Below are 115,343 nucleotides of genomic sequence, written 5' to 3' on the forward strand. Positions count from 1 at the left end.
CAGACTACAATAATCTTTAAGATTATTGTAGTCTATCCAGTATGTATGCAATTACAAAAAGGTATAATTAGCATCACAGTATGGTTAATATTGTCGGCCTTCCATGCGCGCTAGCCGTTGTTGTGTCTTTTGACCAACAACTGAAGCCTAGACAGCACTCTGTTGTTGTCTACCGTTACTTAGTTCAGTTCCAGCCTAGGCTATTGTGTAGGGCAAGGGACACGGCGTTTACAATGGCGCCATGCCCTGCTTTTGCGCAAGCCCCACCCGTAGAAGACACAGCTAGAACCGAAATAAAAAAGTGCAGAAAGTAATACTTCCTGCACTTTAAGAACTTTTGCTATTTACTTAATTTTCTTTCCTCTTGCTTGTCTTCCATTTTGGGAAAGAATCAATTCAGTCACGTTGCCGTTTGTGTCCTTAACAAATTCTACTGTAGCATCATTAATTTTTAAGAAGTACTTAGTTTCTTTTTCTGCAAATAGTTCAAACTCTGGCTGATTCGTTACCTGGGCAAATAATCGCTTATCGCGAACGCTGATAGCAATGCTAAACGTTGGCGCAATCTGATACTGTCCAATATATTGTTTCAGAACGACCTCATCTACTTTGATTTCTTTCTTGGGACCAGGAATTTCATACGGCTCATTCAGTACAATAGCGGCCAGGCTGCGGGATATTTTGGTCAGGTTGGCACTTGATGTATTATCCAATACGATCACCACTAACTCCTCCTGTGGAAAACGTAGCAGGTAGGATGTAAAGCCCGGAATACTGCCTCCATGTGCAGTGGTTAACCTTCCATGGGTAGAATCGATGGTCCAGCCATAACCATACTTTCGTTTATAGGGCGTAAACACCGCTTTCCAGGACGCCGGTTGAAGTATTTGATTGGTATAAATGGCTCTTTCCCATTTATGCAAGTCATTTATGGTAGAATATAGTGCCCCTGCAGCATAAGCAATCGTAGAATCTACTATTGGTGCAGAATTGATTTTCTCTCCCGTAACACTAAAGTATCCTTTGGCCTTAGCCGAAGATGCCAGGTGTGTAAAATCAAATCCACTATTGGTCATATGGAGCGGCTGCAAAATGCGTTCTCTCACTACTAACTCATAGGGTTTTTGGGTAACCTTTTCGATGATGTAACCCAGCATGGAGTAGCCCGAGTTGCTGTAGTTAAAATTGGTTCCCGGTTCAAAATCGGCAGGATATCTTTTAATCAGCGCTACCATTTCAGCTTGGGAATGTGGTTGGGTGGGGTCTTCCTTTGCTCTTACGGTATCGTTGGTGTAGTTGTAAATACCAGATGTATGGGTAAGCAAGTGCTCAATCGTTATCTTATCGCCATTGGTAAAACCTGTAAAGTATTTACTGAGTTTATCGGTTACGGACAATTTACCTTCTTGTTGTAATTGCATGATTACGGCAGCGGTAAATTGTTTGGTGATGGAGCCAATCTGGAAGATGGTATTAACATCAACCGGCAGTTTTTGCGCGGCATCTTTATACCCAAAACCTTTTTGGTAAATGACAGTACCTTTTTGGGCCACAAGCACAGTACCATTGAATTGGTGATCTTTTGCATAGGCAGTGAGCAAGGTGTCCATTTTATCCTGCGGGCGTTGGGCAGATAAGTGTGATGCTATAAATACGAGGAATAAGAGCCAGGAGTTTTTTTTCATAGGAGACTTTGTTAATTGTGCAAATGATTTGTATTTCATGTTAGGTGTTTAAAATTGCTTTGTGCACTTTACGTGTAGTATCTGTAAGATCTTTTGCTCTATTTTGAAATGGAAACGGTGATGCTGTAAAGATGGCCCTTTGAATAAGGCCAAGATTCTAATTGTGATTAAACACCTGTTTTTTGTGACGAAAGAGAAAGTGCATGAACTACTAACGGAAAAGGGTATTTGGAGCCTGCATTCCCTGCGAAGTCTTACTTCCTGGCTTATATGCTGTGGCATAGGCTCCGCGGCCTTTCTAGAAGGCTAACGTTTCCCTACTGGTTACACCAATATACTAGGCAATGCCGAGTCTCGCCGGTAAAACGGAAAAAGAAATTGGAAAGGGGTTAATCAACCTTTGGTTTTAGGTCTAAGCGGGGACTTCACCGCCTGGCTGTGTAGCATAGGGAGACCCCGCTTGTCCTATAAGATATGTTTCTAGCTTATGACTTAAACTTAACTTTAGAGTGATGATGTTATGCATATTGAGTCCACTATTGTCCATTATCAATTCCTGCTATTAATAATATTGTTTTAATAATAGCAATGACTCCAAAGAAAATCCAGGAAGGAAGGAGAAAGCAATAAAGTCTTATTCTGATCTGCCACATAAACAAATTACAGCTTGGCAATAAAAGGAGCATCGCTTTTGTAAACCCCTCATCATCGTGAAGTCCAGGAATTACAGTATGTGCAAGAAATGATAGCAAAACTGCTGGAATAAATATGAGTAGAAATAAAAAGGCTTTGCCAACGATTGGAACATTGGCAATGTCCTGTATCCATTCAACATTTGATCTCACTCCTAAAAGCAATAGTGGCATAAACAGGTTTTAGCTTTGGTTTTTATTTCTTGTTTTCTCTATGTATGCTATTGTGCTGCCATTTTAATTTTCATTAAGAAGCATCCAGGAAGTACCAAATTTATCACGAAGCATGGCAAAGCGATTGGCAAAAAAAGTTTTCTCCATCTTCATAAAGATTTCACCTTCGCTAGAAAGCAGATTATAAATTTGTTCTGCTTTTTCTGGCGTATCAAATCTAAGGGTCAGGTAGGCGCTACGCATAGGCTCGGCATTGGGAATGTCGGCCCCTCTGACAATAACACCACCTATTTCTATCATGGCATGAAGAATGGGGTCCTTCCATTCTGTCGGAAAGTGGGCAGGCGGTTGCTGGTGCGTAGCCATCATAGTTATCTTTCCACCAAGATGCTGCTCGTAAAACTGGAAAGCTTCTTTGCAACGTCCCGCGTAGTTAATATAAATATCCAGTTTTATGGAGTTGTCGGTATTCATGATTTTGCTTTAGTTAGTTTGATAGCTAAATTATAGGTAAAGATGATGCTAACTTTACAATTTTAAGGGTGGATTTACGACATAATAGAGGCGTATTGCGCAATTGTAAATAAGTTCAGTCCTAGCCGTGTCTCCTTTGCCGGGCTATTGTGCAGGGGACACGGCGTTTGCAGCAGCACCGTCTCCCTGCTTACTCACAAAGCCTTCCTATAGGAGACACGGCTAGTACCGAAGAGATATACCATAATTATTTAATCAGCATCAGCGATGCCATGGTTTCTATTCCATCAAACAAATTACCAATACGAATATTTTCATTTTCAGCGTGCTGATTGTTATCGTGGTTGGCAATGGGAACCGTTACGGTTTTGGCATTCAGGTATTTTTCAAATAAGAATAAAGGAAGACTGCCTCCCATCGTTGGCTGTAGTACAATTTGTTCTTTGGATGTGGCTTTAACGGCTGCAATAACTTTTTGTATAATAGGCAGATCCATGGAGGTACGCTGCGCATTGATGCCGTCCTGCCCGGGTATTACTTTTATGATCTTTGCATATTTTTCTCTTTCGTTATCGGTAGGCTCACTATCCGTTATGTAGTAACCCTGTGCTTTTATGTGATCGATTACTTTTTGTTGCTGCCTTTTCCAATCGTTACCTAATACCAACCTTAAATCAAGAACTGCGGTGGCAAAGGTCGGAATTTGATTAGATGCCATCTTTCCTACATTGCCACTTTGCATGCCGTTGATGTTCAACGAAGGCTGGTTGATGGCCTCACTTAATGTTACGCCCTGCATTTCAACGGCACTTATTCCCAGTTCTTTTTCCATTTGTGTATCCACTGAAGGCACTTCTTCCAACGCTTTCCTTTCAGAAGGGGACAAAGGAATTACATCATCATAAAATCCTTTAATTGTCACTCTTCCGTTTTCATCTTTCATAGAGGCTAACAATTTTGCCAGCATCATGGCGGGGTTGGGGGCCCAGTTGCCATAATGGCCGCTATGTAGTGGCCTCTTTGAAGCATACACCGTAAGGTCAAGATGTGTATCACCGCGAACACCGAATACAATTTGTTTTTTCCCCGATTGATGAACGGGGCCGTCACAAATGATCCATAGGTCGGACTGGAGTAACGACCGGTACTTCTCCAGTATTTCATTTAGATGTGGAGAGCCTGCTTCCTCTTCTCCTTCAAAGAAAAACTTAAGATTACAGCCTGGAGTCAACTTGCTTTTCCGGATGGCATCATACGCATTCAAAATGGCATCAACTCCTGCCTTGTCATCAGCAGCACCGCGAGCATAGATCCTCCAGTCGTTAGTATAGCTTCCATCTGTAGGAAAAGGAATAGGGAGTCCCCCTTTATCTATAGCTTTTGAAAACAACTTTGGCTGAAACGGATCAAGCCCTTTAGCCCATTGAGCAGGATTAACAGGCTGCCCGTCGTAATGAGCATAAAAGATAAGGGTTTGTTTTGCTCCGGGAACGATTACTTCACCATATACAGCCGGCGGTGCGCCTGCTGTAGAAGCATTTAAAAGCTGTACTTTTTGAATACCCCGTTTGCTCATCATCGTCATAAGGAAAGCCGCAGTCTGTTGTTGGCCGGCAGGGTTTGCTGCAACATTTGGAAAAGAAAGAAATTCAGCGAACTCATTGATAATATTTCCGGCGTTTTTAGTTCCGTATTCTCTGATTGTTAGAACCTCTCGTGATTGGGCCGAAACGAATCCATCAATCAGAAAACTGAAAAGGAAAAAGAAGAAATATTTTCTCATGAAATGGAATTAATTCTATGCAACTAATATTGGTTAAGTAAGTTGTCTATAGTATATCGCACAATGGAACAGGTATTTGTGAAGTGGCTGTCGTCTGAGTTACAGCAGCTCCATTAACCTAATTCAGTTAATTAATGATTTGTTGTTGAAAGGTAGTGCTGAAGCAGCTATTTCACAAATATGGTGTGCTTGTTGCACAACTCAGCCTCCTAAAGCCACTGTAAAAGTGGTAAATTAAACCATGCAAGGAAAGAAACCTTTTCAAGACAAGCGCCTTGCTTCCTTCCGCCTCTCGGAGCGGGTGCCGCGTGACAACTTCTACCGCCGCTTAAAAGCAATCATGGATGTGGAGTGGCTCTATGAAGCCACCCAAAAGTACTATGGCCGTGAGGGCCACAAATCGCTGGACCCGGTGGTGTTCTTCAAACTCATTTTAATTGGTTATCTCGAGAACCTCTTAAGCGATCGAAGAATCATCCAGACCGTCAGCCTGCGCCTGGATCTTTTGTACTTTATCGGTTACTCCCTGGACGAACCGCTGCCCTGGCATTCTACCATCAGCCGCACGCGTCAACTTCTGGGTGAAGAGGTCTTTAAAGAACTCTTCAAACGGGTCTTACGCCAGTGTGTGCAACAAGGCATGGTGAAGGGCAAACGCCAGGCCCTGGACTCGGTGCATGTCAAAGCCAATGCGTCGATGGACTCCTTAAAAGAAAAAGAAATTGTGCAGGACGGGGAAGCCTATGCAGGTGAACTCGGTGAAGATGCAGAGGACGAAGAGCAAACAGAAAAGCAAACCGTCTCCGTCTTCAAACACCAGCAAGTGCAGTGGCATCACGGCTGGAAGCGGAAGGCCTACAAAGGGCGGCCCAGTGGTGGATGGCGGGCTCGCTTTGTCTCCAACCACACCCACTACAGCACTACCGATGGGGATGCCCGTGTGGCCGTCAAACCCGGCAAGCCCCGCCAGTTAAACTATTTGGGGCAACTCAGTGTCGATACCGCCCATCACGTTATTACTTGTATACAGGCCGACTATGCCAGTAAAAAAGACTCGCAGTGTTTGCCCTCATTACTCCGGCATACCATTGACAATGTAAAGGCGGTAGGCTTAAAAGTAAAAGAAGTACTCTGCGATGCGGGCTACTCCTCTTCGGAGGCCCTAAAAGCACTGAAGCAGTACCGTGTCACCGGCTATATCCCCAACTTTGGGCAATATAAACCCACCCGGGAAGGCTTCCGCTATTTTGCCGGCGGGGATTATTACCAATGCTCCCGGGGAGTAAGGCTTCCTTTTAAACGCATCAAGGACTCTCATGATGGCACGTACCAGATGCGGGTCTACAGAAGCAGTTCTTTGGATTGCAGGAACTGCCCTTTGAGAAAAACCTGTATTGGTAAAAGTGATTTTAAAAAGATTGAAGACACTGTAGACAAACCCCTCTATGATGAGATGCATCTCCGGCTACAAACCCGCAAAGCCAAACGTATGAAACGGCTTAGGCAAGCCACCGTCGAACCGGTGATTGGTACCCTGGTGAACTTTTTAGGGATGCGACGAGTGAACACAAGAGGCATCCAGCTGGCCAACAAGTGTTTGCTGATGGCCGCCGTGTGTTATAATTTGAAAAGACTCCTAAAATGGATGGGGGAAGCCGAAGGCAAAGGCGAAAAAACGCTTGGCCAGCTACTGGTTATGCTGTACTGGCTACCGGTTCTCTACAGCCGAAGAGGAGAGCAAATACAAACCAGCTTAAGCTACGCTTGCTAAAATCAAAAAACCACATACAAATACTGTTTTAGTTCCGAGTTGTGCAACAGCCACTCGTGTTGTACGCAGATTATGGAAGCTGCTTTACAAAGTTTTCCAGTTCCACTTGATTGTTATTCAGCAAGAAATCTAAATCATCACTACTTAAAGTATTAAATTGCTTGAAGAAGAGTTGCTCATCTTCGCTATGGCGGGAACTTTCTGGTATTACTACGCCAAACTCACTAGCACTTACACTCCACCTAGCTCCATAAAAAAAGCTACCATTATAGCCTCGTTCAAGTTCAATATAAAACGACTTTTGATTATCTGGCTGGCTTCCACGCTTGAACTTGTTATTAAACTCACCCTTTATAATGCTATCCTCTCGAATAAAGAGCGTCTCGAAATACTCAGAAATATCTTTAAAAAAGTAGTAAGATTTATCAAAGTAAATAGGCGTTTGACTTCCATTGTTAAAAGTCTTCAAGTCGTAAACTCCTTGATTAATAACAGGTATTATTAATGAAATCTCTCGTTTATTTATGAAAAAAGGTTTACCACCAATGCTTTCTTCAAAAGTGGCATAGGAATAATTCTTGTTAGAATTTTCTTCATCAAGATAGAATCTCATGAGGTTATAAACTTGCAGATATCGGAACAGGTGTTTCGGAAGCAGTGGTCGTCTGAGTTCCTACTGCCTTTACCTATTCCTTTGTTGATTAAAGATAAGCTGTTGAGCACTTACACAAAAGCCGCTGTTTTCGGAACACAGTGTTAGCGGCGTTGTCATTTATTCGTTGCTTAGTTGAAGTATGTACTCTTTTCCTGTCTCCGCTTTTATTTGATAAAGTTCGACAATAGGTCGCCTTATGGTAAACAGCTTATCTAAATCAAAATCGTTGAGTGAAAAGCGAAATTCGGGAAGAACTAAGTTGTCACCGTCCAATACAGAAGCGATGCATAAAGAATTGGTCTCATGGTCATTGCTAGCGATGAACCTAAAGAGAAGCTCTTTACCGTCAGGGTTTTTGAAATAACACTCCAACCAAACACTTTGATAAATGAAATGGAAGTTATCCTCCTCGATTGTTATTGGCCTCCTTAAGACATAAAAACCTGGCTTTTCCATGCCCCAGACGTTGAAGGCCTCAATTTCACCAACCCCTCTCTGAGGAATGACGTATCTGACCTCGGTTGTTTCGTCAAGAACACTCATTGTCAGTACAAGGTTATTTTGCATTTTTTCTCACATGGGTTTGAAGACCGTGGAAGGCAGTCGCAGCTAGCTCCCAAATATACTCATGTTTTTGCAGGCTTAGGGTCTAAGCGGGGTCTTCACTGCCTGGCCTGTATAGCAGCAATATGAGTTTTGTAGGTAGCAAATTATCCAGCATGCTGTGAGGATATAAAAGGCTCAGCAAACTCTATTCGTCCCTCATCCATTAGTGCTTTTAAAAGAGAATAAATGGGATTATAGTTAACAGCGGCAGGAATTTCAACAACAAAATACCTGTTACTTAATCCTTCAGTTATACAACCAAGAACAGCCAACTGTTCTCTAAGCTCAGATGTTTTATAAGGTTCTTTCATCAATACAACCTGGACAACGGAACTTCCTGACCGTTGCCTTACTTCTCGAAATGTAAGCATCTTCTCATCACTGTCGTGTTCAGCATAAAAAATATCATCTGGAGCTATATCAGGGCCATAAAACGGAATTGAGTCCAATTGATAAAGTCCATTTTCCTTATCTACTATCAATGCCCACATTGTCTCAACGGTTTCTTCTTCAAGAACATCACTGTAATAACGGAAAAGCACTTTAGTGTGAGATTCTTCTTGCATATTTGGAGTAGTATTGGGTTGCCTAACTACCAAATATAGGTATGTTTAGGTCTAAGCAGGGCCTTCACAGTCAAGCCTTGTAGCGCAGCGAGTCCCCCCTTATGTATGGAAAGCTGTTCAAAACATCCTTAAGTAATCACAATACTTCTCCCCAAAATAGTACAAGCGGCCTACGCTTCTTTTCTCTTTCGTTTATCTTAGTATCAGTCTGCATGAGCGCGTATGCCACACATACCGACGAAGAGCTGGTGCGCCTAATCAAAACAGGCGACACCGCTGCGTTTACCGAAGCCTACAACCGGTATTGGGAGCAGCTGCTGGCCCTGGGCTATTATTACACGCACCAGAAACAAGCCGCTGAAGACATCGTCCACGAAGTATTCACAAGCCTATGGGCACGACGAACCGAGCTGCCCATTCAATCCCTGAAAGCCTACCTGGCCACCGCAGTGAAGTTTTCTGTATTTAAAACCATTGCACGTGATAAACGACGACGCGAGCTGCAGCAGGGGATGAATATACCGGAACACACCACCGACGTAGAGGAAAAGCTGGATGCCCGCTTCTTGCAAGATTATCTCAATGGCGTGGTGGAGCAACTGCCCGACAAAGCACGCCTGGTGTTTACTTACAGCCGCGCAGAGGAGTTGTCAGTAAAAGAGATTGCTACCAAAATGGACCTTTCCCCCAAAGCTGTTGAATACCACATGACCAAGGCCCTGCGCGCCTTAAAAGAGGCGGTCAAAAAAATAAAATTCTTTTTTGTTTAGGGATCGGTAGGGCTGGTGGTACTATAGAGTATGACCGAGCAATACATAGAAGAGCTGGTGCAGAAATACGCCGATGGCACAGCCACTCCTAAGGAGGTGCAGCAGCTGATGGACTGGTATCATGCCGCGCCCATTGGCGATGTGCCATGGCCGGATACTGACGCACAGGAAAAGGAGAAGGTGCAACAGCGCATGTTGCAGCGGCTGCAAAACACACTTCCAGCAAAGAAAGGTCACCTTTATTGGTTAACACCCTTGCGTGTTGCGGCGGCCGTACTGATTGCGGTTTTATCTGCTGCTCTTTTTTATTATTGGCCATCGGCACCTGTAGCCTATATTACTATTACCAATCCTTCCGGGCGTATCAAGCAAGTGCAACTGCCTGATGGTAGCACCGTGTGGCTCAACGCAGCTACTACACTTAAATATGCCAGCGCCTTTTCTAAACACCGCCAACTGCAACTGGATGGCGAAGCCTTCTTTGATGTAACGCACAATGCGGAGCATCCCTTCTCTGTAGAAGCGGGCGAGGTACAGGTAACAGTACTGGGCACACGTTTTAATATTTCTGGATATACTTCTTCTAACCGTACTACAGTTTCCCTACTAAAAGGAAAGGTTCGCGTGTCGGCTGAAGAAAAAGAGCTGGCCGTGCTTAGTCCTGCTACCCAGTTGGAGTGGGATCGGCAATTAAGAAAAGCAATTACGAAGTCCATTGATACAACAGCCGCAGTAGCATGGAAAGCAGGTCGGCTGCAGTTCCAGGGACAAACGCTGGGCGAGATCATGCAGGCCCTGGAGCGCTGGTATGGAGTGCCGGCTCACTTTACTAATTCCAACTTAAGCCAGTGCCGTTACTATATGAGCTTTGATAGTGCTATGCCACTGAAAAAGGTACTGGACCTGATGACAGAGATCACCGATATGCACTTTGCTCTTGACAAACAAACCATTATTATTTCTGGCAAAGGCTGTCAGTAAGTTTTAAATCGTTGAGAACCTATTTATGCGAACATTCTTGTGTAGTCTTTTCTTTTTACTGCCTTTCTTAGGCAAAACGCAGCGTATGGAAGATGTGCGCATCTCCCTGCGGCTGCAAGACGTTTCTTTACAAACCCTAATGCAGCGTATTGAGTCGCTCACACCATTTCGCTTCCAGGCCAGGGCGGAAGACATTGAACGTGAAGCACACATATCTATTCAGGCTACTGATCAACCTGTAAGTGATATCTTAAAAAAAGCCCTGACGGGCCGCCACCTCCAGTTTCGACAGGTAGGTACCAACATCATATTATCTCGTAAGGAAACAAATACAGGCACCGGAAAGAAGTATGCACTGCATGGCACTATCCGCTCCGCTAAATCAGGTGAGACTATTATTGGCGCCACCATAAGCATTGTGAATACGTCTACAGCTACCACTACCAATGAGTATGGTTTCTATTCCCTCACCTTACCCGAGGGACAGTATACCGTGCAGCTGTCTGCGGTGGGTTTAGAAACAAAACAGGTAGCTGTTGATCTAACAAAAGACAGCCAGCTTTCCCTAAACCTGGAAGAAGAATCTAAAGAGCTGGCCACCGTTACCGTTACAGCTAGTGCCACCGCTACAAGCCGTAAGTCTCCCCAAATGAGTATGGAGCGTATCAATGTACGATCGGTGCGTAACATCCCGGTGATCTTTGGTGAGCGCGATGTATTAAAGACCATGCAGCTGTTGCCCGGTGTAAAGAGCGCTGGTGAAGGCAACAGCGGTTTTTATGTACGTGGCGGCACGGCCGATCAAAACCTGATCCTGCTGGATGAAGCACCTGTGTACAACCCATCACACTTACTGGGTTTCTTCTCCACCTTCAATTCAGACGCTATTAAAAACGTAACGCTTTATAAAGGGGCGCAACCGGCGCAGTATGGTGGTCGACTATCATCGGTGGTAGATATTAAAATGAACGAGGGCAACAACCAGGACCTGGACGTAAGTGGTGGTATTGGTTTGATCGCTTCACGCCTCATGGTGGAAGGACCGTTGCAAAAGGGCAAGTCTTCTTTCCTGGTCTCAGGCCGTAGAACCTATGCCGACTTGTTCCTACGCTGGCTGGGCGATTCCTCCTTGCGTAATGCCCGCCTTTATTTTTACGATCTCAATACAAAACTGAATTTCCAGTTGGGTAAAAACGACCAGCTCTTTCTCTCGGGTTATTTTGGGCGAGATGTATTAAGCCAGCAAGACATTGCCGGTATTAATTGGGGCAACACCACCAGTACGCTGCGTTGGAATCATATTTTCAATGAAAAGCTGTTCTCCAACACCTCGCTTATTTATAGCAACTACGATTATAAGATCACTACCAACACCGAAGCCACCGACTATCACATACGCTCCCGCATCCGCGACTGGAACCTGAAGGAAGAAGCACAGTGGTATGCCAACACCCGCAATACGCTCACCTTTGGGCTTAATGCCATCTATCATACCATTAAGCCCGGCGAGATATCTGTAGGTAATGAGAATGAAATGGTGTCCGAAGATCTGCAGGACCGCTACTCGCTGGAAAGCGCGCTGTATGCAAGTAATACCTGGCGCGCTTCCGATAAGTGGAGCCTTACCTATGGATTGCGTCTTTCTGCCTTTACTATTTTGGGAGAAGGAGATTATTACCATATTGATGCTGATGGAAATGTCACCGATACGCTACACTACAACCGTGGCGAAGTGGTGAAAACCTATATTGATCCTGAGCCACGCATTGCAGCCAGCTACCAGTTGAATAGCAGCAGTGCGCTGAAGCTATCCTACTCGCGCAATGTGCAGAACCTGCACCTAGTTTCTAATTCTACATCAGCCTCACCTACCGATAAGTGGGTGGCCAGTACCAACATCATAAAACCAGAGAAAGCGGATCAATTAGCGTTGGGGTATTATAAATCATTGAATGATCCACGTTATGAACTGAATGTAGAGGCTTATTATAAGACCATGCAAAATGTAATTGACTATCGCAACGGCGCGCAGGTATTTACCAATGAGCCTATTGAAACGCAACTGTTGTTTGGAAAGGGTAGGGCCTATGGTATGGAATGGCTGTTTAAAAAGAAGGCAGGCCGGTTTAGCGGTTGGGTCAGTTATACACTCTCCAAAACAGAGCGCCAGATAGAAGGCATTAATAATGGACAGTGGTACAATGCGCGTCAAGACCGCACACATGACATTGCTATAGTAGGAATGTATCAGCTGAATAACAAGTGGACGCTGTCAGCTAATTGGATCTATTATACCGGCGATGCGGTTACTTATCCTACCGGCAAATACCGGTTAGATAATGAAGTGTACTTCTATTTCAGCGACCGCAACGGCTACCGCATGCCCAACTATCATCGACTGGACCTAGGTGCTACACGACAGTTAAAGAAGGGTAAGAAGTTTTCTTCTGAATTGAACTTTAGCCTGTTTAACGCCTATGGACATGCGAACGCTTACCAGATCAGTTTCCGTGAAAGCGAAACGGATCCTTCTAAAACCGAAGCGGTGCAAACCTCGCTGTTCACGTTTGTGCCTTCTATTACCTACAACTTTAAATTTTAAGGATGAAGCTTTTAGTAAATAGTTTTTTGTTAATACTGCTGGTGGGTGTAACGGCCTGTGAGAAAGTGATTGATATAGACGTGCACGAAAGCGATACGCTGTATGTGATAGAAGGAGTAATAACCAATGAGTCCGGCAACTGTAATGTATACGTAAGCCGCACCCAGCCTTTTAATGAAGACAACAATTTTGAGCAGGTGAGTGGCGCTGCCGTTAAAATAAAAGACAATGGCCAGGAAATCGTATTAACAGAGACAAGGCCAGGCGTGTACCAAACAACTACACTTACTGGAATTCCTGGCCACCGTTATGATCTCTCAGTATCCATCAATAACCAGGTGTTCACTGCCACCTGCACCATGCCGCAGCCCGTAAAGATAGATACACTATACGTAGCACCCGGCCCCTTTGGGCAGTTTCAGTTTGCTACCGTAGGCTATACCGATCATGCCGGAGCTAACAACCAATATCGTTTTGTGCAATATGTAAATGGCACCAAAGACCCGGAGATCTTTTGGGAGAATGATGAATTTACCGACGGCCAAAAGATAGTGGTACAACTGGATACTGGCGTAGACAAAAAGGACGACCCTCGTAACATTAATAGCGGTGATCAGGTAACTGTTGAAATGCAAGGATTGGATGAAGCTGTCTTCAAGTACTGGTACTCGCTCCAATCCGATGGCGGCGATGGGGGCGGTAATTCCGCCGCTCCTGCTAATCCTGTTACTAATATCAAAGGCGGCGCCCTTGGTTATTTCAGCGCTCATACTATTGACCGAAGGACGGTTATAGCGCCTTAAGGAAATGTGAGAAAAGCTTCACACTTTATGTAGCGGGTTTCACGCAGAGGCGCAGAGACGCGGAGAAAGGGCTGCAAAGAATAAAAAGAACTTAAATAAAAAAGCACTCCACATTTAGGAGTGCTTTTGTTTTATAGTCGGTCTTTCTTAGCGTCTTCTCATCTTAGCGCCTTTGCGTGAAACCATTCTTCCTTTCTTTCCCTCTGTGGACTGTCGTCTGTCGACCGTGGACTTCTTCTCATAGCTCATAGCTCGCAACTTTCCCTTCCTTCTTCCTTCCTTGTCAACTTCTCAACCTATCAACCTAAATCAGCCATCAGCCATCCCCACATCAGCCATCCATTCTAAATCCACTAATCCGCGGTATACCCTTTAGGCAAAGTAGGCATTTCCAAACCATCAATATATAAAGTAGCTAATGCTTTTGCCAAATAAGGATATACACCTCGGTTGTTGGTTAATACAATGAAGGTTAACTTCTCCTTGTCGAACCGAACAAAATCGGCCAATGCGGGCCCGCCGCTATGTTCAATCAGTTTGTGACCTTGATAATCAGGCGTAATGATCAGGCCCAGGCCAAAGCTTCCCGCTTTACCATTGGTTAGCATTACAGGGTTTGATAGCAACTCTTTGGTTTTTGCAGAAAGAAAATCCCCCTTGTCAAAAAGGGTTGCTGTTTTAGCAACGTTTTCTATGGAGCTATAAATACCGCCAGCAGAATAGCCGGTAGCGCCAAACCACATCTGGTTAATACGTAGTGTAGAATCCTTTTTGAACCAATGATACTCTTGTGCCTGCTCTGGAATAATGTCGAAGTCAGAGAGATCGCCAATGTTAGGATTATTGACATAGGTGTGATTAAGGGTTAAAGGTTCCAGAACATATTTCTTCAAGGCATTGAAGTAGGTTAGTCCGGTTACTTTTTCAATAACGTATTGCAGTACCCAATAATCACTGCTAACGTAGAAATCGCGCGAGCCGGGTTCGTATTCTAATGGCATTTGCGCTGCTAATTTATAGGCCATACTACTGTTTTGGGCTTTGGAGAAGTTAGCTATTTTAATACCCGATTGATGGGCGGCCAGTTGTTGTACTGTTATTTTCTTCCACTCCACAGGAACAGAGTCAATCAGTTCGTCTAAGGTTTGATTGGGTTGTAAAAACTTGTTGTCAAAAAGCTTTCCGAGCAATAAGGCGCAATAAATTTTAGAGCAGGAAGCCAGCTGAAACGCAGTGTTTTTAGTAACGTTTTGATTGAAGCCAATATGAGCTTTCCCTAGTGTGCCTATTGTCTCTATCTTACCATCTCTAACCACAGCATAGGCCAGGCCGGGAATATGTTCTTTCTGCATTAGATTGTTTAGAAAGACCCTTACTTCCTTTTCTTTTGGCTGGGCATGGCAAATAGTAGAAGGGGCAATGAAACACAGTAACAGTAGCAGTGTAGTGAATAAGCTAAAATAAAATTGTCCGTTCTTGTTTTTGGGCATCTGCTTTTTCTTCATGGCTAACAGCGATTTGGTTGTTGAAGACAAAATTGGGCAGGTAGTAAGCCATATAAAAACCTTTGTGTATGAGGCTGCTATTTATTTGTGTGAAACGTCTGGGCCGGGTTGATGTTACCTATAATAACGGCTACCTTTGTTTGCATACCCTACTTTCCTGGAAGTGGCAGTTATAAAACGATTTTAAATTGATATGTCTTCAACAATAAAGGATACATGGTTACGCATTACTTGTCCATTTATTCTTATTAGTTTAAGTCTGGTGAGCCAACAGTTATTGGCGCTAAACGTTGATAAGGCTATTATAGCAGCACGCCTTATCTTTTTTATCGTTCTGAATTTTGAGTTGGCACGCGTTATCATATTGTTGGTTCGCAGCAGGTTCCCTGGACTAGCATTAACAAAGCGACGCATAGTAACGTCATCTATTTTATCAGTACTACTTACGTTCGTTGTCATTAGTTTATCTACGTGGGTCAGTCGGTTATATGGCGATAAGCCCGTTAGTTTTTTTGATGAGACTGTGCTTAACTTCTTGCAATCATTTTGGATTGGTGCTTTGATAGTGGCTCCCTATGAGGTGCTCTACTTTTACTATCTGTTGTTACGATCGGAAAAAGAAAAAGAGCAATTGCAAAAGGCTACTATAGAGAGCAGGCTGCACTCTTTACAAGCACAGATCAATCCGCACTTTCTGTTTAACAGCTTGAATACGCTGGCGGCATTAACAGTTAAAGATCCTTATAAGGCAGAAGCCTTTACCATTGAGATGAGTGCTGTTTATCGGTACTTGCTTCTAAATAATACACAACGCCTCACAACGGTAAAGAATGAACTGGATTTCATCCATTCTTTTCTGCACTTATTGAAAACCCGTTTTGATGAAGGCTTTACGTATTGTGTTGATGTAGATCCGGCCTTTCATGCTTATTTGATGCCACCACTGACCTTGCAAATACTTGTGGAAAATGCGGTAAAGCATAATAACTTTTCTGACTATGCACCGTTGCATCTGCATATTTCTGTAGATGACGATCAGCAATTGGTTGTAACCAACACGCTGCAAAAAAAGGCGCAAACAGGGCCAGCCTCTGGCTATGGTCTATCCAATATTATATCCAGGTACAACCTGTTACAGCAGCGAGAAGTGATGGTTATAGAATCGGCTAATGAGTTTAAAGTTGTTCTACCCTTAATCAGTTCGGTATATGAAGGTGCTTATTGTTGAAGATGAAAAGCTGGCCATAGAACGGATGCAAAGGCTGCTGGCGGAAATAGCCCCGCCAGTGGAAGTGGTAGGCAGTATGAAAACCATTAAAGACACGGTAACCTTTCTGCAGCAGTCGGCTACGCCCGATTTAATACTAATGGACATAGAGCTAAGTGATGGAACCTGTTTTGATATATTTAAGCAAGTAGCTGTAACCAGCTTTGTAGTATTTACCACCTCTTATCATGAATATGCGCTGGAGGCTTTTCGCGCAAATAGTATTGATTACCTGTTAAAACCAATACGGCAGGTTGATCTTCAAAATAGTATCAACAAATATTATGAAATGAAGCAGCAATTTGTGGCTGCTTATCAAACAGAGACCTTGCAGCGGGCCCAGGATCAAATACAAGAGGCCTGGCCGGTTACAAGCTATCGCTCTCATTTTCTGATCAAGCAGGGACAGCGCTATAAGACAGTTGCTGTAGAGGATATTGCGTACTTCTTTGTCGATGGGCGACTCACCTATTTAATGACCTGGAACAAGACAAAGATGGTTATTAACCACACCTTAGAGGAAGTAGAGAAAATGGTTGATCCAGGCAGGCACCACAGAGCCAACAGGGCATTTGTTGTACATAAGAAAGCCGTGCAAGGATTTAAAAATACACTGAATGGAAAGTTGCAAGTGGAGCTTTATCCTTTAATCCAAAAAGAAGTAATGATTAGTAAGGAAAAGGCTACTGAGTTTAAGAACTGGATGCGTGAATGAGTCTGGATGTAAATGATGTATTTAAAGCAGCAGGTATTTTTTGATCCGAAAGCGGTTGTCCGGAAGCGCTATTCAGCGACCCAGGTGTTCGAATGTTGCTCTTAGCGTTGCTTTGTTGTCCACAATGACTACGTTAGGTGATGTGTCTAGGGCCAAAAGCAATAACAGCGTTTAATATATAATCGGGGTAACTATATAACCCTTTTTGCGTAGAAGCCTAATAACTCCATTTTCGCCAGCCAAATGAGCACAACCGAAAGCAAAGAATGTCGCTTGCTTTTTCATCGCTTTTTCTATAGTGGGTATCCATCTTTTATTGCGCTGATCTAATATTAGTTCAGCTTGTGGATCTTTGTAACCGCTTTTGTTTATTGCCACACTGTTATAAACTGCTGTAATGTTCTTTTCACCATACAAGGAAATAGTAAGAAGCTTACTACTAACTATAGTATTCATATTCTTCAAAGTAAAGATCAGCTTTTGTGCCTGAGCATCTAATGGTATATCATCTTTATGGTAAAAGCCTGGTGGCGGTTTACGTTCTAATACATCGATCGACTTTTGTAACTCTATCCCTAGCCGCCATAAGGAGTCCTCATAAGAAGATGTTTTGCAGCCTAAGGCTAAATTTTCGATCCACTTACTTATCAAAAATGGTTTAATTTGATTTAGTGTGGCTTCGTCGATACTCTTATAATAATTACTTTGACTAAGGATCAATTTTACTTTTTCAAAATATTCTTTCCCAATCAATTTCTGCAAACTTTTACGCTGCATCAGATCACCTGAATCAAATAAGTCTCCAGCTTGGGGTTCTTTAAAACCTAACCCTTCAAAAAAGATCCCTTTAGCTGCTTTGATTTTGTTTAAAATCGAATCTGGTAATATGATTTGCTCTTTGCATATCGAGTGAATTGTTCCATATAAATAGGACGGTTCAGATAACCCTGGACCATTTACTTGCCAGAGCAAAGTTTGTTGATATGCTGAATCACTTACTTGCGCCTGTGTTGAAGACAGAAGTCCGAATATCAGTATAAGCAAATAAATGGTTTTGTTTATCATTTAAAAACAGATTTTACATCTAAGTGGGTCTTCACTGACTGGGATTTTGTAACGCTGCGAGACCTATCTTCAACCAAACATTACTCAAAAATGCTTTGAAGCATCTGTAGTAATGCCTCTTCATTTTCCTTAGTACGGCCTCGCCAACGGCCAATGATTTTCCCTTGCTTGTCAATTAAAACTTTTACAGGAATGCCAGTAACAAAATACCGAGTAGCAAGAGTACTGTTGTTTTCCTTGTCAGAAACATGCTTCCACATGTCTATACTATCAGTAGTGATAGCTTTCTTCCATGCTACCAGATCTTGATCTGTAGAAACGTTGATGATTTCCAGACCATTAGAATGGTATTTAGCAAAAGCCTGTTTGAGCAAAGGAAAATCCTGCCGGCAAGGCACACACCAACTGGCCCAGAAGTCAAGCAGTACATAAGCTTTATTTTGGTATGCTTTTAAAGAAACCGTTTCCTGATCGATGTCTTTTAAAGTAAAGCCAGGCGCAAGTTTGCCAACTGTACTGTTGTTGCAATGAAAAAGTGCTTCCTGCAGTTGCTTGCCTTTCTCGCTGTTGCGTAGTTCATGAGATAGGCTATTAAACAAAGACAGGAACGTTTCATAAGGATTGCCCTCTTGTCTGTTGAACTCTAAGGATAAAACGTCAAGGGCAATAGGAGAAGATGGATGTTGTTTCACTAAATCAAACTCATGCTGAAGCATGCTTTCTTTATTTTGCTCAATGGCATTGTTCAATTGGTGTAGTCTATATTCCAATTCTTTCTTTAGCGTAGTGTCGGTAGCAGTAGCTAGATTGACTGTAATACTGTTATACAAAGTTGTTAGCGAATCTTGCCGCTCATACATGCGGGTGCGAATAGCTTCCCATTCTTGCTGAAGGGAGGTTTGTTTGGAAGATTGGGCGCTTGCAAGTGCCTGTATAAGAACAAATGATAATAGTAAGATAGAAGGTCTCATAAGCATTAGTCTAATAAACGTCTATAGATTAGTATCTAAGTGCAGTCTTCTTTGTCTGGATTTTTGTTATAACTGCTTTCCTCGCTATCAGCAATGCTCACCCTTCAGAGACATGGCGGGACCAGATACCCCTGATTGCTGATACTGAGTGTTTGCAATAAAGATCGGTTTTCAGCTGTAAGTTGAAGGACTAAAATATCGTCATCTGTGCCTGTTATCCAGCCGCCCTTTTCTGCAGGTTCCTGTAAGTATTTGGCTTGGTTGTAGAGAATCGGAATATTGCACTTTTCATAAAAAGAGCGAAGCTCCTTTTCACAGAAGCCAATAGCTTCTGTATTGGTGTTGTGCAAGTAAGATAACATATGTTTTAAAAGCAGTGTTCCATACCCTTTGCCTTTTACTAAGGAAACAAAACCAACAAACTCTGGAAGTACAAGACGTTTGTTGGCAATATTAATTTTGAAGTCAAAGTTTAAACGTGCCAAGCTTAAAATCGTATTAGTTGCATCGAAAAGTAGGTGAAACTCCGATCGGCTAAATAGGGTCTGAAATGTAGACAGGTCCAATGCTTTCCATTCTCCCACTTCCCATGCTGAAAGAATCACCAATACTTCTTGTGCTGTTAAGTCTTTGGGTTGTTTGATTTGGTATTGCAGCATATACTTTCAAGATAAAATAAAAGCAGGTTGTTGTTTCAACAACCTGCTTTTATTTTATAGCTCTTTCTTAATTATTGAGGCACCTGCCAAAACGCAGCAGGGTTGCTGGTAGTGTAATTAACAAAAGTGGTTTTTAGATCCTTGTTGTAAAACTCCTTTTTCGCAGGCATATCTTTAAAGCGGCCGTATCCCATGGGCACCAGGTTCACATACGTAATAGTTTTTTCTTTGCCGCGAGTTTCTATATCAAATCCACTTTCCAGCGCACAATAAAACCGGTACAGGTTCTTTGCCATATAGCTGTATAGGTAGTTCTCTTTCACAGTGGATGCCTTGTGATTCCAGTTAGCATCCGGGTTAACGATCATGGGCTGGTTATTGATCAAACGGGTGCGCACTTCTTCAATACCCAGCAGCTCGCCTTTTTCGTTCATTACGTAAGCATCGTTCGTAGGATCCATCCAAAGCCATTTTTTCAGCTGTTTGGAATAGACCATATTGATCACATGCGAGTCGTAGTCTTTTCGTAAGCTGTCTTTTGGAAAGCAATACACCTTTCTGGACTGGAAGCCCATCGCCAGGTAACAATCATTGAGCAGCGTTGCCAGTTCACCACAGGATACACCGATCTTTTTAGCGGTGGCCACTGAAGCTATTTCTAAACCGTTTATAGCCTGAATACCACTTTCGTGTTGTCCATCATGGGGTACTGTATTGTGTACCCAGTGCAAAAGATTAATGAACTTCGAAACTTCGTTACCTGCACCAGCTATAGAGTCAAGGTTGAACTGTTGGCGTAGGCGCATCAATTCTGGGCGCGTACCAGTCTGGTAAGTGAAGGCCGGTAGTGGCGTACTATCAGTAGTGGTGAACCGGTTATCTTTTTGCAAGATGTATAGGAAATCGCCCAGTTCACGCAAGGGTTGTACCATGGCATTATAGGCTTTTTCCTTACGGATGTTGTCCAAATCGCTATCCTGCGACAGGTGGGTGTAGTTGGCGTAGCCAGCCTTAATAGCTTTTTCTAAAGAGGCTAACGCCAATGGCTTATTATTGAGCAATGAATAAGCGCAGCTTAAGTTGTAATAGGCGTTTATATAATAGGGGGCATATGCTTTCTGCTCTTCTGGCTTCAGCTCCTCATACTTTTTTAAAAACTCTTTTAATAACGAGTTGTACAGACCGACATCCTGTTTTTTATAAGCGTCTACAAAAAGCTCATTTTGCTTATTAGCAAATTGTGTAAAATCATTATTCTGATTGGATTGCGCTACCGCAAAAAGAGATACCAGGGAAAGGATGCAGGTAAAAAGAGACTTTATCATTTCTATAAGTTAGTTTTAGTTGATTACCCATTTGGGGGTACCAAGTAGATTATAAATATACGTACAGGCTCCGGCTATTGTTACAGGAGACTGTGTGCATTTTGTAAGGTTTTTAATAATTATACTTATGCGTGCCTGTAAATGAAGCATTTTAAGTGGCCAGAGCATTCAATTCATTCCGGTAAGAAAGCTATACAAGCCACTAAAGTAAAAGACTATCCCAATTTAAACGGCCAGCTTCAGTCGTATATATTGCTGTAGTAGTATTGGGTAGATATTATAGAATAGGTTGGTCAATAAGATGATGGCTGCCCAACCAATATATCCTTTAAAGAGCGCATAAACGCCTACCATGCTATAAAACAAAAACAGCATGTAGTGAAACTTCTCAAAGGCATAGGTTTGCTTCAATAGCCTGTTCATGGATTTGGCATCCTTGCGAACAGCTTTGTAGGTAGGGAATCTTCTCCGGATCAGGCGGTTGATAACCACACCATTCTGAGATAATTGCTGAATAAGACCGACCCGCAGTTTCCGGTAAGTTGTTGTTGTACGGGCAATTTGGATTTTGCTTAAATAAGCATTGGAAAGAAAGACAGGAAGGAAGCTGATAGCTATAAATAGCCAAAAAAGCCTAGAAGTAAGATGCGTATAGCAAAAGATAGAAATGGGAACCAAGCCTAATATTGACCAAACCAGATTGGGGAGCATGTTGTAAAAGCCTACCATTCGCTTTAGGTTCCTTGCTTGAATATCTTTCCCTTTCTTCATCGTATTGGCTATCGAGCTAGGATGCATGCCATATTGCTCCTTGTTTATTATCCCCTCCTTCAACAATTAATCTTCGCATCAGCAAATCCTCCTCTGTGTCCCTCCGTGCCCCCAGTGCCTCTGTGGTTCCTCTCTCTGCGTCCTCTGCGCCTCTGTGCGACACCAAACAGCGCGAAGCGCTCCCTTAAAGGTAGCAAGCTTCCATTTTACTTCTGCTTCACCATTACCAAATAGCTCCAGGGCGCTAAATCAAAACGGGTGCTATCTGTAAATGCATACTCTACTCCCGAAAACAATTCCGTGTAAGTGCCTTTGTGATATTGACTTTCTAATTTTACAGGAGTTTGTTGGTTGCTCAGGTTAACCACCGTGATCACTTTATCATTGTTCTTCTCTCTGGAGAACGAGATCACCTTACTCATCTGGTCATTCTTGATGCGATCCATTTCGCCGCCCCACCGGCCATTCCACAAAGCCTGGTTTACATGTTTCAGCTGAAAGAGTCTGGAGTAGAGACCGCCGATCTTATGGTTTTGCCACTGTATCGTATCCTTGTCAAAAAATCGTAACGACCGATCTAGTCCTGCCTCCTGCCCGCTGTAGATCAACGGCATGCCATCCATAGTTGCAGTAAGCACAATAGCGGCTTCCAGACCATCACCGAAATTGGAGACTTGGTTGCCTTCCCACGAGTTCTTGTCGTGGTTGTCAACAAAGTTCATGCGGTAGGCATTTCGTGGCCATGTACTTACATGTTCGGCTATATAGCCTTCCGTTAATCCATTGATGCTTTTGTTATTGGTAGTAATGTCGTGCAGGTGATCCCATAAGCTCCAGGCATACGTCATATCAAAAGCACGCTTGTGTAAATCCCTATCGGCGGCTTCGGCCAGCATAAAGACGGGTTTAATGGCCTGCAGTTCTTTGCGTGCGTTTTCCCAAAAATCAATGGGCACAAAGCTGGCCACATCACACCGGAAACCATCAATGTCGGTTTCTTTCACCCAGTAGGCCATGGCATCCGTCATATATTTACGCAGTCCCGGGTGACTGTAATCAAAATCAATAATATCGTCATAATCTCGCCAGGGTGTTGATTGAAAATGGCCTTCCTTGCTTTTGCTGTACCAGTCGGGGTGGTTGGTGGCTAAGGAGTTATCCCAGGAGGAGTGGTTGGCTACCCAATCCAGGATCACATACATACCCTTTGCGTGTGCCTTGCGCACCAGGTGTTTGAGGTCTTCTAGTTTACCAAACTCGGGATTTACATCGTAATAATCTTTTATAGAATAATAGCTGCCCAGCGTGCCCTTTCGGTTCTTTTCACCAATAGGCTGAATGGGCATTAGCCAAAGAATATCAACACCCAATTGTTTCAGTCGTGGCAAATGCTTTTCAAAAGCTGCAAAGGTGCCTTCGGGTGTGTATTGCCGGATATTGACTTCATAAATAGTGGCGTTCTTACTCCACTCTGGGTGTTCTAATTCAACATATTCCTTGGGTTGGTAGGCAGAAAGATTTGAATCGGTATGTGTTTTATCCTCTTGACTTGAACTATCATAGGTGCAGGAAATAAGGCTGCATAGGATTAAAGAAAATAACGATAGTGTCAATGCCTTCAACGCTTTCATTTTAGCAATCATTGTATACAAAGGGTTTTCTTCCGGTAAAGAGGCTATGAGTGCTGCTTGGCCTTGTCCGTATGAAGTGTTTTTCAGTTACAAGATAGCACTTGGCTAGTATTGTAACAATATAAGTATTATAGGCCCTTGCTTACAAGAATATGATCAGCTGGTGGATCTTTGCCAATAACTGGTGGCATTACTTTATCTGTAGCCATAGCAACGATGGATTTTCATACGATCAGGGTCGCTATTGCCAGTCTCGTTAAGAGTTTGCGCATAGAGAAAGGCGAAATAAGACTGCTAAGACTAGGTTTGACTTGATCACAGGTTCACTATCCCTCTTTCTATTGCTTATGTGCGGGATTCAACAACCGTAAAGCATTAAATACAGCTTGATGCATGATGGTAGCATGGTCTTCTTGCGGTAAATAGTCAAAATAAACAGACAGATTTTTGCTCTTTGTTTGCTTGATCTTATCAGCTAACACGTTGGCGTCTACTTCCATAACACGTGGTACATCGCCCGGAGTAAGGCCTTCTTTACCAACACCGATATAGATGCTTGTTTTTTGAGAAAAACTGTCTTGTAAGATAGTCGAGGATAAGTTGAGCAAAGAGCCATTATCCCACCATAAGCTCGGACTTACAATGATGTATCGGTCAAATAGTGTGGGCCTCTTTAATAACACTTCTGTTGCCAATAACCCCCCTAAAGATTCACCTATAAGCGTCTTGCCCGAATTGGTTCTGAACTTTTTCTGAATATAAGGTTGCAGTTCCTTTTCTATGAAGCTGATGAAAAGATCCGAATGGCCAGATGCGGGATATTTTTTTCTGTCTGCAGCATTTGCAGTAGGATAAGTCATGTCACGCATTCTGTTTGTATTGGTAATACCAACAATGATGGAAGGGGCAACGCGATTGATCCAGGGAAAGCTGTTAAACTGGTAAAGGCCTGTAATATGAATAAAATCTTCGTCAGTGCCACCATCTAAAAGATAGACAACAGGATAGGTTGCTGTGTCGTTTGCCAAATAGCCATCTGGCAGATATATATTCAACACCCTTTTTTCAGAAAGAACAGCCGACTGTAACTCATCAACTTGCCCAATTACTAAAGGCTTGATTTTAGAGGTGTTGTGTGAAGGTTGGCAAAATGAAGCAAAACAACACAAAGTGAATGTATAGAGTAAAAATAATGGCTTCACGTAACAGGTTATTTGATTATTGATTCTAAAGTGCTTAAGGCATTTAATAGAAAGACTCTTTACGATTCATGTGGGCCCACCATTCTAGGTTTTTAAAGCGTAGCAGACCACATCTAAGTTGGCCTTCCGCGTTCTACTTTTTCTCCATTACCCCATTGGCGTACAAATCTCAATTAAAAAACCATCAAGGTCTCTGACATAGGCAACTACCTGTCCCCATGGCTTCGTCTTTGGCTGTTCAACTAAAGTTGCTCCTGCTGCAACTGCTGCCTGTACCGCTGCGTCAACATCGTTTGTTGCAAAGCCTACCTCAATACCAAATGGTTTGTTATTCAGACTGCTTGCAGTAAACCCATCTTTCAGATTGGAGTGTGCTAACGTGGTAGATGCGAATGAAAGAGTGGTCTCGCCTGATACCAGCTCTCCATATTCATTTCCCGGTGCTATAAATTTTTTGGTGAAGCCAAAGGCTGTTTCGTAAAAGGCTATAGTTTTTTCTACATCGTTAACGTACAAAATGGTGTAAGCAAATTTTATCATTGTGGTCTTGGTTTAACATTGAAATTAAGTCTTTTCTACCGGTTTACATTAAACGCTTTTACAATACGCCTTTGCATTGAAGAGTGCTTCCATAAGTACAAGTGAAGATCGTATTTGAAACTAGAAACTGTAACCTGTAACTATATGGCTCTAATGGGTGATGCCGCCAATGGGTGCCGTTAAGGTTTCCGGAAGTATTTTTTAATGATAATATCCTGGAAGGGATCGGGGTTAGTTTCCGGTAATCCATGGCCAGCATTGGTAAAAAGGAATAAGTCTTTTTTGGGTGCAACTACTTTATTGAAATAATCTTTTGTAACGGAGGAATTGGTATTATAATCTTTTGCACCAGCAAAAAAATAGACAGGACAATTAATAGTTGGCAGGCTTTCAAAACGATTGATGTCGCTTGATCGGGACCAGACATCGAACCAGGTAACTGCCCATGCCTCCACAAAACTTTTTCTCAAGCTAAGACGCACTAGTTTTTGCCCGTCATGTTTAAACAGCCATTTCCGGTGATAATATAATTGCTCCGCATTTTCAAAAGGGATCTTCACCTGTGCCAATTCTTTGCGGGCTTTTTTACCCATAGTTTCCTTGAGCATAGCCAGCGAAATACTATCGCTTCTGAATTGGTCAATCACCGGGCTAATGGCTATATAGGCATACAGCAACTCGGGGTATTTATCGGCTATATAAAAGCCTAATCCTGACCCCCAGGAATACCCCGCCAGGTAAAGCTTTGGTTTTTGAAACTTGTGCAGTAAAGAATCTATGAGATCGTGTGTATCATTATAAAACAAGGGGAGTGTTAATGGCTGTGGTGATTTATTGAGCTTGAGTGTTTCACCTGTTTCCCGCTGATCCCATTGAATCACTACAAAATACTGTTGCAGCTTACTGCTGATGCGATCGTTTTTTTGCAACAGGGAACTACCCGGTCCCCCATGCAAAAAAAGAAGAATCGGTTTTGAATCATCTTTACCCTTTATCTTAATGTATTGCTTAATGCTGCCTATAGTAACGATCTGATTGGTATCAATAGGCTGTTGACTACGCGCCTGGATAGTAATAAAGGTTGCCAACAAAAAGAGTTTCAGATAGACAGTCGACATGAATCAACAATTAAGTTAATGTAATTTACTAAACCAGAACAAATTTTTGATAAAGCGCTACAGGAATCAGCTTTAGAGATTAAGCACTTGTATATTGTACTTTTCATTAGCCTTATTGCATGGTATTGTTTTATGAAAGCCACTTAATATATTTGTTTAACCATTCTAACTGCTCTTATGAAACGCGCTTTTTCTGTTTTATTGCTTCTTATTTCTTGTACTGTTTTATTATCCAACTGTAAAAAAGATAAAGAGGATATTAATACTGATGAAGTACGGCTCCAAGCTGTTGAAACAAAGCAAAGTAACGGAGACATACACAAGCTCTTTTTTGATTATGATGCCAACGGCCGAATAATTAAAATAAGATCAGGCAGAAATAATGAAACACCAACCACTAACTTTATTATTACGTATTCAGGTAACGAGATATTGATACCCGTTACTGTCTCGGATGATGAATTAAATACCATAAAAGACACCATACGGCTATTGCTGAATGCTGACCAACAAGTAATTAAAAGAATGTATCATGGTTTTCATGAGTTTAAGGCACCCACTTTCACCCCCCAACGTACTAACATCTACGATACCACCACATACTCATATGATGCGGCTGGACTGGTAAAACAAGAGACTCACGGCGGCTTAGATACTTCATGGTATAATCCAGGTGTAGAAACAATTATGGTATCGCGGACAGCGGGATTTACGAATTATTCTATAAAGGACGGTAATATCATAAGCACTAAAAAAGAAGTAACGTCTTCAGGTTACGCCAAACAAGGGGGAATTGTGAGTACGGGCAAAAGCAGCAACGAGACCACTCACGCATTTGAGTATGCAAAAGCCTATCCCAATAAAATAGATTTTAAGAATGCAGCTATTTTAAATGAGTTACAGCTGGTCTTTCCACCAATAAATAAGAATCTGCGTAATGTACCCGAAAAGATATTGGTTACTGATATAACGAAAAATGGTAATGGAAACATTACTTCATCAAATAGTTTTACCATTAATCAGGAATTGAGCTACAATAAGTATGGCTTCGTTAATATACGATTTGATCCAGCATCACCTACGTTGAAGACAACTTACGTTTATAACAAATAATCGGAGCACTGTTACAAGTAGGTGACAGCTTGTAGGTATAAACGCTCTGCCTTCGACAAGCGCAGGATACCAAGGGGCGATATGGATGGCGGACTGATGCAGAACAAAAGAATGAAACCTGAAACAAGAAACGTGAAATTTCTTCCTACTATATCGTCAATGACTTGTCTTCTCTAACTCTATAGTACTATGATGGATGTCGTGGTGTTCCAGTTCGTGTTTGATATTGGCAATCACATCTAGTTTTTGGTCGAATGATAATTGTTCATCAATAACAACATGGGCGGTCAGGGCGTTTTCAGTGGTACTTAATGACCATACATGCACATGTTGAACCTGTTTTACATAAGGCACGCTGGTAATGATCTTTTTAATGGCATCTAACTCTATACCCTCTGGCACGGCATCGATGGTCATTTTAAAGCTATCGCGTAATAAGCCCCAGGTACTTACAAGAATAACAATCATGATGACAATACCAATGGCGGGGTCAAGCCAATACAACTGGGTGTAAGAGATAACGACCCCTGCTATTACAACGCCCAGCGATACCAGCGCATCGGCTAACAAATGCAAATAAGCCGCTTTTGAATTGAGCTCATGCTTTTGTTTAAAGAAGAGAAACGCGGTTATACCATTGATTAAGATGCCAAGAGCTGCTACCCAGGCAATAACGCCTCCCGAAACCACTTCTGGGTGAAGCAGGCGGGTAAAGGATTCAAATCCTAAAACGCCAACGGCCACTAATAAGGTAACGGCGTTAGCAAGAGCTGCTAACACCGTTGTTTTTTTGAAGCCATAAGTGTATACAGCATTGGATGGTCTCTTCGCTATCCAGAAAGCTACAAGAGAAACAACTAGGCTAGCTACATCGCTTAAATTATGCCCGGCGTCCGTAAGCAAGGCCATAGAGTTATAAGCAATGCCGGCAATGGCCTCGGCCAGCACAAAAGCCAGGTTCAGGCCAATGCCTATCAAAAACACATTCTTATTCTCTTTGTTGATGGCTACGGCATGAGAATGACCATGAGCATGTTGATGCGAATGTTCGTTTGCTTCTTCTATTTGATGATTCCCCGTGCTCATAGCATTCTCTTTTTATTTACTAGGCATACGCTGTTCTGTATTTTAAGAAAGCCCCTTCGTTGCATCGCAATCTATTGCAATTGGTAAGCCATACTGTAAAGTTGGTAAGTTGGTTTTATAGCTTCAATTACTTCGTTCATCATCAGAACTTTAGTTTAATACCTCCGTTGATTACAAATCCTTCTGTATGAGTCCAGATCTCGTCAAACGTTGGGCTCAGGTGAGAGCCGTTGACCACGTTCTTATACGTGCTTTGCCTTGTATCAGTAAAGTTTTCCAGGTTGATAAATAAGGAGAACCGACTAAAGATCTTTTCTGCCATAAAACCAAACACTGAAAAGCCTGGTGTTCGTGTGCCATCACTCAAATACTGCCTTCCTGTAAAGTAGCCTTCCAGGCCTAATTTAATAACATCCTCCTTCTCGTAAATCAAGGCTGTGTTTAGTTTGTCTTTGGGTACTAATGGCAGGAACTGGTTGCCATACAGGTATTTTGCTTTTGTATCGGTAAATGTATAACCCAGGAAAAGCTTGAAGTTTTCTTTATAAATGAATTTGGCATTGGTCTCAAAACCGGCACTTCGTACAGGTTCAGTCCTATTGACAAACCGGTAATGGTCAGTAGCAACATCATCTAAAACCAACGGCTTGTCAATCCAGGTATAAAAGAACATATGGTTAAACGTAAAAGCAAGGTCCTCTCCAATAGGGGAGCGAAAGTTTATGTCAGCCGTACCGCCATAACTCTTTTCGGATTTTACATTATTTAATTGTTCAACGTTCTGGTATTGTATGGTTTCAGTTTCTTCTGTAAAGAGCGTGGGCGTTTTATAGCCCATACCGGCGCCAATTCTTGATGACCATTTCGAACTGTATTTTACTAATAACGAAACCCTTGGTAAGGCAAACACTTCAGTATTGGTGTAAAGACTATTCCTATAATTGGCCACGTCCACTCTTAGCCCGCTCTCTAGTTTTATTCTGTCAGATGCATCCCAGGTGTGTTGGCCATACAGTCCGCCGGTGGTTGCTGTATTGTCACGGTTGTTCTGGCTCTTATCTTTTTCGTTGAACAAATTGTAGCCAAACGTACCACCTAGAACTAGCGCGTGTTCGTTGGCATTGGTAATGAAAGAAACATCAGTGTACGAGTTGTACTCAACGCCGGCAAAGGTGTAGGCTGGGATGTTGATCTCTCTATCAAATACACTGAAGCTTTGTTTGGCTACCAAACGCTTGTTGTTACCAAGCTTCATATCCACTTCTGCAGTGCTGATGTTGCGCAATGTTTTATTCTTTTCAACATATTGATGTGCGGCATCTGCACCGCTTTTGATGACCTGTATATCGCCACCGGTTCGTTGGCCCGATGTCAAACTGTTGCCAATGGTAATAGTGGATCTGGAACTGGGGTAGATGAAAAGTTTTGGATGAATGGTGAACTCTTTGGATTCGGGGACTTCTGTAAAATCATCCTTATCTACATCGTACGTATTAGACTTATTGTAAAGAGCCAGTACGGTATAGCCCAACTTCTTTCCACGTGCGGAAGCAAAGCCTCCCACATTGCTTTGGCCAATATTAGATTGGTTGAGTACAAAGCTGTACTCGGGTTTTGCTTTTGGTGTTTTGGAGATGAAGTTGACAACACCGGCTATGGCCCCACCGCCATAAAGAGGAGAAGCGGGACCCTTGATGATCTCCACCTGCGCTAGGTCAAGAGGAGGTATTTCCAATACACTGAGTCCGCTGGAAAAATTACCAAAATTGGCGAATCCATCTTTTAAGAGTTGGGTGTATCGGCCATCTAAACCTTGAATGCGAATGCTGGCGTTGCCAGAAGTGGCAGATGTTTGTTGTACCCGTATGCCCGTACTTTCATTGAGTAACATGGCCACATTTCCTGGTCGCATATTGCTCTTTTCATCAATTTCTTCCAGCTCAATAGTTTCAACGCGAGTAGGAACATTGGCAATCGTTCGACTGGTGCGGGTAGACTGCACCACCACTTCATCCATTTCGTGTGAGCTGCTTTCCAGTTCAATCTCCAAAGTATCCGAGCTATAAGGAATAGTGATCGTTTCTTCTTTTTCTTCATAACCTACTGCCGAAATAATCAATGTATAGCGGCCATTAGAGGGAAACGCAATGGACATTGTACCGGTGGTATCAGTTGTATAGCCTTTTGTTGTGCCTTTGAGCAATACGCTGGCAGTAAGTGAGGTTTTATTTTCAGAGCCTGTTATTTTAATAATAAGGTTTTGTTGTGCTTTGCTTATAATGCTGATGCTGGTAAATAATAATAGAATAAATAGTCGCATGACCTGCTAAATATCTTTCGTGAATAAATTAAAATAAGGGTTTGCCCAGCAAACCAAAAATGGATCAGGGATTAACAGGAGCGCGGAGGTTGCCAAAACGAAGAGAAGTAGCTGGGAAGTTGAAAGGTCACAGTACCTTGATGGTGAATGGTTAGTTCCTTATAGGGCTCGGCCAGCTGTATAGGTGTTGCCAATGCTACAAATCCGGGACAGGTAGTGCAAGCAAAAAAAGGCGAGCAAGCGCCCTCGTTTGTATGCTTCTCCCGGTTGGTAGTGGTGGCTTGCTGCTCTATACAACAGTCATCTACACTACAACAGGGTATAAATGTGCCTGCAGTAATAATGAGAAGTAGTATGATGGTCAGCCATTTGTTCATTCGCTGCAAAGGTAGAAAGGTCGACCAGCTCTAAAAAATCAATGTTTATAGCAAAGTTGCAGAGGGCAGATGATAAAGTACAGATGACAGAGGGCAGTTGACAGTGCTCTACTATCACCTGTCAACCATCCTCTGTCATCAAATAAGCGAACTGAATATTTTAAACGGGTAATATTCTTATTTTACAGCTGTACGATCTTTATAAACTTTTTCTTAAGTAAACCATGAGTATTACCTGCTTGAATAAATGAAACGCCCTATGCTGTATCCATTAAGCCGTAAAGCTATTTTCCAGGCCTCTTCCCTTGCCGATACCTTTGTCGCATATATGCAGCAAGGTTATGCGCAGGACCTGGACATGAACGAGCCACAGGAACGGTCATTATTGAAGAAATACTATGATCATCTCCAGCCGTTTCAGCCGCTTGATCCGCCGCTGGATAATGACATGATGGTACTGGCGTTTCCCGCAAGTAACCAGCAAGACTTTTTTGGTCAAATGCCAGTGGCTATGGCGCAGTTGTTTAAGGCCCTTGGAACCAAGGAGCTGTACATTGTTGATTTTCTAAAGACGAGCCTGAATGAGTTTCCCTTTGAAACCTATGGTAAGCGCAATAAGCTTAAACAGCTTCTGGGATGGAATCTCCATTATGATGGCTTTCAATTATCTGCAGACGACTTAAGCGTTGTACTGCCTCTTTTTTATTTCTCTGGCATCTATGCGCGCCCCGTTATTGCTCTTGTCGCTGATGGTGAAGTACCGTTGGTACTAAGGCTTTGCAAGGATGGTAATTTTCATTGTAACTACCAGCAGTTACGCAAAGACCGTATTACTACAGCAGCCAGTGCAGCAGGCTTCCTGACTGGTGATGTTTATATTTGTTGGGAATACAGTGTACAAAGCCTGCCGCTTAAAGCGCCACAAGAATTTTGAAGCCAGGCAACTGTGGGCTGTTGTCTGGCGTCTATGGACTAACTTACTATCTCACTATAGACATTATATTTGTTTTCTATGAAATTAAAGACTACTGCGCGCTTGCTGTCCGTCTCTTTGATGGCCCTGCTATTAACTCAATCGGCCTGTACCCAATCGGCTGCCTGGAAAGGCAAACTGGTGCATGGCTTTTCGGGAAGTGTGAATGTGTTTGACTTTGCCACTAAAACGGATAAGGCTGTTTTTAAAGATGGCTCTCAACCCTATGTAGCCAAGGACGGTGATATCTTTTTCCTGAGTGAGGCGTTTCCCAAAAGAAACGTCCTTATACGCAAGAGCACACCCACCTTTAGCCAGTTTAAAGATGTACTGGATATGTCCAGTGATAACCCCGAATATAAAGATGCGTTAGCCAACTATAGCGTGATCAATGGTACGGGCATTTCGGCGATCTTAAGCCGTATGCAAGATCCAAAGGTGTCGCCAGATGGTAAATATGTATCGGTTACCATTTTCGGTTATCGCGACCAGGCATTTAAAAACAACTGTGTAGCGGTGTTTGATCGTGCCTCTCAAAAGCTGGTTGCCAAGTTTGATAATAAGTACTATGGCAACTGGACACCCGATGGCCGCCTGGTGATGAGCGGTTCACACAAAACAGAAAGCACTGATGGTAGTCCCATTCACTCTAAAGAGCCGGGTATCTTTATCACTGATAATTCTTTGGGCAACGTAAAACGTATTGATCCTGAGCTGGACGATCCCGCTCCTTATCATGCTACGGTTAGCCCTGATGGTAAACGTGTAGCCTTTATCATGAACAACCACGTGTGGGCTATGAACATTGATGGCAGCAACCTGAAGCAACTGACTGATGTAGACCGCGATAATGTGGAAACCTATCCTGCGTGGTCGCCCGATGGAAAGTTTGTAGCCTGCTGGGCTTACAAAACCTTTGAGCGCTCCTACTATACCGCCATTGCTATTGTATCTTCCAACACTGCCAAGCCAATAGCGCTTTCCGATAAAGCAGCCGTATGGCCTAAGGATACCCGTGGTTATCGTGTAAGCGGTGGAAATGGGCAGTTTTCGTGGCGTTGAGATAGTGGGTGGTGAGTGGGAGAAGCTGCACGCTGCACGCAGAGCGCGCCAAGGCGCGGAGAGAGAGGAACCACGAAGACACAAAGGCACGAAGGGGCACAGAGAAAAGGAGGGAAGGAGAAGGAAGATTAGCTGATGAAGGAGAAGAATATTGAACAAGGAACAAGGAATGATGAAGGAAGAAGCGGAGTGAAATGTTCAATGCTCAATAAGCAGTGATTAATAATCAATAATTATTGAGTATTAAAGAGGACTATAAATAAAAAAGCACTCCTTTAGTAGGAGTGCTTTTTTATTTAATGCTGTTGATCTTTTGTGCGTGGGCCTTCTCCTCTTTAGGGATTGGGGTGTGCAAGATTTACTTAAAGATAATGGTGTTACCACCAGAACTTGGTATAACCATTTCGCCTACACCTTGAGTTCTAAAGCCTGCTCCAAATTGGGCGCCTGGTATGTTTCTGATATTATCCATCAACTGTGTTTGTGTTAAACCTGCCTGATTGAAGTTGATCAGGTTTAAGCCGCCGGCAGAAACAACATAACCACCATTTTCTTTTACGAAGTCAGCTACGATTTGTTGTAAGTTTAAACCACCAGCAGATACCACTCTGGCTATATCGGCATTGATAAGGTTCAAGCCTCCTGCGGCTACTACTTTTGCACCATTCGCATCCACAATGTTTACAGCTCCTAAACCGTTTGGTGTAGCATAACCCACCAGGAAGTAGCCTAATCCACCAATGTCTTTATACTTCAAATTGATCTTGTTTTTAGACAAGTTGTTTTGAAACTCTTGGATCAGTTTTTTCAGTGAATTATAATCGCTCCATTTGCCGTTGCCGTAGTTGCTAATCACTAGTTCGCCAGCATTGGGGTCGCGTCTGTAAAGTTCTCTATAGATCTGGACGATCCAAGGGTCGCCTTTTAAAGTTGATTTAGCCGTTTGTGCAGGCGGGTTCTTGGCGTTGTTATAGTTTTTAATGTAAGTAACTAGCTCGTTATAGTTGTTCCAGGAGCCGTTATTGTAATTGCGGGTATTGCATTCCTGTGCACTTGGTGTGCGGCGGTACAATTCCTGGTAAGCTTTAACGATCCAAGGATCACAACTAGTTGTTGTTTTAGCGTTGTTGTAGTTTTTGATGTAGGTTTCCAATTCATTATAGTTGCTCCAAGAACCATTGTTGTAGTTGCGGATATTACATTCGTCAGCAGAAGGCGTTCGATTATATAGCTGCTTATAAGCCTTAACGATCCAGGGGTCGCACTGTGCCTGCGCGTTAAAAAATGCGAATAGTGCACATAGTGATAGGAGAAGTAGTTTTTGTTTCATGAGTAAGTTTTGTACGTTTTTGATTAAGCCAAAAAGGAAGAGAACTCTAATATATAACATCTTACATGAATACGTAGAAAAGCTTAGTTTTTTTGTGTAGTCAAAAAACTACTCATTCGCGCCCCGACCCTAAAGGGAGCGCTTCGCGCTGTTTATTTCACGCAGAGGCGCCGGGGCGCAGAGAAAAGGTTTCGCACAGCGGAAATGAGAAAAGGAGAATTAGCAGATTAGCTAATGAAAGAAGAATATCAATAAATAGAAATGCACTCCTAAATGTAGAGTGCATTTCTATTTATAGCTCATTGTCTACTTCACGTTTCTTCCTCTGCGCCTCGGCGTGAACCCCGCTGCGTGCAGCGTATAGCGTATAGCGTATAGCTTGCAGCCTTCTCTCGCACAGCCCTAATACGCCTTCTCATGCACGCTCTTCACCGCGCGACCGGAAGGGTCATTCATTTTTTTGAACGCTTCATCCCATTCTAACGCAATAGCTGTACTACAAGCTACAGAAGGTTCTGATGGTACACATCGTGCGGCTTCATCACCGGGGAATAGTTCACTGAAAATAGTGCGGTAATAGTATTCCTCTTTACTTCGTGGCGTATTGATAGGGAAGCGGTAGGCTGCGTTTTGCAACTGTTCATCCGTTACTTGCTCGCTCGTGATCTTTTTCAACGTATCGATCCAGCTATAGCCTACACCATCAGAGAATTGCTCTTTCTGACGCCAGGCTACTTCAGCCGGCAGGTAATCCTCAAAAGCTTTACGCAATACCCATTTTTCAATCTTGCCGTTGCCACTCATCTTGTCTTTAGGGTTAATGCGCATAGCTACATCCATAAACTCTTTGTCTAAGAACGGTACACGACCTTCCACGCCCCAGGCGGCTAATGATTTGTTGGCACGCAGGCAATCGTACAAGTGCAGCTTGCCCAGTTTGCGTACCGTCTCTTCATGAAAGGCTTTCGGGTCTGGTGCTTTATGGAAGTACAGGTAGCCGCCAAACAATTCATCAGATCCTTCTCCAGTCAATACCATCTTCACGCCCATAGATTTGATCACACGGGCTAATAAGTACATAGGAGTGGAGGCGCGAATGGTAGTAACATCGTAGGTCTCTATGTGATGGATCACATCGCGCAGGGCATCCAATCCTTCTTGTATAGTAAAGTTCACCTCGTGATGTACAGTACCAATATGGTCAGCTACTTTGCGGGCAGCAACAAGATCGGGTGAGTCTTTCAATCCTACAGCAAACGAGTGCAGCTGTGGCCACCAGGCATCTTTCAGGTCTTCTGTTTCTACACGGCGTGCAGCATATTTTTTAGCAATGGCGGAAATGATGGAAGAATCTAGTCCGCCAGATAATAACACACCATACGGTACGTCGGACATCAGCTGTCTGTGTACAGCTTCTTCCAGCGCTTTCTTGAGTGCTATTATATCGGTAGTGTTGTCTTTTACTGCATCATATTCTGTCCACTCGCGCTTGTACCATTTCTTTAATTCCTGTCCTTCTTTGCTATAGAGATAGTGGCCGGGCAAAAACTCTTGTATCTTTTTACACACGCCAACCAAGGCTTTCAATTCAGAGGCTACATAGAAAGAACCCCATTCATCCCAGCCCATGTAGAGAGGAATGATGCCCATATGATCGCGGGCAATAAAGTAGGCGTCGTTCTCCTGATCGTATAGTGCAAAGGCAAAGATGCCGTTTAGGTCTTCTAAAAACTGTACACCTTTCTGGCGATAGAGCGCTAAGATCACTTCGCAGTCGGAGTGGGTTAAAAACTCGTATGGTTCCTGCAGGTTTTTCTCCAGATCGCGATGGTTATAGATCTCGCCATTAACAGCCAATGCCAGTTTGCCATCGCTGCTAAATAGGGGTTGCTTACCAGAAGTAGGATCTACAATGGCCAGGCGCTCGTGCACCAGGATCGATTTGTCGCACATAAATATGCCGGACCAATCGGGGCCGCGGTGACGTTGCTTGCGCGACATGTGCAGGGCCTGTGACCGCAGTTCTTCTGCCGGTTTCTTTAGATCAAATACGCCTACAATTCCACACATAGTTTTTAGTTGTTTTATACGTTAAATAAAAAAGCCCCGCTTTGCTAAGCGGGGCTGTATATACAAAAAGGTATTACCTCGCTTAGGTAAGCAGGGAATTATTATTGTTATTATTATTGATAATATGGCTGATTGTTCTGATCACTGTAAAACGAATATAAAAAGAAATAGGAAGAATGCTGTGTTTTTTGTTTAAAACAATGTTAAGTCATCTAAAATCTAAATCCCAAATAAGAAAATCCAAATTCCAAGTCCCAAACTCCCGTTCCTCCTTCCCTTGTCAACCTATCAACTTGTTAACCTGTCAACCCTTCATCATTCTTCCTACCTTGTTCCTTGTTCAATATTCTTCTAAATCCTGCTAATCCATTCTAAAATCCCACCAATCCGCGGTCCTACTTCCTCTCCTTCAACACCATATCAATCGTTATGGCCGTGGCTACAATGTTGACTTTGTTCTGATCTTCAGCATATTCGGAAATGATGCTTACATGATATTTGTCCGCAGTTGTAAATAATTCTTTAGCAATGCCTGCCCATTTTTTATTGATAAAGCCAATAGCATGACCATTAGTATCTGAAATGCCAAAGTTCCATGCCTTCCAGTCGCCATTGATCTCGGCGATCTGCCCGCCATCGGCATTTAAGATTTGAAAACGTGGTTTGAGCAGTTTGAACTTTTGATTGATATATCCCGAGACATTGCCTTCGGCATCTAAGATGGTGATCTTAGACATCCAAAACGTCCAGCCACGTTTGATGGTTACCAATACGTCTTCGTTATTGTCTATGATCTCGAGTGTAAAGGGAAACATCGCCTTGTTTAAAAACAAGCGTAGGAATTTGTGCCAAGCCGATACATGCTGTACAATGCGCCCTACCTGGGTACCGTAATTATCATATACTTTATACTCGTTGTGAAACTTGAGAAAGCCTACTTTCTCATCAATGAAGTATTCATTGCTTTCAAAAAAAGCAGGAAAGAAGAGCGACTTAGGTTTTGATAACACCTCGGTTAACATAGGAGTGTCGGTTTTGCACTACAAAATAATGCAAAAAACGTTTACAAGGTATATGGCTCGAAGATTATGCTGCAGCGGCAGAAACGGCTGTATTAACCTTGGTCAGCAACTCATTAAAATCGAAGGGCTTAGACAGGAAATCGTCGGCTATGTCTAAACGATTTTCAGCACAGTCGTCGCCGGACATGAGGATAATACGTATCTGGCTCCACTCCGGGCTAGCCTTGATCTTATGACAGAACTGGCGCCCATCTTCATCACCCACACATACATCCAGGAGAAGAAGGGTTGGCTGGTGGATCTTGATCTTACGTTCGGCTTCTTCCAGCGTACGTGCCAGGAAGATCTCATAACCTTGGCCCTTAAGGATGATCTGGGTGATCAGCAGCAGGTCTTCGTTATCGTCTATGAGTAGGATCTTTGGATTCATATGCTGGGTTTTTAAGGTTCTGCCCCGCCTAGGGCAACAAGTGTTCCAAACTTGCGGCAGAGCTGGGTTTTTCTTTGCAACAAATGTGCATGGAATGCAGGCCACACCCCCCCCCGGCCCCTAAAGGGGAGCACCCATGCACAGGGCGCCCCCGCAAATAGCGCCTTTGGCGCAGCGTTTTGAACCACAGGGACACCGGGAACACAAAGGGACACAGAGAAAAAGTTTCGCACAGAGCAAAGGAGAACAGGAGAAGAATAACGAACAAGCAACAAGGAAGGAAGAATGATGAAGGAAAAGAAAATAATGAACAAGATTCAAGACGCAAGGTTCAAGTAAGAAAAAAGAATGGATAAAAGAAAAGCACTCCATCATCGGCGTGCTTTTCTTTTATAAAGTAAGATTGTGTTTTAGGAAACCCTTTCACGTTTGACTTCTCACGTTTCACGATCACTGGCCCTCCCCTTTAGGGGCTGGGGGGTGTTGGCTCTTTCACGACAGGCTGTTTTCTGCTTGCAGCGTGTAGCGTACAGCTTGCAGCTTCCCTCTCTTACCATTCACCACTCACCAAGCCTACCATCCATCGCCATCCAAAATATTGCCCAGGCCACCCAGCATGCCACCTTCTTCCTTGCGGCTATAGGTGCCATATTGCAATACGCGGGAGGCCAAACGGCTGATAGGCAGGGATTGGATCCATACTCTGCCAGGACCTCTTAAGGTCGCAAAGAACAAACCCTCACCACCAAAGAAGGTGTTTTTAATGCCGCCTACAAATTGGATGTCATAGTCACAGCTAGGGGTGAACGCTACTATACAGCCCGTATCGATCTTCAGCAATTCACCAGGTTGTAATTCTTTTTCAATAATATGGCCACCGGCATGAACAAAGGCCATACCGTCGCCTTCCAGCTTTTGCATTATAAAGCCTTCGCCACCAAACAAACCGGTGCCTAGCTTGCGCTGAAATTCAATACCTACACTAACACCCTTGGCAGCTGCCAGGAATGCATCTTTCTGGCAGATCATTTTGCCGCCCAGGCGCATCAGGTCCATCGCAATGATCTTTCCAGGATAAGGTGAAGCAAAGGATACGCGCTTCTTACCGTGCCCCACATTGGTAAAGGCGGTCATGAAAAGGCTTTCGCCGGTTAGTACGCGCTTGCCAGCCGACATTAGTTTGCCCAAAAATCCTCTTTGCTGAGCGGAGCCATCGCCAAAGATGGTTTCCATTTGTATGCCGTCATCCATCATCATAAAGGCCCCACTTTCAGCAATAGCGGTTTCCTGTGGGTCCAGTTCTATTTCTACGCACTGCATTTCTTCTCCATGGATCCGGTAGTCGATCTCATGTGTGCGGCGGGTATAATCGTTCATTGTACTAAAGTTTTTTCTAAAGTAAGGAGATTCAATGAGAGTTGGGGGTGAGCAGTGGATAGTTGCTGGGTTTAACAATCTTTTCATAGCGTCTCTATAAAGAATTGGGCATTGTAAAATGCCAGATTTACAGCCAGGTATTCAACGGTTAACCAACAACGAGAACGCTTCTTTAATGGATGAAAGGTTTTAATCATGTGATAAATGGCAGAGCTGCACTCAGCCATTTGGCCTAAATTGTCGTCCTGACTTAAAAAACTCTGTCAATGATGATGAAACGTAAAGTACTGGTACTGGCAAGTGCTATGACGTTCCTTTCCGGAGCGGCAATGGCGCAAGCTAAACTGGTAGAGAAAGTAACCAAACAAGGATCAGAATTAGTGATCCCTTATGAGAAATATGTTCTGCCCAATGGGCTGACATTAATCATTCACGAAGACCATAGCGACCCTGTGGTGCATGTGGATGTTACCTACCACGTAGGTTCTGCCCGTGAAGAGATCGGCAAATCCGGTTTTGCACACTTCTTTGAGCATATGCTTTTCCAGGGAAGTGATAACGTAGCCGATGAGCAACACTTTAAAACGGTTACGCAAGCGGGTGGTACATTGAACGGAAGTACTAACCGTGACCGTACTAACTATTACGAAACAGTACCTAGCAACCAGCTGGAGAAAATGCTGTGGCTGGAATCTGATCGTATGGGTTTCTTCCTGGATGCGGTAACTCAGAAGAAGTTTGAAGTACAACGTTCTACCGTAAAGAATGAAAGAGGTCAAAACTATGACAACGTCCCTTATGGCTTGCGTTTCGAAACCATTAATAAAAACCTGTATCCTTATGGTCACCCATACTCATGGCAAACCATCGGATATGTAGAGGATCTGAACCGTGTAGATGTAAACGACCTGAAGAACTTCTTCCTACGTTGGTATGGTCCTAATAATGCCGCGCTTACTATTGGTGGTGATGTAAAACCTGCCGACGTAGTAAAGCTGGTAGAAAAATACTTTGGTTCTATTCCTGCGGGTCCTAAGGTAGAGCCTGTAAAAGTGCCTGCCGCAGTGCTTGAAGGGAATCGCTATGTATCTTACGTGGATAACTATGCGAAGCTACCAATGTTCGCTGTTGCTTATCCAACCGTTCCGGACTTTCATAAAGACAAAGCGGCGCTAGCGGCCTTAGCTCAGATCATTGGTCAGGGTAGAAACTCTGTGTTGTTCCAACAGTTTACTAAGAAACAGCTGGCTTTACAAGCGCAGGCGTTCAGCTCTTTATCAGAGCTTTCAGGTGAGTTCCAGGTAGTATTACTGCCTTCTCCAGGTAAAACACTGGCTGATATGGAGAAGCTGTATTATGCAGCATTAGACTCTTTTGAAAAGCGTGGTGTAACAGATGAAGACATCATCAAGTTCAAAGGAGGGTATGAATCACAATTGATCAATGGCCTGCAAAGTGTAGCTGGTAAAGCTTCTCAGTTGGCCCAGTTCCAATACCTGACTGGCAACCCTAATCAGATTGGCGGCCAGTTAGCAGCATACACTTCTTTAACAAAAGAAGATGTAATGGCTGCTTATAACAAGTATATTAAAGGTAAAGGCGCTGTAGTATTAAGTATTGTACCAAAAGGCCAGGAGCAGATCATTGCTAAGGCTGATAACTATACTATTGATACCACGCATTATGTACGTCCAAACTATGGTTATACTGGATTGAAATATGTAAAAGGAAAGGACAATTTTGATCGCCGTAAAATGCCAGGTAATGGTCCTAATCCTGTGGTAACTGTACCTAAGTTCTGGAGAAAAGACCTGCCAAACGGTGCTCGTGTTATTGGTACGGAGAATACCGAGATCCCTACCGTTACGTTATCGATTACGGTTCCTGGTGGTCATTTACTGCAGGCCAACAACTTGTCTAAAGCAGGTTTGGCTTCTTTCTTCGCCAACATGATGAACGAGGATACCAAGAACTATACGGCTGAACAAATTTCTGTAGAATTACAGAAATTGGGTAGCTCTGTAAATGTATCGAGCGGTACGGATGGTATCACCTTCTCTGTACAAGCATTGAAGAAAAATATTGACCCGGTAATGGCTTTATTACAAGAGCGTTTGTTCAATCCGAAGTTTACGGAAGATGCTTTCAATCGTATCAAGAAGCAACGCCTGGAGTCCTTTAAGCTAGCGAAGTCCCAACCTGCTGCTGTAGCCGATGCGGTATTTGCGAAATTGAACTACGGTCCAAATCATATTCTGGGTATAGATGAAGATGGTACAGAAGAAACGATCAAGAACATGACCTTGAAGGATATTGAGAATTACTACAACAACTACATGACATCGCAAGATGCTAAAGTGGTAATTGTTGGTGATATAAAAGAAGCTGAGATTCTACCAAAATTGGCATTCTTAAGCAAGCTTCCTAAAAAGAAGATCGAGTTACCAAAAGTGGATGCTACACCTGCTGTTAGCAAAACAACGGTGTATATGGTAGATGTACCAAAATCTGCACAATCTGAATTCCGTGTAGGTTATACAACACCTATGAAGTATGATCCTACAGGTGATTATTACAAAGCCCAGTTGGCTAACTATGCATTGGGTGGTAATTTCAACAGCCGCCTGAACCTGAACCTGCGTGAAGATAAAGGTTGGACATATGGCGCCAGCAGCTATTTCACTGCAGACAAATACTCTGGTACGTTTGAGTTCAGTTCTGGTATTCGCGCCGATGCTACAGACAGCGCACTGTACGAGGTAATGAAAGATGTGAAGAACTATTTACAAAATGGTCCTTCGGATGATGAAGTAAGCTTCATGAAGAGTGCTATTGCACAAAGCGATGCACGCAAATATGAAACTGGTTTCCAAAAAGCAGCTTTCATTGGTCGTATCCTGGATTACAACCTGCCTGCTAACTATATTGAGCAGCAAAGCAAGATCCTGAAGTCAATGACGAAAGAGCAGATAAAAGCTGTGTCTAACAAGTACATTCAACCGCAGAAGATGAACGTTCTTTTAGTAGGCGATAAAGCCAAGATCATGGAAGGCGTGAAGAAGCTGGGTTACGATGTAGTAGAGTTAGATGTAGATGGAAATAAGATCGATAAGAAAGTGTTCTAAGACGTGAATGGTGAATGGTGAGTGGTGAGTATCGTGAAACGTCAAACGTGAGACGTGAAAGGAGCCAAGCACGCCCCCGGCCCCTAAAGGGGAGGGCCAGTGATCGTGAAACGTGAGAAGTCAAACGTGAAAAGGTTTCCTAAAACTCAATCTTACTTTATAAAAGAAAAGCACTCCGATAATGGAGTGCTTTTTCATTATTGATAATTGAGTATTGAGCGTTGAGCATTGACCATTCCCTCCCTTCTTCCTTCATCATTCCTTGTTGCTTGTTCGTTATTCTTCTCCTGTTCTCCTTTGCCCTGTGCGAAACTTTTTCTCTGTGTCCCTTTGTGTTCCCGGTGTCCCTGTGGTTCAAAACGCTGCGCCATCGGCGCTATTTGCGGGGGCGCCCTGTGCATGGGTGCTCCCCTTTAGGGTATGGGGGCGTGATTAGAAAATGGGAAAAGCCACCTGAACCTAAAGTCTTTGGCCTTATTTGTGTGCCTTTATTGTTAAACTGTTCGATTTTGTTGATGATGGGATTTTTACTGATTGTGTTCTTTTTCGTTCTAATCTACTTCCTGGTATTTGCGGCCAAGAAAAGGGTAGAAGGTTCTGATTTGGGTGAGCATCATAGCGTGTAAGCCTAATGGTATAAATACCTGGCCACTAAAACAGTGTTATGTATTTAGTCAACCAGGTATTACTGTTTCAGAGGAACTATTCTGTTTATACTAGGGTTTTATAAATGGACGAACAATTTCTAGTATCTGTTCTTTTGTCAATGGCTCATCAAAGGCTTCAGAAGCTTCAGTGGAAGCAATACTTTGCCCATTAATATTTGTGATCGTTACGTTGGCCTGTGTTACATTTTCTTCTCCATCATACGACTTCTGTATAGCAGCGTCTGCTGTTCCATTACCTGTAGTAATGCCACTTTGATTTAACGTGATCCAAGGCTGTAGTGTACTGCCATTTGGAATTAAGTTTGGTGCTGGTATCATACGACGCATATGACGAAGTTTAGCTGCATGCCGTGCTTCTACAGAGTGAATGCGCAAGGCTGCTTCCAGCACATCGTTATTGCTCATTAGATTAGCAGATTGTCCTTTATAAGCGCGTACACCGGTGTCTTCAAAAGTTTGAGCTACAGCCAGTAGTACCTTATAATCGGTAAAGGCAGAAGCAAAAGGTCCCGTGCCGCTTCCCATGCCGCCTGTGAAGTCAAAGTTGGCCGCTGTAAAATTGACGGGCGTGCCACCCAAACTGGTAATGGCTGTTTTAAGAAACGCCACATGTGCCACTTCATGATCGCGGATCAGCGTCAATGCTGCTTTGTCAGAAGCTGACGCGGTAGCTGCGGCAGCTGATGTTACCGCTTGCTTATAGAATTCAGCTTCCAAGTGTTCCAGTGTCAAGGCAAAGTTTAATACATCCACAATGGTAGACGAACTTTGGCCATAAGCTTTTTTAAACAAACTGCCCAATGCTGAGGGTATAGCTGTAGCTGCCAGTACTTTACCAACAAAAGCAAAGCGTTGCATAGCGCTCCGGCGCGTATCTAACTTCTCGTAAACTTCTGGGTCTACCTTTTCTATTTCAGATATAATATTTTGAAAGTTCATTGTAGCAGGTTTTAATTTGTGGGAAGATTATTAGCATTCAGGCGCGTCTTTAGAAAAGCAGAAGCGATCTCTAACACTTGCTTTGGTGTGCGCACCAAGTCGAGGCCTTGGGAGTTAACTGCCTCTGCATTGGCAAATGCCGTTCCTACGTCAGGTGAGATCAACTCGCGAATAACAGCCGCATGGCGCGCTTCTACCGAAACAATCTTTCCTGCCACTAGCAGGTAAGTAGGATTGGTTAGCAGTTTGCCGGCACCGTTATACGCTGAAACACCCAGGTCTTCAAAAGCCTTTGCCGTTGCCAATACGCTGTCACGACTACTAAAGTTGATGTTACTGAAGTTGACTTCCAGGTTTTGAATGGCATTACTGCCTAGGGCATTTTTAAAGAACTCACGGTGGGCAATTTCATGATCGCGGATATCTTTCAAATACTCCGTTTCCATCGCGGTAATCCCACTAAAAGGCGTTTCCATAACTTTTGTGTAAAAAGCAGCTTCCAATTGCTCTAACGCATATGCATAGTTTAAAACACCAGTGTCGCCACTGCCCAGGTTTACGGCATTGGGGTCGCTACCCATATCGTCGCCCAAATCGGCAGTGCACGAAGCACCTACCAAGGCGGTTGCCACCGCTGTCCCACTAAATAATAAAAACTTACGACGATGAATTTTAGAGTCTTGCACAGGCGTATCCTGGCCGTTCTGTACCACAGCTGATCGCGGATCCATAGTATTGATGTTTAAGGGTGAGAGAAACTTTAATCTACTACTTACGGGTTTTTCTAAATAATGGATTTAACAAGTAGAAAAAATAAGTAGACTGTTGATAATGCAATATTTGTTCTTCTTTTAAAAGATGCTATGTGTGTTCTTGTTTAAGGAATTAATTCGGTTATGCATACATGTTTTAAACAAAAGCAATCTACGGAGTAGCATCTGTGTAACAGCTGCCTCTTTTATCATAAGCAAAAAAAGCGGCCCCTCTTTTGTGGGGCCGCTACCGTTCTATAACTATAACCGTTTATATCCAACTGCCTATAAAAGCTTCTCCTACATCGGAGCCTTTGTACTTGCGTCTGCGGCGTGCAACATTTCTTCTTTGACGAAGCATAGTGACTACCATCAATGGTATAAATACCACTGTTAATGGAGGAATGCCTAGCATGGAAATCCACTTGCCACCATACATGTTGCGCATTGGGCGTTTTAAACGCTCTGCAATCAGGTACATAGAAGGTACGATCAGCAAGGTCATGAAGAAGGCGAAGGCCAGACCAAAGATGATCGTCCAGGAAAGCGGTTTCCAGAACGCTGCGTTATCACCTCCAAAGAAGATATGCGGATTCAGATCGGCAAACATGGTAATGAAGTTGATATTAAAACCAACAGCCAGTGGGATCAAACCTAGGATGGCGGCAAGGGCTGTTAACAATACCGGGATGATACGGGTTTTACCAGCCTGTATAACGGCTTCCCTTGTACGTATTCCACGGCTTCTCAACTCATCGGCAAACTCAATTACCAGGATACCATTCTTCACCACAATACCTGCCAGACCCACAATACCAATACCTGTCATTACAACAGAAACGGTCATGCCGGTCAAGGTAAAGCCTAGTAATACCCCGATCACGCTAAAGATAATTTCGGAGAGGATGATCACCGATTTACTTACAGAGTTAAACTGCAGTACCAAAATGAATAAGATCAACATAAGGGCTATCACAAGAGCCTTACCTAAGAAGGCGCCTGTTTCAGCCTGCTGCTCACTTTCACCCGTTTGCGTAATAGTAACATTGTCAGGCTTGCCCTTAAAGTCGGCAATGCGATCTGTTACCACAGGTGTTACAGAAGCAGGCGTATAGTCGCTCAATACATTGGAGCGGATGGAAATGGTACGTTTCTGATTTTTACGTTTTACACTTCCATAGGTGCTGGTGTAATCTACTTTTACCAAGGTAGAAATAGGAACACTTTTTACACGGCCACCGGTTGCCATATCCCTGAAGGAGATGTTCATATTCAACAGGTCGCTGATGCTCTTACGTTGCAGCAGATTATTCCGCAATTGGATCTTGTATTCATCTTCCCCTTCTTTGATCTTAGAAACCTCTCTGCCAAACAAGGCTGTGCGGATAGCCATCCCAACCTGTGCAGAAGAAACACCTTCAATCAAGGCGCGCTCACGGTCTACCGTAAGTGTAATTTCAGGATTGTTCAGGTCTACGTCCATCTTCAGCTCTTCAACACCTGGAATCTGTGCCGCATCCAGGTAGTTCTTTAATGCCACTGCTGTTTTGGTAAGGGCGTCAAAGTCTTCACTTGCTACTTCTATATTTATTGGCGGCTCTGTTGGAGGACCACCTTTTTCCTGGTCTACCGATAATTCCGCTCCTGGTATACCTTTCACCACGTTTCGGATTGAGTCGAGGTAAGGAGCAGAAGAAACGCCATCGCGCTTTTCAAAGTCTACAAAGGATACCTGTACGCGGCCTAGCTCGGGGCGCGTACTTCTATCACCGCTCATAGGGTCAGAAGCACCTACGGCTACGTTACTGATCACACTTTCTACAATCGGGTTCTTTTTGCCTCCTTCCATACCCAAGGCCTTATACACGCGTTTCTCCAGGTCGCGGGTAATGGAGTCTGTATATTCTACATCCGTACCGGTCGGCAACTTCAGGTATACATATACATAGTTAGGGTCGCTCTTGGGGAAAAACTCCACGGCTACACGTCCGGTTTTAGTAGCCACACCAAAGGACATAAATGAGAAGATCAATAAGCCAAAGGTTCCTAAAAGTAACCACACAGGACGCCAGCCATGCAAGGCCCAGCGCAGTGAGCGTTCATAGCGGTACATGATAGCCGGTAAAACGCGGTTTTGGAAGCGGTGAATGGTATCTTCCAGTACATAGCGGTTGAGCAATATCATCAACAGCATAAACAAGGTTAGGTTCCCCAAAAAGCGGAAGCCTGCAACATCTAATAAAACACCGATTGCTGCAACGATCCAGAAAGTAGGTTTGCGGAAAATAGCATTCTTCGGTTGCGGGTTGCCGTGCGCATCGTGGGTCATGAAGTCAACCGCAAATACAGGGTTCATGATAAAGGCTACGATCAACGAGGCTGTCAAGGTAAAGATCAACATTGTAGGCAGGTAGATCATGAACTTACCAATGATGCCCGGCCAGAACAATAAGGGAAAGAAAGGTGCCAGCGTGGTTAATGTACCCGCCAGTACCGGTATCCATACTTCGCCCGCCGCTACCATAGCCGATTTGGCAGCTGATAATCGGCCGTTGGATTGTGTATAGATCCGGTGAGTATTTTCAATTACCACAATGGCATCATCCACAATAATACCCAGACCAAAGAGCAGGGCAAATAGTACAATGAAGTTCAAGGTTACGTGTGTACCCACGATCAGGTCTGCTGCTGGTAAAAACAAGAAGGCTACGAACATACTAAGTGGTACTGATAGCGCCACAAAGAAGGCGTTGGTTACACCCATAAAGAACATCAGGATGATCAGTACCAGTACGAAACCGATAACAATGGAGTTAACCAGTTCATTGAAAGAGGTGCGAGTCTTAATACTCTGATCACCTGTGATCACCACTTTAAGATCCTTAGGAAATTCAGTGGCTTTCATTTCATCCAGCACACGGTTCACATCGTCTGAGGTTTCGATAAGGTTCTCTCCGGCTCGTTTGATGATGTTGAGCGTAATTACATTCTTGCCATCTAAACGGGCATAGCTTTCTTTTTCCTTGACAGTATCTTTTACTTCTGCAATATCCTTTAAGTAAATAGGTGCACCATAGGTAGTGCGGATCACTACATTCTCTATGTCGTAGGCTGTTTTGAACTGGCCTTTTAACTGCAGGTTGCGCTTCATGTTGCCTACCTCCAGCTGACCACCAGAGATATCCATATTCTCGTACTGTACCGTGCGGGCAATATCATCGTAGGTAATGCCCGCAGCTTCCATGCGCAGCGGGTCTACATTGATCTGGAATTCTCTTTCCGGCGCACCTACCAGGTCCACGCGGTTCAACTGTGGCAACTCCTCCAGTTTATCTTTCAGGTCATCGGCATACTTCTTCAAGCGCACCATGTCGTAGTCGCCACTCACGTTTAGATACATAATCGGTTGCTCTGAGAAGCTCACCTCCATTACGGTAGGTTCTTGCGTAAGGTCTGTAGGCAGGTCGGTCTTTGCTTTATCTACCGCATCCTTCACTTTCTGCAAGGCTTCATCGGTTTTCACATCAGTGCTGAATTCTACCACTATGGCCGAGAAGTCCTGTACCGATGTACTGGTAGTTTTATTGATCTTGGCACCTGTAATGCTCTTGATCTGTTTTTCAATGGGCTGGGTCACCAGGTTTTCCATATCCCTGGGCGAGTTTCCTACATATACGGTTTGCACGTAAATGGTAGGAATAACAATATCAGGAAACTGTTCTTTTGGTAGTGTAACAAACTGGAAGATACCTGCCAAACTCACAAACAGGATGAGCAGGTAAATGGAGGTTTTGTTTTTGATACTCCAGCTTGTTGGTCCAAACTGCTTAAAGCGATCGGACATGTATTCTTTTACTGACATAAAATCTCTTTAATGGTTCGTTTCGTTCTTCTAATGAGGCTTATGATTTAGTAGTCAGGAGCTGACCTTCATAAAGGTTTTGGAAGCCATCGGTGATCAGCGTATCGCCGTTTTGCAGGCCGCTTCTCACTTCCAGTCGCTCACCGTATAATTCACCTACAACAATCTTACGCTTGCGGGCTACCAGGTTGTTACCTTCTTTTGCGGCTACCATTACAAACTTGCCCTGGTCGTCATTCTGCAAGGTGCTAAGCGGAATGGTAATAGCATTCGTAGCAGCATAGTCCTGGATCTTTACAATGGCTACCTGGTTTGGATGAAAGTCAGGATCGGATGGGATAGGTGCTTCAATATAGAAAGAGCGCTTAGTGGGGTCGATGGTTTTACCAGCCACTTGCACTTTGGCATCGATGATACGATTGTTGGCATTGGGTAGCTGCACGTGGATAGTGCTGCCTACACCAATCTTACCGAGGTAGTTTTCTGGAACATCAGCCACTACTTTTAAACTACCGGTATTTACTATACGAATTTGAGGACCATTGGCTGTTGCACCGGTAAACAGTTCACCTACACGCACATTTACCTGGTCGGCTACGCCAGCAGTAGGAGCTACTACAGTCATAAGAGCAGCTTGCTTTTGCAGGATGCCTATCTGGCGCTGTAAGGTTTCAGCTTGCGTTTTAGCGCTCAGTACCTGCTGGTAGGTGCCTATTCCCTGGTCCCACAGGCTTTGGGTGCGGCGGTAGGTATCTTCTGCTGTAGCCAACTGCACACGCAGGGGTTCTATTTGCTGGCGGATCAATTGATCATCCAACTGCGCCAACAACTGACCTTTGCGTACATAATCGCCCTGCTTTACATACAAGGATTTTACCACGCCACCCTGGCCATTAGGAGGTGCTACATAAGAAATATTAGTTGCATCAATTCTTCCCTGCAGGTCTACAAAGTGGGTGAAACCACCGGTACTGATTGTTTCAAGAGCAACCAATTTAGGTTTACCAGCTGCACTACTAGAGGTATCCAGTTTGGCAATCTCTTTTTCCAGCGCATCGATCTTCGTTGTCAGCTCGCGTTGCTCTTTTTTGAGTTTCTGCAGATCGGCTTTTTTGTCGTTCAGTGCCGCGTTTTCGTCTTTATTAGAGCTACCACAAGAGGCTATTACAAAAGCCAGCAGCAGTAGTCCGTAAATATTGTATCTCATGAATATATTCTTTGTGTTCATTGTTTTGGTTTATTGAAGTTTTCCTAATGATGATTGATACCCAATCTTGGCTACAGTAGCATTATAAAGGGCGTTGAAGTAGTTGTTTTGAGCTTGCTGGTAGTCAGCATCTGATTGCAATACTTCAAAGGAGCTACCTAAGCCTTGTTCAAATTTGAGCTTGGTAGTGCTGTAAACTTTCAGTGCCAATTCCAGGTTACGTTCTTGTGTATCCAGGTTGTACAAGGCACTTTTCAGGCTTTCGCGACTAACGGTTTGTTGAAAATCAATGGCCTGCTTAACATTAGTGATATTATTGTCAAGTTTGCTCACTTTCAACTGCGCTTGCTGTGTTCTGTACCGGCGTTGAAAGCCATCGAAAATCGGTACTGAAACATTTAAGCCGATATAGGAACTGTTTAGGTAAACAGTACTACCGCTAAATACGAATCGTTGGCCTTGTCCGCTTAAGGAATAGTTACCTGTTAATGCCACAGTAGGTAATGCACCCATTTGATTACGCTTCACATCCAGTTGCTGCAACTCCTTTGTAGCCTGCAGTGTACGGATCTCTGCACGATCTTCATACTTAAAGTCAGCATCTAAAATGCCTTCTTTTATACTGGCAGATGTCAGTTCTTCTTTCAGTACCACAGTATCTTTCTGGGGTAGACCAAGCGCAAACTTCAATGCGGCATAAGAGATGGTAACACCATTATCAACGAAGGTGCGTGTGCTTCTTAAGTTGTTTAATTGTACTTGTACACGATCCAGGTCAAGGCGCTCAGCAAAGCCGTTCTTGAACATAATAGAATCATCGTGATAGAGTTTTTCCAGCCGGCTAATGCTTTCATCAATAAAGTGCAATTGCTTTTGAGCTACTAGAATGGCATAATATCTTCTGTACGCCGAGTCTTTAATACGCTCTTTGGTTTGCTCTATAAAGGCGGTGGATAGGTTCAGCGCTGTTTTGCGGGCTTGCAGGCCTACAAATACATCGGGCTGAAACAGCAACTGCTGTACCGTAGCGCCTACTGCCGTATTCCAGGGCTGTTGAAAGCTTAGTTCCCGTAGTGTAGGTGGTGGCACCTCGGTTATGGGGCCATTGCTTCCTTGCACACCTTCTTCTTTTAAGATGGAATACACAACGGTGGAGCTGGCATCCGGGAAAAGAAATTTAGGTAATTGTACATAGTACTGTGCGCCGGCTACACCGTTTACCTGGGGTAGTGCACGCCCTAAGGTTTCCTTATTGAGTGCTTCCTGTATCTGGTAGTCCAGTTGTGCATTCTTTAATTCAATTACGTTTTTGTAGGCTAGTTCTACGGCTTCTTTTACTGTTAGTTCATGTTTTTCCTGCCCCTGTGCTATAGCAGCTAGTAGCAGTAAACCCAAACCAAACAGTCGTTTTAATCGTGTCATCAGTTCTAGATTTTGGTTCGTTGACTTTTATATTTCTGAATAAGCTTCTGTCCTTTTGGGGTGGCTAGTCCATAAAGGAAGTGCTCTAATAGTTGCTCTTCTATGTGCACCAGGTGGGTGCGGTTGTTAGGAAAAACTTCTGGGTTGAAGGAAAGCATGATGTTGTGAATGCGAAAGCGGGCCAACACATCCATATCAATATCCTCGCGGTAAACACCTTCTGCTATTCCTCTTTCAAAGTTTTTCCAGATCATTTGGTACATGAAGCCATTCTTATACTCTTTGAATTTTCGGAAGGTATCGGGATGGTATTTTTCCATGTCGATGAGTACGGAGGGGTTCATATTGGCAAACATATCTCTTACCATTTCAAAGGCGGCGAGCACCTCGTGGATCGCATTTTCAGACGTATCCCTGCCCAGGCAGCACTGCGTTTTGTTTTGCTCCATCACACCGGTAAATACAGCGCTTACCAGCTCTTCTTTATCCGTGTAATAGTGGTACAGCGTTTTCTTAGACATGCCTACCTGCGCCGCTATATCATCCATAGAAACAGATCGGATACCATAACGGTTGAATAGCTCGTGTGCTTTTTCTAGTATGCGTTCTTTTGGTTCCATAAAACGGGGCCAAAACTATGGAAACTTTTTACGTAACCAAAGTTTCCACTATTAAGTTTTTATAAACAGAACATTTTGTGGGATGAATGGCCACCTCTAAAAGGAGGCCTGGTTCAAGCAAACCCTATGGAACAGGAAAAAAAGAACACATGTTTTGGGCGGTTGCCCATAAAAGACAAGCGGAAGCCCATCAATCGTATACAGCTGCCGATAGTTTGGTTTGTTAACTAACAGGGACAAGATTGTGCGCTAAAATATTTAGTAAAAATAGAAAAGAAATAGGCCCTTTGCAAGCCATTCATCCCTTTTTTAAGTTTGCAATTATAAAAAAGGGACATACATATGAATGCACCTATTTAGAATGTCTAAGCGCAATGATAAATAAGCGCTCATTGAATGGAAGGTGTTCACATTTGTCGTCTCACTTTTCACGATTCCTGGGCCCTCCCTTTAGGGGATGGGGGCATGCATGCTAATACACTATACCTCGTCTAGAAAATTTGCCATTGACTGGTACATGCCCTTGGGGTTGTCATAAAAGATAAAATGATCACTGTCTGCAACCATATGGCAACTTAAATTCTCTCCTTTCAGTTGGGGTAGATAAGACAAGTGTTGGTTCTTCTCTCCAAAAAGGAAAAGCCTGGGAATCTCTAAAGCAAGGAATTGTTGAAGGAGTTTGCCGGTTGAGGAATAGGACACTGTTTGAAAGCTGTAATGATAGTAGGATTGTACATTCGTGTTCAACTCCAGGTTATTGGCAATAATATAATAACCCGCATTACCGTACTTTTTCATGTTCTTTATTGTTTCATCAAAAACAGTACTAGCAAAATGTTCATACGAATGCTGCACTACTTTTGAGGAGAACATACAATCCTCTGGCATCAGGTTCCCTTCAATATTCACGTAGGCTTTTACGTGGTCCACGCCCGCCGATTGAAAATAAAGCAGGGTTATTAAGCCACCCATACTGGCACCCGTCAGAATAATATCTTTTAAGTCCAACTGCTTTATAAACGCATCTAAAAAGAAAGCAAGGTCATCAACACGTAGCGGTTCATCTGCATAATAAGTTGAATTGCCGGTGCCCGGGTTATCAAAGCCTATTAATTCATAGTCAGCCAGTAAATGGGTTTTGGTGGCTTCCCAAAAGTTTTCTTTTGCACCTCCTAATCCATGTACAAACAAAATGGTGCCTTTATGGCCAGGCCTTCTAAAATACTCTAACTGATAGGTTCTGTTACGAAGTTCAATGTCAATTAATTTGATCTGCGGTGATGGCATTGTCATTTTTTACTTGTTTTGAATAACGCTATCCAGTGAGCGTTGTACCGTCGTATGCCAAAATTGCTATTTAATTCCGCATGATCATTCAAACCTGTCCTTCTGCTACTTAAAACAAGGCTACATCCCTGTTTCAAGATACGTTTGGTGTTAAGAGTGGGGTGGCTATGCACCGGTGCCATCAGGATGCTAACAGTAAACACACGTGGTTGGTCTTTCATTTTTAAACAGCCACTTATATTTCAAATTAGATTAAGAACTTACCTGCATCATTATTTCTGAGTGCACGTTTTCTTTATTAAAAAGTAGTACGCTATAGCCAAAGTTTTTCGTATCAATGGAGATATCTTGTGCCTCTTTAATGACTTGAAAAGAGGCGGCAGGAACAACAAATTGCCTTATATTTTTATATTCTCTATTATCTGCCATATGGTAATGGGCACAGAAAACCGTCACCTCATTAATACAGTTTTCAAGTAAATGAATTACTTGTGCCCGGTTTTGTAGTGGATATAGTTTATCTACCGCCGTGTCAATGGTGAGTAGAGGATGATGTATGAAAATGACAATTTTTTTACTGGTAAACAATTCCTTTTTGAACCAATCTAACTGTGCGTCACTAATCCTGTCTGAAGAAGAATCCAGGTATATATATATGAAAAAGTCATCTTCTTCAGAATAATATAATTCGTTGGAGGTGTAAGGCAAATTGATTGGTAAATGTTTAATCACTGCATTAAATGAGTCATGGTTGCCTAAAATCACTTTTATTTTGAAATCCTTTAGCGTATCAAAGAACCATTTGTGGCTATCAGCTTCCCCAATATCGCCACCAAATATTATTTCATTAATCTGCTTACTCCTAATGTCATTCAAAAGAAGTAACCAGTTTTTTCTCGGATCAACATTGTTTTGAAGTGGAAATTCTTCATCCAAATGAATATCTGATATAAAAGCAACCTTTTTCATGCAGTAAAGCGAATTTGTTATTGAAGCTAGAAACTCAATACATTTTTAAAATAGAAAATGGTGCGAACTGGATGTTTAGCTACTTGAATCGAACTATGAGCCTGTTTAAATTGGCACAGGAAACGTTACATAAAGGGCTGCCACGGTTAAAAGGGATTAAACCAGGCTACATTTACCGTGGCAGTACTAAATAATCTCTTCAATGATAATGGCCAGGGGTATACGAAAAAGCAATTAGCAAGACGTTATTTAACTGATAGTTACATGGTAGTATACCGTTCCGTGCGGAGCGTAAAGGTTTATAAGTGTTTATCTGGGGCATTGCTTCCTGTTAACTATCAACAAAATCGTAATCCTTTTAATCCTGCTAATCCATCTGATCTGCGGTCCTTACCTTTGTTCTGAGGATCATTGAGCCCTTACCTAAATAAGCATTTCGCGTGAACAAACTCTTTCAATATTTCTTACAAGGACTTTTAGTACTAGCACCCATTGCCATTACCGCCTATGCCATTTACTGGATCGTTTCCAGTATTGACAATCTTATACCCATCTTTACCTATGTGGATCAGAAGGGCAATATACAGGTACAGAACTATGGCCTGGGCTTTTTGCTGGTGATAGGGTTGATCATTGTCATTGGCTACATGAGCTCCTTTTTTATCAAGCTGCGACTGTTTTCATTGTTTGAAACCTTGATGGCTAAAACACCCGGAATCCGGTTTATCTATTCTACGGTAAAGGATTTTTTTGAAGCCTTTGCCGGTGAGAAAAAGAAGTTCAATAAACCTGTACTGGCCAATATTGATGACAACGATGTATGGCGTGTAGGGTTTATTACCCAGGACGAATTGAAAGATTTTGGTTTTTCTGAATATGTAGCTGTTTATATTCCGGCCTCGTATTCCATTGCGGGGAATGTGTATCTTTTACCCAGGAACCGGGTAAGAACGATCACCAACATCAATGCAACTGATGCGATGAAGTTTGCCATCAGTGGTGGTGTTACCGAAATGGATGATGATACCAAAACAGATACTGCTAAAATCTAGTCTTACATTATTGCTGGCTATTAGTCAGCTGCCTTGTTTTTGCTGGGGCTTTTATGGTCATCAGAAGATCAACTACCAGGCGGTGTTTTTATTGCCACCGCAACTGCTATCGTTTTACAAGAAGCATATCCAGTTTATTAGTGAACATGCGGTAGACCCCGATAAGCGGCGTTATATGCTTACTGAAGAAGGACCAAGGCATTATATCGATATTGATCGCTACGGCGCTTATCCTTTTGATAGCTTGCCTCGCCGTTGGGATGATGCCATAATAAAATATACGGAAGATACCTTGCAGCAGCATGGCATTGTACCTTGGTGGATTCAGATAATGCAGGCCCGACTGACCAATGCATTTAAAGAAAAGAATACCGCTAAGATACTGAAGCTCTCTGCCGATATTGGCCACTATATCGGTGATGCACATGTGCCCTTGCATGTATGTAGCAATCATAACGGGCAATATACTGGCCAGCGTGGTATTCATGGCTTTTGGGAAAGCCGCGTACCAGAACTGTTGGCTGATAAAGAGTGGGACTTCTTCATTGGAAAGGCCACGTACATAAAAAGCACTAGCGACTTCATCTGGAAGCGCGTGCTGGAAAGCGCTGCTGCGGCAGATACTGTATTGTTGTATGAAAAGCAGCTAAGCCAAAGCGTTGAACCCGATCAAAAGTTTGCCTTTGAAAACCGCAATGGTAAAGTGGTGCGTCAATATTCAACCACCTATACTACTGCCTATGACCGCCAACTGAAAGGTATGGTAGAGCGCCGTATGCGCCAGTCTATTTATGCAGTAGCTTCCTTCTGGTATACTGCTTGGGTCAATGCCGGACAGCCAGACCTCTCTGGCCTTACAGGTGAAGCTTTTAGTGAAGCCGACCTTAAAGAGTTTGAAACTTTAAATGAGCGCTGGAAGAATAGTGATATAAAGGGTAGGGAGCATGAGTAGTTTTATGTTATACGCAAGCATAACTAGACCTAATAATAAGCTAGCAATCTAATAAAATTGAGATCAGATGCTGAACTCGTTTTAGCATCTGCTGACTGCATACAAAACCTGCCTGCCTTATGGAATGCTTATTACTTTCCTAATCCTATATAGTTCAACTACTCATCGTAATAAGATTACTGGTAAATATACGAGCGACACTTTTTAAAGCATTTAAGTTGAAGCAAATCATGCTATTGCGCTTTGTGAAAACATTTATATGTTTATCTTCATCATTAACCAAGCTAAATAACCCGCATTGCATTTAAACCTACTCTCATGAATTTGAAACTACTGCTATCTGCAACCCTAAGCGTTTTCTTGTTTCTAAACGTTAATGGCCAAACAAAACAAGCCTACATATTAAAGGAAGATTTCAACAACAATACATTGGGTTGGACAGAAGAATTTACCAAAGCACACAGGACAGAAATAAAGGAAGGTAGCTTGTATATAACCTCTCTTGATACATCTAAATACCAGTCCAGCAACGGACCTCAAAATGTATCTTTTCTGTGGAACCTGCCAAAGAGTTTTGAAATTACTTCCAGCTTTCAGGTGTTGGACAATAGCCTGCCTGCAACATTTGGTATTTTACTTTATAGTACCTCCTTAAACTACCGATTTGCCTATTCTGAAACTGCGGAAGGCCTGTTGTCTGAGTATGATTATAACCGTGAAGAAGAAGCTACCCTGTTTTCAAAGAATACGCATACTCCGGATATCGTAAGTCTTAAAACCATTCCATTTAAAATTAAAGTCAATGATCGAAAGGCGCAATTCTATGTAAATAATGTATTGATTGGAGAAGAGGTGCTGAAGGCTAAATCATGGAGTGATATCCGGTTGTTTACTACATCAGGGGCTGCTATTAAAGTTGATTACTTGTACATACAATAGGTATTCGTTTAACATTGATTTCTATGAAACATCTCACTATTGCGGTCGCCTTAGTGCTAACACTAGCAACCGTTTCCTGGCAATCGAGGAATAAACAGGTTCTGATGAAACCACAACCCTGTGATGCCATTATGGACTCTGTATCAATTTTAATACAGGCAGGCGGTTTAGTGGTGGAGGCCTCGGAAGATACCACGGCTATGGGAAAGCGATACAGTGGCATTCTTTTTTGGCTGCAAGATCGACCTTTTACAGAATTGCAATGCTTGCTTACGAGTAACAACCCGCTACATCGTACGTATGGGTTTATTCTGTGCGGGCAGCGATACCCCGATAGTATTACTCGTCATCTTGATCTATTGAAGGATACATCTCACATACTGTTGTATGTAAATAACAAGCTCATAGATCCAGAAGTTACGGTGGGCCAGATCATAGAGATGATGTATAAAAAAATACTGCAGGATAAAGCCGACCAAGATAGGTTGCCGGAAGTGCAAAATAGGGTGAATGCGTTTATTTGCGAGTATGCTGCGCACCCCCCTTCGTTCAAAGTTCTCTCATTCGATAAATACTCATTTGGTGGTGTAGATAAAACCGAAATGTATTCCGTTAGGCTAACCTACTTGCTGAAGAATAATTCGGGTAGGTTGTTGCGTCAAACTAGCGAGTTTGTGTTAGACAGTAATCTTCGTATCAATGTCATAGAAAAAGATAGTACCAGTTATTTTAATTCTTATCCACCCATACTGGACGTTTGGTTGAACATTTTTGGAAGAAAGTTAAGTGCCATGGATAGCGCACAGCTAAGACTGAAATAGTTCGCATAGTTCTTTCCTGCAATGTATCATCAGCCTAGTTTATTGTGCATCGCGAGGGACATGGCGGTGAAGGCATAGCTTTGACTAGCCCATTATACAGTCGCCAACATCTCCATAGCCTCTTTCTCTTTCGCTGAAAGTGTTTTTAAAATAACAGAAGCTTGTTGTATGTACTGAAAGTCGTTTGTCTCACTCACCTGTTGAAACAAATGAGAAACATTGCTCCAAAGGCTGGCTATTTCTGCAAATGCTTCCCATCCGTTACGTAGCTTGTCTAGCTTAAGCAGCTCATAGCTTTCTTTTAAGAAATCACGGTAAAGATTTCTAAACAGGGCGCCGCCTGTACCCGCTTTTTCCATTAGAAGGGCTGTGGTATTAAAGTCGTTTTTAACATCTTTAGTGGTGTTAAACCACTTGATGATCTCTGTACTTGTTTTTAAGATTCCTTTGTATCCGATATTAGTGATGGGTGGATTAAGATAATCAGCAGCATTATTCCGAATAGCCGTTTTAATTGCCGATGCTAAGTGGAAGTCTTTGCCTGTTTTGTGTAACGTATAACACAAGTTCTTGGAAGACATAGGTCCCTTTTCTGCTCTTGCCAATGCTAGGCTTTTTAAAGAGGTTTTAACCGTGCTGCCTTGCTGTATGGTATCTACTAAATAAGCGTCCGTATCATCATAGCCATAAATGGCTACATAGTGCCCGGCAAAATGAATAGGGCGCTCGAAATATTCAAGGTGAAAACAATCGAGTTTTAAACCTACTGCCTTCCCTTCGTTGATCAGTTGTTTTACACCATCCCACGCTTTCTGCGGTGAAGCTGTTTCTTTTAGTAGTAGTTCAAGATTTAGATTTTCAGCCAGGCGTTGTGTTAATACATCAGGTTTTACTCGCCCACCTATAAAGGGAAAATCCATTGTCTTCATATTCCAGAATATATAGCCAAGGCCTTCACCCAGGCCAAATAACATCGGTTCTGAAAGTTCAATTCCCAGTTGGTTCAACAACGTTCCTGTGGCAGTTGTTTCGCAATGTTGTCCCTTGAATGGTTTTATATTTTCAATGATGTAAGGCATTCTATAAAATTAAGGTGGTCTGTTAATAATCTTATTACTGCGTTACTCCTTAAATAGGTAATGACTATCAGTATGGGATTTCTTTATATCATTTTGTGTTAACAGAAGAGAGTGGGATAGGGTAAAATAAGAACACTGTTTTTCATTCTGTTTGTACCTCTTTTCTAATTAAAACATACATAGTAATCATATGAAGAATGATGTTAAACCGTATTGTACTTTGTCATTCCTGCACACCTTTCATCCTTATTTGTATTTATAAGAAGATACATGGATACTACTTTCAGCTACTTGTACCAATTTAAGTTAGTCAGTACATCTATCAGATGGCAGTTAGTAATTGGCAGTTAACAGTTGATAGTAGGCAATAAGGCGCTGTTCTCTGCCAACTGTCCACTAGGTAGGTCCTCTTTTATTTAAAACATTATTAGTGTCTATTTTATGAAATTCTATTTTTTGGTTATTGCTTTCACGCTTTCAGCAAGCACAGTACAAGCACAAAAGAAAGAAGACACACTTAGCTACAGCAGCTGGAAGAAATATAGTGATAAAGTTCAGTCCGGAACAAATAAATACCTGCAGTATTTTACAGACTCATTGGGACAAGTGTTACGCATCAATACATTCAAAACCCGAACGGTAAAACAAGATCCTGCTAATGCCAATATTCTTTGGGTAATACAGCGATATAATAAGGCTAAAGGAAATGAGATAGAAACCGATACTGCTTTTATTAATAAGGTAGATTTTAGTCCTTTGGCCTATCATACCGATATTCAGTCTGCAGGTTATAAAGAAGTCGTGCAGTTTACACAGGATAGCATCTATACAAGTGTTTTCTATAAGGACAGCACAAAACATGTTTCGTATCCATCAAGCCCTGATTATTTTATAGCTACTACTATGGAAGATATGATGGGAATGTTGCCGCTTAAGATAGGCTATACTGTTGTAGTAAAGAATGTAAATCCAGGTGTGCGACACAATACAACTAATTATAAAGTAAGTGTAGTACGGAAAGAAAAGATTCAGCTATCAGATCATTCAACTAGAGAAGCCTATTTAGTAGAAGCAGGTTTTCCTGCCTTCAAAAGTTATTCGCAATATTGGTTTTCAGTAGACAAACAATTAATGCTAAAGCATAGTTTTAAAATGAGAGATGGTAGCTTTTTTATTGAAGAACGCTTAATGCCCTAATTGGTTTCATAGCGTAAAAGACCTTTTGCTTTCATACTGCCTCTTGCCGACGTGTATGCCTTGTTATACCGTCAGGTGATTGTATGCTCAAACGGTTACTACTAAATCCCTTCTTTCTATAAGCGCCACTTTAAAACAATTGACCTATATACCCTGGAAAATAATATATAGCAAATCACTCTATATTTTTCTTGCCTCTTGTCACTCCAATACACATCCCATCACGATGGCTTCTTTTAAAAGAGCGCTAGTTGCCTTTGAAGCCTACCTTCACATACTATACACCTTCTCCGGTATCAAATATGATTAAAACTTCATTTTATCTGGCAATCGTTACCCTGTTCACTTTTTGTCAGGCTAAAGGCAGGATCAATACCAGCAACACGCTTACGCTTACAGACTCTCTATCTGTGCGAACAGACTTTCAACACTATTTTACAAATTGCAAGGTTGAAGGAAGCGTTATTGTTTACGACAATCAACGGAAAATATGGCTAGCCAGTGATGCCGCTGCTGTACGATCAGCCACATTGCCTGCGTCTACATTTAAAATTGCTAACCTGTTGATTGCTTTGGAAACGGGTGTGATTAAAGATGAAAACGAAATAGTAAAATGGCCCGGTAAAACCGATACTGTAAAGTATGGGTACCGACCCGATATTTATCACGATATGTCGGTAAAGGAAGCCTTTGAAGTGTCGGCTGGTTGGGTGTATGTAGAGCTGGCTAAACGAATAGGCAAGGAGAATTATAAAAAATACCTGGCTGCTTATCAGTACGGCAATCAAACACTTACCCAACCCGATGCGGACTTCTGGAACTTTGGAGCCTTTGGCATTTCCCCATTAAATCAGATTAACTTTCTACGAGCGTTATATGAAGGCAGGCTTCCGGCATCTAAGCGCAATATGGATATTGTAAAAAGGGTAATGATAGTTGAACAAGACAATGGTTATACAATAAGTGCAAAAACAGGCTGGACAAGAGACAATGATATGAACACAGGTTGGTGGGTAGGCTATGTAGAGAGCCCGAAAGGAGTGTACTTCTTTGCTACACGTTTGTTGCAGGATCGTAAGTTTAATCAATCCAATTTTGGTTCCTGCCGAAAGGAAATTACAAAAGCGGTTTTAAGAGCCCTGGATATTTTACCAAGGTAATGTACTTAGCTTTTTAGGACGAGTTGTCTACTAAAAGAAAAGAGCAGATTTTTATTCACATTTCCTCAGTTTTAAAGATTACTTTTTTTAGGTTATTCATTAGTGATGGGTAGTTAACACTTCATTTTATGTTTGTTGTTAGTTATGTAAAAAATAAATATATTTAAGTGCCCATTAAGCGGCCAACGCCCGTACACATGACTACCACTACTAACTTGCAAGAAGAAATTGCGAAGCAAATCAATATTGGTTTCTCTAAAGAAGAAATTGAGCAAAACCTTCTATCTAAGGGCTATACCTCCACTGAGATCAACGAAGCACTATCCAAAATCGATTTTTCCAATGCTATAGCAGAAAGCAATGGCGGTAAAGTAAGTGGTACCAGCATTGCTTTTGGTATTGTATTCATAGTGGGAGCGCTCGTGCGCTTCGCCCGTTTTCTAAATGGCGGTAGTGTGTTGGCAGGCCTCGGTGTACTAACGGCTGGTGGCATGGCCATTTATTATTTTACCAAGCGGTCCTAACAAAAGGATGCATGGATGTAAATCCATTTCCTGTAAAATCGCTTTTACAACATCAGGCTTTTTTCAGTTCAGTGCATACGCAACCGCAGCCACCTGGCTGCGGTTTGTTTTAGTTATGAAAAGCATGTTTGTGTTACTACTAACGAATATCTATATACGTGGTTAGTGACTCCTTTAGCATTATGGCATTTTCTTATTTATTCCATCTCAGTTTGTTTGCTGGCTATATTTCTATTCGGCTCTGTTTATTCCCTTTTTATTTTAGGATTGATGGATGTTCAATGAAGAGAGGAGTAGTATAGGAGGATGGTAGGAGGAGTAGTGAATGTGGAAGGCAGGTAGAGGGCTTTATCTGTGCAGTTGGTACGGACTTACCTACAGAAGAGGTACAGAAGAGGTACAAGAGAGGTACAGAAGAGGTACAGGCTAGGCACACCCCCAGCCCCTAAAGGGGAGCACCCGCGCACAAGAAGACTCCCGCAGCTGACGCCGATTGACCACGGAGCATTTATGATATTAGCAGTGGCCTACATGTGTATAAATAAAGGGGGTGAAAGGTTTTGATGGGGGCCTTTAGTTGGGTAGATTTGCTAAGATAATTAGCAATTAAGGCTCAAGGGACAAGATCCAGGAAGCAGGTGGAGGCCTGGATTTTAAACCTTGGACTTTACACTTTTAACGCTCCACCTTTACCCTGTACTCTTTATGGCAAAACAAGTAGGCCCCGTCTTCATTACCGGCACCATCGATGGCATCATCTTTTATAAGTTAGGAGATACGTATTACCTGCGCAGCAAAGGCGATTATAAAAGTGCTAAGAGGATGCGCAAGGATCCCGGCCTCCAGCGCACGATGGCCAATGCCGAGCGGTTTGGGGTGGCTGCCAAAATGGTGAAGCGCGTGTACTACCGCCAGCTTCCAGGGACCGTGCGCAAACCCGGGTTGTTTGCCAGGTTAACAGGCATGGTCAATAAGTGGTTGTACCAGGGCAAGACCAAGGAAGAAGCACAGGAACTTCTGCTGGCGCATTGCCAGAAATTAGCTGCCAAGCCAACGACAATAGAGGCTACGCCTTCTGTACGTACAACTGCACCTGTGTTGCCTCCACTGTTTACTTCAGCGCCTGCTACCACAGAAAAGAAAAAGGAGATAACAAGAACAACTCCTCGTGTTAAGCAGGCCCGCTATCTTTCAAAATGGAAGGTCAAGCGCAATGGTCGGTTACATATACCAACGCCTGATAGTAATGTTGTTCAGTCCGGCCCTGAGTTTGTCGATGGGCTGAATCCTCCTGTGACTGGTCATCACAGGAAAAGAATGAACGTTTAATAGAAAGCAGGTAATCCCACTAATCAATGCAGTTTGCGGTTCTTTTCATAAAATGCAGCGCATTTCCCTGCATAGTTAAAGTAGGTTTCATCATTAAACGTATCCAGGTAAATCTTGCCCAGCACCATCTTGGTTTTAATGGTAGGGATTTTTACCAGTTGCTCTTTTTTAGCATCGAAGTAATTCCAATTGCCAATGTAATCGTTGGTGAGCAGGTTTATGCTCGACTCGCCACTGCCATCATTCATAGCATTACCAAACTCATAACGACTCATGCCAATGAGCTGCATCTTCTTTGTTTTTACATCGTAGCGAAACTGGTTGCTATAGCCTGCCCGCATCCAATTGTTATAAAACTCAAAGCCGTTCTTAGTGGCTCGAACACCAGCATTTTCATTTAAAACATCAATATCCTTGCTTTGGATCTTTTTGAATTGTTGGGTGGATAGCCGACATACTATTCGTGAAGCTTCCCGGTCTACGTACACCGTATCGTTTATCCTATCATTATCAAGGTCTTCTACTAATTGGTCTTGACCAAAGACAAGAGCGTAATGGAATAGAGTCAGTATGAGGATGATGCTTTTTCTCATTGCCAACGTTTTGATACCACTAAAATAGGAGTGCTGTTTGGCTATGGAAAGAAAGGCTGTATGAATTGTTATAAGCGTTACGTAAAACAGGTTAGATGAAAAGCCAGGTGGGATGGTTGGTATCGTAAAAAAGATGTCTCAGCTATGGTGCTGGGGCAAGCGTGGTGATTAGTTTCGCGATTATAATGGACATCAAAAATTATTTCCAGTTACAGTTGTATTTCCCTTAAGATATCTTCTGTTTGCCCTAGTATTCTGTTGTAGTTTTTTAAAACCCAGCGTGAGTAAAAGGATAAGAAGATATAAGCTAGCGGTAGCGAAATGATCCAGAAGTATTTACTGTCAGTAATGGATGTACTAAAAAACGCTGATATCAGGATCAATGTTACCACAAGCAGTAAATGACAGAGTAAGAAGTTTACCCGCTGCCATTTGTAAAACTTCAACTTGTTAACCATGAAATCGGTAAGCGTTTCTTTATAGGTTTTATTGGTATCGCCAATGATAGCAAACTGTTGAATGCTCTTAAAACTGATCAGGGAAATAGACAGTATCAGCAATATGGATAAAGCACCTACACTCTTGAAAAAAGGAGTAGCTAACTTGTCAAAGTTAACGCCAATAAAAACGGCCCCCGCCAGGCATATAACGATGCCGATCATTTCAGGATAGGTAACACGTTTCAGTTTCGATTTAAATTTAGCCTGTGTCATTTGATCAATTAGTTGTGTGTTTAAAAGGTTTTGGTCTTTTAGTTGGTTGCTCATGGCATCCCAATTTTGTTTTATGCTGTCTAGTTCCATAATTAGTTTGTTTTAGAGGCCTGGTTTTTTAGTTTTTCTTTTATTCTCGACAATCGGGTGCCAACATTGCTTGTGGAGATTCCTATGATCTGGGCAATCTCTTCGTAGCTCTTGTCTTCTAAGTAAAGCATAACAATACCTTTGTCTAGCAGGTTCAACTTGTTCAATTGCGCTCTTAACCATTGCCATTTCTCTTCTAGTTCGTCGGTGTTCTTGTCCTGTAAATGCAATAGGGGTTCATCTAAGGGTACTGTCTGTACTTTTCGTTTCGCTACTTTCAAATGATAGATAGCCACATTCATAGCTACTCTATACATCCAGGTGCTGATGCTTGCCATTTGATCAAATGTGTCAAATGATCGCCAAAGCTGATAGATGATTTCCTGCACCAGGTCGTTTTTGTCTTCAATGGTATTGGTATATATAGAAGCGACCTTATAAATCAAACCTTCATTATTCTTGATAGCCGTAATAAACCCTTCTTTTTTGTCCACTTGATATTGGCCTGTTTTGTTTTCTGTACTGTATTAGTGTATTGCTGTTAGAAAAAATCACACGAAGGAAGAAAAAAAAGTTTCAATACCTGCTTTGGAGGGCGAGTGGTGAGTAATGAGCGGCGATTGAAGATAGCCGCCGTTTCCCTCCCCATGCACATAAGCTATGCGAGGAGACACGGCGGGGACAGAATACGATAGCCAACTTTTTGTTGTGTATGCCATGTAAATAGATTTTGAGTGTCGCGAGTTTTATAACCCTAAAAGGGGATAATACCAATAGTAAGGTTTCCCTATCTTGTTGGAAAGATACCCTATGTTTATTATCTATGGCTGGCGCAAAAAGATGGTAGGCGCTTTTGATGCTTTCTTATATAAGTGTCCCTATTGTGAGCAAACCAATACAACCACCATTGCTGTTTACTCTAAATACTACCATATTTTTTGGCTGCCCCTATTTCCCTACGCTAAAGAAGCGCATGCGGGCTGCTCTTCCTGTAATGCAGCAAGAGATGATAATAAGTTTGGTCCTGAACTAACTAAGCAAGCAAAGGAAATACAGAAAGAAGTAAAGCATCCTGTTTATTTGTATTTATTGACCATCCTATTTTGTTTAGTGGTGGCTGCAGTGACTGTTGCTTCAATACTGCGTTAAGTAGAATAAGGCTGTAGCTAAAACCATTTAAGTAAATGAGTAATTATAATCTTGAACAAGAAGATGGTTCTGAGTCGTCGGATGTAGGTATCAGTCATTTGCGTCCGACTCCACTTTATGGTGTTTTTGTTTGCGCCATCATTATTATAATCGTGGCTGTGATTCTAATAATCAAAAATGAGGTTGCTAGCGGGTACTTGCGTACAAATAAGGTTGGCACTATAACAGGTCCAATTGCATTCATCTTAGGAATACTTTTGGGAGTGTTTCCATTGTATTATTTAGTTAAGATGCGACGGAGGCATTCAAAGCGCGTCTAAAATTTCCGTACTGTTATGTTCCTTTGTCCCTCCCCAAGCGCATAAGGTATGCGAGGAGACACGACGGGGAAGAAGAAAGTATTCTATTTTTGATAACAACAATGAAACAACTACTAACGCTTTGCTTACTAAGCTTGCTTTCTTTCGGTGGCTATGCGCAATCAAAGCCCTCCAAGAAACAGACTTTAGACTATTTGGATAAGACACTAAAAATGTCTGTTGGTTATGTAACGTATAAAAATGAAAAAGGTACTAAGTATCGTATAGAGGGCGCCTCTTTTTATCCTGCAGAAGTTAAATATGAATTTAATTTTTATGCAAGTAGTACCGATCAAAACTATTTGAAGTATGAACAATACTCAAATATTCATTGGGAAGACTTGGAGGAGGTAAAGATCGAAAGGAACTCTAAAACAATGGATAAAGAGCTTACGCGAATATATATTCGATTCGCCACCAAAATTCGCTATGATGCCCAGGGGGGCGGTGATGCTATTGAAATGGACGATGATATGCATTATCCTACGAGCTTTACTTTGTATATTCTTAAAACAAAGGCCGAAAGTGTGAAAAAGGCTTTGGAACGCTTAAGAGAGCGCGCTAAAGAAGAGAACAAAGATCCATCCTAATGTCTTTATCACCTTAATAGATGTATGAAATCTTTTGCGGGCCTAAGCCTCTTAGGGTCTGAGCGGGGTCTTTACTGCCAAGCCCGGTAGTGTGGGGAGGCCCCGCTTGTGCTTTGATAATTGTTTACCAGAGACGTAGTAATTATTGTGCTAACCCAATTTGTTTCATAAATGCCTGGTTGTCCCAGAACAAATATTCTTCAATCATCTTCCCATCTTTCCAGTGACCAACGGTACACATGCTAAGTTTGAATTTCTTTCCAGTTGGAGGAATGGTTTTACCATTGCCTGCTGGCATCGGCTTAGAAAAAGTACCTTCCATTTCTCCTATGACACAGGTCCAATCACCAGAGCCAAATTTAACAGGGTGTGATTTGATCTTTGTGTCAGGGGCAAAAGCAAACATCGGCGTAAGCATGTCTATATGCTGCGGATTTAGTCCCGTAGTAGTAGTGCCGTCGGGATAGTAGACTTTAATGTTAGCGTCATGACTGATGGCAAAGCTGTCCCATTTCTGATTGCTGTAAAATTGAAAATCAAGACTATCAAATCGTCTTAATCGCTCTTCAGTCAGCTGGTCGTTATTCATCATACTCTGGTCATTGGATTTTTTTACCTCATCTGTGTTAGATGGAGATTGTTGATTGTTGCTACACCTGGTAAATAACAAGCCTATAACGATGGCTGGTAGCAGGAATGCAAGTTTCCTCTTTTTCATGTTGGTTAATTTTTATTACTAGAAGATCTGGCACAAAACTTAGACCGCAACTATTTGTTGTGAATGAATTGTAGGCCTTTTTCAATAGGATTGAAGGGAACATCTTGTTAGGTTGCCGAAAGCATTTTATACAAACGTTCAGTGAAATAAAGAACCGTTAGTCAACAACCAACATGAATGAAAGGCAACATGCATCAACCTCATCAACCCTAATAATAATTTAGAAGAAGAGGTTGCATTCGGTGTTTTAATAGCGTAATTTGTGTGTACCAAGTACCAATTCATATCCTACATATCTATCCTTAGATTGCTGTAACAAATACCTGTAAAAAATTATTCCTCTACTCTGAAGTACTACATTGTTTTATAACAGTCTCTCATTAATTCTCTAAATAAATTGGAGGTCTATTATGAACAACAGAGCTACTATTGCCCTTGTCTTTTATTTTATATTCGTTATCCTTGGCTGCAGCAAAGACAACTCTGGGCCCTCAGCGATAACACAAAGCAAACAGGAATCTTTACTGAGGGCTACAGGCGCTATACAGATAGAGGGGATCGGGCGTTATGCAGACGTTGGCCAATGTACTGATGAAACAGGTTACACCTTTGTCATCAGCATGACAGGCGATCTTGAGGGTTGTCTCTACACATATGTCGACGACTTTGCCTGTTCACCAAGTGGCACTTATCGTGAGTATGGCCGGGAACACTTTGTGGGTACATACAAGGGACAATCGGGTACATTCTGGACGGCATACAGTTTTGAAGGTAAGTACGAGGGATGTCCTCTAAACGGTGAACCATTAGGCGCTGAGATTTTTGGGCGTTGTCAACATCCCATTGTGAAAGGAAGTGGCACGGGTGTTTTCGAAGGTGTCAGTGGGCGACTGGCCTTTAGAGATAATGTGGAATTATTAATCTTCCCTTTTACAGGTCACCTACGTTACTAAGATTTATTTGAGACAGCGTCACCGTAGTAAACTAAAGAAAGTACTGACACTATTTGTTCCGTTGGATCTACCACCAGTGCGTAACGCTTATTGTCTGTATGAATGGTAAGAATTGCCGCAAGAGCTAATGCTCAGCTGTTGCTAATCTAAGTTTAATCTATCTGCTTAAATGCATAGTAAGTGGGCCTAAGCTTCCTGGCTTAGGCCTTTTAGCATTATAGGTGTCATCAAAATAAATAGTGTCACCTCTTCTTGCATTTTCCACTCCTTCTTTATAGCTTTTTAAGAATATTCACCAATCGAGACCAGTAATGCTTAGTTATTACTTTGAAGAAATTACGCATTGCGAAATGTGTGGGCAAAGCACGCATAACCATAAGGTTTTAGGCCAACGACTTAATCAATCCCAAGGGCTTAATCCAAGAACAAAATCCGGCATTAGTGTATCGGTTAAAAAATGCAGTAATTGCGAACTCATCTATTCCAGTCCGCAACCCATACCATTCAGTATACAGGATCACTACGGAACACCGCCAGAAGAATACTGGAAACCTTCGTATTTTAATTGGTCACCAGAATATTTTGCTTATGAGATAAGTGTATTAAAAAAGTTGTTGCCTTTTAAAGAAGGCATGACGGCGCTGGATATTGGAGCTGGTCTTGGCAAGTCTATGATCTCCTTAGAAAAGGCCGGCTACGATGTTTATGGTTTTGAACCATCGAAACCTTTCCATGAACGCGCCATCGAAAAGATGGGCAGGAATCCAGATCGGTTGAAACTAGGAATGATCGAAGAAGTGGACTATCCCGAAGGCTTTTTTGATTTTATAACCTTTGGTGCTGTTTTGGAGCATTTATACCATCCTGCACAGAGTTTGGAAAAAGCATTTAAGTGGCTGAAGCCCGGAGGCATTATACAAGTAGAAGTACCTTCATCAAAACACCTTATTGCAAAACTGATAAATACTTATTTCAAACTTATAGGAACAATCTTTGTAACAAATATTAGCCCCATGCACCCGCCGTTTCATTTATACGAGTTTGGGTTAAAGTCCTTCCAGGAGCTAAGCAAGCGGTTAAAATTTTCGATTGTAAAAAGGGAATATTTAGTGTGTAGTATATCTCCCGTCCCTAAACTATTGCATCCCATCTTTCGAACAATCATGGAAAGAACAAATACCGGAATGCAATTGGTGGTTTGGCTAACAAAATAATAGTTTAGATACGCATTGTTTGGGGCAGGCGAATTTAAACAGCTACATACACCCAGGCTTCTTTGCCTGATAGCAGCGTTACTTTTACGCGTTTATAGTCTTCCGTTTCATAAAGATCTGCCTTGTGCAGCTCATCTGTAGTAATGGTATAAACAGTGCCTTCAATAGCCATTGCACGATCGCTTGATGGGACAGCAATAAGGTGGTAAGGTTGTTCGCTTTTTTCAAGTACCGAGGCGTCCTTAATTTCAATAGTAGAAAGCGCATAGCCTTTTAGTGTATCTGGCATACCTCTTAAAGGGCGGCCGAACAATTCTTGTTGCACTTTACCTTTTTGTAGTGTTCCATATGAGAAGAGCAACTCTTGCATGTTTTTAGTTCTGTTTGTAGAAAGTTAGGTAATTATAACTTTTGTTGGTCTCAGAATACTATGCCTGCTACCTAATGGTTTAGAAGGTATATGCGTTAGCTAGGCTGTCTCTCTTTGAAGTATAGCGAGTGCGCTTCTGCGCCTACCATTATTGTACTCTAACGGCTCTGACTAGTATAGTTTCCTTAAACAGAAATATTGGAATAGCCATGAAGCGAAATTGATAATCCTTTGCCCATTTTCGTCAGGTAAGCATTGAGCGCCTTTGAATCGATTTCCAACTTCTTGTAGTTGGCTGAAGTAGTTACTACTACCTGGCCGGTAGTAAACGTGGGTGCTGCGGGAATAAATATGGTAGCATTGCCTTCATCATCTGTGTCAATTAAATACGCTGGTCTCCAATGTTCCTCCGTATGTACCAGGCAGGTTTCAAAAACTTCTTCAGCTGGGGCCGTGCCAATTTTTACTTCTGTTTCTTTTCTAAGGTCAAGATAGCCAGGAATAAAGCTAGCCAGTTTTGCATCTAGCCAATCGCTCATCCTTCTGAATACAGACATTCTAACCAGGAAGCCGGCTATTACGCAAAATAGGAGAAGCAGGATAAGCGCCATGATGGCATCACCAGCGGGACCAAATATAGTGTTAACACGAAGCAGGCGTGCTACTTGACCTCCCATAGTTAAGAGCTTGTCCCAAAACTTGCCAATGACAACAATGCTGATCAGTACAGGCATTAGAAAAATAAAACCTGTAACAATGTGATGGCGGAAAATTCTATATCTTCTTTTTAGGAAAATCATATATGCTCGTTTCATAAGCATTATTTTTATCTCCAACTCAAAATTACATATTCTCCTAGCCAAATCCACGCAGCAGCATGTTCTGGCCAACCTAAGCTTGCACTAGTTTTTAAATAACAGTACAGCTTACTATACCGTTAACTGGGAGGGGTGTAGCAAGATGTGCGTATTGGTAATCTAAATTTTGTTTAGCAGAAAGTGGTGTGAATAGCATTACAGGTTTTCTTCCACATATTCATCTAGAGCTTCAAATACTTTTAGTAATAAGCCTGGTTTGGTTATGCCGCCTTCTTGTAGTAAGAATTCCGGTATTGCATGATTTCCTTGTTTGCGAAGGGTGGGTCGGTTAGAAGTAATCATTAGCCGGCGAGGGCCTGCCTGCAATTCAAAGTATTCAGATTGTTCATCCTCTTGGTAGTTTACCAAGAAACGGTATTGCAATTTGCCGTGGTCCAATTCAATCCAGAACTGTAAATGAGCATTGTTCGGATTCATCAGGTTTAGGTTATGGTTTGCCGTTAATTAAAGGATGGCAAATCTAAGAAACGCTATTGATGTAGAATAATCATTACAGGAAATATTAAGCTGTAGTGTGAAAATGACAAGGCAAAATGGTGGTCTGGCTTAACAATACCGCTAAATAGTGGCCCTTGGCATAAGGCATGAAAAGCGCCCTGCATGGAAATGCAGGGCTTGTTACAACTAGAACTATGTATATATCAAAAGGAGAGACAAAATGAAGCAGGGGTAGGGTTGTTAATTATAAAGGTGTACGTTCTGCAAAGGAAAATTCGCTTTTACTTTTTTTAGTCATCAGTAATTACGGTAAAGCCGGGTGACCCGGTTTTATCTGAGCCTTACATCATCAACTCGTTGTTTGCCAGTATTTTTAAATTGGCGGGGTCGTCATCAATGGTAATAGGGTAAGTGCTTCTAATGGTAAAGTTGGGAGCATTCATGTTGTCTTGGAAAAAAGTATTGTGTTTACCGATAGGTCGGGAATTGGCATAATTAGCTATTCCATCAAGGTCGGTTTCAATAGGCGCTACACCCTTAAAATGTTTATTAATAGTAATACCCCCACTTGCCACCTGCCTATTATTTTAACAGCTTGACCCTTGGGCATAACATACGCTGAATGAGCAGCGTTATCCAGTGGGGTGTTTTTATCCTTATGGCGGGCCAGTAAAAGCAGGGGCGTAGCCATGGATAGCGTTAGCAGCGGTAGCTTCGGCTTCATGAAAAGGGTGTTATTCGTCATCTAAATTAGAAAGACTAATGAAGGGAGGTATGGGAAGTTTTCAACAGGCCTATGCGTTTCGAATAGGGATTACTGTTAGTATTTGGAGCTGTTAATTGAGGGTACACCAAAAAAATAAGGCTAAGGTAGAAACCTCAGCCCGCTTAAAATCCAATATCCTATGAAAAACCATATATACCTCTACAATAAGAGTGCCATGGTTTTAAAGGGCCATTTAAAGCGGGAAATGCTTCTTAGGAGCTATATGATATATATCTTTTTGTACTTTCTTTTCCACAGATTAAACCTTTTCCACAAAAAAGGGTCAATAGCATATGCCTGTAATACCGCCCTATTACGGGCATTAGTTAAACCGTTTGACTCCACACAAGCAATACCATCACCTTCTACTTAATGGCGGTTGTGTAACCTAGTGCTATACCCCCCATGAAGATTACCTGCTCTTCCACCTGAAGGATTAATTCGTATAAATGATTATGTCCGCCGCTACGATCCTGTACCCATATGAAACGGCATTCTGGATATCGGTACCCTGGTATCGTACGTGGAAACTATTGCCATCGATCCTCTTTATCTTGAAAGGATCTACATTTTTGCTGAACCCGTTCCCTATATCTGTAAGTTTTGGATCGGGCTGGATATTTATCCAGCCCTTACTATGATGGTGGCAGTTGAAGTATGGATCCCTTGTTTTTGAGGCCAACCAGCGTATTTGCAGGTAGATGCCTGTTTACGGTACCTACTATTTGATTAACTTATAGCTGCATTAATGACCTCCAAACTACGGTTATGGAAATGGCAAGAAGCATTCTATTGTGTGCTCTCCTTTTTATAATTACCCGATGCGCCTCTATTGTTAGTAGTACTAGCTGGCCATTTGCCATAGATACGCACCCCGAGGGCGCAGAAGTACGCATTACTAACAGGCGTGGTGAAGAAATATTCAGAAGCAAAACACCAACGGTGGTACGCCTGAAGTCGGGTGCTGGTTTTTTTATCAAAGAGTCGTACGTGGTTACCTTATCAATGAACGGCTATGACACCAAAAAGATCAATGTGGAATGCAAGCTGAATGGCTGGTATTTTGGTAATGCATTCATTGGAGGATTGATTGGCTTTCTGATTGTAGACCCGGCTACTGGTGCTATGTACCGACTTGCAAGCACCGGTATTACAGAAAACATGACGAAACAGTACAGCACGGGTGTTACACTGAATATCCTGGATAAGAATAATGTGCCGAAAGATTGGGAACGGAACCTGGAAAAAATCAATTGAATAGGCCTTTACCACCTATTAGCTATTTCTACTAAGAAGGTTTAACGTGACTGCTTGCTTATTAAATGGAATTTACCGAGTTTACTTGCCCGTTCTCTTTTGTAAAATGGGATGATTTGTTTGCAATACGCCCCTCCGCGATTGAGGATAGTTATTATGCAATGTGCTTTCTTTCGTCACTGCTTTATCTGGGGTTATGCTCTTTATAGCGTTGTTGGGGGGTGTATTAATTTAAAGTTCAAGTTCATGCTTTATCATTTCCTTGAAAACATGAAAGCTGCTAAATAAAAAGTGCCATTCTCTATTCAATCTGAACAAAGAACGGCGCTGGTTTTAAAAAGGATATTTTCTGATTATTTCAGCTTCTGTAAAACTTCAGCTAGCTGTTTTTCCAATTGTTCTATGCGTTTGTTTTGATTGTCAATAATGCTTTGTTGTTCTTGTACGGCTTTCACTAAGGGAACCACAAATGTGGCATACTCCAATGTATAGTGGCTTTTGTCATTCTCAGGCTTATGAACACCGCTGAAGTTGTAACCTACTTTTTTGGCAGCTTCTTCTACTTGCTGGGCACTGAAGCCGCTGTATAAAACGCCTTCCTTAGCTGCAATGCTTTTAACATTAATGGCATCGCTGTTTATGGAGTCAGCTTTGTTACCATACAATAGACGGTTTAACTTTTTTACGTCCGTGTTATAGGTAATCGGCTGCAGGGCCAGAATAAAATCTAACCCATGTGTTTGTGGTTGGATATTCTTTTTATAGCGGATATCACTAAGATTGGACCATGCGGCATAACCCCCAATTGAGGTAACGGACGTATTTCCAATTCGCACTTGATTACTTGCGTCAACTCTAGCCCCTTTTCCAATGGCAGTGGTATTATTTAAACCTGAATTGCTGGAACTTGGGCCGGCATCACTGCCTATAGCTGTATTATTACTGCCGGATGTATTCCAATATAAGGCATCACTGCCTATAGCTGTATTATCACCTGCAGTAGTTCTAAATAATGCGTTACTTCCGATAGCTGTATTTCTACTGCCAGAAGTATTTGACGAAATAGCACTTTCTCCAATTGCGGTATTATTGTTTCCCATGTTGTTATATCTCAGCGCCCATCCACCTATAGCAGTGTTATACCCTCCAAAGGTATTATCTTTTAATGCTAGGCCGCCAACAGCTGTATTGCCATATCCTTTACTGTTCTGAAGAGCGTTAAAACCAATAGCTGTCAAATAACTTTGTGGGTTATTTGAAGATGCTGCCTGGTGGCCAATAGCAGTAACTGCAGATCCCGTATTCCCAAGACCTGCCTGATAGCCAATAGCTGTAACATACGACCCCGAATTTCCAAGCCCTGACTCGTAGCCTAGTAAGAGTGGTGAGGTAATAGAATATGAAATCTGACCAGCCGGGCTATTATTAACCTTGAATTGTAAATCAACTCCATTGATCGTTCCTATAAAATCGGAATTGCCTGCATTGTTCCCATTCAAACCCCAGCCGCCAGCGCCACCTAACTGCTTCCATGTAGTACCATCCCAAAAATAAAAGCCCTGAGTTCCGCTAGTTTGATATACCAACAGACCAATTGCCTTAGAGGGTATGTTGTTGCGTTCCGTTTCCGTCATACGCGGTATCAGCAATCCTTTTGTCTTTGAAGAAATATCCAGCTGCGCACTGGCATCGGGCGTTAGTGTACCAATACCGATCTGGGCAGACGTTTTTTGAAGTACAACAAATAGCGATAAAGCTGTAAAAATCTTTTTCATAATAGGTTTCAATTCAGATATGGATACTTTATTTTTTAAGGATTGGGTAAGTTGCGGTTTCGCCATTTTCAAACTGCAGCTGTACATGATAGCTACCTGCCGGTAGTTTGGATAGATCTAACTGGTGCGACAGGCTATGTGCCACCTGCTCGCTTTTTATCAAACTGCCGCGGGCGTCATATACTTTTACCTGTGTAAGTGGCAGCTGCACGGATTGTATACGTACCGCACTTACCACAGGGTTCGGATAGAGTGTTGCTTGTACAGCACCTGGCAGCGCCGTAATTGAAACCACTTTGGAGTAATTATACTGGTCATTACGGTCAACCTGCTTGATCCGGTAATAGGCTTTGGCTGCAGTTGTTGTTGCATCTACCTGGCTATATGAATGCTCCCCTTTTACATTGTAGGCCGTTACGGGCTGGCCTACCTGCTGCCAGCGCAGTCCATCATCACTCTTTTCTACCAGGAAGTAAGCTGTGTTTTCTTCATCATGGGTTTGCCAGGTAATCTGTGCACCCGAAGCCTGGCGGTAAGCCGTTACTGCGCCCCACTGTAAGGGTAGGGGTATCAGGAAATGCGCCAGCGTTAGTTCATTAAGATTGAGCCCGCTGATAGCAGCTGTAGTTACCTGGTTAGCCGCAGCGTTTCGTATTACATTATTGGGAATAGGCATCCAGTTTGTGCCATTGTAAACGTTCAGCGTTAGAGCGTTTTCGGGTATGCCATTCAGTTCTCCATCTTCGTAAAAGATGGTGATCTCTCCACTAAAGGGAGCTGTGGTTGCTCCCAATTGAAAAACCCGGCTGATATAGGGGTTCTGAGCAGGGTGGAAAATGGTGGTGGTCCTAACTACATTGTTGGTGCCGGTTATAACAAACGCTGAAGAAGGCTTTAATCCCAGTTGATCAATAGCCACTTCATTGCTTGGTGATATATACAAAGAAGTGCCCGAGGAAATATAAAGGCCCGCTTGACTATAACTGTTTACATGGATCAGCGTCAGGCAACAGCAACTCAAAAGATATTTTATCACAGTAACTGGATTTACTTTACAACAACTTCAATAAGGCTAATGGCTTATATTAATGGGTCAACACTTTTTTATTCGTATTGCATAAATGCAATGCTTATCTACTCATAAATGGTTAAGTGCTATGATCTTTGTTAGGTGCTGAATAGTACAGAGGCAGATACGCTTCTAAAGTGAAGAGCAAAACTATTTTACAGAGGATACTTTCTTCTTAGTAGTACTACTGAAGTATATAAATAGGTTTTAGATAAGCGTATCTATAACAGCCATATAACTTTAATCAAATGAAAGCCTGCTTCCGATTGTTGATACTCTTTTTAGTATAAAATTGTACCTGCTAATACGTGCCCATGTCTCACTTTCAATTGGCATAAGGGTATTTATAGTCTGTTTTATTTTCTAAGGGAAAGCTGCCTGGCTTTTAGCGCTTCCTTGAGTTTAGGAAGTGAGCCAGGGGCCATGCCATTCAGTTGTAAGAGTTCTGCCTCACTATATTGCGTCAGCTGTTCTAAAGCTGTAATGCCCTTGTTTTCTAAAGCTCTTCTGGCAGGAGCGGCCAATTGGGCAAGAAATCCTTCTTTGGTTTTGCGTTCTTGCTCACAAAGGGGATAAGTAGGGCAGTCGCTACTTTTATAAAACTGGTGTCCGTTTGTGCATGTTTTTAAACCTTGTTCATAACCCGTATAAAGATAGTATGCCGCTTAACGCAGTAGTGGCAATTCTCTTTACTTCTTCGTAACTTATATGAAAACAAGAAGTATGAAAAAGATCCTTTTTAGTCTTGTAGTAGTTATTCTTTGTTTTTCCGCTTTTACAACCACTGCACAGACTTCCGCATCCAAGATCAACTATGCTAATCAAAACTTGAAATCCGCTCTTGCAGGTGCCTGGCAATCAACTGATGGTACTGAGTTTGCCATGATGAATGAAGATGGCTTTTTTTCTTCGATAAGCAAGGACTCGACAGGCATGTGGGCGTCTACGTATGCTGGTACGTACACCGTTGACAATGCCAACACGCTCACCTTTAAAGTCATGTACTCCTCTCATCCGGATCATGTAGGTGCACTGCATACGGTGGAGTATGAGGTGAAGGGCGATAACCTAACCATCAAGTGGTTTAAGAAACTGGTAGACGCCAAAGAAGGTGATATTACTGCTCGAATGCCTAAAGGGCAGCAAACAATGTATATGCGGGCTAAGAAGTAAAGCAACTTCTTAGTGCTGATAATTATGCTTTTTTAGCAGGTACTGGGTTATTGTAAAATATGTAGCCGAATAGTATGGCAAATAAGGTATAAACGCCAGTCAATAGTTGAATGGTGATAGGAAGGCTAGTATTATTAAATACCAGTTTGATCAAGGCCAGTCCACCTACCAAAAAATGGGTCAGGTTGGCAATGCTAATGGGACGGTTATAAATGCCACCAATAACACTGTCTTTGGCCATCCAGTTGAGTGTGGCAAAAGCAAAATACAGGGCGCCTAATACCTGAAAGGTTAGCTGGTTGGTTTTTGAAACGCTGGACTCTATATAGCCCGCTATTTCGGCTGGGAAGAAAGTGAGGGTAAGTCCTATAGCGGCAAGTATAATGGCACTAGCGGTCATCACCAGCTTGGTATTGATTCTCATAGCACGTAGTTGATTGGTTACAAAGATAGGGGTAACCGTGAGGTGGTTCCAGAAGTATCTCCTCTGTATGTCGGCTGCACATGCCGTGTCCCAATGCACGCTGGATCGGCATTGGAGTGACTGCGGGACAGCAGCGGTTGCAAAGATCGGGAGCGACTCATCCATTGTAATACTGCGTGTGATTGAGTAGTTTCATATTTCTTCAACCTTGTTTCGGAAACAACAACTGCTGCTCTCTTGAAATACTTCAACTAGATTATTTCTTTAAAAAATATTTATTATGAAAACCTTGCATTGTGCTGATGCTGGTTTTGACTGTAAGGCCGTTATTCATGCGGATACAGAAGAAGAAGTGTTAACTCAAGCTACTGAACATGCACGTGAAGTGCATGGGGTAGAAGTAACGCCTGAAATGGCCGAACAATTGAGAACGCTGATTAAGGAAGAGTGAAACTCGTGTGATCTCCTGTTTATAAGAATTCGATTTTGTAGTCTTCTGCTACACATTCAAATGTATTGTCTTTGAAAAAAATAGGTAGTGGCTTAGTTTGTCGCTGTTAGGTTGGCTAATTAGTGTTTCGTATTTGATTGGAAAGTCTGCACTCCAATCATTATTTAATTTATAAAACTTACCCCAAGGCAGCTCTTCGTTTGTGTATCGGTACTTATTCATAAAATAGCCTTCATCATTCATTGTGTTGAAGGAATATTTATGACAATTAAAGAACGTGAGTCTGGCTTTATCACCTTCTTGAAAGTTATTGAACTGAAAGCTGTTTAAATAAAACTCAATGATTACAGAATATTGGTCAACTAAAAGAAATACTTGAGGGTCATTGGGTTCTGCGTTCCAATCTTTATTAAGCTGAGTGTAAGTCATAAAATGCCTCTTACTAAGGTAGGTGTTATGTCTGAGTGTTATCCATCACTCTGTTTCCCACTTATTTTCAACACCTGCCAAAGGGAATATCCCAGACAATCGGATATTTGTACTATGAACACAAACAACGCTACCGCCTCCAAGCTGGTTTACAACTTCAACTCTGGTCCTTCTGTATTACCCAAAGAAGTATTTGCAGCGGCCAGTCAGGCTGTTTTGGACTTTAATGGAACAGGTCTTTCCATCCTAGAGATCGGACACCGCACTCCAGTTTTCCAGGCCGTGCTGGATGAAGCCGTTACCTTATTAAAAGACTTGATGGCATTGGATAGCGATCATGAAGTGTTGTTTCTGCACGGGGGGGCCTCCACACAGTTCTTCCAGGTACCAATGAATCTACTGGATGAAAAAGCAAAGGCTGCCTATACTGATACAGGTGTATTTGCCAATAAGGCACTGAAAGAGGCAAAGCTGTTTGGTACTGTAGATGTAGTGTGTAGTTCTAAAGAAGCCAATTATACGTACCTGCCCAAAGCGTTTTCGGTAGATCCGCAGTCATCCTACATCCACATTACTTCCAACAATACCATTTATGGTACGCAGTGGCAAGATATGTCGGTGTTGTATGAGAAAGGCGTGCCTCTGGTAGCCGATATGAGTTCCGACATCTTGAGTCGTCAGTTGGATTTTAACCGTTTTGACCTCATCTATGCAGGTGCGCAGAAGAATATTGGGGCAGCCGGTGTGAACTTGGTGGTTGTAAATAAAAATAGCTTAGGTAAAGTGAGTCGTGTATTGCCTACTATGATGGACTATCGCCATCACATAGAAGCAGGCTCTATGCTTAATACACCACCGGTGTTTGCCATTTATGTATGTATGCTTACCCTTCGTTGGTTAAAGAATATGGGTGGTATTGCGGCCATTGAAGTGGAGAATAATAAAAAGGCAGCATTGATGTATGAAACCATTGATGCCCTGCCCCTATATAAAGGCACTGTAGTTAAAGAAGACCGCAGTAGGATGAACGCCTGTTTTGTCATTGAAGACAAGCAAGTGGAAGAGGAGTTCCTCGCACTTTGCAAAGCAGAAGGTATGGTAGGCGTGAAAGGACACCGCAGCGTAGGTGGCTTCCGTGTATCCATGTACAACGCCATGCCATACGAAGGTGTTGCGGCCTTAGCCGATCTGATGAAGTATTTTGCTAATAAAAAAGGGTAACTAACTTAAAGCTGCAAGCTGCACGCAGAGTGCGCTTCGCGCAGTTTTGTTTCTCGCAGAGGCGCTGGGGACGCGGAGAAAAGGTTTCGCACAGAGGAAAGGAGAAAAGGAGAAGGGTTTCACGCAAAGGCGTGAAGTTTCAAAGACGCTAAGAAGTGATTTACTATAAATAGAAAAGCACTCCACATTTAAGGAGTGCTTTTCTATTTATAGTGCTTTTTATTCTTTGCGTTTTCTTCTCCGCGTCTCTGCGCCTCTGCGAGAAAACAGCTGCTTGCAGCGTGCAGCGCTTCTCTTCTAGCTTCTATACGGCAGCTTGCGCGCAATCCAGTTGCTGTAGTATTCTACAAGGTCGTCGGTACCCTTAGGAAGGTCAGAACCACCTTGGCGAAAGGTTTTCCAAAGTAACTTACCGTCTTTAGCATTGTACAGGGAACTATTCAGGTTAATATCGGCAGCATTCATGCCCAGGGGTGAGCCCAGTGTGCCGGACTTGCTAACAACATTTAATAGGATCTGACCGGCCTTTAAGCCATAGGCCACACCATCGCTAAAGTTCTTGTCCTTTTCCAGCGTGGTCATTAATACAGCATCCACACCCAGTAGCTTGGCAACCTCCTCAGGTCGTTTGGTATAGAGCTCGTCAAGTGTAAGCCCCGATTCGGTTAGTAATGCATTGGTACGTTGTGAGCCCTGAAAAGAGATCATTGGGCCTTTTCGGTTTTTGCTGGTTTGGCGTAGGCTATAGCTCAATAATGATTCCTGGAAGGCATAGGCCCATTTCTCATTAGCGGCTTTGATGTCTTCAACGGTCTCTTTCTTACCTACATGGCCGGTTTGGGTAATGTGGAAGGGGAGAATGGCTACCGTGTGGTGTGTGGCGGCCTGGTTGGCAAAGTCGGACGACTTATACACGTTTCGGTTGGTGCCACAAGAAAACAATGCAATAGAAAAGATAATAAGTAAAGATGTTCTCATAAAGTTCGTTTTGATTAATACAACAAAACAAATAGCTACCCTTATGACTTTCTGTTAAGAACTCTGGAATTAAGAATTCATTAGCAAAAGGTCATAGTCCTTACTTTTGCGTATGGCTAGTATAAAACCCTTTAGAGCGCTGCGTCCTCATGTGGAGAATGCAGAACAGGTGGCTTCCCGTCCCTATGATGTATTGAACTCAGAAGAGGCCCGCAAAGAAGCGGCCCATAACCTGCTGTCGTTTCTGCACGTTACCAAGGCGGAAATAGACCTGCCGGCCGATGTTGATATTCATACCGAGCAGGTATACCAGAAAGCAAAAGCCAACCTGGATGCGTTTAGAGAGCGAAATATCTTGTTTCAGGACGAAAAACCTTGTTACTACATCTACGAGCTGGCTTGGAAAGGTCGCACGCAAACCGGCTTAGTGTGCGTGTCGTCGGTAGCTGATTATTTCAATGATGTCATCAAGAAGCACGAGTTTACCCGCCCTGAGAAAGAAAAGGATCGCATAGACCATATGTTCACCACGCGTGCACAAACTGGTAATGTCTTCCTGGCTTGCAAAGCCATCAAGGAACTGAACGACGTATTTGAACATTGGAAAAAACACCACGATGCCGTTTATTATTTTACAGCACCAGATGGTGTAACCCATAGCGTGTGGGTAGTAGATGCCACTGCAACCATTGATGTGATTACCGAATTGTTTAAAGATAAAATACCTTTTACCTATATAGCGGATGGCCATCACCGTGCGGCTTCTGCTGCCAAAATAAGCCAGCAGCTACCAGACAGTGAAGATGCCAAGTACTTCCTGACCACTATCTTCCCGGCCGACCAACTGGCTATTCTGGATTACAACCGAGTGGTAAAAGACCTGAACGGCTTGAATGAAGAAACCTTCTTGCAACAGTTGGAACAGGAATTCACTATTGAGAAATCGAACGAGCCCGTAAAACCTACCTTCTTTCACCAGTTTGGCATGTTCCTGAACGGGCAGTGGTATAAGCTGACAGCCAAGGAAGGAACCTTTAAGAAAGATCCCATTGGCGTGCTGGATGTAACCATACTGCAGGAAAATATTTTGGAAAAATTCCTAGGTGTAGGCGACCCGCGTGTAGACAAGCGTATTGACTTTGTAGGCGGTATCAGGGGATTGAGCGAACTGGAAAAGCGCGTAAATAGCGGCGACATGCAACTGGCATTCAGTTTGTATCCAGTGAGCATCCAACAGCTTTTTGATATTGCAGATAGCGGAAATGTGATGCCTCCCAAGAGCACCTGGTTTGAGCCAAAGCTCCGCGATGGTCTATTGACCCATTTAATTTAAAACGGATAAAGTATTGTTATTTTGCGGGGAGACGTGACAGGCGTCTCCTTTTCTTTTTATTTTGGCTGCGTTAAGCAGGCATCGAAAGTGAAAATGGAGAAAGCCTAATAGAACAAACGAAACTGGATGAAAAAACTTTTCTTTTTACTGGCAGTGGCAGCTGCCTTACAAGTTGAAGCTCAGGAGCAAACCGCACAGGAAACCGCGCGCACCTTTATGCGCTCCGGCGATTTTGATAATGCCATATTGGTACTTAACCGGGCCTTACAGAGTGAGCCTAAAAACCTGGAGCTCCAAAAAGAGCTGATCATGGCCTACTACTACAAGCGCGACTATGTAAAGGCTTTGGAAGGCGTAAAGGTTATAATGGAATACGATTCCCTGGATGTGGTAAGCTACCAGATAGCCGGTAATGTATACAAAGCGCTGGAAGAAGTAAAGCTGGCCGACAAGATGTACAAAAAAGCCTTGAAGCAATACCCTAAGAGCGGTGCTTTATACAGCGAGTATGGTGAGTTGCTGACGGCCACTCAAAACAAAGACGCTATCAAGTACTGGGAGAAAGGCATACAGGAAGATCCTTCATTTGCCGGTAACTACTACAATGCCGCCCTGTATTATTCGAATGCGGGAGATAAAGTATGGCCCCTGGTATACGGCGAGATCTTTGTGAACATGGAAAGCCTGACAGAGCGGGCTACCGCTATGAAAGGCTTATTATTGGAAAATTATAAGAAGCTTTTTGCTAATTCGGAAATAGTAAAGGAAGGCGACAAGCTAAAGAATGATTTTTCCAAAGCGTTTTTACAGACCATGGATAAACAATCGCCGATGGCCAACCATGGTATTACTACCGAAACGCTGACCATGATCCGTACACGCTTCATATTGGAATGGTATAAAACCTATGGCACCAAATTTCCATTCCGCCTGTTTGATTACCAGCAGCAGTTGATCAGAGAGGGGATGTTTGAAGCTTACAATCAGTGGCTGTTTGGTACCGTAGAAAACCTGCCAGCCTATGAAAACTGGACCAAAACGCATAGCGAAGCCTATAATAAATTTACCTCCTTTCAAAAAGGCCGCATATTTAAAATGCCTGCCGGACAATATTACCAAAGTCTTTAAGCAATAATATTCAGAAGCCCCGTTAGGGGCTTTTTTATTGGTCTGAACCGGGATTTGGGTAGATTAAGGGATTAGGAAGCGAAAAGCAATGATTATTCATCATTGAGCATTAAACATTCCCTTCCTTCTACCTTCATCATTCCTTGTTCCTTGTTCAATATTCTTCTCCTTTTCTCCTTTCCTCTGTGCGAAACACTGCTCTCTCATAATATTTTCATATCTATGCTGAATAAGCTAAATTGTAGTGCTGAAGCAAAACGACTTGCATATGACTAAACCGCACCGGTTGTTTGATTGCCTCGATAAGTTATTGAAAGAAATGCCCAATAATCCATTGTTGGTTGCCAAAGAAGGCGGACAGTGGAAGCCTTATACCACCAGCGAGGTGGCTGATACTGTAGAGAAGCTATGTGCTGGCTTAATATCCTTAGGCGTTAGCTGCCACGATATGTCGGTAGAGAAAAGAGATAAGATCGCTATTCTTTCCAAGAACCGGCCGGAATGGGTTATGTTGGACCTGGCGGTACAAAAAATAGGAGCCATATTGGTACCTGTTTATCCAACTATACATATTAACGACCTGGAGTTTGTGCTGAATGATGCAGAAGTAAAGTATGTGTTTGTGAATGACGAAGAGCTGTTTCATAAAGTAGAAGTGGTACGACCTAAAGTAGGCAGTCTAAAAGGTATTTACAGCTTTGAGCAGGTGGCAGGGTGTCAACATTGGAAAACGCTATTAACAGCGGGGCGTCAAGATCATTTCCAGCAAATCGAAATTTATGCAGAGAAAATTTACACGGAAGACCTGTTTACTATTATTTATACATCTGGAACTACAGGAACACCTAAAGGTGTGATGCTCTCGCATCATAATATTCTTTCCAATGTGATGGCGAGCTTACCGTGTTTTCCGGTAGGCGATCTGAAAAAAGCATTGAGCTTTTTGCCGCTGAACCACATCTTTGAGCGGATGGTTACTTACATCTACCTGTTTTGTGGAACAACCATTTATTATGCAGAGAGCTTGGATACTATTGGTGAAAACCTGAAAGAGGTAAAACCAAATTTGTTCACTACCGTGCCGCGCCTGCTGGAAAAAGTATATGACAAGATCATGCAGAAAGGTGCTGAACTAACAGGCACTAAACGTAAGTTATTTTTCTGGGCACATGACTTAGCAGAACGTTTTGAAATCAATAAGAATCAAGGTCTATGGTATAACATCCAGTTACGCTTGGCCAACAAACTAATATTCAGTAAATGGCGCGAAGCGCTGGGTGGCAATTTGTGTAGCATTGTTACGGGTGGTGCTGCCTGCCAGGTGCGTCTCATACGCATTTTTACAGCGGCACGCATTCCTATAATGGAAGGGTATGGATTAACCGAAACCTCTCCGGTGATTGCTGTGAACCGCTTTGAAGAATCGGGTCGTATGTTCGGAACCGTTGGTCCCCTACTTAATAATGTAGAAGTAAAGATTGCAGAGGATGGCGAGATCTTATGCAAGGGGCCAAACGTGATGATGGGTTATTATAAACGAGATGATCTTACTGTTGAGGCCATAAAAGATGGCTGGTATTATACTGGCGATATTGGTACCATGGTCGATGGCCGATTTTTGAAGATCACCGACCGAAAAAAGGAATTGTTTAAAACCAGTGGTGGCAAATACGTAGCTCCCTTACCGATAGAAAACAAATTAAAAGAGTCGCCCTTTATTGAACAAGTGATGGTGGTAGGACCCGAGCGGAAGTTTGTTGGAGCTCTTATTATTCCGGCCTTCCCTAATCTGCGCGACTGGTGTCGTCAGCAAGGTATTAAAGACGGCAGCAATGAAGAGTTGATTCGTCAGCCTAAAGTGCAGGAGTTTTATAAAGAGTTAACGGAGAGCTTTAATAAATTCTTCAACCAGGTAGAACAAGTAAAACGATTTGAGTTATTACCGAATGATTGGACTGTAGAAACAGGAGAAATGACGCCTAAGCTTTCCTTAAAACGGAAAGTGGTCATGGAGAAATATAAGGATGCCATTAATCGCATCTACGCTTAGAAAAAAAGCTCTGCACCAGCAGAGCTTTTTTTCTTTTTATGTTAAGGTAAATCTCTTGTACGGTCAGGCGTGTCTGTTTCATTATCTGGTGTTTCTTTTACCTGGGGAGGCTCACTATTGGGATGGGGGTTATGACTAACACCTTCTGTATTCAGGTTATCACTATATTCCTCCTGATGCTTAAGCATTGTATCTACTTCAGTTGGTTTTGGATATGACTCTGGACGGTCGTTTTTTTTATCGGTATTCATACTAATTGATTTTAAAGTTTATGAATGAGAAAAACAAGACGCCCTGTTTCATGCAGGGCGTCTTGTTTTCATTGATGATTCAATGGCTTTGTTTTATACCAAAAATCAAGGTATTACATACCACCTTCTCCGCGAGTGCTGCTCTTGTCACTGCTGCTCTGATCACCACGACCAGACTGGCCACCGCTTTGAGAAGAACCGCCACGTCCTGCATCACCACTGCTTAGTTGATCGCCAGAGCTGATGTTGCTGCTAGTGCTTTGGCTTTGACCACCCAAGCTTTCATTACTACGCTGAGAGCTGCTTTGTGAGCCCGTTCCAGACTGTGATCCTGATGTGTTTGATTGGTTACCAGTGTTCTGGTTTTGATCTTGCATACCTTGGTTTCTTTGTTCTTCTGCCATAACTGTAATTTTTAAAGGTTAAGAAATGTTTTAAGAGTTGCGTTTACTTGTATAAACATTATGCCTAATTGTTTTATGCCATTGTTTTTCTTAATGAAGAGAAGAGTAGCTTAAAAGCGTACTGGTTATTGGGGAACTTCATCAACAACCCAAATGTGGCATAAATGCAAAATCCTTACAAGCACAGCGATACCGCCTGCTGTAAGGATTTTGCGTGTCTATGGTGTTAACCTATCCTTCTGAAACCTGGCCGTCGTAATCGCTGCCGGTGACACTACGTTTGGTAGTGATACCTGAACCTTTGTTGGCTCTTGTAGTATTACCTGTAGCATGGCGAAGTGCATTGGAGCCCATATCAGTAGTGCCACCTCTGTTCGCTGAGGCATTCTGGTGGTCGCTATTACTACTGGTTAGATCACTATCGGGCATGATCCGACGATTTTTCTTGTTTTCGTTTCCTTGATTTCTATCTCTGTTTTGACCTTTTACATTCTCTGCCATAACACACAATTTTTAAGATTAAAAATTCATACTACCACGTAACTATTATCATGAGCGATCTCTTTCAGAATCCTGCTCAGGACTATAGTAGTCTGCGCCATAATCATAACTTCTGCCGCTACTTACATTCTTGTCGCGCAAATTTTGAACAGGTTGCTGGTTGGCTGTATTCAGACTTTCATTGTTCACTTGTTCCTGGTTCATGTCCTTATTGTTTTGGTCTCTTTCAGGGCCTTGTTGTTGTGGGCCCTTGTTTTGTTGATTGTTTTGCATATACAACATTTTATAACTGTAAAGACTCGAAAAACGTGCCGCAACGGCGAAGCCATGTGTATTCTTGTCCGTTTTAATAAAGTGGTTTTGTTGTTGAAGCTTTACTGCATTCTCTATAAATTGGTGGAATATTTAGTCAACTGATGAGAGGTCTGTTTGTTCTAATTACTTTCTGTTTGTTTTCTCTGTCCCTAAGTGCCCAGATCGAGTATCCTATATTTAAGGACACTGCTACCTTTCAGGCTGAGGATAGTGGAAAGCTCAGCCTGCAAATCGATAATTTCAATTACCTGCGCAATTATGAATACTTTGGCGATATACCGCTGGGCTATACACTGATCGGGTATCAATTCATGCCGCAGTTGAAGTACCAGCTCAATAAATACTTCCAACTAAAAGGGGGGATCTTTTTACGGCGAGAATTTGGGCATAAAGGATTTTACCAGTTTGCTCCTGTGTTAACTGCCAAGTATCAGAAAAAAGGATTTTCACTGTTAATAGGTACACTGGAAGGTGCGTTGAACCATCGTTTTATTGAGCCTATTTATGATGTAGAAAATGTTATTACCCATCGCTTGGAACAGGGGGTACAGGTACTATTAAATAAAAAGCATTTGTGGTTGGACTGGTATGTGGATTGGAAAAAAGCCATTGAGCAGAACTCACCTTACCGCGAAGAGCTTACTTTGGCAGCTAGCAGTCGTGTTAAACTCATCAATACCAGTAAGCTTGCAGTAGAGTTGCCTTTACAGTTCATGATGGCACATAAAGGAGGGCAAATAGATGCATCGGGTTTGCCGCTGGAATCATTAATTAATTCAGCTGTAGGAGCGTCAGTTACAGTGCCAACAAATGGCCCTTTTCTAAAGGCCGTACGTACAGAGCACTATATGGCTTTTTATAGAGATATTTCAGGCGCCAAGAAGCAATTATATGCTAACGGAAAAGGGTGGTACTCTTCGCTATTGTTTAAAACCAAATGGGTTGATATCGATGCGCGTTATTGGAAGGGAAATCAGTTTTATGGACCTAACGGTGGCGCTCTGTTTAGTTCTATTTCACAAAAGATAGCGGGCTATGGCGAAGAAAACCGGGAGTTGCTTTTTTTAAGTTTGATCTATGACCGGCAGTTGTTTCCCAACCTGAATGTAGATGTTCGGTTTGAGCCCTATTATGATGTTCGAAACAAGCTGACGGAATACTCGTATTCTCTTTTCTTGCGTTTTAATAAAGACTTTTTTCTAAAGCGTATCAAATAATAAGCACAAGTAAAGACGGCCTGTTGCAGTGATGGAACAGGCCGTCTTTAAGTTTATTGCGTTAATTGGGCTTCTGAAGTAATCGTAGCCTTCAGAAGTTTAGAGATAGGACAGTTTTCTTCAGCGTTCTTTACACACTCCTGCCATTTGGCTTCATCAATATTAGGCACACGTCCTTTTACGGTCAAATGCGATTTGGTAACTGTGCCATTTTCAAAGGTTATTTCACACTTTGTTTCTAAGTTGTCGGCAGTAAAACCGGCTTCATTTAAAACAAAGCTTAGCTTCATTGTAAAACATCCGGCGTGAGCCGCTGCTACCAGTTCCTCAGGGTTAGTGCCTTTGCCTTCTGCAAAACGAGAGTTGAAAGAATATTGTGTTTGCTCTAAAACACCACTTTGGGTAGTTAAATGTCCATTGCCTTCTTTTCCAGAGCCATTCCAAACGGCTGTTGCATTACGAAGCATACTATATAATTTTTGAGTTAAGGAGCTTAAAGTTAAGCGGTTTATACATCAATTAAAAAGAGTAGTACCGTATTGTCGATTTAAGGCTGTTAAATAAATAGAAGAATTTATTTCTGGAGATAATAATATGCCGGCTGTCTTGAAGAAAGAGGCTAACGCTATTGGCAATTGGTAACAATTTCTTTATTGTCTGGTAACATTGGCGTAAGATAGAATTGAGTGTTTTGTATCTACAAAGAAATAGGTATGCAAGCCATAAAAAGACACTTGGCCTTTTATCGTGGTAAGATCACCATCTTGCCCATTTCATCTGTTACATTTCGATTGTGGTTTAGCCTGGGTATTTTTTTTACTGCATTTATTGCACTTATTCATTTCTTCAAACAGGTATTTAGTCATTGTGCCTTTTAACAAAGAGTTTGGTAGTAAACAATTTGTGGTATGATTGATAAGTTGTCTGTGTCGCAGATTGATTATTCTCAAGAGCAGGAAAACAAACTGCTGCTTAATGGTCAGTCATTCAAAATGGTAACACGTGGCTTTTTTACCAAGCATCAATGCTTGATAAATGCCGACAATAAAATTTGGTTAACCATTAAGAAAAAGAGCAGCAAAGATTTTCTTTTGGTATTTAGTAGTGGTGCTAAATATCAATTGGAAGTTTTGACGTACACCGATTTAACCTGTGTCTACTATGATAGAGAGGATACAGAATTATTCCGACTTACACAACCGGCTTTTTTGCCAGATGCTATTTTTTTATTGATTTCTGAAGACTGTATGCCGGAAGAGGAATTTACCACAATGGTAGCCTGGGGTTTTTATTTCTGTAGGCACTACAATGAAAAAAGAAAGTATAAGCCAGCAGCTTAATTGGTTTGATGATAATCAATATCCAGCCCACGTTTAGAATACTTTAAGAGGTTCTTTATACACTTCGGCATACAAATGGAGTTATAGTTTGTATGTTGATCAGTATTTTACATGGAAGTCAAATGGTGTTTGAGCAGTTGCTGATAGGTATTCTGGCTCTTAATGCCTTGATAATAGGGGTTTTAACCTTTGTGCCAAGCCTGCATGGGCGATTGGTGCAATGGATTTGGCCGAAACAATCCGGAAGAAATTAACATTCATTCATAAGCAGAAAAGCAGCGCCTTGGCGCTGCTTTTCTGCTTTAATTATAAGTCGTCGAAGCTATTTTTTTACTAGCTTGAAGGTTTGTGTAACTGTATTGGTTGGTTTGGACTTAGAAGTTACTGTAATGGTTACCGTCCCAATTTCGCCTGCCGGAATATTTGAAATGGTTACAGGAATAGAAGTAGTACTTGGATCGAACGTGTAATCATTGGGGGCTATAATATTGCCATTAAGATCGCGTGTAAACTTAACTTTAACATCTACACCCCGTGCTGGCACTGCACTTTTAATCACTATATTAAAGTTGTAAGTGGCGCCTGTAACTTTTACAGGAGTAGTACTGCTACCCGGGTCCGGGTCAATGGCTATTACAAGGTTTTCTTCTGTCGTGGAGCCGCCGCCACCACCGCCACCACCGCTACTGGGTTTAGAGCAAGCCGCAATGGCCAGGGCAAAGAAAAAAAGAACAACAACGGATCGGATTAGTGTTTTCATAAACAAGTTTAGTATTGGATTTGTGTTTAATCTATTTTGTAATAAAGCAATATACGACAATGTATGAACTAATGCTTAAGCCTTAGTGCAGGCCAAACGCAGTTCTTTTCTCAAATCACAAATAATAGTAATCGCTGCTAGCTACTCTGTTTCCTTACATATTTAGTAAGTATGACAATAACCTGCCCTTCAATTTTACCTTCTATCTGTTCTGTGTTGTTTTCTACAAGGCGGATATTTTTTACTACAGTTCCCATTTTGGCATTCAGGGTAGAGCCTTTTACATCCAATGATTTGGTTAAAACTACCGTGTCGCCCTGTTGCAATATATTGCCATTGGCATCTCGGTGCAGATCTACACTGGCATCTGCTTCATGATCGCCGGTAGCCTTCGCCCATGCCAGTCGGTCATCATCCAGGTAAAGCATGTCCAAGCTATCGGCAGCCCAGCTTTCATTACGTAACCGGTTTAGCATACGCCAAGCCATTACTTGTATACCCGGCACCTCGCTCCACATACGATCTGTAAGCCCTTGCCAATGTTTGCTATCTAACTCTTCCCGTTTTTCTATCTGCGCCCGACACTTAGCACATAAAATGATACAGTTGTCTTCAGTAGGCTGGTCTTGAGGTGGTACTTCATAGAGTTGTAAGTCATTGGTTGACCCGCATAGCTCACATTGATTTCCGCTACGTTGTAAAAGAACCTCTTCCAGCTTCATTATTTATTGATTGAGGCCGCAAAGGTAAGGCTTCTATGGTTGGCGTATGGGAATATAGAAACGGTTGTTGAAGCTGTGTTCTGCCTACTTCATAAGTAGTTTTAACTACCTATTAGTTTTTGTATCTTATACAAAAGATCACCTATTGTAAATAGTAAGGGCTAAACGCACAAAATAAATTGTCGGCCTGGTTTATAAACGCGTGAAAGCTTTTATCTAATAAAAGAAGCCGAAGAGTTTGAGTGATCTATCAGACTTTTTAGTTAGTAGAAATAATGGCAATGAAAGCAATAGTTAAAACGCTATATAATGCTCTTCCGTTCAAGCAGACTCTTTTTTCTGTACTAAAACAAGTATGGACCCCGAAGGAATCAGTTTTCAAACACTTGCATTTTAAAGGAGTGTTTACTGTTCCCATTGACGGCTCTACATCTTTTATGATAAACCACTACGGTTACCAGGTAGAAAACGACATCTTTTGGGCAGGTCTGACAAAAGGGTGGGAGAAGGAATCTTTAAAGCTTTGGATAAAACTGTGTGAGGAATGTGAAAGCATAATTGATATAGGAGCTAACACTGGCGTATATACTTTAACTGCTAAAGCGGTAAACCCATCTTCCAAGGTTTATGCATTTGAGCCCATAGAAAGAGTTTATAACAAACTGACCGCCAACATCAGGCTAAATAACTTTGATATTCTAGCAGTAAAAATGGCTGCATCAAACAAAGACGGGACAGCAATATTTTATGATACATCCACAGAGCATACCTATTCGGCGTCTGTTAACAGAAATCTTTTACTCTCTCAAACCTCCAGCATTATACAAACAACAATCGAAACGATTACGTTGAATTCATTTATTAAGCAGAATGGTATCACCCATATTGATTTACTTAAGATAGATGTTGAAACGCACGAGCCAGAAGTTTTACAGGGGTTCTCTGAGTATTTAGCTACGTTCCGACCTGCTATGTTGATTGAAATATTGACGGATGAAATTGGCAATAGGGTGCATAATATGTTACAGGGGCTTGACTATCTCTATTTCAATATTGATGAGAGTCTTGGTGCTCGTCAAGTGGAAAAAATAACAAAGACTAGGCATGACAATTATTTGATCTGCAATGCTGAAACCGCAAGAAGAATTGGACTGATAGAATAGGGCAGCAAAGCCTACTCCTTTTCCTCGTGTACTCAAAGTATAAAGATGATCCTGATTTTGACAGACAATGGTAACGCAGAGCTCTAACATTCGTACAAGAGCATGCGAAGCTGATACGTCTGGCAAGGAGAGATGTATCAAACAAATTGTTCTTTTCTTCCTTCATCATATACACCATCGGTTGACCAGCAAGAAAACTCTTCCTTTGATTTTATGTCTGCATTTTGCTTAACAATTCTTTCTCTTAAAACTACTTTCAGAGAACCGGGATTTGAATACTACCGAAACAGGTTGGTACAAAATTTATTCTTTACTCTGACATGAATGGGAAGCAAAATAAGGTTCTGCAGTTTTTCAAGAAGTTAGGCCCCGGTTTGGTTACGGGTGCTAGTGATGATGATCCTTCAGGTATTGCCACCTACTCGCAGGCAGGTGCAAAATTCGGTATTAATACATTATGGACGGCCCTTATCACTTTCCCCTTAATGGCGGCGGTACAGGAAATGTGTGCCCGCATTGGCCTGGTTACTTCGCAGGGACTTGCCAGTAACATTCGCAACCATTATCCTAAATGGGTAATGTATGTAATGATACTTTTCACTTTTCCAGCAACGATCCTGAATATCGGTGCAGATATTGCAGGCATGGGGGCCGTGGCCAACCTACTAATTCCAGCTATCCCTTCTTATTATTTTACAGTGGGCTTTACAGTTGCGCTGATGGTGCTAATTATTTATTTGCCCTATCAGAAAATAGCTGCTGTGCTAAAATACCTTTGTGCATTTCTTCTGCTGTATTTGATTGTTCCCTTTCTTTCTAAGCAAAACTGGTCAGACATTGCAAAGCACACGTTTATTCCCACTATTCGTTTCGACAAAGAGTTTATAAGCATTCTGGTAGCTATCCTTGGAACCACTATTTCTCCCTATTTATTTTTCTGGCAGGCAACAATGGTAGCAGAAGATGTAAATCATAAAAAGAGAAGGCTGGTAGTAAACAAAAAGGTGATCACAGATTTGGATATAGATGTGGATATGGGTATGTTTTTTTCTAACGTGGTTATGTTCTTTATTATACTCGCCACCGGTACTGTTTTATACAATGGCGGCATTCGGCAAATAGACACGGTGGAGCAGGCGGCAAAGGCATTGGAGCCACTGGCTGGTCAATTCTCTTACCTCCTTTTTGCTTTTGGTGTAATGGGAACAGGTTTTTTAGCTATACCTGTATTGAGTGGTAGCCTTTCTTATATTCTCTCTGAAACGTTTAAATGGAATGGTGGACTGGATAAAAAATTCTACCAGGCAAAGCCTTTTTATTTGGTAGTAATTTTTTCATTGCTGATCGGCTTGGCCATCAATTATATAGGTATCAGCCCCATAAAGGCTTTGATATATACAGCTATTTTATACGGAGTCACTTCGCCGGTACTCATTGCTGTTATTCTGCACATTGGTAACAATAAAAAAGTAATGGGAGAGTTTGCCAACCGCAAATGGTCGAACATTTTGGGTTTTGCTGCTTTAATTTTAATGACAATATCTGCTATTATGTTGTTATACTATCAGTTTAAAGGATAAAGAGATTTGGGCGGGACGACATATGTTTAGTAAAGTTTATTTGTGTTTGTTTCGTTAACAAACGATTTTTAGATAGGGCCCATTAAAAGAAAAGAGCCATGCAAGTAATAGACTTGAAAGGCTCTTTGTTGTTTCTGTGTAGCCCCGACAGGAATCGAACCTGTATCTAAAGTTTAGGAAACTTCTATTCTATCCATTGAACTACGGGGCCAACGTATACTGACCGCAATATTAATTTCTTTTTTGCAACTACCGTTTCGAAAAGCAGATTGTCGTTCATTATTCCGCTATTTTGCAAACCGTATGGCCGTACCTGCTACCAAACTAATATCCAAATTTGGGTTGCTGCTCATTGCTATCTACCTGTTCTTCTGCTACTTTATGGTAGAAATTGTAGCGCAATACATTCCAGTGGGTGCCGATACGGCTTTCTTGGGTATTAAACAGGAATACATCGATATACCGTTTTATCTGCCTGTATTTTATATCCATGTATTTACCGCTATACTAGCCTTGCCGTCAGGCTTCACACAGTTCTCCCGTTATATATTGAAACGCTGGCCTACTGTGCATAGGCTCAACGGGCGTGTGTATATCATTAGTATCCTATTACTAGGTGCGCCCTCTGGTTTTATTATTGGGCTTTATGCCAATGGCGGTCTCCCTTCACGTATTTCTTTCTGTTTGCTGGGTGTGCTGTGGATGTATTTTACCTGGCAGGCGTATGCGGAAGCACGCAAAAGAAACATCCAGCGACATAAAGCCTTTATGTATCGCAGTTTTGCGCTGACCCTTTCTGCAATTACTTTAAGGGCTTGGAAATATGTACTAATTGCTATCTTTCATCCACGTCCTATGGATGTATACCAACTGATCGCCTGGCTTGGGTGGGTGCCTAACCTGTTGATCGCAGAATACCTTTTAACACAAAAACGACCAAAATGAGACTAACTGCTCTATTCCTTGCATTGGTAGTGCTGGCCAGCTGTACCAACAGCAATTCTGCCAGCGCTGATCTGAAATCAAAGAAAAAGAATGTACCCAAAGAAGTGGTGGTGCCCGTAGTTAAATACGGCATAGAGGGCTACTATACGGGTGTACTTTCCGCCAAAGAATACAAAGAAAGTGTAGAAGGCATCGATAAACAGATCACTATATGTATCGACTCATTAAATGGCTATAATGTATATGGCTATAGCGTGGTGGCAGGTAACAAGCGCCCCTTCAAAGGAACGTACGAAGAGCGAGATGATCAATTTGTGATCACCGCTAAAGAACCGGGTTCTGATAAAACAGACGGTCGTTTCTCCTTTTCTGTTCATCCCAAAAAGAAAGTATTGGAAGGTTCTTGGAAGGCTAATAATGCCACATTAAATGTTACTGAGAGTGAATTTAAGTTGGAGCAGCGTCCATTTAAATATAGCCAGCATTTAGAAATACCGGAGTCTATGGCTGGAGTGCCGCTGCCGGGTAGCTATAATGAAGAAACAGAAGAGTCAGAAGCTCTAACCGCTGATATTGTAATGATAAATGCTTCCCAGGCGTTGTTAAAAGCCAAAGACGTAGAAAATATGTATAAGGCTGATCTTGAGGTTGTCCGTAATGCTATTTATGCCCGCCATGGCTACTCTTTTAAGAATGCCCGCATGCGGGTGTTGTTTGATAATAATGTGTCTTGGTACATGCCCCTGTTTACGGATGTTACGCCTTACCTGACCGAAGTAGAAAAAAAGAATATTGCCCTGATCAAGCGTTATGAGGCGCATGCGGCTAAATACTACGACGCTTTTGGAAGGTAGGTATAGTATCGAAGGTCTTTAACAAGGTTTTTTAGCAGGTCAAACGGCTACAACTGCCTATCTTTGCAGCCTTTCAAGGAAAACCACATGAAGTTCTACAATATTGTAATAAAATACCGCCTTCTCATTGGCCTGGCCCTATTGGCACTGGGTGTTCTTGTAAATGTCAATGCCGGCTTCTGGCCTGCCTTCACGCTGTATTTGATCGGCGCTATCTTAATTGCCGGACACTTTTTCTTTGGTCCGCTTCGTTTGATCCAGGAGCACTTGGAAGCAGGTAACATGGAGGAAGCACAAAAGGTATTGAACTCGGTTAAATACCCCAACCTGCTGTATAAGCCCATCCGCTCTGTATACTACACGCTGAAGGGTAACCTGGCCATGATGAACCAGGACTTTGATACAGCGGAGAAGAGCATGAAGAAGGGGCTGGATTTGGGCATGCCGATGAAGGAAGCTGAAGGTGCCAGCATGTTGCAAATGGGTATGCTAGCCATGCAAAAGAATGACCTGAAAGGCGCTGAAAGCTATATCCGCGGTGCACTACGCAAAGGTTTACCGGATAAAGAAAACCAGGCAGCTGCTTACTTGCAAATGTGCTCACTGATGATGAACAAGCGCGAGTTCCGTGCCGCTAAGGATTTCTTCCGCAAAGCGAAAGCGCTGAAGCCTACTACGCCGCAGATTGTAGACCAGATCAAACAGATTGAAAAATATATTTCGCGTATACCGGGGTAAAAAGAACCCGGATTAACAGGAAAGAAAGGATTAAGAGGAGAATGTTGACAGGTTGACAAGTTAACGAGGATCATCCAACAAATTATAGATAGTAAAAAGCTGGCCTAAAAAGCCAGCTTTTATTTTTAAGTAAGATTGGTAAAAAGGGGGAGGCCTATGCACCATCTTTGTCAACTTGTTTACCTTCTCTATTTCTTCTCTAATCCTCCTTAATCTTATAATCTTAGTTCTATTCCCTTTCCTCCCTTTCCTCCCAATCCTATAAATCCTAGTTCTCCTTATCCATCCAGATAATAGAATTACCCGTTCCTTCTCGGTTTTGCTCCCAAAGTTTATTGACTGGATCTAGAATCCATTGACCATCTACAATAAACTTATACAAGTGCTTGCCGGCAGACAAATGAACCGGTACTACCCATTTATCTCCTTGCTTTTGTAAGGCTAGCGTGTTAGGGCTCCAGTCATTAAAGTCGCCAGCCAGGTAAACAGCTTTTGCATTCGGAAACCCTTTCAACTGAAATTGGTAATTGGGCGAAATGATGATGTACGAATTGCCTTTAGCATAATTAGTAGTTACTGTCATGGGGTTAGTAGGGTCTGCCATCCATTGGCCATCTACAATCAACTTATATTGATAATTGCCTGGACCTAGCACATAGGGCAACTCCCAGCCAGTAGCTGTTTTGGTCATGTACAATTCGTTCTCCCGCCATTTGTTGAAAGAGCCCGATAGTACTACTTGTTTGGCTTCCGTATAGCCATCTAGTTTGAATACATAAGGCTTGCCAATACGTATAACCGAATTATAATCGTTGTGCTCGTTCGGCAGGCGATCTTTATTGCCCGGGTCGGTCATCCATTGACCATCTACAATAAAGCGATAGGTATGGGTGCCCTGTGCCAGGTAAAGGGGTAGTTGCCAGCCTGTTTCTGTTTTAACCAAGGCCAGCTCCCGCTCAGCCCAATTGTTGAAGCTGCCTGCTAAGTATACGCGCTTGGCGTCAGTAAACCCATTTAATACAAATACAGTATTAGTGCGATAAAAGACAGAGTTGATATTGCCTTGACCATCCGCTTCTCGTAGTTGATTATCTGTATCTATTATCCAATCGCCATCAATGATAAACTTGTACCAATACTTACCAGCCCCTAGCTTAACCGGTACAATCCAGCCACCGTCGGTGCGTGTCATAGAGAGGGCATTATATTGCCAGTTGGTAAAACTGCCGGCTAGCTGCACACGTCTAGCATTTAGGTGGTCGAGCAGGAAGAAAGTAACTATAGAATCTTTTATGGTAAATGGGGCTTTATTACGGAAGCGATTATACCCAAACCGTATAGAACTGCTTACCGCTGGAAAGCGAGCTGAAAAGCTGGCTTGATTTTCCGCAAATATGATACGGTCGGCAGGGTTGGCTAAATTATCAGCACCCATTATAGGCTTACATATCGTAACGTGGTTAGGATCATTGGCTTCAATGGTCCAGCCTAGCTTTTGCAAAGAATCGGGCCGGGAAGTTTGAATAAAGTATTTAAGATCAAGATCGGCGAGGTTGTACTGAGTTATAAAGCTATCGAGTGTCGATTCCTTGATCTGCTTGTTTATCTCTATACACATCTGCCCATTCTTAATAAAGTATTTCTTCATTGGCGGCTGTGCCAATAAGGGCAGGAGGGGTAGTAGGGTAAACACAAACGTACACAGGTAATAGCGTACCCATTGCAATCGATTATGTCTGGTACTGATCATTTCCATATGTACATTTTCCGGGTTACAAAATTAAAACCTATTTTCTGTAGCGACAGAAACTCATAGCCTAACACACCATCGGCACAACCATTCAAAGAGAAACAGGTCTTCTCCATGTTGGTAATAATGATGGGTAAGGGAGCTATTTCCTGATTAGCAATTTGCAGGCCTTTTAAGATACCTGTAATAGCCTCTACCTTTTTATTGCCGGTGCCTAAGAGCAGGGTGCGTCCACTGATTTCTACCTGCTCAAAGATCTTATCGGGCAAGCGGCTATCTAGTAGGTTTGTTTCGGCACCACAGTCTACTACAAAGCGCAGCTTTTTGCCAGCCATTTCAGAAAAAGTAATGATCTTATTGTCTCTTAGGTCAAAGGGTATTGTGTTGTAGGTTGATTCATCTTTTAGTTGCTCATTTTTATAGGTGGCCGATTCTTTTCGTTTGATATGATGTAAGTAAATAACACTCTTCTCATAATCAATAATGAGTTCACATTGCTTGAATAGGTTTACGCCTATCAGGCCCAGTATTTTTACTCCCTTGCTATTCTCCAAATGTCCCAGGTTAATAAGATCCGATTCTACGCGGCTGTAATGGATGGTGCCTAATGAAAACTGCTTGATCAATGTGCGGTTTATAGCTGCTTCTGTACCCGTGCTGCCTGTTTGCAACTCATCGTGATGTTGTGTGGTGGCATAATCACGGAAGTAGGTAATATTCAGTATAAGGTTAGGAGCACCCGTATCTAATATAAAGTTGCCTACCAGGGTATCGATATGCGCTTTTATTAAGATCAAATTACCCGCTCTTGTAAATGGAATCACGCAAGAAGAGGTGTCGCTGCGTACAATTGGATCACTAATGGGATCTGTTGGTTTGAAGGGATTTAGTTGTAAAGAGGAATCGGGCCAACCGTTTTTATCTGCAATAGGAACGGCCATGGTCTTCCAGCTTGTAAGTATACAAGCTAGCAGCAATAAAGTGCTATGAAGACGCAGGCAGTTGCGAGCTGGCATGAAGATAAATTCGGTATAAAGAAAACGCATTCACAATGCTGTTGTATTACCGCTGCTCACATTTCACATTTTGAAAGCGAAGTTTATGTCGCAAAGAACTTTTCTACCTGTTGCTTGCGGTAGTTAAAGATGTGTGCCAATTGTTTCTTTACCATAGGTAATGCCAGATTACCCAAAAAGCCGAAGGGTAGTTGGTAGTGAATGATGTCTGTCATTTCTGTACCACCTGTAACGGATTTGAAATGATGCTGGTGATGCCATAGCGCATAAGGGCCACGGCGCTGCTCATCTACAAAAAAGCGCAAATGATCTACGTGTGTGATCTCTGTCATCCAGAACAGTGGAATACCCAGCAGCGGTTTTACCATATAGGTAATGATCTGGCCGGGATAAATGCTATCGCCATGTATTTCGTTGGTGAACTTCAGGTTGAGGTGTTCCGGGGTAATAGCGGCCAGGTTCTTAGGAAGCGAAAAGAATTGCCAGGCTTCTTCTACCGGTATGGGTAATACTTGTACTTGTTTTAATAAATGTACACGACTCATATGCTGCAATATTACAAATGGAGGCCCGTAATGGTTGATAAGTTGACAAGGAATGATGAAAGGAGAAGTTAGGAAATGGGCAAGATTCAACGCTCAATAATCGATTATCAATAATTAAAACTATTTGTACTTGTGGCCTAGTGCGGTGGCTAAGTCTTCCCTTCGGGAGGATTTAGGAGGGCCGCTTTCTCTACATCGGGTAACTTCTGGTTGTGTTCAGGTGATGCATAAACAACTGGGCACAAGCCAGTGCGTCGGAATGTGCATCATGATGTTTTAACTCAATGTTGTATTTCATGCAGAGGGTAGATAACTTGCCTTTGTATAATTTATAAGTGCAATGCGCTTTAAAAGAGGGTGCGGAAATGTGGTAGTGCTCTAATGTATGGATCAGGCAGCTTTTATCAAACCCTATGTTGTGCGCCACTACGTGTTGCCCGGCAATATAATGCTCCAGTGCAGGCCAAACCTTATCAAAAGACAGCGCATTGGCCGTCATAGCAGGCGTAATACCGTGGATACCGATATTAAAAGGATTGTATTCATTCTGAGGTGGGCGTACCAGTACATTGATCTGATCCACCACCTGACCTCTCATTACACGAACCAAACCTACCTGGCAGATGCTGTTGCGGTTGGCATTGGCGGTTTCAAAATCAATAGCAGTAAAGGCTTGTCTGGGCATTTCTATAGGTTGTGAAATGAAATAGGCCGGCAAAGATATAGCTAGGAGGGGTAAGGAGGGAAAAGAGATAATGAGGAGAGGAGAAAAGGAAGTAAAGTTTCAGGTAGCAGGTTTCTGGTTTTACCCTACTGTTTTCAAATTCTAAATTCCTCACCTATTGCTACTTACCGGGGAGTTACAGAGGACTAATAGAGGAGTTACAGGGGAGTTACAGAGAATATCCTCCTATATACCTTCACTAAACGTCCACTCCAGAGGCATCACTCCTCACTCATTACTATTGACTTTCTCTGCAGTGGAGTGTCTTCTGTCTACCGTGGACTTCTTCTCACAGCTCTTAGCTCAAAGCTCGAAGCTACTTTCCCGCTCACAACACCAGCACAGCATAAAACCACACCACGGTGCTTGCAAAAAGGAGAGAATCAAAGCGATCCAGGAAGCCCCCATGACCCGGCATGATGTTGCCACTGTCTTTTACCCCGGCCATGCGTTTGAGCTTGCTTTCAAACAGGTCGCCGTAGGTACCGGCAGTAGCGGCTAAGGCAGCAATAATAGCGGTATGAACAACCGGCAGGCGGCCGGTAAAGTGGGCAATCATGCTCATGACTACCACAGCCAGGATAGCGCCACCAACTGTGCCTTCCCAGGTTTTCTTGGGCGATACCTTGGAAAGCGGTGTTTTGCCAATGAGCGAGCCTACAATATAAGCCATGGTATCATTGATCCAGAGGGTAAAGATGGTGAGCAAAGGAAGTGTAAGTCCCAGTGTATTATAGCCTTCCTCACTCCAGCGGTTGCGCATATCTACCAGTAAGCCTAAGGATAGCGAGATATAGAGCAGACCCGCCAGCGAATAGCCGATGTTCTTTACAAAGAAGGCTCGGGCTGTAAAGAATTGCACTAGAGGAAACAGGAAAAGAAAAAACAGGCCCAGCCACCAAGCTACCTCGTTCAGCCGTACGCCACCTATTTGCAGCTCTGCATTGGTAAAATAGAGCATCAGCAGCCAGCCAGCGGCTATTACGCCCCAGCGGTGAAAGCCATTGATGTTATTGTAATCTGGGTTAAACTCGCCTACCAGTTTCTGGTACTCGATCCAGGCACCCCAGTGCACAATACTAAACAGCACAAAGAAGGACCAGGAATTCCAAAGCAGGCCTGCAGCCATTACCAATACAAAAACAATAGCAGTAAGAGCGCGTGTGCGGAAGGTTTGCCAGTTAAATGCCATGATTAGAAAGTAAAGTCTTGAGTTTCCATACGGTCGCCGGCGTATACACGTTCATACGAGTTCGCGGAGTTGTTTTTCATCCACCATAATAAGCCCCCCACAATAGCGGCACTGATCAGTGCGCCTACCCACAGGTAAGAGGTTGCAATCATAGGCGTATCGGCATCTGTTACCATTTTGGGGTTCATATAGGCCAGTACCAGTATTAAGCCATCATATACAAAATGAGCAATAATCGCCGGCCACAGACTGCCACTGTACCAGTAAATAGCACCCAACAAAATACCTAGTACAAAGCGGGGAATAAAGCCAAAGAATTGGAAATGGAAAAACGAGAAAAAGAAGGCCGCGATGATAATACCGGCCCAGGGGCTACGTGTGCTTTTAATAAAAAGACGTTGCAATATGCCACGGAAAAACAGCTCTTCGCCAATACCGGCAAAGGCCGCTATAAAAAGCAGGTTGATGAACAGGTTGGATAAGGTGTGCTTACCCAGCATGAATTGGATGGTTTTGGCGGCATCTTGTTCCATTTTCTGCGCTTGCTGCTGTATACCGGGGCCAAAATGAATCTGCTTGTTTAATACGCCAAAATACTCTACCAGCGGAACCGCCAAAAACATGATGGCTATGCCTATAATCCAAAAGGCGGCCTTAAAAGGTGGTCGCAAACCCAGGTAGTAACCCGGCTTGGGGTCAGAAAAGTAAGCAAACAGTAGAGAAGGGATCAGGAAAACACCCAGGAACTGCATCAGGATCATACCCCGTATAGCGGTGAACATCCCTGGATTTGAAGGATCCCACTTGGAAATATCTCCCAGCGTCATCATATTGATGCCTGTAATCTTGGAGATGATGAAGGTGCCGATAAATAAAAATGTCGCCGCCAATCCGAAGGTCATACCCAGGAATAAGATGATTTGCATCCAGACTGGCTTTGTTTTAAGATATGTTTGCATAGTTTCCCGCTTTCAGAGTGCTAATTTTGCGCCTCGAAGATAAGTCCACAATCATCAATACAGCAGCCTTGGTTAAAATAGAAAATATAGAGCTCCCCGATTTCCCGCTTTTACTGGCACCTATGGAAGATGTCAGCGACCCGCCGTTTCGTGCCGTGTGCAAGACCAATGGCGCCGACCTGATGTATACCGAGTTTATCAGCAGCGAGGGTCTGATCCGCGATGCCATTAAAAGCCGTCAGAAGCTGGACATCTTTGAAAGCGAGCGCCCCGTAGGCATCCAGATCTTTGGTGGTGATGAAGAAGCCATGGGCCTAAGTGCCAAGATCGTGGATACGGTAAACCCTGACCTGCTGGACATCAACTTTGGTTGCCCGGTAAAAAAAGTGGTGAGCAAAGGTGCTGGTGCGGGTGTATTGAAAGACATCGACCTGATGGTACGCCTGACAAAGGCGGTGGTGAATTCCACCAAGCTGCCGGTAACGGTAAAAACCCGCCTGGGCTGGGACGATAACACCATCAATATTGAAGAAGTGGCAGAACGTCTGCAGGATGTGGGTATTAAAGCCTTGGCCATTCATGGCCGCACGCGTTGCCAGCTGTATAAAGGTGTGGCCGACTGGACACACATCGCCAAGGTAAAAGAGAACCCCCGCATTCAGATTCCCATCTTTGGTAATGGTGATATCGACTCGCCAGAAAAAGCCCTGGCCTATAAAAACCGCTATGGGGTAGATGGTATCATGATCGGTCGTGCCGCTATTGGTTATCCTTGGATATTCAACGAGATCAAACATTTTGTAAAAACCGGTGAGCACCTGCCACCGCCCAACATACAACAACGTGTTGAAGTCATAAAACAGCACCTGCACCGCTCGGTAGAGTGGAAGGGGCCTTTTGCCGGCATCAATGAAATGCGCCGCCATTATACGAATTACCTGAAGGGCTTACCCAATATAAAAGAGTTTCGCGCGAAGCTGGTAACCCTACCGGAGGTAGCACCGATTGACGAAGTGCTGGATGAAATTGTAAAACACTATGACGGTTTTGAGTTTCAGCGCACACCGATTCAGTTGATAGATTATCATGAGAAATGTGCAGTGTAGCGGGGGCGTGAAATGTCAAACGTGAGACTTGAAAGGAAGGCTGCGCACACCCCCAAACCCCTAAAGGGGAGAAAGCCAACGCTCAAAGAACCAATCTTTCTAATAGAATTTCTTTCCCGCCGAATCTCCTAAGCTCAGCTTTTGTACGCGTGGCTACAGGGACGCGGCGATGTTAGCGTGTATGCCAATAATCGCATATCATTTGCTGTTACTTTTCACAGAGCTGCCAAGTCAATACCTGCAGCACAAAAAGCCAAAAGTGACATTCGGCAGGGAAGAGAAAGGATTTGCCTTTATTTGCTCGCTTTTTGCCCGCGTATTTGATGTCTTGGTTTATTATAGTACGTTTGAAATAGCAAATAAATGATTTATCAATTAAACTTAAATTGATATGAAATCAGCAGCTATACTGGTGTGCGCATTAATTCTTGCCACCCATACTATTTCGGCCCAAGCCCTGCCAAAAAAGCCAACACGAGAGGAGTTGGGATCTTATAACCAGGCTAATTTATTAAAAGTGGATATTGGGGTTACTAAAACCAAAGCGTTGGAAGCAATGGGGGGAATTCAAAAAATAAAAACATATATCAATACCAGTATGGTCACCAAGAAAGAAGGTGTCATAATAAACAATCCTTATAGTAGGGAATTTAAAACTGATTCAGCTGGTAATACAATGGAAGTTGTATGGTATTACACCAATACCAAAAAGGCTGAAGGCGACATTACTAAGGAACAACTAACTCCAATTGTTCTTGAAAAAAATGCTGTGGTTGGCATGGGTTGGGATTTTTATGAAGAGTATGCAAAACGCAAAGGAATAACCATTGAGCCAAGGTGAATAGTATGATATTTGGCTGTTGGTCAAAGGCCACACAGCGGCTCTTGCCAGTGGTTGCACTGCTACTGTCGTTGGTGAAAAACACGTCGCCAATTGTCGATTTCAAACACAAGCTGGGCTCCTCGCACTACAGGGGCCAGGCGGTGAAGACCCCGCTTAGCCCCTAGGTTCGTATATATTAAATTAAATACTTACTGGACCGTCCCAAGTAAAGAATTCGATAGCTTCCTCAGCCTTCTTTTCAATTAGGGTTTTCACAATATCGCTACTCCATGAAAATCCAGATATATTGCTATGGTAAAACACGCACTTATTAGTAAAGATTTCTTCCAATAACTTCGATAGGTCGCTAAGCACTTCAACCGTGTCATCTTCATAGGGTGTAAAATGTGTATGACATCCTGAAATCGATGCTGGATCTTCCAGCCCAATCGTAATTTCCTCGTTAGAAGTATCGATCCAAACGGAGAATTCTTTAGCAGGATTCTTCAATGAACAATCAAAAGATCCGTCTGCTTTATACTTGATGCTATCCAAGAATTGCGGGTAACGCTCACTTAAATAATTCTTTACGATATCCGAAAATACTTCCTGTTCCATATTCTAAGTGACAATAGCCTACGTTTTAAGACATTAAGAAGAGTGCATATTCATTGTTGCCTCACTTTGGCCCTCAATTCATTAATTGTTTATACTACCAAGAGCAATATCAGCCATTAGTATAGCCGTGTTCAACTCATAAATGCAAAGGTTGTTTTAAAGGTAAAGGGATTGTGCCTCCGGCGGAGTTATTCAAAAGGGTTAGGATTAAAGGTGTAGTTGATTAGGTGTTTGATAGCCAAACATTCTCAAAGGGCGGTTGTTGATCAAATCCTCTACTTTTTTGACTGCCGCCTGACTGACTAACGAAAAGTCGGTCTGCTTGGGAAAGAACATGCGGATCAAACCGATACGATTTTCCACCGATCCTTTTTCCTGCGAGGAGTAAGGATGGGTAAAAAAGGTGGGAACCTTTAGCTTGTAGTGTAGGGCAAAGCTCTGGTCGTTATCAAAGGTAATCGTCTTTGCCCCGCAGCTTTGTACAATCCGCTTTATTTTACCAATCACATAAACACTGTCCTTGTTTTTCAGGTGCCGGATCCAGGTCTTACGGGTTTTGCGGTCCAGCACCACCAACAACCCGGGTTTTCTGTTTTTTCCCAGCATGATATCGCATTCCAAATGGCCCTTTTGGCTTCTTTGTGCAGCCCTTTTAGGCCGCAGCTCGATCCACCTTCTGTCAATGATATTGCCCCGCATCTTTCTTTTATTGCCTCGTTTTCGCTTTCTTGCTGCATGCCGCAGGTACCGGTACAACTGCTGGTAACACTGGTCTTTACGGCTTTTGGAAAACTTCATCTGCCAGATCCACTGGTAAATCCATTCTGCTGAGACAAAGCCGCAAAAGTGTTTTTTGCCTTCCACCGCAATGAGTTCCGGAGAGAGTCTTTTGGTTTTCAGTTGAGCGAAAACAAACGCCTTCATCGAGGCCGAAAAAAGCTCGTGCTTTTTCTTTTGCCGGTGTCGCAGGCGGCACCGCCTTTCCGCCACCTGGCCTAGATATTTGGCCTTGCCTACCCGGTTTCTTTTCACTTCCCTACAGATGGTGGACACCGAACGGTTCAACACCAGGGCAATGGCGCTGAAAGACAATCCCTGTTGTAAAAGAACTTCAATTTGGGTGCGTTCATCTTGTCCCAGTTGGTTAAATGATCTAACTTTATCCATACTAAGTTACTTACTAAGTAAAAGGGAGACATCTTCACCGCAAATGATTGGATGTTTCCCTTTTGAATTTAATAAATCAACTTTGCATTTATGAGTTGAATCTAGGATAGTTCAACATAGCCGTTGAAGTTTTCAATAATTTCAGCCTGTGCTTCTTTGCGCCATTGAAGTCGATAAACTTCTTCTTTGCCATTGTTTGTGACATGTAGCGTTAGCCCATCATCATAAGGCAGAAAGCTAGTACCTCTATAAGTCCAAATTTCTCCAACTCCATGAACAATGCCGTCATAGTCAACAAATGGTTTTGTAACTAAATATTCTTGTCCAGGTATAAGTTTAAGGCTATTGTCCATAGTTTACCTATAACAGAGAGGAGCTTACCAAAGTGACAAAAGTCTGTAATCTTGCGGCTTAGCTACCGGTCCGTAGTTAATTGTTGTAGATAAAAGCAAGGTAGTAATTGAATGCCATTTTGGAAAGCTCGTGCTAGTAACAATTAAGCAGCATTTCCAATTAACATTCACTCCAATTATACAGATGATTAACTAGCGAAAGCTTACCGTGTCTACGTACCGCCTCGAAGGATTCCCATTACTTATCGTTGGCTGCTGGAAAAAGAAAAACAATACAGGAGTGAGAAGCGCAATAAGTATAATAATGCGCATTGGTATTCTAATGTTCTTATTATCAACCTTGTTAACCACTATATAACTTACGCAGAATAGAGAGATAGCTATAACTATTATAGCGCCAACTATGAAAGGATTCATACCGGAGATGAAGTTATTGTGCGCTTGAAAAAGCAAATAGCTTGATACCAGGGAAAGCAAAAGTGAAATTGATAATCTTATAGTCATATAATTAAATAGCTACTAACGCTCAAATATACACACCCGCTTACTCCATCTCATATTGACAATCACTCAAGCTGGAACAAGCTCCGTGCAACAGGTTGCAGTCTAAGCAGGTCACAGCCTAACCTTGTCGCATAGTTAGACAACTCTTGTCCTTTTAGAAGCATATTAGTTTCAGTCACATACTTCTCCTTTTCTCCTTTCCTCTGTGCGAAACCCTTTCTCTCTGCGCTCCCAGTGTCTCTGCGTGAAACCATTCAGCGCGAAGCGCTCCTCTTTAAGGGACAGGGGAGAGCGATGATTCCTGCAATACCCGTTCCAGTGCTTTTGAGATAACCCCCGCATGTGTCCACACCATAAAGTGACTCCCCTTGTCAATCACTACATCAGGATGTGTGTATTGAAGCGGCAATATCTTATCCCTGTTACCATGAATATGAAATAACTGTGGTGGACGCTTGTTGTCATTCCACGTTAAGATCGCACCAATGGCCCAACGTATGAAGTCAGGGTCGGCATCTGCAATGATCTGGCTGAGAGCCTTGCGTTCGGTCTTGTTCTTAGCGCCAAACAGCCAGTTAGCCATTTCTGTAGGGCGATTCAGTAAAGTCTTCGGTAGCAGTTTGTATAATCGCAAGGAGCCCGCTAACCTAAAATACCAAGGTAACTCTCTGGCACAACCGATACTGGAAAGTAAGATCGTTTTAGTTGGCTTTACAAAAGCCGTCATAGCGGTTGCCATCATGCCGCCCATAGAAAGACCTATCAGTGCAAAGGGCTGCGAGGTGTCAATAAACTGCGTTAAGCGCTGTGCATATTGGTTAAGGGTTTCACTACGATGCGGCTTGATCCAATCAATATGATGAATATGAAATTGTTGTGGTAGTATAATGCGTTGAAAAGCCCGGCGGTCAGCTCCTAAACCACTGATAAAGTAGACATTCATTTTGGGGCTTTTATAAATCCAATGAGTGAAACAATGGTCCAGGTGCCTTCCAATGCTACAAATGGCCAGTAAGAAATCAGGAACGATCCAAGGCAAGTAAGCGTAGAGCCAAAGGCATTTAGAAAAAAGAAAAGCCGGCCATGCGCCGACATCCACCGGAAGGTGCTGCAGAAATAGGCTATTAATATCATGGTTACGCCTATGGTACTTACAAGATCACTTGTCGACATGTCAAAATAGTTTGGAGCTTAAGGTTGTCAAAATATATAAACACTGATTGTACCAAAGCAACGTTAAACAACCTTCTAGTGTGCTATCGCTTTCTTCACCTCCTCGCTCAATGGCGATACACCCGATTCAAAGAAATGCGTCAGTACCCCTTTTTCATTGATCAGGTATTTGCAAAAGTTCCAGGTGGGTGCCTGATCATTCCAGCCATTCTGCTCTTTCTGGCTGAGCCACCGGAAAACAGCATTTTGCCCCGGCTCTTTTTTTACCGTGCTTTTTAGGGTAACGGGAAAGGATACTCCAAAATTATCTTTACAAAACTGTATGATCTGGGTATTGTTGCCTTTTTCCTGTTGGCCAAAGTCGTTAGAGGGGAAGGCCAGGATATGCAGGTGGTGTGCTTGTTCTTCATAGAGCTCCTGAAGCTCTGCATACTGGGCGGTATAGCCACAGTCGCTGGCCGTATTTACAATCAACACTTTTTTTCCTTTTAATACATTAAAGTCAATAAGGCTGTTGTTTTGCAAAGGTGCTTTTAAGGAGTAAAAAGAAAAGGTGGGTACTGTATCCAGGTGGTTGGAAGTCCTCTTCGCCTTTCCTTTTGTCAACCTCATGATCAGTGGGTAAAGACGTGATAATATGCGTTGCCGTAGAGTCATATAGCCAAAACGTTTATATAGCAAATACTATACATGTTTTTCTTTATAAATATGTGCAAATAGCTACGTATATGTACGTAGCCTCCTTCCCTATAAAATGCTTAAAGCGATTTTATCGGTTATTGCAAGATACCATTTTTGAACGGCTGCATGGTATAATTGAAAAGAGTATCGTATACGTTCATGATGCAACTCAAGTTGATGCTCTTTAAGGCAACTGTTCTGACAGTTTGTTAATGATCGTTGCTTTAGAATGTTGACGTGTTTGACCCAATAAACCTAAATCCACTATGAAGATGAAAACCAGGTCCCATATCCTGTGGGGAAAACCGATCTTCCTGCTCTTTTTTCTATTGTTGTTGGCTGCTCAGGGTTTTGCACAAACTTGTTCTGGCTTGAGTTTTTCCTGCACTACTACAGAGTCGTTGTGTGTATCTACGGGTTCTATTACAGTAACGGTTACGGGTGGAGTAGGACCGTTTAACTTCCAAGTCATTGGCCCTACTTCTACGCCGTATACATCCAGCAATGTTATCACTGGTTTACGTCCCGGCTCGTACAAGGTTATTGTTCAAGACGTTGGTAGCAGTGGTTGTACGTTAGAGCAAGATGGTGTTGTTGTTAGCGGAACGTACACCGCACAAAGCTTTTTCCTGACAAAAACCAATCCGGGTTGCTCCAATGCCGATGGTGTGATACGTATTGGTTCCGCTACTGGCGGGCGACCATCTTTTACTTACACCATCATGGCGGGTTCTGCTTCTGGGGTGGGTTCTAATAACACTACAGGTACTTTCTCCAATTTAATACCTGGCGATTATTACATACAGTCGGAAGACGCCTGTCATAACCTGGTAACACGCTCCATTGCAATCCCCGATTTTAGTTGGTCCATAAATAGTGTTTCCATCAACCGATCGGTATGCGATAGCGCCGATGCGGTGGTAGGCCTGCTTGACAACAAAGGAAACACTAATGCCTCCGGTTCCATCTTTGCCGGCTATATGTATGGTGTTGTAAATGCAGTGGGCGATACTACCTGGTCATCTACACGCTCTTTTCGCTTTCGTGCTGGTAAAAAGCTATCTGGTCAAATAGTAGTGAAGGATCCTTGTGGCGTTGTAAAAACACAAACCTGGACAGTACCTGCCTTGCAAATACCATCATTGGGAGCTACTGTAGCTACCAGCAATTACCGCTGCGATAGCTCATTTACGGCTGCCATTACCACTCCGCTGGGACTCATCACTCCCAATTACTGTATCTACAACAGTAGCAGTGTATTGATAGGCTGTAATACCACGGGCACATTTACTAACCTGGCTTATGGATCGTATTGCATTAAAATGACCGATGGCTGTTATGATACTACTATTAGCCGTTGTTTTACAAGTACGCCACCCAAACCTTCGGTGGCTGCTACTGTGCAGGAATCCAATCAAACCTGTACTACGTTTACGGCTACAGTTACAGGAAGGGTGAATATATCTGGGGCCACTTACTGCCTGGTAAAAGACGATGGCTCTAATGGTATAGTGGAATGTAATGCTACAGGTGTCTTTACCAATGTGCCCTATGGTCCTTATTGCATCAACATCAAGAATGATCCTTATTGTTACGATACCACTATTAAACGTTGTTTTATAGCTACCCGACCATTACCTGTTATCAATGCGGTGCGCATGACCAGCCTGGCCTGTAATACGTTGATTGTAGACACGCTTCAGGGCCACTCCAGTACATCTGCTACCCAGTTCTGTTTATACAAAGAGGATGGTACCCTTTGGGCGTGTAACAGTACGGGTGTGTTTGATAATATACCACATGGCAACTACTGCATCCGTTCGCTATCTGAATGTGGCGATTTATCGGCGCCGTATTGCTTTAATACACAAAACAACACACCTACGGTGGGTAATGATGTGATACGAACAGACCGTACTTGTAAAACCTTTACGGCCTATATCAGTGATACAAGCCGGCTGGTGAACCCCGTTTATGAGATCTACAACGATCTTAATGTTTTGATTGCTACCAACAATACAGGCATATTTCATAATCTGCGCTATGGCACCTATTGTATGAAGATCAAGAATGATCCCACTTGTATTGATATGACCTTTACCCGTTGCTTTACCGAAACAAAACCACCGGCCACAATTAGTGCCACACTGACACAGTCCAACACTACCTGTACAGCTTTTACGGCGAATATTACGGGTACCGGACTTACAACGCCAAGGTACTATTTACTGAATGCCAGTAATGATACCATAGCAAGGAATACAACCGGTGTGTTTCCTAATCTACCTTATGGCTCGTATTGCGGCGTAATTATAGATGGGTGTGAAGATACCTTGCGGGTGTGCCAAACCTTTGAGCCCCTGCGTGGTATTACGCTGAGCAGTTGGATCTCCTGTAACGCCGGCAATTCAACGGTGGCAGCGCAAATGACCAGCAAGAACAATCCATATAACTTTTACTTCTATCACCCCGATGGTCGGTTGCTCCATTCCGTTATAGGCACCTGGAGTAACTGGCAAAGTGTTGATCTGCCGGGCTTGCCTGCCGGCGCTCAATATAAAATAGTAGGAGTGGACAACTGCGGCCGCCGCGACTCTGCCTATGTTACACCGCAGGCTAGTTCACTCACAAAGAGCCTTTCTATACGACAGCGCTGCCCTAGTGGCACCTGGGCATCTGGCTCCGGAGATCTAACGGTAACTTCCTACTCGGCTACGTTTGGCACTGTTACGCCTCGCCTCATCAAAAAAGATGCGGTTGCTATTAGCCAAAGCTATACCACGCGCAGCGGTAATATATACATGTTCCAGGACCTTGGTCCTGCCACCTATGTCATTGAATATACGGTAAACCAGTGCGGCACCAAACAGTACGATACGGTCGTTGTTAACCCTTATGTAGCACCCTCTCAGCAAAACTCAGCCATCTACCAGTGTGACAACAATAGCTTTAGTGTAAACTCTATTGTTGTCAATGGTGCCGGACCGTTCACCTATGAAATTATCGGAAGCACACCGGCCAGTCCAAGTATTGTTACTGGCCCACAGGCCAGTCCATTCTTCAACATCAACAATGGCGTAGCCTACAGTCTTATCAACCTGCGTGCTACAGATGCTTGTGGCAATTCCGCTCTCGACGATGCCCATGTATTGCCATTGGGTAACCTGGTAATTACCAGAACCAGTAATTGTTTGTACCGTACCATTACCTTATCGGTCGATGCCATTTCTGGCGCTACTTATCAATGGTATAAAAAGACAAGTGCTGTAGATAGCGTACTAATCGGAACCGGTAGAGCTTATACCATTCCCTACATGCTGGAGCCTGATATTGCCACCTATGTTAGTAAAACATCTGTCAATAGTAGTTGTCTGACCAAGTTGTCGTATATCAATATGACGGGTAACTGTGATGGTATAACACTGGCGGTATCGCTGCAAGTGAATGGGAAAAAGACTACAAAAGGCAACCAGCTGGTTTGGAATATAGAGCCTGGCCAAAGCGGAGCCGTATATACGATAGAAAGAAAGACCGATATGGAAAGCAGTTTTAAAACCATTGCTAATGGTGGTTATGAGGCGGTGGGATCTGACAAATATTCTTTTATGGATGAAAGCCCTTACAATGGCACCAACCTGTACCGCATCAAAAAAATAGTGTCAAACGGAATAGTAGAGTATAGTAATACCATGGCTATTGTAAACAGTACCACTAGTATCAATGTATTTCCAAATCCGGTAAAAGAGTCTTTTACTATTTCTATTCATACTGAAAAGACCACGAATTACGTTGTAGCTTTTTATACCATAGATGGCCGCCTGATCTTTCAAAAACAACTGAATGGTATTACAGATACGGCCATCACTTATCCAACACCTGCAGGATTAAAAGCGGGTACCTACCTGTTGCGGATTACAAACCAGTCAACAGGAGGTAGTGAAAACCGGAAACTCTTGTTTCAATAAATGCGAATTGATGTACAGTAAAAAGTCCCGCCAAAGCGGGACTTTTTATTTGATCAGTTTTTTAAACAAGTTGAGTTTGCCTTTAAACGGTGGGTATTTAATGGCAGGGTCTAACCAGGTCGCTGTTTTCATGATGCCTTTTTGGTGACTAAAAGTGTCAAACGAAAAGCGCCCGTGGTAGGCTCCAATACCACTAGTGCCCCGGCCACCAAAGGGTAGCTGATGGTTGGTCAAATGCCAGCTGGCATTGTTGATACAACCGCCACCAAAAGGAATGGACTTGAGCCAGTGATTTGCCCGGTCATTGCTGGAAGTAAACACATACAGGGCCAGCGGGTTCTTATGCGTGCGGATGATCCGGTATACATCCTCTTCCTGCTCCCATGTAAGCACCGGAAGCAAGGGGCCAAAGATCTCTTCCTGCATCACAGGGGCATCTAATGGCGGGTTATCTAACAAAGTTGGTTCAATAAAATGAGTGGCAGCGTCGATTCGGCCACCATAGATCACGTGTTCCTTTTGTATATAACTGGTCAGGCGGTGAAACGATTTGTCGTTTACAATCTTGCCAAAATGATAATCGCGTACACCTTCCGTATTATAAAAGGCTCCTATCTGCTGCTTTAATTCTTTAAGAAAAGCATCCTTTATACTGACATGTAGCAGTAAGTAATCGGGTGCCACACACATCTGGCCGGCATTGGAAAACTTGGTTAGTGCAATGCGTTTAGCAGCTATTTTCAGATTAGCGTCTTTTTCAATGATACAGGGGCTTTTACCACCCAGTTCCAGTGTAACCGGCACCAGCTTTTTGGCTGCCATCTCGTAAATAACAGTACCAATTTGTGTGCTGCCGGTGTAGAATACGTGATCAAACCGGAAGTTGTTCATCATCTGTGGAATCACTGTCGCCCCATCGCCCTGTATTATACTTATATAACGCTGGTCAAACGTTTCAGTAATGATCGTTTCCAGGATAGAGGCTGTGGCGGGTGCAAATTCACTGGGTTTCAATACTACACAGTTCCCAGCAGCAATAGCGCCAACCAGCGGTGATAGTAAAAGCTGCACCGGGTAGTTCCAGGGGCTAATGATCAAAACCACGCCCAAAGGTTCGGGCAGGATAAAACTCTTGCCAGGGAAGTTCAGCAGGTTGGTGCCTACCCGCTTAGGCCGCATCCACTTTTTTAAATGCTTCAGGGCATAATTTATTTCAGCAACGGTAAAGCCGATCTCTGTTACCCAGGCCTCTTCCTTATTCTTCTTTAGGTCTTTGGCTAAAGCATCATATATCGCTTCTTCATGCTGGTACAAGGCAGCTTTCAGCTTTTCCAGCTGTTCCTTCCGAAAAGCATATGAATGGGTAGCGCCGGAGGCAAAATAAGTTTGTTGCTCTTGTAATTGAAGGGCCCTGTCCATAATACACAAGGTAAGTGAATGCCGTGAAACGTCAAACGTGAGACGTGAAGCCCCACCCGGCCTCCCCGAAGGGGAAGGGAGCCAACGCGCAAAACCAGAAGATCAATCACTTTCTATTTCTTTATCTGTATTGCTCATTGAGCGTTGAATATTGAGCATTGAACATTCCTTCTTCTTTTCGAATTTCGCGTTTCCCATTTTGCATTTTCCTCCCTTCTCCTTCTCTCCTTAGCTCACAGGTTTCTCTATCCAGTGACTTATTGACTTCTCTTTTCTTTCCTTTCCCTCCTTTTTCTCCTAGCTCTAACAAACAATTAAGACTTTGGAATTGCGCATCTACTTAGTTTTCAAAAATTTTGCAGAAGATTGATCGCAGCATCGTAGAAACATTCTTACTTCGTATATCTATTCCCCGGATTTCTAATTTATGTCGGTATTTAACCAATCGCGGAGCTATATCATACGCCTGTTATTCCTGGTCGTTTTTCTTGTCATCATTGGTCAACTGTTCAACCTTCAAGTGCTGTCAGGAAAATACCAACAACTGGCACAGGCAAATGCCGTTTTCCGCAAAGTAGTGTACCCGCCACGAGGCATCATCTTCGACCGCAAGGGTAAGGCTATCTTAAATAACACTTTAATGTACGACCTGATGGTAACCCCATCACAGGTCAAGAACGTAGATACTTCATTTCTCTGTCAGCTATTGGAGATAGATACAGCCGTCTTTAAGCAGCGCATGGTGGAAGCCATTGTTCGCAACGGGCGGTTTCGTCCTTCTTCTTTTGAGGAGCTTTTAAGTCCTGAAAAATATGCACGCCTGGAAGAGAATATGTGGCGTTTCAGCAGTGGCTTTTACCTGCAACAGCGTCCTGTAAGAGTTTATCCGTTCAACGCCGCCCCACACGTAATGGGCTATGTGGGTGAGGTAGACTCTGGTATCATTGCCCGCTCTGGTGGTTTTTACCAGGCTGGCGACTACGTGGGCCGCAGTGGATTAGAAGCTTATTATGAAAGGGTACTGATGGGTCAGCGCGGTGTGCA

Annotated in this window: 110 protein-coding genes, 1 tRNA gene and 1 pseudogene (1 of these 112 running past the window's edge); 42 read left to right on the forward strand and 70 right to left on the reverse strand. The window is 42.7% G+C overall.

Annotation, left to right across the window (positions count from 1 at the left end; translation table 11 throughout):
• Positions 1–344 precede the first annotated feature (344 nt).
• From SY85_RS18105 to SY85_RS18120, 4 genes are all read right to left on the reverse strand, one after another.
• Positions 345–1,724, reverse strand: coding sequence for a serine hydrolase (locus SY85_RS18105; RefSeq protein WP_066406285.1), 1,380 nt, complete (start codon positions 1,722–1,724; stop codon positions 345–347).
• Positions 1,725–2,221: 497 nt separating this feature from the next.
• Positions 2,222–2,551 (reverse strand): hypothetical protein, encoded by a 330-nt coding sequence (locus SY85_RS18110; RefSeq protein ID WP_066406286.1) that lies wholly within the window; start codon positions 2,549–2,551, stop codon positions 2,222–2,224.
• A 63-nt stretch (positions 2,552–2,614) separates the two neighbouring features.
• Positions 2,615–3,025 (reverse strand): VOC family protein, encoded by a 411-nt coding sequence (locus SY85_RS18115; RefSeq protein WP_082886578.1) that lies wholly within the window; start codon positions 3,023–3,025, stop codon positions 2,615–2,617.
• A 247-nt stretch (positions 3,026–3,272) separates the two neighbouring features.
• A complete protein-coding gene (locus SY85_RS18120; RefSeq protein ID WP_066406287.1) occupies positions 3,273–4,808 on the reverse strand; it encodes a M20/M25/M40 family metallo-hydrolase in 1,536 nt (511 codons plus the stop codon).
• 241 nt (positions 4,809–5,049) lie between these two features.
• Between SY85_RS18120 and SY85_RS18125 the strand changes: the two genes are divergently transcribed.
• The gene (locus SY85_RS18125) at positions 5,050–6,579 is read left to right on the forward strand and encodes an IS1182 family transposase (protein WP_066402099.1); all 1,530 of its coding nucleotides are present in this window, start codon (positions 5,050–5,052) and stop codon (positions 6,577–6,579) included.
• Between the two features lie 70 nt (positions 6,580–6,649).
• Here the strand turns inward: SY85_RS18125 and SY85_RS18130 are convergent, their stop codons facing one another.
• From SY85_RS18130 to SY85_RS18140, 3 genes are all read right to left on the reverse strand, one after another.
• Positions 6,650–7,192: a hypothetical protein gene (locus SY85_RS18130; protein ID WP_066406288.1), complete on the reverse strand. Its 543-nt coding sequence runs from the start codon at positions 7,190–7,192 to the stop codon at positions 6,650–6,652.
• Between the two features lie 159 nt (positions 7,193–7,351).
• Positions 7,352–7,801, reverse strand: coding sequence for a hypothetical protein (locus SY85_RS18135; protein WP_066406289.1), 450 nt, complete (start codon positions 7,799–7,801; stop codon positions 7,352–7,354).
• Positions 7,802–7,944: 143 nt separating this feature from the next.
• On the reverse strand, positions 7,945–8,406 hold the full coding sequence (locus SY85_RS18140) for a DUF4265 domain-containing protein (protein WP_066406290.1): 462 nt from the start codon (positions 8,404–8,406) through the stop codon (positions 7,945–7,947).
• Between the two features lie 212 nt (positions 8,407–8,618).
• Between SY85_RS18140 and SY85_RS18145 the strand changes: the two genes are divergently transcribed.
• From SY85_RS18145 to SY85_RS18160, 4 genes are read left to right on the forward strand one after another with little or no spacing between them, the layout of a single operon-like run.
• A complete protein-coding gene (locus SY85_RS18145) occupies positions 8,619–9,176 on the forward strand; it encodes an RNA polymerase sigma factor (protein ID WP_066409961.1) in 558 nt (185 codons plus the stop codon).
• Positions 9,177–9,206: 30 nt separating this feature from the next.
• Positions 9,207–10,157, forward strand: a complete 951-nt coding sequence (locus SY85_RS18150; RefSeq protein WP_066406292.1) for a FecR family protein — start codon at positions 9,207–9,209, stop codon at positions 10,155–10,157.
• A 25-nt stretch (positions 10,158–10,182) separates the two neighbouring features.
• Positions 10,183–12,759, forward strand: coding sequence for a TonB-dependent receptor (locus SY85_RS18155; RefSeq protein WP_226998885.1), 2,577 nt, complete (start codon positions 10,183–10,185; stop codon positions 12,757–12,759).
• A 2-nt stretch (positions 12,760–12,761) separates the two neighbouring features.
• On the forward strand, positions 12,762–13,562 hold the full coding sequence (locus SY85_RS18160) for a DUF4249 domain-containing protein (RefSeq protein WP_066406293.1): 801 nt from the start codon (positions 12,762–12,764) through the stop codon (positions 13,560–13,562).
• A gap of 353 nt (positions 13,563–13,915) precedes the next feature.
• On the opposite strand, the gene SY85_RS18165 is transcribed toward SY85_RS18160, so the two are convergent.
• Positions 13,916–15,067: a serine hydrolase domain-containing protein gene (locus SY85_RS18165; protein ID WP_066406294.1), complete on the reverse strand. Its 1,152-nt coding sequence runs from the start codon at positions 15,065–15,067 to the stop codon at positions 13,916–13,918.
• Positions 15,068–15,260: 193 nt separating this feature from the next.
• On the opposite strand from SY85_RS18165, the gene SY85_RS18170 reads away from it, so the two are divergent.
• Positions 15,261–16,295: a sensor histidine kinase gene (locus tag SY85_RS18170; RefSeq protein WP_066406295.1), complete on the forward strand. Its 1,035-nt coding sequence runs from the start codon at positions 15,261–15,263 to the stop codon at positions 16,293–16,295.
• The gene (locus SY85_RS18175) at positions 16,276–17,049 is read left to right on the forward strand and encodes a LytR/AlgR family response regulator transcription factor (RefSeq protein WP_066406298.1); all 774 of its coding nucleotides are present in this window, start codon (positions 16,276–16,278) and stop codon (positions 17,047–17,049) included. The genes SY85_RS18170 and SY85_RS18175 overlap by 20 nt, the downstream gene beginning before the upstream one ends.
• A gap of 171 nt (positions 17,050–17,220) precedes the next feature.
• Here the strand turns inward: SY85_RS18175 and SY85_RS18180 are convergent, their stop codons facing one another.
• The 9 genes from SY85_RS18180 to SY85_RS18220 form a co-directional block, all read right to left on the reverse strand.
• Positions 17,221–18,114 (reverse strand): TraB/GumN family protein, encoded by an 894-nt coding sequence (locus tag SY85_RS18180; protein ID WP_066406301.1) that lies wholly within the window; start codon positions 18,112–18,114, stop codon positions 17,221–17,223.
• 80 nt (positions 18,115–18,194) lie between these two features.
• Entirely contained in the window at positions 18,195–19,085 is an 891-nt protein-coding gene (locus SY85_RS18185) for a TlpA family protein disulfide reductase (RefSeq protein WP_066406302.1), read from the reverse strand.
• A gap of 104 nt (positions 19,086–19,189) precedes the next feature.
• Positions 19,190–19,744 carry a GNAT family N-acetyltransferase gene (locus SY85_RS18190; RefSeq protein ID WP_066406304.1) on the reverse strand — a complete coding sequence of 185 codons (555 nt, stop codon included), beginning with the start codon at positions 19,742–19,744 and terminating at the stop codon, positions 19,190–19,192.
• Between the two features lie 71 nt (positions 19,745–19,815).
• Entirely contained in the window at positions 19,816–21,069 is a 1,254-nt protein-coding gene (locus tag SY85_RS18195; RefSeq protein ID WP_066406305.1) for a TPR end-of-group domain-containing protein, read from the reverse strand.
• Between the two features lie 225 nt (positions 21,070–21,294).
• Positions 21,295–21,867, reverse strand: a complete 573-nt coding sequence (locus SY85_RS18200) for a glycosyl-4,4'-diaponeurosporenoate acyltransferase CrtO family protein (RefSeq protein ID WP_066406306.1) — start codon at positions 21,865–21,867, stop codon at positions 21,295–21,297.
• 179 nt (positions 21,868–22,046) lie between these two features.
• A complete protein-coding gene (locus SY85_RS18205; RefSeq protein ID WP_226998887.1) occupies positions 22,047–23,483 on the reverse strand; it encodes an alpha-amylase family glycosyl hydrolase in 1,437 nt (478 codons plus the stop codon).
• Between the two features lie 326 nt (positions 23,484–23,809).
• Entirely contained in the window at positions 23,810–24,673 is an 864-nt protein-coding gene (locus SY85_RS18210; protein ID WP_066406308.1) for an alpha/beta hydrolase, read from the reverse strand.
• 147 nt (positions 24,674–24,820) lie between these two features.
• A complete protein-coding gene (locus tag SY85_RS18215; RefSeq protein ID WP_066406309.1) occupies positions 24,821–25,213 on the reverse strand; it encodes a VOC family protein in 393 nt (130 codons plus the stop codon).
• Positions 25,214–25,392: 179 nt separating this feature from the next.
• On the reverse strand, positions 25,393–26,331 hold the full coding sequence (locus SY85_RS18220; RefSeq protein WP_066406310.1) for an alpha/beta fold hydrolase: 939 nt from the start codon (positions 26,329–26,331) through the stop codon (positions 25,393–25,395).
• A gap of 177 nt (positions 26,332–26,508) precedes the next feature.
• Here SY85_RS18220 and SY85_RS18225 point away from each other — a divergent pair, with 177 nt between their 5' ends.
• Positions 26,509–27,444: a hypothetical protein gene (locus SY85_RS18225; protein ID WP_066406314.1), complete on the forward strand. Its 936-nt coding sequence runs from the start codon at positions 26,509–26,511 to the stop codon at positions 27,442–27,444.
• Positions 27,445–27,600: 156 nt separating this feature from the next.
• Here SY85_RS18225 and SY85_RS18230 read toward each other — a convergent pair whose 3' ends face one another.
• From SY85_RS18230 to SY85_RS18240, 3 genes are all read right to left on the reverse strand, one after another.
• The gene (locus tag SY85_RS18230) at positions 27,601–28,530 is read right to left on the reverse strand and encodes a cation diffusion facilitator family transporter (RefSeq protein WP_066406315.1); all 930 of its coding nucleotides are present in this window, start codon (positions 28,528–28,530) and stop codon (positions 27,601–27,603) included.
• Positions 28,531–28,672: 142 nt separating this feature from the next.
• Positions 28,673–30,850: a TonB-dependent receptor gene (locus SY85_RS18235; protein ID WP_066406316.1), complete on the reverse strand. Its 2,178-nt coding sequence runs from the start codon at positions 30,848–30,850 to the stop codon at positions 28,673–28,675.
• A 71-nt stretch (positions 30,851–30,921) separates the two neighbouring features.
• Positions 30,922–31,227 carry a hypothetical protein gene (locus SY85_RS18240; RefSeq protein WP_066406318.1) on the reverse strand — a complete coding sequence of 102 codons (306 nt, stop codon included), beginning with the start codon at positions 31,225–31,227 and terminating at the stop codon, positions 30,922–30,924.
• 259 nt (positions 31,228–31,486) lie between these two features.
• On the opposite strand from SY85_RS18240, the gene SY85_RS18245 reads away from it, so the two are divergent.
• Complete coding sequence (locus tag SY85_RS18245; RefSeq protein WP_148661235.1) at positions 31,487–32,161, forward strand: hypothetical protein; 675 nt, start codon at positions 31,487–31,489, stop codon at positions 32,159–32,161.
• A gap of 78 nt (positions 32,162–32,239) precedes the next feature.
• The gene (locus SY85_RS18250; protein ID WP_148661236.1) at positions 32,240–33,262 is read left to right on the forward strand and encodes a PD40 domain-containing protein; all 1,023 of its coding nucleotides are present in this window, start codon (positions 32,240–32,242) and stop codon (positions 33,260–33,262) included.
• 358 nt (positions 33,263–33,620) lie between these two features.
• On the opposite strand, the gene SY85_RS18255 is transcribed toward SY85_RS18250, so the two are convergent.
• The 5 genes from SY85_RS18255 to SY85_RS18275 form a co-directional block, all read right to left on the reverse strand.
• A complete protein-coding gene (locus SY85_RS18255; RefSeq protein WP_066406322.1) occupies positions 33,621–34,592 on the reverse strand; it encodes a hypothetical protein in 972 nt (323 codons plus the stop codon).
• Between the two features lie 402 nt (positions 34,593–34,994).
• Complete coding sequence (gene asnB, locus SY85_RS18260; RefSeq protein ID WP_066406323.1) at positions 34,995–36,662, reverse strand: asparagine synthase B; 1,668 nt, start codon at positions 36,660–36,662, stop codon at positions 34,995–34,997.
• A 395-nt stretch (positions 36,663–37,057) separates the two neighbouring features.
• Positions 37,058–37,684 (reverse strand): LURP-one-related/scramblase family protein, encoded by a 627-nt coding sequence (locus SY85_RS18265; protein WP_066406324.1) that lies wholly within the window; start codon positions 37,682–37,684, stop codon positions 37,058–37,060.
• Between the two features lie 64 nt (positions 37,685–37,748).
• Positions 37,749–38,114, reverse strand: coding sequence for a response regulator (locus SY85_RS18270; RefSeq protein ID WP_066406325.1), 366 nt, complete (start codon positions 38,112–38,114; stop codon positions 37,749–37,751).
• A 573-nt stretch (positions 38,115–38,687) separates the two neighbouring features.
• Complete coding sequence (locus SY85_RS18275) at positions 38,688–39,491, reverse strand: TIGR00266 family protein (protein WP_066406326.1); 804 nt, start codon at positions 39,489–39,491, stop codon at positions 38,688–38,690.
• Between the two features lie 266 nt (positions 39,492–39,757).
• On the opposite strand from SY85_RS18275, the gene SY85_RS18280 reads away from it, so the two are divergent.
• A complete protein-coding gene (locus SY85_RS18280) occupies positions 39,758–42,616 on the forward strand; it encodes a M16 family metallopeptidase (RefSeq protein WP_066406327.1) in 2,859 nt (952 codons plus the stop codon).
• A gap of 197 nt (positions 42,617–42,813) precedes the next feature.
• Here SY85_RS18280 and SY85_RS25705 read toward each other — a convergent pair whose 3' ends face one another.
• From SY85_RS25705 to SY85_RS18320, 9 genes are all read right to left on the reverse strand, one after another.
• A complete protein-coding gene (locus tag SY85_RS25705; RefSeq protein ID WP_158512999.1) occupies positions 42,814–42,987 on the reverse strand; it encodes a hypothetical protein in 174 nt (57 codons plus the stop codon).
• Between the two features lie 345 nt (positions 42,988–43,332).
• Complete coding sequence (locus SY85_RS18285) at positions 43,333–44,223, reverse strand: ferritin-like domain-containing protein (RefSeq protein WP_066406329.1); 891 nt, start codon at positions 44,221–44,223, stop codon at positions 43,333–43,335.
• Positions 44,224–44,234: 11 nt separating this feature from the next.
• On the reverse strand, positions 44,235–44,954 hold the full coding sequence (locus SY85_RS18290; RefSeq protein WP_066406330.1) for a ferritin-like domain-containing protein: 720 nt from the start codon (positions 44,952–44,954) through the stop codon (positions 44,235–44,237).
• Positions 44,955–45,246: 292 nt separating this feature from the next.
• Positions 45,247–48,837: an efflux RND transporter permease subunit gene (locus SY85_RS18295; RefSeq protein WP_066406331.1), complete on the reverse strand. Its 3,591-nt coding sequence runs from the start codon at positions 48,835–48,837 to the stop codon at positions 45,247–45,249.
• 40 nt (positions 48,838–48,877) lie between these two features.
• Positions 48,878–50,065 (reverse strand): efflux RND transporter periplasmic adaptor subunit, encoded by a 1,188-nt coding sequence (locus SY85_RS18300; protein WP_066406332.1) that lies wholly within the window; start codon positions 50,063–50,065, stop codon positions 48,878–48,880.
• A gap of 9 nt (positions 50,066–50,074) precedes the next feature.
• Positions 50,075–51,466: a TolC family protein gene (locus tag SY85_RS18305; RefSeq protein WP_066406333.1), complete on the reverse strand. Its 1,392-nt coding sequence runs from the start codon at positions 51,464–51,466 to the stop codon at positions 50,075–50,077.
• Positions 51,467–51,471: 5 nt separating this feature from the next.
• Positions 51,472–52,086, reverse strand: coding sequence for a TetR/AcrR family transcriptional regulator (locus tag SY85_RS18310; RefSeq protein ID WP_066406335.1), 615 nt, complete (start codon positions 52,084–52,086; stop codon positions 51,472–51,474).
• A gap of 480 nt (positions 52,087–52,566) precedes the next feature.
• Positions 52,567–53,379, reverse strand: a complete 813-nt coding sequence (locus SY85_RS18315; protein ID WP_082886581.1) for an alpha/beta fold hydrolase — start codon at positions 53,377–53,379, stop codon at positions 52,567–52,569.
• Between the two features lie 246 nt (positions 53,380–53,625).
• Positions 53,626–54,342 carry a metallophosphoesterase family protein gene (locus SY85_RS18320; RefSeq protein ID WP_066406339.1) on the reverse strand — a complete coding sequence of 239 codons (717 nt, stop codon included), beginning with the start codon at positions 54,340–54,342 and terminating at the stop codon, positions 53,626–53,628.
• Between the two features lie 440 nt (positions 54,343–54,782).
• Between SY85_RS18320 and SY85_RS18330 the strand changes: the two genes are divergently transcribed.
• The 4 genes from SY85_RS18330 to SY85_RS18345 all read left to right on the forward strand — a co-directional run bounded on the left by SY85_RS18330 (position 54,783) and on the right by SY85_RS18345 (position 58,106).
• Positions 54,783–55,394 (forward strand): DUF502 domain-containing protein, encoded by a 612-nt coding sequence (locus SY85_RS18330; protein ID WP_066406342.1) that lies wholly within the window; start codon positions 54,783–54,785, stop codon positions 55,392–55,394.
• Positions 55,360–56,346 (forward strand): zinc dependent phospholipase C family protein, encoded by a 987-nt coding sequence (locus tag SY85_RS18335; protein WP_226998889.1) that lies wholly within the window; start codon positions 55,360–55,362, stop codon positions 56,344–56,346. The genes SY85_RS18330 and SY85_RS18335 overlap by 35 nt, the downstream gene beginning before the upstream one ends.
• A gap of 318 nt (positions 56,347–56,664) precedes the next feature.
• Positions 56,665–57,285, forward strand: coding sequence for a hypothetical protein (locus SY85_RS18340; protein ID WP_066406344.1), 621 nt, complete (start codon positions 56,665–56,667; stop codon positions 57,283–57,285).
• A gap of 104 nt (positions 57,286–57,389) precedes the next feature.
• A complete protein-coding gene (locus tag SY85_RS18345) occupies positions 57,390–58,106 on the forward strand; it encodes a hypothetical protein (RefSeq protein WP_148661237.1) in 717 nt (238 codons plus the stop codon).
• A gap of 92 nt (positions 58,107–58,198) precedes the next feature.
• On the opposite strand, the gene SY85_RS18350 is transcribed toward SY85_RS18345, so the two are convergent.
• The gene (locus SY85_RS18350; RefSeq protein WP_066406346.1) at positions 58,199–59,185 is read right to left on the reverse strand and encodes a BtrH N-terminal domain-containing protein; all 987 of its coding nucleotides are present in this window, start codon (positions 59,183–59,185) and stop codon (positions 58,199–58,201) included.
• A 441-nt stretch (positions 59,186–59,626) separates the two neighbouring features.
• Here SY85_RS18350 and SY85_RS18355 point away from each other — a divergent pair, with 441 nt between their 5' ends.
• The 4 genes from SY85_RS18355 (at position 59,627) to SY85_RS18370 (ending at position 63,395) form a co-directional block, all read left to right on the forward strand.
• Positions 59,627–60,382 (forward strand): DUF3108 domain-containing protein, encoded by a 756-nt coding sequence (locus SY85_RS18355; RefSeq protein ID WP_066406347.1) that lies wholly within the window; start codon positions 59,627–59,629, stop codon positions 60,380–60,382.
• 302 nt (positions 60,383–60,684) lie between these two features.
• Positions 60,685–61,542 (forward strand): penicillin-binding transpeptidase domain-containing protein, encoded by an 858-nt coding sequence (locus SY85_RS18360; protein ID WP_066409967.1) that lies wholly within the window; start codon positions 60,685–60,687, stop codon positions 61,540–61,542.
• Between the two features lie 197 nt (positions 61,543–61,739).
• Complete coding sequence (locus SY85_RS18365; protein ID WP_066406351.1) at positions 61,740–62,066, forward strand: hypothetical protein; 327 nt, start codon at positions 61,740–61,742, stop codon at positions 62,064–62,066.
• Positions 62,067–62,771: 705 nt separating this feature from the next.
• Positions 62,772–63,395, forward strand: a complete 624-nt coding sequence (locus SY85_RS18370) for a hypothetical protein (protein WP_066406353.1) — start codon at positions 62,772–62,774, stop codon at positions 63,393–63,395.
• 23 nt (positions 63,396–63,418) lie between these two features.
• Here SY85_RS18370 and SY85_RS18375 read toward each other — a convergent pair whose 3' ends face one another.
• The 3 genes from SY85_RS18375 to SY85_RS18385 all read right to left on the reverse strand — a co-directional run bounded on the left by SY85_RS18375 (position 63,419) and on the right by SY85_RS18385 (position 65,285).
• Positions 63,419–63,988 (reverse strand): hypothetical protein, encoded by a 570-nt coding sequence (locus SY85_RS18375; RefSeq protein WP_066406355.1) that lies wholly within the window; start codon positions 63,986–63,988, stop codon positions 63,419–63,421.
• Positions 63,989–64,197: 209 nt separating this feature from the next.
• Positions 64,198–64,791: a hypothetical protein gene (locus SY85_RS18380; protein ID WP_066406357.1), complete on the reverse strand. Its 594-nt coding sequence runs from the start codon at positions 64,789–64,791 to the stop codon at positions 64,198–64,200.
• Between the two features lie 2 nt (positions 64,792–64,793).
• Positions 64,794–65,285 carry an RNA polymerase sigma factor gene (locus tag SY85_RS18385; RefSeq protein WP_066406359.1) on the reverse strand — a complete coding sequence of 164 codons (492 nt, stop codon included), beginning with the start codon at positions 65,283–65,285 and terminating at the stop codon, positions 64,794–64,796.
• A 316-nt stretch (positions 65,286–65,601) separates the two neighbouring features.
• On the opposite strand from SY85_RS18385, the gene SY85_RS18390 reads away from it, so the two are divergent.
• A complete protein-coding gene (locus SY85_RS18390; protein ID WP_066406360.1) occupies positions 65,602–65,940 on the forward strand; it encodes a zinc-ribbon domain-containing protein in 339 nt (112 codons plus the stop codon).
• Positions 65,941–66,361: 421 nt separating this feature from the next.
• Entirely contained in the window at positions 66,362–66,889 is a 528-nt protein-coding gene (locus SY85_RS18400) for a hypothetical protein (protein WP_066406366.1), read from the forward strand.
• Between the two features lie 142 nt (positions 66,890–67,031).
• Here the strand turns inward: SY85_RS18400 and SY85_RS18405 are convergent, their stop codons facing one another.
• The gene (locus SY85_RS18405; protein WP_066406372.1) at positions 67,032–67,607 is read right to left on the reverse strand and encodes an ester cyclase; all 576 of its coding nucleotides are present in this window, start codon (positions 67,605–67,607) and stop codon (positions 67,032–67,034) included.
• Positions 67,608–68,017: 410 nt separating this feature from the next.
• Here SY85_RS18405 and SY85_RS18410 point away from each other — a divergent pair, with 410 nt between their 5' ends.
• A complete protein-coding gene (locus tag SY85_RS18410) occupies positions 68,018–68,560 on the forward strand; it encodes a hypothetical protein (protein WP_066406373.1) in 543 nt (180 codons plus the stop codon).
• A 311-nt stretch (positions 68,561–68,871) separates the two neighbouring features.
• Complete coding sequence (locus tag SY85_RS18415; RefSeq protein WP_066406374.1) at positions 68,872–69,774, forward strand: class I SAM-dependent methyltransferase; 903 nt, start codon at positions 68,872–68,874, stop codon at positions 69,772–69,774.
• A 34-nt stretch (positions 69,775–69,808) separates the two neighbouring features.
• Here SY85_RS18415 and SY85_RS18420 read toward each other — a convergent pair whose 3' ends face one another.
• The 4 genes from SY85_RS18420 to SY85_RS18435 form a co-directional block, all read right to left on the reverse strand.
• Entirely contained in the window at positions 69,809–70,144 is a 336-nt protein-coding gene (locus SY85_RS18420; protein ID WP_066406378.1) for a gamma-glutamylcyclotransferase family protein, read from the reverse strand.
• A 185-nt stretch (positions 70,145–70,329) separates the two neighbouring features.
• Positions 70,330–70,959 carry a hypothetical protein gene (locus SY85_RS18425; protein ID WP_066406379.1) on the reverse strand — a complete coding sequence of 210 codons (630 nt, stop codon included), beginning with the start codon at positions 70,957–70,959 and terminating at the stop codon, positions 70,330–70,332.
• A 198-nt stretch (positions 70,960–71,157) separates the two neighbouring features.
• Positions 71,158–71,439 carry a hypothetical protein gene (locus tag SY85_RS18430; protein ID WP_066406381.1) on the reverse strand — a complete coding sequence of 94 codons (282 nt, stop codon included), beginning with the start codon at positions 71,437–71,439 and terminating at the stop codon, positions 71,158–71,160.
• A 362-nt stretch (positions 71,440–71,801) separates the two neighbouring features.
• The gene (locus tag SY85_RS18435) at positions 71,802–72,035 is read right to left on the reverse strand and encodes a hypothetical protein (RefSeq protein WP_066406382.1); all 234 of its coding nucleotides are present in this window, start codon (positions 72,033–72,035) and stop codon (positions 71,802–71,804) included.
• Positions 72,036–72,994: 959 nt separating this feature from the next.
• Here SY85_RS18435 and SY85_RS18445 point away from each other — a divergent pair.
• Positions 72,995–73,483 carry a hypothetical protein gene (locus tag SY85_RS18445; protein ID WP_082886583.1) on the forward strand — a complete coding sequence of 163 codons (489 nt, stop codon included), beginning with the start codon at positions 72,995–72,997 and terminating at the stop codon, positions 73,481–73,483.
• Positions 73,484–73,836: 353 nt separating this feature from the next.
• On the opposite strand, the gene SY85_RS18450 is transcribed toward SY85_RS18445, so the two are convergent.
• The 3 genes and pseudogenes from SY85_RS18450 to SY85_RS18460 all read right to left on the reverse strand — a co-directional run.
• Positions 73,837–75,258 (reverse strand): tail fiber domain-containing protein, encoded by a 1,422-nt coding sequence (locus SY85_RS18450; RefSeq protein ID WP_066406386.1) that lies wholly within the window; start codon positions 75,256–75,258, stop codon positions 73,837–73,839.
• Between the two features lie 28 nt (positions 75,259–75,286).
• Entirely contained in the window at positions 75,287–76,294 is a 1,008-nt protein-coding gene (locus tag SY85_RS18455) for a T9SS type A sorting domain-containing protein (RefSeq protein WP_066406387.1), read from the reverse strand.
• Positions 76,295–76,683: 389 nt separating this feature from the next.
• Positions 76,684–76,953: pseudogene (locus tag SY85_RS18460) on the reverse strand (helix-hairpin-helix domain-containing protein); the annotation flags it as partial.
• A gap of 97 nt (positions 76,954–77,050) precedes the next feature.
• On the opposite strand from SY85_RS18460, the gene SY85_RS18465 reads away from it, so the two are divergent.
• Complete coding sequence (locus tag SY85_RS18465; RefSeq protein WP_066406389.1) at positions 77,051–77,500, forward strand: lipocalin-like domain-containing protein; 450 nt, start codon at positions 77,051–77,053, stop codon at positions 77,498–77,500.
• 22 nt (positions 77,501–77,522) lie between these two features.
• On the opposite strand, the gene SY85_RS18470 is transcribed toward SY85_RS18465, so the two are convergent.
• Positions 77,523–77,924, reverse strand: coding sequence for a hypothetical protein (locus SY85_RS18470; protein ID WP_226998890.1), 402 nt, complete (start codon positions 77,922–77,924; stop codon positions 77,523–77,525).
• A gap of 280 nt (positions 77,925–78,204) precedes the next feature.
• On the opposite strand from SY85_RS18470, the gene SY85_RS18475 reads away from it, so the two are divergent.
• Complete coding sequence (locus tag SY85_RS18475; RefSeq protein WP_066406393.1) at positions 78,205–78,375, forward strand: DUF1059 domain-containing protein; 171 nt, start codon at positions 78,205–78,207, stop codon at positions 78,373–78,375.
• A gap of 48 nt (positions 78,376–78,423) precedes the next feature.
• On the opposite strand, the gene SY85_RS18480 is transcribed toward SY85_RS18475, so the two are convergent.
• A complete protein-coding gene (locus tag SY85_RS18480) occupies positions 78,424–78,804 on the reverse strand; it encodes a hypothetical protein (RefSeq protein WP_066406398.1) in 381 nt (126 codons plus the stop codon).
• Between the two features lie 114 nt (positions 78,805–78,918).
• Here SY85_RS18480 and serC point away from each other — a divergent pair, with 114 nt between their 5' ends.
• Positions 78,919–80,025 carry a 3-phosphoserine/phosphohydroxythreonine transaminase gene (serC, locus tag SY85_RS18485; protein ID WP_226998891.1) on the forward strand — a complete coding sequence of 369 codons (1,107 nt, stop codon included), beginning with the start codon at positions 78,919–78,921 and terminating at the stop codon, positions 80,023–80,025.
• A gap of 297 nt (positions 80,026–80,322) precedes the next feature.
• Here the strand turns inward: serC and SY85_RS18490 are convergent, their stop codons facing one another.
• Positions 80,323–81,003 (reverse strand): hypothetical protein, encoded by a 681-nt coding sequence (locus tag SY85_RS18490; RefSeq protein ID WP_066406400.1) that lies wholly within the window; start codon positions 81,001–81,003, stop codon positions 80,323–80,325.
• A 112-nt stretch (positions 81,004–81,115) separates the two neighbouring features.
• Here SY85_RS18490 and SY85_RS18495 point away from each other — a divergent pair, with 112 nt between their 5' ends.
• The 3 genes from SY85_RS18495 to SY85_RS18505 all read left to right on the forward strand — a co-directional run bounded on the left by SY85_RS18495 (position 81,116) and on the right by SY85_RS18505 (position 85,514).
• Positions 81,116–82,336, forward strand: coding sequence for a DUF1015 domain-containing protein (locus SY85_RS18495; protein WP_066406402.1), 1,221 nt, complete (start codon positions 81,116–81,118; stop codon positions 82,334–82,336).
• Between the two features lie 126 nt (positions 82,337–82,462).
• On the forward strand, positions 82,463–83,464 hold the full coding sequence (locus SY85_RS18500) for a tetratricopeptide repeat protein (protein WP_066406403.1): 1,002 nt from the start codon (positions 82,463–82,465) through the stop codon (positions 83,462–83,464).
• 268 nt (positions 83,465–83,732) lie between these two features.
• Complete coding sequence (locus SY85_RS18505; protein WP_066406404.1) at positions 83,733–85,514, forward strand: AMP-dependent synthetase/ligase; 1,782 nt, start codon at positions 83,733–83,735, stop codon at positions 85,512–85,514.
• Between the two features lie 41 nt (positions 85,515–85,555).
• Here SY85_RS18505 and SY85_RS18510 read toward each other — a convergent pair whose 3' ends face one another.
• The 4 genes from SY85_RS18510 to SY85_RS18525 form a co-directional block, all read right to left on the reverse strand.
• Complete coding sequence (locus SY85_RS18510) at positions 85,556–85,765, reverse strand: hypothetical protein (RefSeq protein WP_066406409.1); 210 nt, start codon at positions 85,763–85,765, stop codon at positions 85,556–85,558.
• Between the two features lie 113 nt (positions 85,766–85,878).
• Positions 85,879–86,169: a hypothetical protein gene (locus tag SY85_RS18515; protein WP_066406410.1), complete on the reverse strand. Its 291-nt coding sequence runs from the start codon at positions 86,167–86,169 to the stop codon at positions 85,879–85,881.
• Positions 86,170–86,400: 231 nt separating this feature from the next.
• Positions 86,401–86,670 (reverse strand): hypothetical protein, encoded by a 270-nt coding sequence (locus SY85_RS18520; protein WP_066406411.1) that lies wholly within the window; start codon positions 86,668–86,670, stop codon positions 86,401–86,403.
• Positions 86,671–86,718: 48 nt separating this feature from the next.
• Positions 86,719–86,943, reverse strand: coding sequence for an RNA-binding protein (locus SY85_RS18525; RefSeq protein ID WP_066406412.1), 225 nt, complete (start codon positions 86,941–86,943; stop codon positions 86,719–86,721).
• Between the two features lie 176 nt (positions 86,944–87,119).
• Between SY85_RS18525 and SY85_RS18530 the strand changes: the two genes are divergently transcribed.
• Positions 87,120–88,202, forward strand: coding sequence for a hypothetical protein (locus SY85_RS18530; RefSeq protein WP_148661238.1), 1,083 nt, complete (start codon positions 87,120–87,122; stop codon positions 88,200–88,202).
• A gap of 53 nt (positions 88,203–88,255) precedes the next feature.
• On the opposite strand, the gene SY85_RS18535 is transcribed toward SY85_RS18530, so the two are convergent.
• Positions 88,256–88,669: an OsmC family protein gene (locus SY85_RS18535; RefSeq protein ID WP_066406414.1), complete on the reverse strand. Its 414-nt coding sequence runs from the start codon at positions 88,667–88,669 to the stop codon at positions 88,256–88,258.
• A gap of 246 nt (positions 88,670–88,915) precedes the next feature.
• Here SY85_RS18535 and SY85_RS25710 point away from each other — a divergent pair, with 246 nt between their 5' ends.
• Positions 88,916–89,080, forward strand: coding sequence for a hypothetical protein (locus tag SY85_RS25710; protein WP_158513000.1), 165 nt, complete (start codon positions 88,916–88,918; stop codon positions 89,078–89,080).
• 30 nt (positions 89,081–89,110) lie between these two features.
• Positions 89,111–89,542: a hypothetical protein gene (locus SY85_RS18540; protein ID WP_066406416.1), complete on the forward strand. Its 432-nt coding sequence runs from the start codon at positions 89,111–89,113 to the stop codon at positions 89,540–89,542.
• Between the two features lie 322 nt (positions 89,543–89,864).
• On the opposite strand, the gene SY85_RS18545 is transcribed toward SY85_RS18540, so the two are convergent.
• Together SY85_RS18545 and SY85_RS18550 are read right to left on the reverse strand one after the other, a co-directional pair.
• On the reverse strand, positions 89,865–90,302 hold the full coding sequence (locus SY85_RS18545) for a hypothetical protein (RefSeq protein WP_066406417.1): 438 nt from the start codon (positions 90,300–90,302) through the stop codon (positions 89,865–89,867).
• A 137-nt stretch (positions 90,303–90,439) separates the two neighbouring features.
• Positions 90,440–91,024, reverse strand: a complete 585-nt coding sequence (locus SY85_RS18550; protein WP_066406418.1) for a PhnA domain-containing protein — start codon at positions 91,022–91,024, stop codon at positions 90,440–90,442.
• 281 nt (positions 91,025–91,305) lie between these two features.
• Between SY85_RS18550 and SY85_RS18555 the strand changes: the two genes are divergently transcribed.
• Complete coding sequence (locus SY85_RS18555; protein WP_066409974.1) at positions 91,306–92,187, forward strand: FkbM family methyltransferase; 882 nt, start codon at positions 91,306–91,308, stop codon at positions 92,185–92,187.
• Positions 92,188–92,507: 320 nt separating this feature from the next.
• Entirely contained in the window at positions 92,508–93,767 is a 1,260-nt protein-coding gene (locus tag SY85_RS18560) for an NRAMP family divalent metal transporter (protein WP_066406421.1), read from the forward strand.
• Positions 93,768–93,906: 139 nt separating this feature from the next.
• Here the strand turns inward: SY85_RS18560 and SY85_RS18565 are convergent.
• A tRNA-Arg gene (locus SY85_RS18565) sits at positions 93,907–93,978 on the reverse strand.
• Between the two features lie 32 nt (positions 93,979–94,010).
• Between SY85_RS18565 and SY85_RS18570 the strand changes: the two genes are divergently transcribed.
• The 3 genes from SY85_RS18570 (at position 94,011) to SY85_RS18580 (ending at position 96,304) form a co-directional block, all read left to right on the forward strand.
• Entirely contained in the window at positions 94,011–94,712 is a 702-nt protein-coding gene (locus SY85_RS18570; protein ID WP_226998893.1) for a DUF2306 domain-containing protein, read from the forward strand.
• Positions 94,709–95,566: a YARHG domain-containing protein gene (locus SY85_RS18575; protein WP_066406423.1), complete on the forward strand. Its 858-nt coding sequence runs from the start codon at positions 94,709–94,711 to the stop codon at positions 95,564–95,566. The genes SY85_RS18570 and SY85_RS18575 overlap by 4 nt, the downstream gene beginning before the upstream one ends.
• An 87-nt stretch (positions 95,567–95,653) precedes the next feature.
• Positions 95,654–96,304, forward strand: a complete 651-nt coding sequence (locus SY85_RS18580) for a tetratricopeptide repeat protein (protein WP_066406424.1) — start codon at positions 95,654–95,656, stop codon at positions 96,302–96,304.
• Positions 96,305–96,572: 268 nt separating this feature from the next.
• Here SY85_RS18580 and SY85_RS18585 read toward each other — a convergent pair whose 3' ends face one another.
• The 6 genes from SY85_RS18585 to SY85_RS18610 all read right to left on the reverse strand — a co-directional run bounded on the left by SY85_RS18585 (position 96,573) and on the right by SY85_RS18610 (position 102,490).
• Positions 96,573–98,054 carry a glycogen-binding domain-containing protein gene (locus SY85_RS18585; protein ID WP_158513001.1) on the reverse strand — a complete coding sequence of 494 codons (1,482 nt, stop codon included), beginning with the start codon at positions 98,052–98,054 and terminating at the stop codon, positions 96,573–96,575.
• On the reverse strand, positions 98,051–99,100 hold the full coding sequence (locus SY85_RS18590; RefSeq protein WP_066406427.1) for an aspartyl protease family protein: 1,050 nt from the start codon (positions 99,098–99,100) through the stop codon (positions 98,051–98,053). Before SY85_RS18590 ends, SY85_RS18585 begins: the two co-directional genes overlap by 4 nt.
• A gap of 53 nt (positions 99,101–99,153) precedes the next feature.
• Entirely contained in the window at positions 99,154–99,615 is a 462-nt protein-coding gene (locus tag SY85_RS18595; RefSeq protein ID WP_066406428.1) for an SRPBCC family protein, read from the reverse strand.
• Positions 99,616–99,805: 190 nt separating this feature from the next.
• Positions 99,806–100,300: a 3'-5' exonuclease gene (locus SY85_RS18600; RefSeq protein WP_066406430.1), complete on the reverse strand. Its 495-nt coding sequence runs from the start codon at positions 100,298–100,300 to the stop codon at positions 99,806–99,808.
• A gap of 367 nt (positions 100,301–100,667) precedes the next feature.
• Positions 100,668–101,531, reverse strand: coding sequence for a phosphatidate cytidylyltransferase (locus SY85_RS18605; protein WP_066406431.1), 864 nt, complete (start codon positions 101,529–101,531; stop codon positions 100,668–100,670).
• A gap of 2 nt (positions 101,532–101,533) precedes the next feature.
• A complete protein-coding gene (locus SY85_RS18610) occupies positions 101,534–102,490 on the reverse strand; it encodes a CPBP family intramembrane glutamic endopeptidase (RefSeq protein WP_082886588.1) in 957 nt (318 codons plus the stop codon).
• 68 nt (positions 102,491–102,558) lie between these two features.
• Here SY85_RS18610 and dusB point away from each other — a divergent pair, with 68 nt between their 5' ends.
• Both dusB and SY85_RS18620 read left to right on the forward strand, forming a co-directional pair.
• Positions 102,559–103,596, forward strand: coding sequence for a tRNA dihydrouridine synthase DusB (gene dusB / locus SY85_RS18615; protein WP_066409976.1), 1,038 nt, complete (start codon positions 102,559–102,561; stop codon positions 103,594–103,596).
• A 391-nt stretch (positions 103,597–103,987) separates the two neighbouring features.
• Entirely contained in the window at positions 103,988–104,437 is a 450-nt protein-coding gene (locus tag SY85_RS18620; protein WP_066406434.1) for a DUF3192 domain-containing protein, read from the forward strand.
• Between the two features lie 183 nt (positions 104,438–104,620).
• Here the strand turns inward: SY85_RS18620 and SY85_RS18625 are convergent, their stop codons facing one another.
• From SY85_RS18625 to SY85_RS18655, 6 genes are all read right to left on the reverse strand, one after another.
• On the reverse strand, positions 104,621–105,037 hold the full coding sequence (locus SY85_RS18625) for a hypothetical protein (protein WP_066406435.1): 417 nt from the start codon (positions 105,035–105,037) through the stop codon (positions 104,621–104,623).
• 207 nt (positions 105,038–105,244) lie between these two features.
• Positions 105,245–106,204, reverse strand: a complete 960-nt coding sequence (locus SY85_RS18630; RefSeq protein ID WP_066406439.1) for an IS30 family transposase — start codon at positions 106,202–106,204, stop codon at positions 105,245–105,247.
• Between the two features lie 101 nt (positions 106,205–106,305).
• Entirely contained in the window at positions 106,306–106,557 is a 252-nt protein-coding gene (locus SY85_RS18635; protein ID WP_066406440.1) for a DUF3601 domain-containing protein, read from the reverse strand.
• A gap of 778 nt (positions 106,558–107,335) precedes the next feature.
• Positions 107,336–108,004, reverse strand: a complete 669-nt coding sequence (locus tag SY85_RS18645) for an alpha/beta fold hydrolase (RefSeq protein ID WP_066406444.1) — start codon at positions 108,002–108,004, stop codon at positions 107,336–107,338.
• Positions 108,001–108,234 carry a CBU_0592 family membrane protein gene (locus tag SY85_RS18650; protein WP_066406445.1) on the reverse strand — a complete coding sequence of 78 codons (234 nt, stop codon included), beginning with the start codon at positions 108,232–108,234 and terminating at the stop codon, positions 108,001–108,003. Before SY85_RS18650 ends, SY85_RS18645 begins: the two co-directional genes overlap by 4 nt.
• 75 nt (positions 108,235–108,309) lie before the next feature.
• The gene (locus tag SY85_RS18655; protein ID WP_226998895.1) at positions 108,310–108,846 is read right to left on the reverse strand and encodes a glutathione peroxidase; all 537 of its coding nucleotides are present in this window, start codon (positions 108,844–108,846) and stop codon (positions 108,310–108,312) included.
• Between the two features lie 341 nt (positions 108,847–109,187).
• Between SY85_RS18655 and SY85_RS18660 the strand changes: the two genes are divergently transcribed.
• Positions 109,188–112,880, forward strand: a complete 3,693-nt coding sequence (locus SY85_RS18660) for a T9SS type A sorting domain-containing protein (RefSeq protein WP_158513002.1) — start codon at positions 109,188–109,190, stop codon at positions 112,878–112,880.
• 45 nt (positions 112,881–112,925) lie between these two features.
• Here the strand turns inward: SY85_RS18660 and SY85_RS18665 are convergent, their stop codons facing one another.
• A complete protein-coding gene (locus SY85_RS18665) occupies positions 112,926–114,299 on the reverse strand; it encodes an aldehyde dehydrogenase (protein ID WP_226998897.1) in 1,374 nt (457 codons plus the stop codon).
• A 427-nt stretch (positions 114,300–114,726) separates the two neighbouring features.
• On the opposite strand from SY85_RS18665, the gene mrdA reads away from it, so the two are divergent.
• On the forward strand, positions 114,727–115,343 hold the start of the coding sequence (gene mrdA, locus SY85_RS18675; RefSeq protein WP_066406452.1) for a penicillin-binding protein 2. The gene runs 1,489 nt beyond the window's last position; the window shows 617 of its 2,106 coding nt (coding positions 1–617); the start codon lies at positions 114,727–114,729; its stop codon lies off the right edge, out of view.

This window comes from Flavisolibacter tropicus (assembly GCF_001644645.1).
Lineage (GTDB): Bacteria > Bacteroidota > Bacteroidia > Chitinophagales > Chitinophagaceae > Flavisolibacter > Flavisolibacter tropicus.

Excerpts from the sequence above, each read along its gene's own strand:
- SY85_RS18105 (WP_066406285.1), bottom strand. The coding sequence starts at position 1,724 with ATGAAATACAAATCATTTGCACAATTAACAAAGTCTCCTATGAAAAAA.
- SY85_RS18110 (WP_066406286.1), bottom strand. The coding sequence starts at position 2,551 with ATGCCACTATTGCTTTTAGGAGTGAGATCAAATGTTGAATGGATACAG.
- SY85_RS18115 (WP_082886578.1), bottom strand. The coding sequence starts at position 3,025 with ATGAATACCGACAACTCCATAAAACTGGATATTTATATTAACTACGCG.
- SY85_RS18120 (WP_066406287.1), bottom strand. The coding sequence starts at position 4,808 with ATGAGAAAATATTTCTTCTTTTTCCTTTTCAGTTTTCTGATTGATGGA.
- SY85_RS18125 (WP_066402099.1), top strand. The coding sequence starts at position 5,050 with ATGCAAGGAAAGAAACCTTTTCAAGACAAGCGCCTTGCTTCCTTCCGC.
- SY85_RS18130 (WP_066406288.1), bottom strand. The coding sequence starts at position 7,192 with ATGAGATTCTATCTTGATGAAGAAAATTCTAACAAGAATTATTCCTAT.
- SY85_RS18135 (WP_066406289.1), bottom strand. The coding sequence starts at position 7,801 with ATGCAAAATAACCTTGTACTGACAATGAGTGTTCTTGACGAAACAACC.
- SY85_RS18140 (WP_066406290.1), bottom strand. The coding sequence starts at position 8,406 with ATGCAAGAAGAATCTCACACTAAAGTGCTTTTCCGTTATTACAGTGAT.
- SY85_RS18145 (WP_066409961.1), top strand. The coding sequence starts at position 8,619 with ATGAGCGCGTATGCCACACATACCGACGAAGAGCTGGTGCGCCTAATC.
- SY85_RS18150 (WP_066406292.1), top strand. The coding sequence starts at position 9,207 with ATGACCGAGCAATACATAGAAGAGCTGGTGCAGAAATACGCCGATGGC.
- SY85_RS18155 (WP_226998885.1), top strand. The coding sequence starts at position 10,183 with ATGCGAACATTCTTGTGTAGTCTTTTCTTTTTACTGCCTTTCTTAGGC.
- SY85_RS18160 (WP_066406293.1), top strand. The coding sequence starts at position 12,762 with ATGAAGCTTTTAGTAAATAGTTTTTTGTTAATACTGCTGGTGGGTGTA.
- SY85_RS18165 (WP_066406294.1), bottom strand. The coding sequence starts at position 15,067 with ATGAAGAAAAAGCAGATGCCCAAAAACAAGAACGGACAATTTTATTTT.
- SY85_RS18170 (WP_066406295.1), top strand. The coding sequence starts at position 15,261 with ATGTCTTCAACAATAAAGGATACATGGTTACGCATTACTTGTCCATTT.
- SY85_RS18175 (WP_066406298.1), top strand. The coding sequence starts at position 16,276 with ATGAAGGTGCTTATTGTTGAAGATGAAAAGCTGGCCATAGAACGGATG.
- SY85_RS18180 (WP_066406301.1), bottom strand. The coding sequence starts at position 18,114 with ATGATAAACAAAACCATTTATTTGCTTATACTGATATTCGGACTTCTG.
- SY85_RS18185 (WP_066406302.1), bottom strand. The coding sequence starts at position 19,085 with ATGAGACCTTCTATCTTACTATTATCATTTGTTCTTATACAGGCACTT.
- SY85_RS18190 (WP_066406304.1), bottom strand. The coding sequence starts at position 19,744 with ATGCTGCAATACCAAATCAAACAACCCAAAGACTTAACAGCACAAGAA.
- SY85_RS18195 (WP_066406305.1), bottom strand. The coding sequence starts at position 21,069 with ATGATAAAGTCTCTTTTTACCTGCATCCTTTCCCTGGTATCTCTTTTT.
- SY85_RS18200 (WP_066406306.1), bottom strand. The coding sequence starts at position 21,867 with ATGCATCCTAGCTCGATAGCCAATACGATGAAGAAAGGGAAAGATATT.
- SY85_RS18205 (WP_226998887.1), bottom strand. The coding sequence starts at position 23,483 with ATGATTGCTAAAATGAAAGCGTTGAAGGCATTGACACTATCGTTATTT.
- SY85_RS18215 (WP_066406309.1), bottom strand. The coding sequence starts at position 25,213 with ATGATAAAATTTGCTTACACCATTTTGTACGTTAACGATGTAGAAAAA.
- SY85_RS18220 (WP_066406310.1), bottom strand. The coding sequence starts at position 26,331 with ATGTCGACTGTCTATCTGAAACTCTTTTTGTTGGCAACCTTTATTACT.
- SY85_RS18225 (WP_066406314.1), top strand. The coding sequence starts at position 26,509 with ATGAAACGCGCTTTTTCTGTTTTATTGCTTCTTATTTCTTGTACTGTT.
- SY85_RS18230 (WP_066406315.1), bottom strand. The coding sequence starts at position 28,530 with ATGAGCACGGGGAATCATCAAATAGAAGAAGCAAACGAACATTCGCAT.
- SY85_RS18235 (WP_066406316.1), bottom strand. The coding sequence starts at position 30,850 with ATGCGACTATTTATTCTATTATTATTTACCAGCATCAGCATTATAAGC.
- SY85_RS18240 (WP_066406318.1), bottom strand. The coding sequence starts at position 31,227 with ATGAACAAATGGCTGACCATCATACTACTTCTCATTATTACTGCAGGC.
- SY85_RS18245 (WP_148661235.1), top strand. The coding sequence starts at position 31,487 with ATGCTGTATCCATTAAGCCGTAAAGCTATTTTCCAGGCCTCTTCCCTT.
- SY85_RS18250 (WP_148661236.1), top strand. The coding sequence starts at position 32,240 with ATGAAATTAAAGACTACTGCGCGCTTGCTGTCCGTCTCTTTGATGGCC.
- SY85_RS18255 (WP_066406322.1), bottom strand. The coding sequence starts at position 34,592 with ATGAAACAAAAACTACTTCTCCTATCACTATGTGCACTATTCGCATTT.
- asnB (WP_066406323.1), bottom strand. The coding sequence starts at position 36,662 with ATGTGTGGAATTGTAGGCGTATTTGATCTAAAGAAACCGGCAGAAGAA.
- SY85_RS18265 (WP_066406324.1), bottom strand. The coding sequence starts at position 37,684 with ATGTTAACCGAGGTGTTATCAAAACCTAAGTCGCTCTTCTTTCCTGCT.
- SY85_RS18270 (WP_066406325.1), bottom strand. The coding sequence starts at position 38,114 with ATGAATCCAAAGATCCTACTCATAGACGATAACGAAGACCTGCTGCTG.
- SY85_RS18275 (WP_066406326.1), bottom strand. The coding sequence starts at position 39,491 with ATGAACGATTATACCCGCCGCACACATGAGATCGACTACCGGATCCAT.
- SY85_RS18280 (WP_066406327.1), top strand. The coding sequence starts at position 39,758 with ATGATGATGAAACGTAAAGTACTGGTACTGGCAAGTGCTATGACGTTC.
- SY85_RS25705 (WP_158512999.1), bottom strand. The coding sequence starts at position 42,987 with ATGGCGCAGCGTTTTGAACCACAGGGACACCGGGAACACAAAGGGACA.
- SY85_RS18285 (WP_066406329.1), bottom strand. The coding sequence starts at position 44,223 with ATGAACTTTCAAAATATTATATCTGAAATAGAAAAGGTAGACCCAGAA.
- SY85_RS18290 (WP_066406330.1), bottom strand. The coding sequence starts at position 44,954 with ATGGATCCGCGATCAGCTGTGGTACAGAACGGCCAGGATACGCCTGTG.
- SY85_RS18295 (WP_066406331.1), bottom strand. The coding sequence starts at position 48,837 with ATGTCAGTAAAAGAATACATGTCCGATCGCTTTAAGCAGTTTGGACCA.
- SY85_RS18300 (WP_066406332.1), bottom strand. The coding sequence starts at position 50,065 with ATGAACACAAAGAATATATTCATGAGATACAATATTTACGGACTACTG.
- SY85_RS18305 (WP_066406333.1), bottom strand. The coding sequence starts at position 51,466 with ATGACACGATTAAAACGACTGTTTGGTTTGGGTTTACTGCTACTAGCT.
- SY85_RS18310 (WP_066406335.1), bottom strand. The coding sequence starts at position 52,086 with ATGGAACCAAAAGAACGCATACTAGAAAAAGCACACGAGCTATTCAAC.
- SY85_RS18315 (WP_082886581.1), bottom strand. The coding sequence starts at position 53,379 with ATGACAATGCCATCACCGCAGATCAAATTAATTGACATTGAACTTCGT.
- SY85_RS18320 (WP_066406339.1), bottom strand. The coding sequence starts at position 54,342 with ATGAAAAAGGTTGCTTTTATATCAGATATTCATTTGGATGAAGAATTT.
- SY85_RS18335 (WP_226998889.1), top strand. The coding sequence starts at position 55,360 with ATGATGATACCAAAACAGATACTGCTAAAATCTAGTCTTACATTATTG.
- SY85_RS18340 (WP_066406344.1), top strand. The coding sequence starts at position 56,665 with ATGAATTTGAAACTACTGCTATCTGCAACCCTAAGCGTTTTCTTGTTT.
- SY85_RS18345 (WP_148661237.1), top strand. The coding sequence starts at position 57,390 with ATGAAACCACAACCCTGTGATGCCATTATGGACTCTGTATCAATTTTA.
- SY85_RS18350 (WP_066406346.1), bottom strand. The coding sequence starts at position 59,185 with ATGCCTTACATCATTGAAAATATAAAACCATTCAAGGGACAACATTGC.
- SY85_RS18355 (WP_066406347.1), top strand. The coding sequence starts at position 59,627 with ATGAAATTCTATTTTTTGGTTATTGCTTTCACGCTTTCAGCAAGCACA.
- SY85_RS18360 (WP_066409967.1), top strand. The coding sequence starts at position 60,685 with ATGATTAAAACTTCATTTTATCTGGCAATCGTTACCCTGTTCACTTTT.
- SY85_RS18365 (WP_066406351.1), top strand. The coding sequence starts at position 61,740 with ATGACTACCACTACTAACTTGCAAGAAGAAATTGCGAAGCAAATCAAT.
- SY85_RS18370 (WP_066406353.1), top strand. The coding sequence starts at position 62,772 with ATGGCAAAACAAGTAGGCCCCGTCTTCATTACCGGCACCATCGATGGC.
- SY85_RS18375 (WP_066406355.1), bottom strand. The coding sequence starts at position 63,988 with ATGAGAAAAAGCATCATCCTCATACTGACTCTATTCCATTACGCTCTT.
- SY85_RS18380 (WP_066406357.1), bottom strand. The coding sequence starts at position 64,791 with ATGGAACTAGACAGCATAAAACAAAATTGGGATGCCATGAGCAACCAA.
- SY85_RS18390 (WP_066406360.1), top strand. The coding sequence starts at position 65,602 with ATGTTTATTATCTATGGCTGGCGCAAAAAGATGGTAGGCGCTTTTGAT.
- SY85_RS18400 (WP_066406366.1), top strand. The coding sequence starts at position 66,362 with ATGAAACAACTACTAACGCTTTGCTTACTAAGCTTGCTTTCTTTCGGT.
- SY85_RS18405 (WP_066406372.1), bottom strand. The coding sequence starts at position 67,607 with ATGAAAAAGAGGAAACTTGCATTCCTGCTACCAGCCATCGTTATAGGC.
- SY85_RS18410 (WP_066406373.1), top strand. The coding sequence starts at position 68,018 with ATGAACAACAGAGCTACTATTGCCCTTGTCTTTTATTTTATATTCGTT.
- SY85_RS18415 (WP_066406374.1), top strand. The coding sequence starts at position 68,872 with ATGCTTAGTTATTACTTTGAAGAAATTACGCATTGCGAAATGTGTGGG.
- SY85_RS18420 (WP_066406378.1), bottom strand. The coding sequence starts at position 70,144 with ATGCAAGAGTTGCTCTTCTCATATGGAACACTACAAAAAGGTAAAGTG.
- SY85_RS18425 (WP_066406379.1), bottom strand. The coding sequence starts at position 70,959 with ATGAAACGAGCATATATGATTTTCCTAAAAAGAAGATATAGAATTTTC.
- SY85_RS18430 (WP_066406381.1), bottom strand. The coding sequence starts at position 71,439 with ATGAATCCGAACAATGCTCATTTACAGTTCTGGATTGAATTGGACCAC.
- SY85_RS18445 (WP_082886583.1), top strand. The coding sequence starts at position 72,995 with ATGGAAATGGCAAGAAGCATTCTATTGTGTGCTCTCCTTTTTATAATT.
- SY85_RS18450 (WP_066406386.1), bottom strand. The coding sequence starts at position 75,258 with ATGAAAAAGATTTTTACAGCTTTATCGCTATTTGTTGTACTTCAAAAA.
- SY85_RS18465 (WP_066406389.1), top strand. The coding sequence starts at position 77,051 with ATGAAAAAGATCCTTTTTAGTCTTGTAGTAGTTATTCTTTGTTTTTCC.
- SY85_RS18470 (WP_226998890.1), bottom strand. The coding sequence starts at position 77,924 with ATGAGAATCAATACCAAGCTGGTGATGACCGCTAGTGCCATTATACTT.
- SY85_RS18475 (WP_066406393.1), top strand. The coding sequence starts at position 78,205 with ATGAAAACCTTGCATTGTGCTGATGCTGGTTTTGACTGTAAGGCCGTT.
- SY85_RS18480 (WP_066406398.1), bottom strand. The coding sequence starts at position 78,804 with ATGACTTACACTCAGCTTAATAAAGATTGGAACGCAGAACCCAATGAC.
- serC (WP_226998891.1), top strand. The coding sequence starts at position 78,919 with ATGAACACAAACAACGCTACCGCCTCCAAGCTGGTTTACAACTTCAAC.
- SY85_RS18490 (WP_066406400.1), bottom strand. The coding sequence starts at position 81,003 with ATGAGAACATCTTTACTTATTATCTTTTCTATTGCATTGTTTTCTTGT.
- SY85_RS18495 (WP_066406402.1), top strand. The coding sequence starts at position 81,116 with ATGGCTAGTATAAAACCCTTTAGAGCGCTGCGTCCTCATGTGGAGAAT.
- SY85_RS18500 (WP_066406403.1), top strand. The coding sequence starts at position 82,463 with ATGAAAAAACTTTTCTTTTTACTGGCAGTGGCAGCTGCCTTACAAGTT.
- SY85_RS18505 (WP_066406404.1), top strand. The coding sequence starts at position 83,733 with ATGACTAAACCGCACCGGTTGTTTGATTGCCTCGATAAGTTATTGAAA.
- SY85_RS18510 (WP_066406409.1), bottom strand. The coding sequence starts at position 85,765 with ATGAATACCGATAAAAAAAACGACCGTCCAGAGTCATATCCAAAACCA.
- SY85_RS18515 (WP_066406410.1), bottom strand. The coding sequence starts at position 86,169 with ATGGCAGAAGAACAAAGAAACCAAGGTATGCAAGATCAAAACCAGAAC.
- SY85_RS18520 (WP_066406411.1), bottom strand. The coding sequence starts at position 86,670 with ATGGCAGAGAATGTAAAAGGTCAAAACAGAGATAGAAATCAAGGAAAC.
- SY85_RS18525 (WP_066406412.1), bottom strand. The coding sequence starts at position 86,943 with ATGCAAAACAATCAACAAAACAAGGGCCCACAACAACAAGGCCCTGAA.
- SY85_RS18535 (WP_066406414.1), bottom strand. The coding sequence starts at position 88,669 with ATGCTTCGTAATGCAACAGCCGTTTGGAATGGCTCTGGAAAAGAAGGC.
- SY85_RS25710 (WP_158513000.1), top strand. The coding sequence starts at position 88,916 with ATGCAAGCCATAAAAAGACACTTGGCCTTTTATCGTGGTAAGATCACC.
- SY85_RS18540 (WP_066406416.1), top strand. The coding sequence starts at position 89,111 with ATGATTGATAAGTTGTCTGTGTCGCAGATTGATTATTCTCAAGAGCAG.
- SY85_RS18545 (WP_066406417.1), bottom strand. The coding sequence starts at position 90,302 with ATGAAAACACTAATCCGATCCGTTGTTGTTCTTTTTTTCTTTGCCCTG.
- SY85_RS18550 (WP_066406418.1), bottom strand. The coding sequence starts at position 91,024 with ATGAAGCTGGAAGAGGTTCTTTTACAACGTAGCGGAAATCAATGTGAG.
- SY85_RS18555 (WP_066409974.1), top strand. The coding sequence starts at position 91,306 with ATGAAAGCAATAGTTAAAACGCTATATAATGCTCTTCCGTTCAAGCAG.
- SY85_RS18560 (WP_066406421.1), top strand. The coding sequence starts at position 92,508 with ATGAATGGGAAGCAAAATAAGGTTCTGCAGTTTTTCAAGAAGTTAGGC.
- SY85_RS18575 (WP_066406423.1), top strand. The coding sequence starts at position 94,709 with ATGAGACTAACTGCTCTATTCCTTGCATTGGTAGTGCTGGCCAGCTGT.
- SY85_RS18580 (WP_066406424.1), top strand. The coding sequence starts at position 95,654 with ATGAAGTTCTACAATATTGTAATAAAATACCGCCTTCTCATTGGCCTG.
- SY85_RS18585 (WP_158513001.1), bottom strand. The coding sequence starts at position 98,054 with ATGATCAGTACCAGACATAATCGATTGCAATGGGTACGCTATTACCTG.
- SY85_RS18590 (WP_066406427.1), bottom strand. The coding sequence starts at position 99,100 with ATGCGTTTTCTTTATACCGAATTTATCTTCATGCCAGCTCGCAACTGC.
- SY85_RS18595 (WP_066406428.1), bottom strand. The coding sequence starts at position 99,615 with ATGAGTCGTGTACATTTATTAAAACAAGTACAAGTATTACCCATACCG.
- SY85_RS18600 (WP_066406430.1), bottom strand. The coding sequence starts at position 100,300 with ATGCCCAGACAAGCCTTTACTGCTATTGATTTTGAAACCGCCAATGCC.
- SY85_RS18605 (WP_066406431.1), bottom strand. The coding sequence starts at position 101,531 with ATGGCATTTAACTGGCAAACCTTCCGCACACGCGCTCTTACTGCTATT.
- SY85_RS18610 (WP_082886588.1), bottom strand. The coding sequence starts at position 102,490 with ATGCAAACATATCTTAAAACAAAGCCAGTCTGGATGCAAATCATCTTA.
- SY85_RS18620 (WP_066406434.1), top strand. The coding sequence starts at position 103,988 with ATGAAATCAGCAGCTATACTGGTGTGCGCATTAATTCTTGCCACCCAT.
- SY85_RS18625 (WP_066406435.1), bottom strand. The coding sequence starts at position 105,037 with ATGGAACAGGAAGTATTTTCGGATATCGTAAAGAATTATTTAAGTGAG.
- SY85_RS18630 (WP_066406439.1), bottom strand. The coding sequence starts at position 106,204 with ATGGATAAAGTTAGATCATTTAACCAACTGGGACAAGATGAACGCACC.
- SY85_RS18635 (WP_066406440.1), bottom strand. The coding sequence starts at position 106,557 with ATGGACAATAGCCTTAAACTTATACCTGGACAAGAATATTTAGTTACA.
- SY85_RS18645 (WP_066406444.1), bottom strand. The coding sequence starts at position 108,004 with ATGAATGTCTACTTTATCAGTGGTTTAGGAGCTGACCGCCGGGCTTTT.
- SY85_RS18650 (WP_066406445.1), bottom strand. The coding sequence starts at position 108,234 with ATGTCGACAAGTGATCTTGTAAGTACCATAGGCGTAACCATGATATTA.
- SY85_RS18655 (WP_226998895.1), bottom strand. The coding sequence starts at position 108,846 with ATGAGGTTGACAAAAGGAAAGGCGAAGAGGACTTCCAACCACCTGGAT.
- SY85_RS18660 (WP_158513002.1), top strand. The coding sequence starts at position 109,188 with ATGAAAACCAGGTCCCATATCCTGTGGGGAAAACCGATCTTCCTGCTC.
- SY85_RS18665 (WP_226998897.1), bottom strand. The coding sequence starts at position 114,299 with ATGGACAGGGCCCTTCAATTACAAGAGCAACAAACTTATTTTGCCTCC.